Raw genomic sequence first — 112,893 nt, forward strand, 5'->3', positions numbered from 1 at the left:
CGTACAGCACGAGGTCGTTGTCGAGCGTCAGACGCCCGAAGTCCATCGCGACGGTCGTGGTGGCCTTGTCGGGCGTGGCGCTGAGGTCGTCGATGGCCTCACTGGCCTGCGTCATCAGCGCTTCGGTCTGGAGCGGGGTTATCTCGGAGACCGAACGGACGAAGGTCGTCTTGCCCACCCCGAACCCGCCCGCCACCACGATCTTCGTGGCGACCGGGGCGCGGCTGTGGTCGAGCTGCCAGTCCTGCACCGCTTCGTCGTCGGCCACGTCCGGCGGCCCCGGCCGGCGCGGGGTGAAGAGCGGCGCCTCAGAGACGACGGAGTCCATTGAGCACCCTTTCGAGCAGTGCGCGGTCGGGCTGGCCGGCGCCGTGACCGGTTCCGTACACGCGGATCTTTCCCTGGTCGGCCAGGTCGCTGAGCAGCACCCGTACCACACCGAGAGGCATCTTCAGCAGCGCGGAGATCTCCGCGACCGTGCGCATGCGCCGGCAGAGCTCGACGATGGCGCGGAGTTCCGGCATCACCCGTGAGGCGAGGTTCCCGTTCGTGAGCTCACGCCGCTCCTCGGGGGCTTCCAGCGCGGCGACGAACGTCTCGACGAGCAGGACGTGGCCGAAGCGGGTACGGCCGCCGGTGAGCGAGTACGGGCGGACCCGGGCGGGCTTGCGGTCGGACCCCCGGACGGGGAGTCTGCGTACGGGCTCGGCGGCTGAGGTCACTGGGCGCTCTCCATCGATGTGCGCAGCTCGCTGCGGAGTTCGGGGGTGAGTACGTGTCCGGCGCGGCCGACGAAGAGCGCCATGTGGTAGGCGATGACGCTCATGTCGCAGTCGGGGGTGGCGTGCACACCGAGGAGGGAACCGTCGCTGATGGACATGACGAAGACGCTGCCCTCGTCCATCGCGACCATCGTCTGCTTGACACCGCCGCCGTCCATCAGCTTCGCGGCACCGACCGTGAGGGACCCGATGCCGGAGACGATGGTGGCGAGGTCGGCGCTGGAGCCTCTGGGGCCTCTGGCGCCCTCCGCGCGCCCTGCCGCCCGGGCCGCCGTGAGGCCGGGGTCCGAGGAGAGCAGCATCAGTCCGTCGGACGATACGACCGTGACCGAGTGGACCCCTGGCACCTCCTCCACGAGATTGCTCAGCAGCCAGTGCAGGTTCCGGGCCTCGGCGCTCAGCCCGAACGTGCTGGATGCGGTCACCTGTGTGCCTCCTCGACTGTGTCCCCCGTCTCATCGATGCGACCGTGCGTGGGATCGGCCATCTCCACGCGGCCGGTCCGGTCCGTGCTCCGCGCGTCCGTGTCCCCGGTGATGTCCGCGTCCCCGGTGGTCTCCGTGTCCCCGGTGGTCTCCGCCTCGACGTCGCGCCGGCCCTCCTTGGCGCCCTGGTGGAAACCGCCGAGCTTGCGCCGCAGGGCCTCCTTGTCCACGCCGCCCGGGCGTTCGGTGACCGGGGAGGCTGCGGGGGCCACGACCTTGGGCGTGCGCTTGGGCAGGCCCTTGTCGGTGAGGCGCAGGGGCGAGGGCGCCGGGTCGGGCACCTCCTCGCCCAGCCCGGTCAGGGGCTGCCGAGGGCCGGGGAGGGACGGGGAGGCCGGGTCGGCCGCGGGGCTCGTGTCGGCGGCGCGCTCGTGGCGGTCGGGCCCGATGGCGTACGGTCCCGGCGCGTCCTGCCGCTCGGTGAGGTCCTGCGGGGCGGACGGCTCCGGGCGTGCGGGGGCGTCCCGCGGCGCGGCATGTTCCTGGCGAGCGGGTGCGTCCTGCGCCGCCGGGGCGTCGTGGAGCCCGGGCAGGCGGAACTGCATCGTGGTCTCGGCCGGGGACTCGACGGGTGCGGACGCTTTGGGCGCCTGCGCCCCGGGAGCGGGCTCGTCGGGCACCGGACCCGGAGCCGGAGCCGGCGCCTCGGCGTCGCTCCCCCGCGCACCGGACTCCTCGGCTGCCGGCGGCTGTTCCCCGGCGTCGCGGATCGTCTTCTCGGCCGCCGCGATCAGGGGGTCCTCGGCGGGCGCCGCCGAACGCTGCGGCAACGTGTTGGAGTTGGCCTCCGCGACCGAACCCGGCAGGTTCAGCGCGGGCGCGTCCCCCGGCAGTTGCACGGCCGGCGGGGCCGCCGTGGGCGGCGCCTCGGGCAGCAGGGTCTGCGGGAGTACGACGACGACGGTCACCCCGTTCCCCTTCTGCTCGCGCAGCTGGACCCGTACACCGTGGCGGGCCGCGAGCAGCGACGTCACCTGGAGCCCCAGTCCGGCCCCGTCCGCGGCCTGTTCGCCCGCCTCGAAGGAGGCCGGGTCGGCCAGCCTGGCATTGAGCTCGCTCATCCGGACCGTCGACATGCCGATGCCCTCGTCCTGGATGGAGAGCATCACCTCACCGGTCTCCAGCAGCCAGCCGGAGAGCTCGACATGCGAGTCCGGCGGCGAGAACGAGGTCGCGTTCTCCAGGAGTTCGGCGACCAGGTGGCTCAGGTCGTCGGCGGCGAAGCCCGCGATCCGGGCGTGCGGCGGCAGGGAGCGGATGGTCACCCGCTCGTACCGCTCGATCTCGCTGACGGCGGCGCGCAGGACGTCGACGAGCGGGATCGGCCCCGCGTGCGTGTGGCCGTGCTCGGCGCCCGCGAGGACCAGCATGTTCTCGCTGTGGCGCCGCATGACGGTGGCCATGTGGTCCAGTTTGAAGAGCGTGGCGAGACGCTCCGGGTCCTGCTCCCGGTCCTCCAGGCCCTCGATGACCCCGAGCTGGCGCTCGACGAGTCCCAGGGTCCGCAGCGAGAGGTTGACGAAGGTGTGGTGGACCGTGTTCTTCAGCTGCTCCAGCTGGGTGCCGAGCTCCGTCACCCGGGCCTGGAGTTCGGTGCGCTCCACGGTGAGCGCCTCACGGCCCGCGAGAAGTTCGGCGCGCTCGGACTCCAGCCCCTCCAGCCTGCCCGTGACGCCCTGGTGCAGCCCGTGCAACTTGGCGTGGAGGGCGTTGATGGACCGGACGACCTGGGCGAACTCGTCGTTGCGCCCGGTGTAGCGGACGGGCTCGGCAGTCTCGGGTTCCGCGGCGATACGGGCCGCACCGATGCGCAGGACGGCGAGCGGCTGGGTCAGGGTCCGGGCCACGGCGGTGGAGACGCCGATGGCGATCAGGGCGCAGCCGCCGAGCAGGGCGAGGCGGAGTTCGAGAGCGGTGACGTCGTCGTCCCGCAGCGCCTCCAGGCGCTTGACCTGTGCGGTGCCCAGGGCCGATTCGACGCTCCGCATGCGGTCGATACGGGCGGAGAGCGCCGCACCCACCTTCTTGCGGTCGGACTTCCGCTCCGTGTCCGACAGTTCGGGGCGGTCCGTGAGCCGGGTGAGGTACTTCTCCGCGCTGTTGACCTCGGGCCCGGTGACCGTGGAGGCCAGCCTGTCCCGGGCGGTGGGCCCGGCGGCCTGGTCGAAGTCGGCGAGGGAGGCGAGCTCGCGGACGCGGGTCTGCTGGGCGGCGGCGCTCAGCTCGTCGCGGGTACGGTCGTCCTCGCTGTCGCCCTCGTCCTGCGTCTGGACCGGCAGCCCGGTGAAGGGATCGATCGGGTCCGCCGGTTGCGCACCGGGCACGGAGAGCGCGGCCAGGAGCAGGCCCCGGGTCGCGGAGGCCTGCTCGACCGCGCCACCGAGGGCGAGCGGGGCACGGGTGGCCTCGGCGGCCCGCGGCGGAGTCTTGTCGGCGAGCTCGGCGGCGAGGCCGTGCAGCTTGGCGATGATCTCCGTGTAGGCCTGGTAGGCCTCCATGGCGGAGCCCTTGCCTGTGAGGGCGTCCCGGCGCACCGAGGGAATGGTGGAGAGATCCCGGCGCAGCGCCGCGGGGGCCGCCTCGTGGATCTCGTCCACCTGCTGGTCGACGCGGGCCGCCGGGCTCGCGGGCTCGCCGCGGTCCTTGCCGCCCTCGTCCTCACGGCCGGCCGCGACGAACGCGGTGACCTCGTCGCGCTCGTCCGCGAGGGAGTGCGCGAGGGAGATCGCCTGCTGGTTCAGCTCGGCGAGCGTGACGAGCCGCTGGGACTCGTTGAGGTCGGAGGAGGCGCCCAGGGCCGCCGGGGCGCCCGCCGCGATGACGGTGATCCCGACGACCGCCACGCCGGCGACGAGCCGGCTGCGTACCCGTACGGTCCGCTTGCCGTCACCTGCTGCCGGAGTCACCGCCCCGGTCTCCTCGTGCGTGCCGTCCTTGCTCCGAGGCCGCTTCTTCTGCACCGGTGCTCGCAATCTTGACTCGTCCACCCATGAAGCAGAGGTGACGCTCGGTCACGTGAAAAGGCGCCCCCACCCCTGATACGGCTTCTGACCATTCCAGTGCTTTTGGGAGGGGGGCGCGCATCGACCGCTCCGCCACACGAACGAGTGAACAGCACTCCCGAGTTGGCGAACAACTCTCCCCACGGGAGCCCGCGGTCATGCGTGGGACGCCGGGTGGAAGTTCGGCCCAGGCTTTGGGAAGATGCGCGCCCGCATATGCGCGGAGGAGCTGCCTCCCTCCGAGGAGCGGCTCCGACCTGCCATGACGTCCCGGCGCCGGTGGTGTGCAGGCCCCGTGAAGGCGTCGTGCAGACTGGCCGGATGCGCATCGAACTCGCCACCGAGCCGGGCAGCCCCGAACGCCCCAACGAGGACTGGGTGGCGACGGCAGTCCCCGCCACCGGTCAGGGCGGTGTCCTCGTCCTGCTCGACGGGGTCACGCCGCCGGCCGGCGACGTCGGCTGTGTGCACCCGGTCCCGTGGTTCACCGCGCGGCTGGGCGGCTCGCTGGTCGAACTGTCCGGTTCGCGACGGGATCTGACTCTCACCGAGGTCCTCGCGGAGTCCATTGTGCGCACCGCCGATTCACACCGGGCCCGGTGTGACCTTTCTCACGTGCGAACCCCCCAGGCGACGGTGGTCCTGGCACGCTGGGACCGGGAGCGGGTCGAGCACCTGGTGCTCTCCGACTCCGTGCTTCTCCTGGAGGCTCCCGACGGCACGGTCCAGCCGGTTCTCGACGACCGCCTCGACCGGCTCCCACCCGGCTCCCTGGCCTCCGAGGCCGTCGCGGACGCACGGGTGCGGAACAAGGAGGGCGGCTTCTTCACGGCCGCCGCCGACCCCCTGGTGGCCTCCCGGGCCGTGGCCGGCGAGAGCCCGCGCGCGCGGGTCCGGGCGCTGGCCGCCCTGACGGACGGCGCGAGCCGCTGGACGGAGAAGTTCCGTGAGGGCGACTGGACGGCCTCCTTGGGGCTCCTGCGCAGCGCGGGGGCCCAGGGGCTCATCGACCGCGTCAGGGAGCTGGAGCGCGCCGACACGGACCGCAGGTATCTACGCCGGGGCAAGACGCACGACGACGCGACCGCGGTGCTCGTCGAGCTGTAGGCCGCGCCGCCCGCCCGGCGCGGTCCTTCCGGCCGGACTCAGTCCTCGGCGCGGGCGTTCAGGTGGTGCAGCAGGCGGGCGAGTTCGGCGACCTCGGCCCGGTCCCAGTCCGCCAGCTTGCGGGCGTACCTGCCGCGGCGGGCGTCACGGACGCTGCGGAAGCGGGCGAGACCCTCGTCGGTGAGGTGGACCAGGGAGGCGCGGCCGTCCGCCGGGTCGTCCTGTCGGGCCACCAGCCCGAGTGCCTCCAGGGCACGCAACTGGCGGCTCATGGTCGCCTTGCCCACGCCGAAGTAGGCGGCGAGGTCGGTGGCGCGCTGAGGGCCGGCGGATTCGAGCCGGACGAGGAGGCCGTAGGCCGCGGCCTCGAGGTCCGGGTGCACCTCACGGGCCATTTCCCCCGAGTTGGCCCGCGCCCTGCGCAGAAAGACCGACAACTCGCGCTCCAGCGCCAGGAATTCGTGGTCCACACCACTCCCGGCCGGCGGACCGGGTTCACTTCCGCTTCCACTGCCGTGCACGTCAGCACCCCTCGTCCGCTTTCCAGTCGCTGAAAGTTTCTTCCAGCTCCGGCCATCGCCGCAGCTCCGCCAGTATTTCGCAGGCATAGACCTTCGGCAGCGCCCGGGCCCTCTTCCGGACACGGGTCTACGTGCGTAGCTTCGTGGGTGCCAAGGGTGGCATGTCCACACCATGGCGACGCACCGCAGGGGTGTCCCGCACCCGTCCCTGCGCCACGCTCCCCCCCCACCGAGCCCTCGGAGGCACGCACATGCCCGTGCTCAGACCCGGAACCACGACGTCCCGCCGCTCGCGCTTCACCGCGGTGGGGACGCTCCTCGCCGCCCTCACCCTCCTGGCCGCCCTGCCGGGCGCCGCATCCGCCGCCGACACCGCCGCCCTCCCCGAACGCGGTACGGCCAGGATGGGCCAGGGGGTCGTCGCCCACGACGGCCAGCGCACCGGCAGCTCCACCGGTACGACCGCCGTCCAGACCGAAGGCGTGGACGTGAGCAGCCACCAGGGCAACGTGGCCTGGTCGACCCTCTGGAACAGCGGCGTGAAGTGGGCCTACGTGAAGGCCACCGAGGGGACGTACTACAAGAACACCTACTTCACGCAGCAGTACACCGGCTCGTACAACGTCGGCATGATCCGGGGCACTTACCACTTCGCCACGCCCGACACCACGAGCGGCGCGACCCAGGCCAACTACTTCGTGGACAACGGGGGCGGCTGGTCGAAGGACGGGAAGACGCTGCCGGGCGTGCTCGACATCGAGTGGAACCCGTACGGCGCGCAGTGCTACGGCAAGACCCAGGCCGGCATGGTCTCGTGGATCCGGGACTTCGTGAGCACGTACAAGGCCCGCACCGGACGGGACGCGGTGATCTACACCGCGACGAGCTGGTGGAAGGACTGCACGGGCAACAGCTCGGCCTTCGGCGCCACCAACCCGCTCTGGGTGGCCCGGTACAGCTCCACCGTCGGTGAACTCCCGGCCGGCTGGGCCTACTACACGATGTGGCAGTACACCTCGTCCGGCCCCACGGTCGGCGACCACAACCACTTCAACGGCGCCCTCGACCGCGTGGTGGCGCTCGCGAACGGCTGACCCGTCCGACGTGGCACCCGGGCCCCGGCGACACGCTCCACGTCGCCGGGGCCCCGCCCTCCGCCGATCCCCCGGCCCGCCTGCCCGGGCCGAAGGTCCCCGGCGGGCACACGCGGAACGGCCCGCCCTCCCTCGCGGGAGAGGCGGGCCGCCCGTACCGGTCGCGCGCGTGATGCCACGCCCGTCACAGCATGGCGCCTACGCCGCGGCCGGGATCCTGTCCCCGGTCAGGGCCGAGGCCGGGGCGAGAGCGATCTCCAGCACCTGCCGTACATCGGTCACCGGGTGGACCTCCAGCCCGTCGAGGACCTCGGCCGGGACGTCGTCCAGGTCGGGCTCGTTCCGTTTGGGGATCACCACGGTGGTGATGCCGGCCCGGTGCGCGGCCAGCAGCTTCTGCTTCAGGCCGCCGATGGGCAGTACCCGTCCGGTCAGCGAGACCTCACCGGTCATCGCCACGTCCGTGCGGACCAGCCGTCCGGAGAGCAGCGAGGCCAGCGCGGTGGTCATGGTGATACCGGCGCTCGGGCCGTCCTTGGGAACCGCGCCCGCCGGGAAGTGGATGTGCGCTCCCCGGTCCTTGAGATCCGCGACCGGCAGCTCCAGCTCCGCGCCGTGGGACCGCAGGAAACTCAGGGCGATCTGCGCGCTCTCCTTCATCACGTCGCCGAGCTGACCGGTCAGGGTCAGTCCGGACGCGCCGGTCTCCGGGTCGGCCAGCGACGCCTCGACGTACAGCACGTCACCCCCTGCTCCGGTGACCGCGAGGCCGGTGGCCACCCCCGGCACCGCCGTCCGGCGCTCGGCCGGGTCCTGGGCGGATTCGGGGACGTGGTGCGGCCGGCCGATCAGGCCGCGCAGGTCGCCGTCGGACACCGTGAACGGCAGCTCACGCTCGCCGAGTTCGTGCTGGGCAGCGACCTTGCGCAGGAGCCGGGCGACGGCCCGCTCCAGGTTGCGTACGCCGGCTTCCCGGGTGTACTCGCCGGCCAGCTTGCGCAGGGCGGACTCGTCGAGGCTCACCTCGTCCTTCTCCAGGCCGGCCCGCTCCAGCTGGCGCGGGAGCAGGTGGTCACGGGCGATGACGACCTTCTCGTCCTCGGTGTAACCGTCCAGCCGGACCAGCTCCATCCGGTCGAGCAGAGCCTCGGGGATGGCTTCGAGCACGTTGGCCGTGGCCAGGAACACCACGTCGCTCAGGTCGAGTTCGACCTCGAGGTAGTGGTCGCGGAAGGTGTGGTTCTGCGCCGGGTCGAGCACTTCGAGAAGGGCGGCGGCCGGGTCACCGCGGAAGTCGGAGCCGACCTTGTCGATCTCGTCGAGCAGGACCACCGGGTTCATCGAACCGGCTTCCTTGACCGCCCGCACGATGCGTCCGGGCAGGGCGCCGACGTACGTACGCCGGTGGCCCCGGATCTCCGCCTCGTCGCGGACACCGCCGAGCGCGACCCGGACGAACTTGCGTCCCATGGCGTGCGCGACGGACTCGCCGAGGGAGGTCTTGCCGACACCGGGCGGCCCGACCAGTGCCAGTACGGCACCGCCGCGCCGGCCGCCGACGACGCCCAGGCCCCGGTCGGCACGCCGCTTGCGCACCGCGAGGTATTCGGTGATGCGTTCCTTCACGTCCTGCAGGCCCGCGTGCTCGGCGTCGAGGATCTCCTGGGCGCCCTTGATGTCGTAGGCGTCCTCGGTCCGCTCGGTCCACGGCAGTTCCAGGACGGTGTCGAGCCAGGTGCGGATCCAGGAGCCCTCCGGGCTCTGGTCGGACGCGCGCTCCAGCTTGTCGACCTCCTTGAGCGCGGCCTCACGCACGTGCTCCGGCAGGTCGGCGGCCTCGACGCGGGCCCGGTAGTCGTCGGACTCGTCCTCCGGGTCGCCGTTGAGCTCGGAGAGCTCCTTGCGCACGGCCTCCAGCTGGCGCCGCAGCAGGAACTCGCGCTGCTGCTTGTCGACGCCCTCCTGGACGTCCTTGGCGATGGACTCGGCCACGTCCTGCTCGGCGAGGTGCTCGCTCAGCCACTGGATGGCGAGCTTCAGGCGGGCGACCGGGTCCGTGGTCTCCAGCAACCGCACCTTCTGGGCGGTGGTCAGGAAGGGTGAGTATCCGGAGTTGTCGGCGAGGGCGGAGATGTCGTCGATCTGCTGCACCCGGTCCACGACCTGCCAGGCACCGCGCTTCTTGAGCCAGCTGGTGGCGAGGGCCTTGTACTCCTTCGCCAGCTCCGCCGCCGGGCCGGGCGGACCGGCGGGTACGGGGGCTTCGATCCGGGTGCCCTCCACCCACAGCGCGTTTCCGGGCCCACTCGTCCCGGCACCGATCCGCACCCGGTCACGGGCCCGGATGAGTGCCCCGGGGTCCCCGTCCGAGAGCCGTCCGACCTGTTCGACGGTGCCCAGGACACCGGTCCCGGTGTAGTTCCCGTCGATACGCGGCACGAGGAGCACCTCGGGCTTGCCTCCACCGGACCGCGCGACCGCCTGGGCGGCCTCGACGGCGGCGCGCACCTCCGCGTCGGACAGGTCGAGCGGCACGACCATTCCGGGCAGGACGACCTCGTCGTCGAGCGGCAGCACGGGCAGGTCGATCGGCGTGGACGCCTCGGACGCGTGGGACTCTGCAGTCATGATCTCCCCTTCGGCAGGCAAGTTGAGCTATGTCGACTCAATGCTTGTGAGCCGCCGAATGTTCCCCAGCCTGTGTTCGCTCTCAGCGATCGGCACCGGAGTGTCCTGTAGCGGTGGACCTTGCGAGTTCCAGACCAACCTTGCGAGGGATCTTGCGAGGTCCGAGGTGACCTTGCGAGACAGATGTCGTTAGATCGGCGTGGACCAAGGACTACGTGCTTTACCCGGCGGGGTGGCAAGCCCTCCTACCGAAGGTTTTGAGGTCGCGTACATCCATCCGGGCGGGTCGGAAGTGCGGCGCCTGCTGTCAGATGCATGGGCGGTGCGGTTCGAGTCCGTGATGCCGGTACGTGGGTTCCACTCCTACAAAGGGCAGCGGCATCTGCCGGGCTTGTGGTGGTCGTCAACAGTCGGCGGGCATGTTGGGTATGAGTCCTGGCTGGAGCGCGATCATGTGATGCTGCTCGACTTCGATCCGTCGGTGATCGGGATGTCGTCCCAGCCGTTCTGGTTGTTCTGGTCCTCCGAGAACAGCAAGGGGATCTCACATGTTCCGGACTACTTCGCCCGTCGCCAGGACGGTTCGGCGATCGTGGTCGACTGCCGCCCGACGGATCGGCGCAAGCCACGGGACTGGGTGAAGTTCGACGCGACGCAGAGAGCCTGTGACTCTCTGGGGTGGGAGTTCCGGCTGGTAGGCATGCCGGACCCGATCCGTGTCGGAAATGTGCGGTGGCTGGCGGGCTATCGGCACCCGCGGCACCGCCTGGAGCCCGTCGTCTCTACCCTGCGAAGCGTGTTCGCTGACCCGCGACCGCTCATGGACGGCGCTGGCTTGGCGGGAGATCCCATCGCCGTGTTGCCGGTTCTCTTCCACTTGTTGTGGCAGCAGGAGCTGGCCGTGGATCTGTCGGTCCCGCTGCACGCCGCGTCGCTCGTGTCTTCGGGAGTTCGATGATGCCGCATGGCGACGCCTTCGTGGTGCGAACCGGTGACTGGGTCAGCTTCGACGACGGCGACCACCAGGTGGTGGCGCTGTCCGGGACCTCGGTTCGGCTCCGCTCTGCGGACGGGACCGAAGCGGTGGTGCTGGCCTCCTACTTGATGGCCTCTCCGGGCTTCGCAGTCATCGGCACGGATCCGCTGCCCGAACTAGAGCCGTCCGGGCTGCTGAGCGCGGTTCCCGAACCGGCACTCGCAGCGGCGCAGGAGTGGGAACGCCATGTGGTGGAGGTCGAGACGGGCCTACCTCCGAACCCGGCACCGGGGTCGGTCCCACGGCCCGAATACGACCCGGCCGTCCGCTCGCTAGCCGAGCGCGACGCCGCAAAAGCGGCAGAGCTCGGGGTCGGGATCCGCACCGTTCAAGGGCGGCGTTATGGCTATGCCCGGCAAGGTCTGTGGGGGTTGGTGGACCAGCGCACGACCCGACTCGCGGACGCGACAGGACGGGCCGATGCCCGACTGGTCGCCGCCATTGAGGAGGCCGTCGCCGCGGAGACTCCCGCATCCACCGGCACCCGCTCCCGGTTAATCCGCCGTGTGATCAACCGGGTCGAGGAGACGCACGGTCCGGGGGCGGTGCCGATCCCGAGCCTCAGCACCCTCTACAAGCTCGTAGACCAGCTCTCCACCGGACGGCACACCTTCGGGTCGGCGGTCACCCGTCGGCAGACGGCCAATCGGCCGCAGAAGCCGTTCACGCCGACCTTCGCTGCCCGGCCCGGCGAGCAAGTTCAGATTGACTCCACGCCGCTGGATGTGATGACGGTGCTCGACTCCGGGCTGACAGCCCGCGCGGATCTGACGATCGCGGTCGATGTCGCCACCCGCACCATCTGCGCCGCAGTGCTGCGGCCGGTGGGAACCAAGGCGGTGGACGCCTCCCTGCTGCTGGCGAAGATGCTGGTGCCCGAGCCGATGCGGCCGGGCTGGGCGGCAGCGCTGCGGATGGCCGCCTCCCGGATGCCTCACCGGCGACTGCTGGATGTGGATGCGCGCATGCAGCAGGCCGCCGCAAAACCGGTGATCGTGCCGGACACGATCGTCATCGACGGCGGAAAGGTGTTCCTGTCCGACACCTTCACCCGGGCCTGCGACCGGCTGGGTATCTCGATCCAGCGCTCCCGGCCCCGCACGCCCACCGACAAGGCGATCGTGGAGGCGACGTTCTCCGCGATCAACACGCTGTTCTGCCAGCACCTCGCGGGCTACACCGGTCCGAACGTCTCCCGCCGCGGCGAGCGGGTCGAGGACCAAAGCGTCTGGACCATCCCCGAACTCCAGGACCTGCTGGACGAATGGGTACTGGCCGGGTGGCAGTGCCGGCCGCACGACAGCCTGCGCGACCCCTACCGCCCCAAAAAGGCGATCTCGCCGAACGACAAGTACGCCTCCCTGGTGGCAGCCTGCGGCTATCTGCCGCTGGTCCTGCGCGGTGAGGACTACTTGGAGCTGCTGCCGGTCTCCTGGCGGGCGATCAACGACTACGGCATCCGGATCGGCTACCGCACCTACGACAGCCCGGACCTGGGCCCCTTCCGGCGCCAGCACTCCGGACACATCGCCAAGCGCGGGCTCTGGGAAGTGCACTACGACCCCTACGACCTGTCCCAGGTGTTCGTACGCACTCCCTACGGCTGGGTCACCGCCCCCTGGGCGCATCTCCCGCTGGTCAGCGCTCCCTTCGCGGACTTTACCTGGCAGCACGCACGACGTCTTGCCACCGAGGCCGGACTGGACAGCACCAACGAGGCCGCGATCGCCCGGGTCCTGGACGCACTCCTCACCCGCGCCGAGCACGGTCTGGACACCCGCACCGCGAAGGTGGCTGGCCGCACACGCGCCGGAGCCACCTCCCACCGGCCGCCCGCACCCCGCGACGCCCCGGAACCAGCCCCACCCGACCGCAGCACCGAACCGGCCGAGGTGATCCCGTTCGGTGTCTTCGACGCCCACGCAGAAGCCGAAAGGTGGCTATGACCAAGCCCTCCCCCACATCCTTCATCCCGCAGCAGGCCACCGGGCAGGAGCCACCGCCGGACAGTCCGCTGACCACGAAGGAGGGGTGGCGTCGATTCGTCGAGCACGAACCGTCCCCGCCCCCGCTGCTGACCACAGCCCAGCAAGCCGCCCTGTCCCGGAAAGAGAAGCTGCACGACGACGAACTGCGCCGGAACTACCACGCCGACCTGCCGCTGGTGAACACTCCGACCATCCGGAAGGTCATCGCCACCTCGCGGCTGCTGGTCCACCTCAACCGGCAGCAGATCTCTGCCCGCCGGGGTGTCATCATCAGCGGCGCCTCCGGCACCGGAAAGACCACTGCCCTCTCCCAGCTCGGGCGATCCCATGAAATCGCGGTCCGCAAGCGCCACCCACGCGACCGCTCCCGGCTCCCGGTCGTCTACGTCACCATCCCGCCGGCCGCCACGCCAAAGATGCTCGCCATGGAGTTCGCCCGTTTCTTCGGCCTGGACTTCCCCACCCGGTTCAACATCACCGACGTCGTCAACGCAGTCTGCGCCACCGCCGCGCACGTTCACGTCGACCTCGTCCTGGTCGACGAACTGCACAACCTGAACCTGGCCACCCGCACCGGCGCCGAAGCATCCGACCAGCTGAAGTACTTCGCCGAACGGCTGCCCGCCACCTTCGCCTACGCGGGCATCGACGTCGAGGACCAGGGCCTGTTCGCCGGCACCCGCGGCCGCCAGATCGCCGGGCGGTTCACCGTCATCCCCACCGCGCCGTTCTCCCACGCCCCCGGAACGGACCGGGACGCCTGGAAGTCCCTTGTCGGCACTCTGGAGTCCATGCTCCGGCTGCACCACCATCAGCCCGAAACGCTGACCGGCCTGAGCGATTACCTCTACCACCGCTCCGGCGGCATGATCGGCAGCCTGTCACAGCTCATCCGAGGCGCCGCTGTGCTGGCCATCGAGGCCGGCAGCGAGCGCATCACCGAAGACCTCCTGGAGACGGTCCCGGTCGACTACGCCGCCGAACGCTCGGAGTCCCTCACAGCCCCGGGAAAAACCCGATCCCGCCGGCGGCGCGTCGCCTGATGCTGCTACCCCGCTTGCCCGACCCCGTCCCGCCCGCACAGCACGAGATCGCCGCCTCCTACATCGGCCGGCTGGCCCGGCTCCACGGCCTCGATGTCAACGCCGTCTGGCGGTGCGTCACCGAACGTGAAGCCTCCGGCGGCATGCGCCGCGTCGTCGTCCCCGAACGCCTCGCCGCCGTCACCGGCCGGACCGTCCACGCCCTCGCCGGAGCCCTGCCCGAACTACGCACCCCGCAGCCCGACTGGGCCATGTTCCGCCACCAGCCACAACCCGGCTGCCACCACTGTGACGCCAAACACCCCGGCGGCGAAGTCATCAGGATCTTGCCGCACCACCGCTACGTCTGCACCCGACACCGGTTGTGGCTCTGCCCGTCCGACGCCGACGGACACACGACGCCCCTCGACTCTCTCCCCGAAATCGTCCAAGCGCAACGCCGACACCTACGCATCCTGCGGCGTCACGGTTGGGCCGTCACATACGACGCCGTCCTCACCGCCATACTAATCTGCGGCCAGCTCTGGTCACTTCCGGAGAACAGGAACGGCGAAGCCCGGCACGACTGGGTTCGCCGGGCAAGCATCCTCATCCCGCCCAGCACAGCCGAATCGGCCTTCTCCGTCGCACGTCTCTGCGCCGTGGTCTATCCCGAAGCCGTTGCGCTGGCCTCGCTCTTCGCGTCGCCTTACTGGAGACAGCAAGCACAAACAACCACCTGGAACCGCCACCGTTTCAATGGCGAGATCGCCCGGCGACTACGACACCCCGACTACAGCTACAAAGACAACGACAACGATCCCGTCAGCCACTGGGCGAACATAAACGCCAAGCGCCCGCCGCTTGCTCCCATCTACATCCACGACCAGAAACGTAACCTCCGGAAACCAGCCCTGAGCCCCGCCACCCAACTCGCCCAGCAGCGCCGCGCCCACGCATTCGACCCATCACGCCGAGCCGGCGAAGCGCTCGTCGCACACCGGTACCTCGCCACCGTCTTCCGGCGAGCCTGGGACCCAATGCGGAAACACGAGCTCCTCCCGAACGCAGACAGCTACTACAAGCTCTAGCCAGTGGCGGCCTCGTGGAAAAACTCGGGGTGTCGCCGAGGCGAGCCCAGAAGCCGCCAGTAGTTCACCCCTTCTGGTGGCTGCGGGTGAGCGATCGCGCGAGCTAATTCAGTCCACAGAACTACCATGTTCAATCTCTGCCGCAAAAAGCACGGCTGCCGATTTGAGAATGCTATTAATACGGCGCAAATTCGCATTCTCCTCTTCAAGTAGGCGCACTCGCTCAGCATCGCCAGCGGGCTCTCGCAAGACCCGCCCAACGCCGCCGTCGGCCTTGTGGACCCAGTGGCGCAGAACCTCCGGATGGATGCCGAGCAAATCCCCTACCTCTCGGACGACCGCTGAGCGCCCTGGGTCGTTTCGCCTCTTCTCAATCACCAACTGAACCCCGCGCTCAATCAACTCGGGCGGGTACTTCCTCGGGGCAGGCATGATGCTCCCTCTTGAAGAGCCAGCTCCACCGAGGGCCTGGCCTGGGGTTGACACATTCGAAGCAAAAATCACCGCCGATTATGCACCGCTGTTCATGGCAGTCAAACGGGTGTCGATGTTCGAGTCAGATCCGTGTCGCCATCAGAGTCTCCGGACCCTCAACTCCATGCCTTCGGCATGCATTTGAGACGCCTGCGCGAGGATCGCGGGCTCACTCTTGAGGAACTGGCAAGTCGAAGCGGTCTCAGCTTCCGCGGTGTCGTCTACATCGAGCATGGTCGGCTAAATCCAAGCTTGATTACCCTGCTCAACCTTGCGCGAGGCCTACAGGCCGAGTCGTCTTCCCTGCTTATCGTTTTCAACAAGGGCAACTAGCGCGTACCCAGCCTGAGCGAGTGTTCCTCGCACGAGGCACTAAGAATGGTCACCAATCTTTGCCTTTAAAGCTTGGCATCCTATTAGTGCTTCGTTAGGTTCTGGGCTGTCTATGGCGGGTTCGTGGGCTGGGCAGAGGGCGGCCGCAGGTGGTGCAGGTACCGGTCCAGCACCTCAGCAGGTCTTGAAGAACGTCGAGGACCTGGTAGAGGGTCAGGCCGGTGTGTGGGCTTTTGGGTCGAGCCGCCGACGGGTGAGGAATGCCTGGGCGGCGGTGACGAGGGTGACGTGGTGGTGCCAGCCGCGCCAGGTGCGGCCCTCGAAGTGGTCCAGGCCCAGGCCGTGCTTGAGTTCGCGGTAGTCGTGCTCGATGCGCCAGCGCATCTTGGCCCACCGCACCAGATCAGCGGCCGGTGTGGTGGCGGGCAGGTTCGATATCCAGTAGTCCGTCGGAGCGTTTTGGCCGTCCGGCCACTCGACCAGGAGTGTCTGGACGGGCAGGACGCCGTCCCACCGGTTGCGGCCGCCACCTGCCTCCTGGGCCGCGGCCAGGGACTGCTTGCCCGCGGGCCGGACCGTCAGGACCGCGAAGCGTGAGGTCATCGTGCCTTTGCTGCCCTGCCTCCAGGTCACCTCGGTGAACCGGCCGACACCGGCCTCGACCGCGAGGGCGGAGACGGCTCGCGGTGGGGTCCGGTAGCGGGGCAGCGTCGGTGGACCGAGCCCGCCGTAAGCGGGCTGGTGCGGCTCGGCGTCCTCTGGATGGGCGACTTCCTTGCCGGTCAGGGCGAGAACGTAGGCCAGCCCTCGCTCCGCGAGACCGGTCCGGAAGGGGGTGCTGACGCCGTAGCCGGCGTCGGCGACCACGACCGGTGCCTTCAACTGCCAGTCGGTGAGCGTGTCGAACAGGCCGAGCGCGAGACGCCATTTCTCCTGGTGGACGACGTCGTCGGGGACTCCCGCCCTGCGGCATCGGTCCGGCTCGTCCGTCCACTCGCGCGGCAGATACAACTCCCAGTTCAACGGGCAGGACGCAGCGTCGGTGGCGGCATGGACACTGACCGCGACCTGGCAGTTCGCCCGTTTGCCAACGGCTCCGCAGTACTGGCGTGCAACGCCGACCGACGCTCTGCCGCACTTGGGGAACGACACGTCGTCGATCACCCACACCTCGGGCGTGATCACCTCGGTCAGTCGTTCGGCGATCCGCCGTCTGACCGGCAGCGGATCCCATGGTGACTGGTTAACGAACTGCTGCAGGGCCTGCATGTTCCCGTCCGGCAGACGCTCGGCCATCGGCTGGATCGACTTCCGCCGGCCGTCCAGCATCAGACCACGCAGATAACAGGCACCCCACCGCCGCTGATCCCGCCGCGGAAACGACCCGAACACATCGGCAACGAACTCCGATAACTCGCCCCGGAGCCGTTCAACTTCCCCCAACCTCATTCCGGGAAGCTGCCCGCGATCAGCCGAGATCACTCAACGTAACGAAGCACTACTATGAGCTCGTAACACGATCATGATTGGGCATTCTTGAGTCGCCTCCAGCAGATCAAGCCCCAGGCGAGGGAGACGAAGGCGTCGTGGAGTTCGGTGCGGCGTTCCCATCGGACGGCGAGGCGCTTGAAGTGGTGGAGCAGGGCGAAGGTCTGCTCGACGACGTAGCGGAGCTTGCCCAGGCCCTTGATGTTCGGTGATCCCTTGCGGGAGATGACGGGCAGCATTCGCCGGTGACGCAGCTCGTCGCGGTTGGGGTTCTAGTCGTAGCCCTTGTCACGAGCAGGGCCTCGGGCCGTCTGCGGGGCCAGCTGGGGCGGCCCGCGACGGGTGGGATGCCGTCGACGAGGGCGAGTGTCGTTGACGTTGGCCGCAGTCGTGATCACCTTGAGTGGGGTGCCACGTCCGTCGCAGATTAGACGTCATCTCAATTGGTTGCCTCGGTAGGCTGTCGGCTGTGGTGGGGATCGTTGAGCGGCTGGTGCCGGACGAGTTGTGGGAGCTTTTCCAGCGAGTGGTGCCGGAGGCGCCCGCGCGGCCTCAGGGCGGGGGCAGGCGACGGCACGGCGACCGTGAAGTGCTGGCTGCCATCGTGTTCGTGGCAACGTCCGGCTGCACCTGGCAGCAGTTGCCCGCCGCATCGTTCGGGCCGTCTGGCGCGACGGCTCATCGCCGCTTCACCGAGTGGACGACGGCCAGGGTGTGGGCCAAGCTCCACCGCCTGGTCCTCGACGAACTCGGCTCCTGTGGCGAGCTGGACTGGTCTCGGTGCGCGATCGACTCGGTGAACATGCGCGCCTTGAAAAGGGGGACCTGACAGGTCCGAATCCTGTCGATCGGGGCAAGTACGGCTCAAAGATCCACCTGATCACCGAGCGGACCGGTCTGCCCCTGTCCGTCGGCATCTCGGGTGCCAACGTCCACGACAGCCAAGCCTTGATCCCGCTCGTGAAGGGCATACCGCCGGTCCGATCCCGCCGGGGCCCTCGGCGTCGCAAGCCCGGCAAGCTTCATGCCGACAAGGGCTACGACTACACCCACCTGCGGCGATGGTTAGCCAGCCGAGGGATCCGGCATCGCATCGCCCGCAAGGGAGTTGAGACCTCGCAGCGGCTGGGACGTCACCGTTGGACCATCGAACGCACGATGTCCTGGCTCGCCGGCTGCCGTCGTCTCCACCGTCGCTACGAGCGCAAGGCCGAGCACTTCCTCGCCTTCACGAGCATCGCCTGCACCCTCATCTGTTACCGGCGGCTCGCCCGTTGAATGTGGGCCCACAGCAGCTTCACCGCCAGGTCGTGGCCGTAATGATCGGCCATGTCCATGGGGGTGTGACCGTCTGGATCCGCGAGTTCCGGGTCAGCCCCGAAAGCCAGCAGCACAGCAGTGGTGTGCACAGCCAACGGCTGGCCGCTCTGGAGGGAGCCATCGCCCTCGACGTCGATCGCGTGCGTCAGCAGCGTCATGTTGCTGAAGACCTCATTGGGATCGGCACCGTCGGCCAGCAACCGGGCCAGGGTCTCCGCATCCTCGTGCTCGACCGCGTGATGGGCGGGCGTCCAGTAGTCACTCACCAAGGCATTCAACCGCCACCGCAGCACGTCTGCCAGCGACTATCTACACCGCCAAACACCAATTGAGATGACGTCTTAGGTGGTGTTTGCTCCCCGTCTTCCGGCGGTCGACCGGCGACGGGCCGGTGCCGGGTCCCCCTTTTTCGCGCGGATGTGGGAGACATCCACGCCCGCCCGGGACCAGTCGAGCTCGCCGGCCGCGTTCAGTTCGGCGAGCAGGATCCGGTGCAGCGGTCGAAGACCCCTGCGTTCTGCCAACGGTCCAGACGACGCCAGCACGTCTGCCCTGAGCCGAACCCCAGCTCCAACGGCAGCAGTTGCCAAGCTATGTCGTTGTAGAGGACGAACAGGATGCCCTGTAGGCAGAGCCGGTCCGACACCGGCCGAGGTCCCGGCGACCGCTCCGGCCACGGCGGCAGCAACGGCTCGATCAACGCCCACAACTCATCGTCCATGATCCACGGTCGAGCACCCACACCCTCACGAACGGCCTAATCGTCACACCGGTAACGCCCAACCAGGACACTTCAACAAGATCGTGTTACGAGCTCTATGCGTACCAAGCAAGGTGACGGTTTCGAGGCGGCGAAGTTGACGTAACCGGGCTACCGCCCGCCTGCCGACGCCGATCACCCCCTCGAACCGGCCCAGCCGTCGAAATGTGGCTGCCCGCCGCACACTCGCGGCCGGGGTCTGTTGTGGGGCCAGTAGTCACTCCAGGGTGTGCTTGATCCGGCGGCCCGCCGGGACCCACTCGCGGAACGGGCGAACATGATGTCCGGCTCCGGGCGGGGCGTGGAGCCGAGGTTGGGCAGGAGTCCGGGCGGGACGGCCACCGTGGCGCGTGCATAGCAGAGGAGGTCCACGGCGTAACCCAAAGCGGGCAGTCTGCTGGAGCGGGAAGGAGATCAACTAGTGGGGGGCGTCTGCCCACTACTGGCCGCGTCGTTTGTATGCGTTGGCCCCATTTCGTGGTCCTGCGGATGGGTATCGTGGCGAGTCGCCGCACAGCGAATACGTGTGTTCGGCAGGACGCCGGCGTGTACATGCCGGGCACGCCCGAAATAGGGTGTCCAGCAGGAACACCACGGCCTTCGGGCCGCCGCCCATTGACGAGCAAGGACACCCCCGACTGATGGCAGTAACCCAGCAGGTAATCGAGAACCGGCTGTGGGACGCCGCCGACGAGCTGCGCGTGGCGATGCCCGAAGCGCAATACTCCTCGGTCGTCTTCCCGCTGATGTTCTGGAAGTACCTGTCGGACACCTGGGAGCACCACCACCAGGAGTTCCTGGCCGACAACGAGGGCCTGAAGGACCTCTCCGCAGAGGAAGCCCACGAGATCGAGTACCGCGACTACCAGTCGTTCGAGATCCCGTTCATCTATCCCGGCACCGTTCAGCAGCGTCGTGCCTCCTGGACGTCCATCCTTGCCACCATCACCCAGCCCAGCCTCGGCCAGCGGGTCCGCGCCTCCCTGCAGGCCATCGAAACGGCTAACCCTGACAAGTTCTCCCGCCTGTTCGGGTCCATGACCTGGACCTCTGAAGCGGTGCTGTCTGGGGAGGTGCTGGCAGCGGTGATGCAGGCGATGGATCGCACCCCGAAGATGCACGAGGGCAACATGTCCCACGACGTGCTCGGTGGGGCGTACGAGTACCTGCTGAAGCGGTTCTCCGACGGATCAGGCACCCGCGCCGGCCAGTTCTTCACCCCGCGCGAGGTCGTCGAGTTGATTGTCGAGGTCCTGGACCCCAAGGGCTTCGAGTCGGTGTACGACCCGACCTGCGGGTCAGGCGGCATGCTCATCGCCTCCGCGAACCTCCTGAAGGCCCGCGGCGGGCGCGGCTACACGCTCAGGTTGTACGGGCAGGAGGCCGTACCAGACACTGCGGGTGTGGCACGCATGAACCTCTTCATGCACAACCTCACCCAGTTCCAGGTCGAGGTCGGCGACACTCTAAAGGACCCGCGTTACAAGAAGCCGGACGGGGCCGTCGCGCAGTTCGATGTGATCGTCGCCAACCCGCCCTACAGCCTGAAGTGGAAGCCCTGGACTAATGACCCGCGCGCCCTCGGCGGGGTCGCCCCGCAGTCGTCGGCGAACTGGGCGTTCGTGCAGCACATGATCGCCAGCATGAGCCCAAAGAAGGGCCGTGCCGGCGTTGTCCTACCCCACGGCGTCCTTTTCCGAGGTGGCCAGGAAGCAGCCATCCGTCGGCGCGTCCTGGATGACGACCTGCTCGAAGCGGTCATTGGCCTGCCGTCCAACCTCTTCTACTCGACCTCCATCCCCACGGCGATCCTGGTATTCCGTGCCGCCGGCACCAAGACCGACGAGCGCCAAAACGGGGTGCTGTTCATCGACGCCTCCAAGCGGTTCACCAAAGCCAAGAATCGCAATATCCTCAGCGACGCCGACATCGCCGACGTCGTGACCGCCTATCACGCGAAATTCGACGCCGACGGTAACCCGGTGGATCCCGACGGAGAAGACGGACTCGCAGCGCGACTCGTCCCCACCACGGAGATCGCGGCGAACGGGTACGACCTCAACATCGGGCGGTACATCAAGCAGGCCGCCGCCGAGCAGGAAGACCTCGGCACCCTCATTGACGCCTACAACCTCGCGCGGGCCGAACGTCAGAAGACCGAGCAGCACATGCTCGCCGTCCTCGCTGCCGCTGGGATCGAGGGCTTCGATGAGTGAGTGGACGGAAGCCACCTTGGGGGATGTTGCGGACATCAATCCCGAAAGTGCACCACGGCACTGGCCCGCGGACCGAGCCATCAGCTACATCGACATCGCGTCAGTGAGTTGGACGCGTGGCATCGACAGCACCCTGGTTGCGTCGACCTCGTTCGGGGAAGCACCGGGCCGCGCACGACGGATTGTCCGCGAGGGAGACGTACTCGTCTCCACGGTGCGTCCCAACCTTCGGGCCTTCGCACAAGTGTCCGGCGAGTTCGACGGAGAAGTCGCTTCTACGGGATTCTCCGTTGTGCGAGCCAAGGAAGGCCGGATGGCAGAGGGGTTCGCCTGGGCGTTGATCTCCTCGGACCGGTTCGTCAACGACATGGTGTCCAAGACCACTGGCAGTAACTACCCCGCTGTCCGAGCCGAAGACGTGAAGGGGTACACGTTCGCGCTGCCCCCGTTGTCGGTGCAGGAGCGGATCACCGCGGTCATCAGTTCAGTGGACAAGCAGATCACCGCACTCGACGTCGAGGCGGCTGCGCTGTCGCTGGTTCTGCGTCGTCGCCGAGCCGACCACATGACCGATGAGTCGGTAGAGCCGGTGAGGGCCGAGCAAGTCTTCGACTTCTCGACTGGGGTTCGCCGAACCCCCGATCGTGCCAGCGGCCCCTACATGACGCCGTACCTTCGCTCCGCGAACGTCGGATACGGGACGCTCGACCTGTCCGACGTGCTGGAGATGAACTACGACCCAGCGGAGCGCAAGAAGTTCGGCCTCCAATACGGCGATGTGGTGGTATCCGAGGGCAGCGCAAGCCCGAATGCGGTCGGGATGCCCGCCATGTGGCGAGACGAACTGCCAGCGCCCATTTGCACTCAGATGACTCTGCTCCGTCTCCGGGCGCTGGAAGGGGTCTGCATCCCTGAGTTCGTCTTCCACTGGAGCATGTGGGCCTACGAGTCCAAGGCCTTCCTGGACGTCGCGGGTGGCACCAACATCAAGCACATCAGCGCCAAGCGATCGAAGGGCATGGCCGTGCGCCTACCGTCGCTCGACCACCAACGCGAGATGGCGGTGGAACTTGACGCGATGACATCTGCGTTGGAGGCGACCCGTACCGAGGCCGCCCGTCTCCGTAAAGTTCGGGCGGCGCTGCTGTCGGGGCTGCTGGACCGCAACATCGACATCGAGTCCGCCGAGTTGGAGTTCTGAGCCGTGGCGAAGGGCATTCGAGAGCGTGAGTTCCAGAGCCTGATGATCCAGTGGTCCCTCCCGATGGGCTGGGGCTTCACAGCGGGCAGGTCGCTGCCGCGTGAGACGACGCAGACGGTGGTCGCCGGCCAGCTGCGGGACGCCATCGTCCGGTTAAACCCTGGGGTGATCGACGGGTTCGACGTGCACGCGGTGGTCGAGGAGATCGTCGCCACGGTCAATGCCGTCGAAGGCGGGCTGGTGCGGGCCAACGCGCAGGTGCTACGCCTGCTGCGCGGACGTAAAGAGTTCCGGGACGCCGACGGCGTGTGGCATGCCCTGAAGGTTATCGATTTCGAGCACCCGGCCGCCAACACGCTGGTCGTGTCGGACGAGGTGACCATCACCGTCCCCGGCAAGACCTCCCGTCGGTTCGACCTGGTGTACTGGGTCAACGGCCTGCCCCTGGTGGTCGTCGAGGTGAAGTCACCAACCGCGAAGTCCGGGTGGGCCGATGCCGCCCGCGAGATCAACGACGTGTACGCCACGGAGTATCCGTGGTTCTTTACCCCCAATGTCTTCGCCGTCGCCTCCGACGGGCTGAAGTTGCGATTCGGTGCCGCCGGCGCGCCCACGAACCTGTGGCAGCCGTTCCGGTCCACCGCCGACGACGAGAGCCTCTCCGGCCAGGCTGACGTGCAGCGCTCCGTCACACTGCTGCTCAATCCGGCCACAATCCTGGACATGCTCGCCAATTTCGCTCTCTTCGACACCTCAGGTGGTGGGGCGGACAAGAAGTACTTGCCCCGCTACCCGCAGATGGAGGCCGCACACCTGATCCACGAGAGGGTCCTAGAGGGCGGGGCAAAAGGGTTGATCTGGCACCACCAGGGGTCTGGGAAGACGCTGCTGATGGTGTTCGCCGCTTCGCTCCTGCTGACCGACACCCGCACCGAGTCGCCCACGATCATCCTGCTCTCGGACCGGACCCAGCTCGTCCGGCAGACCTCCGGGGTGTTCACCTCCGCTATGGGGGATGCCTACTTCCACCAGCCGGCCACCAGCAAGGAGTTGCGTTCCCTGCTGGCCGACGACGTGCGCGGCATCATCTCCACGACCGTCCACAAGTTCGCCGACGCTGGCAAGAACCTGGCGACCCGAGGCAACATCATCGTGCTGGTTGACGAGGCACACCGCACCCAGTCCGCCAGATCAAAGTCCCTGGCCGGGCAGATGCGCGCAGCGTTGCCGCACGCGAAGTTCTTTGGCATGACGGGCACCCCCGTGAGAAACCTGGCCACCGACACCTTCGCCCTCTTCGGCGAGGAGACCGACCCGGGCAGGGTGCTGCACCGGTACTCGGTGTCCCGGTCCCTGCTGGACGAGGCGACCGTCCCGGTCATGCTGGACCCGCATCCGGTCTCCTTCGAAATGAACGACCAAGCGTTGCAAGCTGAGTTCGACCAGTTCGCCGATGAATTCGACCTCGACGACCCCGACCGTGAGGCCCTGTCCCGCAAGTTCGGACGCCTCACTTCTGTGTTCGCCAACCCCGACCGCATCCACGCGGTCTGCCAGGACATCGTGGACCACTACCTGGCTGGCGCCTACCGCAACGGCCTCAAGGCTCAGGTCGTCGCCTACAACCGTGAGCTGGCCGTGGCGTACACGGACAAGATCAACGAGCTGTTGGCTGGCTTCGAGGCATCACAGATGCTCGCCGAGATCGGGAAGCATGACCGGATCACCGCCGAGGTGAACATATCCGTCTCGGACTCCAAGGACGAAGATCCCGCCATGCGGCCGTTCCAGCTCTCGGAGGTCGATGAGGAGGCTCAGAAACGGCGGTTCCTCACCCCGGACGACCCGCTGTGCTTCCTGGTGGTGACCGCGAAGCTGATGACTGGGTTCGACGCACCCAACGAGGGCGTCCTCTACCTGGACAAGCCACTGAAGGCACACACCTTGTTCCAGACGATCACCCGCCCGAACCGCACTTGGGTGTCCCCGACCGGGTTCGTGAAGACCTCCGGCGTGGTCGTGGATTACATCAGCCTGGGCGAAGAGGTCCAGCGGGCCGTCGTCGACCCCACTTCGGAGGGGGCAGGCAAGGGGGGTGGGTTTGTCACCGACGTATCCGATCTGGTCGCGGAGTTCCGCACCACCTTCGCCCGCATCGAAGACCTCCTCGTGGACGTGGATGGCCTGGACCTCACGGTCCACGGATACGAGTCTGTGCGAGCCATCAACGTCTTCCTGGAAGCCAACTCTGGCGCCGCCGAGGTGTTCACCAAGGACTACCGGCTCCTCGCCCGCCTATACCCGCTCATCAACACCGACAAGCGGATCATCAAGTACCAAAACGGATTCGGGCTGTTCGGGTCCGTGTACACGACTCTGTTCAAGAAGTCCTCCGACGAGGAGAGGAAGGAACGGCTGGGCGAGCTGGGACCGATGGTCCTGGAGATCATCAATGCTCACGTCCACTCCTTCTCTGTGGTCGCCTCCCAGGAAGAAGCCCTGGTCTTGGACGCCCAAGGCATCTCCGTCCTTAAGGAGTTGCTGGCCCTCGTCCGACCCAAGCCTGACAAGGACGACGAGGACAAGACACCGCCGTCCGCAGCAGAAATCCTCGACCACATCAAGGCCACCCTCGAAGCGGGCGTCGAACCAGGGTCCGTGAAGTACACCGCCCTAGCGGAGCGGATCAGGCTGCTGCGGGACCGGATCATCCAGAACGCCCAGGAAGCGCTGGAGTTCCTGTCCGAAGCACTCCGGGTCGCCCGCGCCATCGTGGACGCCGAGAAGCACCCCGCCGAAGCCGTCGTCGTACTCGAAGACGACCACATAGGTGTCCTGTCGCGAATCATCCACGACCACGCACCGTCCGGCCTCACAGTCACGGAGCGGAACCTGGCCGAGGAGATCGACCAGGTGGTCACCCGCACCCTCGCCCGGTCATGGGACAACGCCGACGCTCGCAACCGAGGCGTCCGCCGCGCCACCGCGGCGGTCTTCCGCCGGTACATGTTGAAGCCGGTGGGGGAGCCGTATGACTCCACCGTCGCCTACATCGAAGCCCACTACCTCGTTGACTGACGAACGCACACAGGCGCGACAACTGTGGCGGTTGCCGCGGCCTATCGGACGACCAGGTGTGCTTGGACAGTAAAGCCAGCGGTCGATCATTACCCATCTCCGGGATAGTGACTGTGACCAGTTCCGCGGGCTCCTTAGGAGCGAACCGCTCCGTCTGATGGAGCCTCCATCAATCCTGGAGCGGTTCACTCCGGGGTGGCTGGGTGAGCCGTTCCTTCGTGCGTCCGCGGGAGGCCCGATGCATGTGGATGACCGGAAGGCTATCCCTGTGCAAGGCCACCGATCGCACCGCCCAGGGTCAGGAACTTTCGGCCGCCCCGCACCACCCTCGGGCGCGGCTCAGGCAACAACGGCCGTAGGGGCGAACACAGTTCATCCGACACAATCCACGGACAAGGGTTTCTCTTCTCAACGGGCAGCCCAACCAGCATCCAAGCCGACAGTCACAACACCAACGGCTTTTGTTAGGACCTCTTTAGGCGACCTCCGTCAGGCGGGACCAGAAATCGGCGACCGCAGGCGGCACCGGCGCGTCTTCGACAAGGCCGGCCAACAGCGTCTCGGGTAGGACCATACGCCGGTAGAAGACCTTGGGCCGCCCTGACGTCGCCCGCGGCTCCCGGCGGACCACGCCGGAGTCCTCGGCCGCGTTGAGCACTCGTTGCCCGACAGGGGTAACGGCGAGGGCGCCGACCGCGCCATCGTCGGTGCAGAGCATGTTAGAGCGCGAGTAGTGCCGAGCGATCTTCTCAACCACCGCCACCACGCTGTCGGCAATGTCGCGCGTCCGCACCTCGTCGATGTCGGCTCCGAGACCGCAAGCACGGAGCCGACGCAGGATCGAGGATGTAACGAAGTCCTGCTCCACTCCTTGACTACCAGCCACTCGCAATCCGACAAAGTCGGCCGGGGTAACGCCGGTGAAATCGAGCCGGGTGGTCTCGGGGTCGATCACCACAAGGTGCCAACCGACATCCCGCGCGACACACGATTCAAACTGGGTGTTACGCAAGTCGGAACGCTCGAATCGGATGCCTACTAGGGAGGCGCCCCGTACCGACAGACCCGAAGTGTCGGCGTCCGCGAACGTCACGTTCTGCACCATTAGATGCTTTTCGGCTGTGCCGCGCAGTCGGAGGACTTCTGCCGCGAGAGTGCCAGCATTACGACCCACCACCTCCGCGAAGGAGTCGTTCGGGTCTACGGCCAGAGCGAGCACGGAGAGAACGTCCTGGCCGCTGCTGCCGGACTCGAGGACGCCGCCGACCGCCGCACGGGCGGCTTCGACGGGGAGGTTGGCGCGGCGCAGGATGGAAGCGGTCTCCTGGCTGCCTCGGATTAGTGCCTCCTCTATCGGCTTCGCCAGGAAGAAACCAAAGAACAGGTCGTGCTCGAACGCAACAGTGCCGGGCTTGGTGCCCAGCTTGAGCATGGCACGGCTGGCTGCGGCATCGACAAGGTTCTGCTGGGCCTCGGTGGGCAGCTCGTGGAGCTGGGCGAAAATTGACACCAGGTCGTGGAGCGTGGCGCGGTTGAGTTCACGGGTTTTCTGGCGCCACATCTCGATGGCGATCTCCGTGAGCAGTTCAACGTACTGCTCGCCACTTAGGTACTGACCGTGCTGGCCGACCAGTTTGCTGCTGACCTCGCGTTGGACGTAAGCGTCCACAAGCTGCCCGAGCAGTGGACGGCCGGACTCGATGGACTGGTTCTCCGCCTCCATCAGCTCGCAGGTTCGCGCCAGGAACAGGGGCTTGTCCAGCAGTGTGCCCTCCGCCTCGGGGCTGTCGCGCAGGGACCGCACCCGGGTGCGAACGGCCGGGGCGAAGCCCTGGAGGTAAGCATCGACCTCGACCGTGCCCCACAATCGCATCTCCACCGGAACAAGCGACCAAAGCAGGGAGCCGAGTTCGGAGCTGCTATTGGTTCTAGCAAGGAACTCCTGCTCGTAATAGACGCTGCGGGCAGCGGCGATCACCGAACCACGCCCGTCCAGTTCCTCGATGAACCCGGCGAGTGAGCCGAACGCTTCCTCATAGCTGCCCTGCCCGCCGATCAGCTCGTCAAAGCCGTCGACAATCAGCCGGAGCTGGCCGTGCCGCACCAGGCGAGCCACCGAGTGGTACGTCATCCGGGCCCGCAGGTCTTGGAGTTCAGTGGCCAGGGCTTCATTGAGGCGCGCCAGTCCGCGACCCTGGGCGCTGACATTGAAATATAGGTAGCTACTTTCGCCCCGCAAATAGCGGACCGCAGCCTCGTAGGTGAGCTCGGACAGCATCCGTGATTTGCCAGCGCCGGCGTCGCCGGTGACGAACACGATCTTCGTCGCTTCGTCCTCCGACACGGAGGAACGCTCGACGAGCGTCGCGGCATCCTCGTCGACGCCGCCGGAAAGGCGGGCACGGCCTGGGACGTAGCGGCCGCTGCGTTGGCGGCCGAGGACCTGAACGATGTTCTTGGCCAGGGCTCGCAGGTCGGCCAGTTCCGGTCCTGCAATAAAGGACGCGTAGTCAACACGCTTGCCGTCTTGTTCGACGACCCACTTCTCGCGGCTGCCGTCCCACGTGAACAACGCCTCGCGCTCATCGAAGTCATGCGACCAACGAACGAGAAGCCCGCCGCCCCGAGCTGTGATCTCCGGTTCTGTTCCCGGGTCCACAAAGGTCATCAGGTCCGCCCGCAATACCTCGGCGAACGCGGTTACATCAGCATTTACCATGTCGGCCATCCTGGTGCGTGACAGATCTCGATGTTCGAATAGCTCGTAAGCCACTGGTCATTACAGGACTGACCCGGGGCGCGCTTGCGCAACCAAATCATGCTGCGGGTCGGACGTGCGGTGGCGGCTAGTAGGCCAGGCAGCACGTCGTCGTCGCTGACGAGGATGGTTGGCTTACCTTCCAGGCTGTAACGCAGCGAGTCGGCGACGATCAGGCCGTCAACCATCTTCTGCATGGCCCTGGCTGGCTCTCCGGGATCGGCCTCGCGGGCAAGGCGGAAAGTACCCCGAATGCGAGTGTCCGGACGCCAAGCCGAGGAATGGGCCAGCTCTGGCTCGACCCGCAGACCATCGCGCCGCGTGTGAAAGTCAGCAAGGTGCGGAAGTGCCCATTCCCACTGTCTGGTTTCGCGCCCATTACGGAATAGCCACCCCCCGTAGAGACGCAGGTGCAGGTCCGTTACAAGCGGCCAGTGCTGCTTTATGGCTTGGCGAACCACGCTGTCTATCGCATGCAGTCCGTCATACACATCTGCGTCCGAGCGTGGCGCGGGGCACAGATTGCTGAAGTCAACGACGGCAACCGCGGCGAACGGTACGTCTTGCTCCGGGACGGCGGCTACGGCGCTGCTTGTCAAAATTCGGTCCCCCTGCACACCCGCCAGCCGGCCCCGAGCCGGGGCGCGGCGATCCGATGGCAGGATAGCGGTCCGCAAACCGGGCTCTGGCAGGTCGGACGGCGCAAAGAGGCGCCGCCGCTGGACGAACTGGAAGATCCGTCACATCCGTCGCATGGTCAGCCCCTGGACCGGTGCCTTGGCGCGTTACCTACCAATCACCACCACGGTCGGCCGCCGTCACACCCGGCAACGCCAACGACTCCACCTGGGCGCCGTGGACCACGACGAATTCGCAAACTAAAGCTGCACAACCGAGCTCCGATCTGAGCACATGAAACCTGCGAGATACAGGTCGGCAGCAACGCCCCTCGCAGACTCAATCTGCGAGGGACACGGAGATCCCGGTCCGGCCGGCCGGAACCGCGGACCACGCGGCTTCGGCTCCGGTCGCCCCGGCCGTCCGCCCGAAGCCGTCCGGACGGGGGACCACCGCGCCCGACCACCGGCCCTCACCGTCCTCCCGGCCCCCACCGGGACGACGAGCGGGCGACGCCTGCGCGTACCTCTACGCCAGCACCATGAGGCTCGTGGCCATTCCCGGCCACCGGGCCGCCCGGCGAGGCGGCCGGCGCCTCCCGCCCTTCCGTCCACCGACTGCCGGGCGGTCCGGGCGATCGCCCGGCGGTCCGGGTGAGCCGGGCGAAACCGCCTGGTCCCGGCGGGCGGGGGCGGGGAGGATGACCCGGATCAGCACCACCAGGACCGACCCGAGACCGGAGGCCTCGCCCATGCCCGCCACACACGCCCCCCACCCCGTCACGCTCGACCGACGCGAGGGGCCGTACGGCGAAGTCGTCCTGCGGGAACGCGGCGACGACTTCGAGATCATCGCCAACGGGTGCTTCCTGATGGACACCTCCGACGGGCGTTCCGAGCGGCTGCTGATCGACGCGGCGCTCGCCGCACTGCCCGACGACCGGCCGGGTCCCTCCGTACTCGTCGGCGGGCTGGGAGTGGGCTTCTCCCTGGTCAGGGCCGCCGCCCAGCCGCGGTGGGGCCGGATCCTCGTCGTCGAGCGCGAGCAGGCCATCGTGGACTGGCACACCGCCGGGCCGCTCGGCCGGATCTCCGCCGCCGCACTCGCCGACCCGCGGACCCGCATCCTGCGTACGGACCTGGTCGACCACCTCCGGACGACCACGGAGCGTTACGACGCACTGTGTCTGGACATCGACAACGGCCCGGACTGGACCGTCACCGAGGACAACGAAAGCCTCTATTCGCCCACCGGGCTGGCCGCCTGCCGGGCTCGGCTGACGCCCGGCGGAGTCCTCGCGGTGTGGTCCGCGCAGCCCTCCCCGGCCTTCGAGGAAGCGTTGCGGAATGCCGGATTCCACGCGGTACGGACCGAAGAAGTAGCCGTTGCCCGAGGTGTGCCGGACGTGGTCCATCTCGCCCGCGCGGCGCACTGAACCGCCTCGGCCCCGGAGCCCCCCGCGCCCCCACGGGCCGGGGCGCTCCGGGGTCGGACTCCGGCGTGGCCGAGGGGGTCACGGCTTCACGTCGGACAACACCCTGCGTAGCCGGGAGCCGCCCTCTGCCTCTACGCTGCTGACCGGCACAAGGGATCACCGACGACATCCACAAGCGATAACCGTGCCTCCGGGGGTATGGCCTCCGTGAGAACGGGCAGGGGCGGGGCGATGGAACAGACACACACCACCCACAACGGCGTCGCGGCCACCCCCGGGGCTCAGCGCCGGGTGCTGGTGGTCGAGGACGACGCGACGATCGTCGACGCCATCTCCGCGCGGCTGCGGGCCGAGGGCTTTCTGGTGCAGACCGCGCTGGACGGGCCGGCCGCGGTGGACGCGGCCGAGGCCTGGCAGCCCGACGTGATGGTGCTCGACATCATGCTTCCGGGCTTCGACGGCCTGGAGGTCTGCCGCCGCGTGCAGGCCCAGCGCCCTGTTCCGGTGCTGATGCTCACCGCACGCGACGACGAGACCGACATGCTCGTCGGCCTCGGGGTCGGCGCCGACGACTACATGACCAAGCCGTTCTCCATGCGTGAGCTCGCCGCGCGGGTCCACGTCCTGCTCCGCCGGGTCGAGCGCGCCGCACTGGCCGCCGTCACCCCGCGCAGCGGCATCCTGCGCCTGGGCGAACTGGAGATCGACCACGCCCAGCGCCGGGTCCGGGTACGCGCGGACGACGTCCACCTCACGCCGACCGAGTTCGACCTGCTGGTCTGCCTGGCCAACACCCCGCGCGCCGTACTCTCCCGCGAGCAGCTCCTGGCCGAGGTCTGGGACTGGGCGGACGCCTCCGGGACCCGTACGGTCGACAGCCACATCAAGGCCCTGCGCCGCAAGATCGGGGCCGAACGCATCCGTACCGTCCACGGCGTCGGGTACGCCCTGGAGACACCGGCGCCATGACGCGGCCCGGCTCCGGACTGCGGCCTTTCTCGATCAAGGCGAAGCTGGGCACGCTCGTCGTGATCTCGGTGTTCATCACGACGGGGCTGCTCATCGTCGCCCTGCGCACCAGGACCGAGTTCCGGTTCATCACGGTCTTCTCGGTGATAGCCACGCTGCTGATCACCCAGTTCGTGGCGCACGGCCTGACGGCCCCGCTCGACGAGATGCGGGCCGTGGCCCGGTCGATCTCGCACGGCGACTACACGCGGCGGGTGAGCGGCGCCGGGCGGCGTGACGAGCTCGGCGACCTGGCGCAGACGATCAACCGCATGGCGGACGACCTGGAGGCGGAGGACCAGCACCGCAAGGAACTGGTCGCCAACGTCTCCCACGAACTGCGGACACCCATCGCCGCGCTCCGGGCCGTCCTGGAGAACGTGGTGGACGGGGTGTCGGCCGCCGACCCCGAGACGATGCGGACGGCGCTGAAGCAGACCGAGCGCCTGGGCAGGCTGGTGGAGACCCTGCTGGACCTCTCCCGCCTGGACAACGGCGTGGTGACGCTGAAGGCGCGCCGCTTCGAGGTGTGGCCCTATCTGTCGGGCGTGCTGAAGGAGGCCAACCTCGCGACCTCGCAGCGCCGGCTCTCGTCGGGCTCCGGCAACCACACCCGTACGGACGTCCATCTGCATCTCGACGTGTCACCGCCCGAACTGACGGCGTACGCGGACGCCGAGCGGCTGCACCAGGTGGTCGCCAACCTGATCGACAACGCCGTCAAGCACAGCCCGCCGCACGGCCGGGTCACGGTGCTGGCGCGGCGCGGGGACCATCCCGAGTCGCTGGAGCTCGAGGTCATCGACGAGGGCCCGGGCATCCCGGAGACGGAGCGGCACCGGGTCTTCGAGCGGTTCAACCGGGGCCGGGCGCCGTCCCCGCACGGTCCCGGCAGCGACGGTGGCACCGGTCTGGGGCTGGCCATCGCCCGGTGGGCGGTGGACCTGCACGGCGGCCGCATCGGCGTGGCCGAATCAGCTCGCGGCTGCCGGATTCAAGTCACTCTTCCGGGGAACCCGCAGCTATGGGATTGACCCCGCGTTCGAACCCGAGGGCCTCGTTCTCCCCGAGGTCCGAGAAGAGATACGGTCCAGGGGGCCGTTCCCACGGCCTCGCGTACCCGAAGTGCAGCGGAACCCCGCTTGTTTCCCGCCATTTCATGCGCCGAAACCCGGCTTCCGATGTGATGTGCACGACGAAGACCGGCCCGGCCTGCACGTTACGGCTCGGGGGGCGTAGCCTTGATTTCCGCTGTCCATCACCTTGTGAAGCGGAAGAGGGCGGTTGCCGCCGTGTCGTCTCAGTCCCCCAGTAACTCGAGCATCTCGACCGATCAAGAAGCAGGCTCCGGGTCCAACCCGGCCGCCGCTTTCGGCCCCAATGAGTGGCTCGTCGACGAGATCTACCAGCAGTACCTGCAGGATCCCAATTCGGTCGATCGCGCCTGGTGGGACTTCTTCGCCGACTACAAGCCGGGCGCGTCCGGCACGGCGGACAAGCCCGTTCCCACAGCTGCGGCCGCGCCGGCCGCGACGGCCGTGAACGCGGTCGACAACGCCGCTCCGGCGAAGGCCCCGGCACCCGCGGCTCCGGCTCCGGCCGAGGCGGCTCCCGCCCCGGCCGCACAGCCCGCGGCGCCGGTCAAGGCGGCCGCCCCCGCCAAGGCGGCCGCACCGGCGAAGGCCGCCCCGGCGCCCGCCGAGGACGAGACCCCCACCGAGGCCCCGGCCGGCCCCGAGTACGTGACGCTGCGCGGTCCGTCGGCCGCCGTCGCGAAGAACATGAACGCCTCGCTCGAGCTGCCGACGGCCACGTCCGTCCGCGCCGTTCCGGTGAAGCTGCTGTTCGACAACCGCATCGTCATCAACAACCACCTCAAGCGCGCCCGCGGCGGGAAGATCTCCTTCACCCACCTCATCGGGTACGCGATGGTGCAGGCCCTCAAGGCCATGCCGTCGATGAACTACTCCTTCGCGGTCAAGGACGGCAAGCCGACCCTGGTCAAGCCGGAGCACATCAACCTCGGCCTGGCCATCGACCTGGTCAAGCCGAACGGCGACCGCCAGCTGGTCGTCGCGGCCATCAAGAAGGCCGAGACGCTCAACTTCTTCGAGTTCTGGCAGGCGTACGAGGACATCGTCCGCCGCGCCCGCGTCGGCAAGCTGGGCATGGACGACTTCACCGGTGTCACCGCCTCGCTGACCAACCCCGGCGGCATCGGCACCGTCCACTCGGTGCCCCGCCTGATGCCCGGACAGGGCCTCATCATGGGCGTCGGTGCGATGGACTACCCGGCCGAGTTCCAGGGCACCTCGCAGGACACGCTGAACAAGCTCGGCATCTCGAAGGTCATGACGCTGACCTCGACCTACGACCACCGGGTCATCCAGGGTGCCGCGTCGGGCGAGTTCCTGCGCGTCCTGTCCCAGCTGCTGCTCGGCGAGAACGACTTCTACGACGAGATCTTCAAGGCGCTGCGCATCCCCTACGAGCCGGTCCGCTGGCTCAAGGACATCGACGCGTCGCACGACGACGACGTCACCAAGGCGGCGCGGGTCTTCGAGCTGATCCACTCCTACCGGGTCCGCGGCCACGTCATGGCCGACACCGACCCGCTGGAGTACCGCCAGCGCAAGCACCCCGACCTGGACATCACCGAGCACGGTCTCACCCTCTGGGACCTGGAGCGCGACTTCGCGGTCGGCGGCTTCGCCGGCAAGACGCTGATGAAGCTCCGCGACATCCTCGGTGTGCTGCGTGAGTCGTACTGCCGCACCACCGGCATCGAGTTCATGCACATCCAGGAGCCGAAGGAGCGCAAGTGGCTCCAGGACCGGGTGGAGCGCCCGCGTCCGAAGCCCGAGCGCGAGGAACAGCTCCGCATCCTGCGCCGCCTGAACGCCGCCGAGGCGTTCGAGACATTCCTGCAGACCAAGTACGTCGGCCAGAAGCGGTTCTCCCTGGAGGGCGGCGAGTCCGTCATCCCGCTGCTCGACGCCGTCATCGACTCCGCGGCCGAGGCCCGCCTCGACGAGGTCGTCATCGGCATGGCCCACCGCGGCCGCCTGAACGTCCTGGCGAACATCGTCGGCAAGTCGTACGCGCAGATCTTCCGGGAGTTCGAGGGCAACCTCGACCCGCGGTCGATGCACGGCTCCGGCGACGTGAAGTACCACCTGGGCGCCGAGGGCACCTTCACCGGGCTGGACGGCGAGCAGATCAAGGTCTCGCTGGCCGCCAACCCCTCGCACCTGGAGGCCGTCGACCCGGTCCTGGAGGGCATCGCCCGCGCCAAGCAGGACATCATCAACAAGGGCGGTACGGACTTCACGGTCCTGCCCGTCGCGCTCCACGGGGACGCGGCCTTCGCCGGGCAGGGCGTCGTGGCCGAGACGCTCAACATGTCCCAGCTGCGCGGCTACCGCACCGGCGGCACCGTGCACGTGGTGATCAACAACCAGGTCGGCTTCACCGCCGCACCCGAGTCCTCGCGCTCCTCGATGTACGCCACGGACGTGGCCCGCATGATCGAGGCGCCGATCATCCACGTCAACGGTGACGACCCGGAGGCCGTGGTCCGCGTCGCGCGCCTGGCCTTCGAGTACCGCCAGACGTTCAACAAGGACGTCGTGATCGACCTCATCTGCTACCGCCGCCGCGGTCACAACGAGGGCGACAACCCGGAGTTCACCAACCCGCAGATGTACACCCTGATCGACAAGAAGCGCTCGGTGCGCAAGCTGTACACCGAGTCCCTCATCGGTCGGGGCGACATCACGCTGGAAGAGGCCGAGCAGGCGCTGCAGGACTTCCAGGGCCAGCTGGAGAAGGTCTTCGCGGAGGTCCGCGAGGCCACCTCGGCTCCCTCCCAGCCGCATGTGCCCGACGTCCAGGCGCAGTTCCCGGTGGCCGTGACCACCGCGGTCTCCCCGGAGGTCGTGAAGGTGATCGCCGAGTCGCAGGTGAACATCCCCGACGGGATCACCGTCCACCCGCGTCTGCTGCCGCAGATGCAGCGCCGCGCGGCCTCGGTGGAGAACGGCACCATCGACTGGGGCATGGGCGAGACCCTCGCGATCGGCTCGCTGCTGATGGAGGGCACCCCGGTCCGGCTCGCCGGACAGGACACCCGCCGCGGCACGTTCGGGCAGCGTCACGCCGTCCTCGTCGACCAGAAGACGGGCGAGGACTACACCCCGCTGCTCTACCTCTCCGACGAGCAGGCCCGTTACAACGTCTACGACTCGCTGCTCAGCGAGTACGCGGCGATGGGCTTCGAGTACGGCTACTCGCTGGCCCGTCCGGAATCGCTGGTCATCTGGGAGGCCCAGTTCGGCGACTTCGTCAACGGCGCCCAGACCGTCGTGGACGAGTTCATCTCCTCGGCCGAGCAGAAGTGGGGCCAGACCTCCGGCGTCACCCTGCTGCTCCCGCACGGTTACGAGGGCCAGGGCCCGGACCACTCGTCCGCCCGCCCGGAGCGCTTCCTCCAGCTCTGCGCGCAGAACAACATGACGGTCGCGATGCCGACGCTCCCGTCGAACTACTTCCACCTCCTGCGGTGGCAGGTGCACAACCCGCACCACAAGCCGCTGATCGTCTTCACCCCGAAGTCGATGCTCCGCCTCAAGGCGGCCGCGTCGAAGGTGGAGGAGTTCACCACCGGCGGCTTCCGCCCGGTGATCGGCGACGAGTCGGTGAAGGCCGAGGCGGTCCGCAAGGTCGTCTTCGTCTCCGGGAAGCTCTACTACGACCTCGACGCCGAGCGCGAGAAGCGGGGCGACACGGAGACCGCGATCATCCGTCTGGAGCGCCTGTACCCGCTGCCGGGCGCCGAGATCCAGGCCGAGATCGCCAAGTACCCGAACGCCGAGAAGTACCTCTGGGCCCAGGAGGAGCCGGCGAACCAGGGTGCGTGGCCGTTCATCGCTCTCAACCTGATCGACCACCTGGACCTGGCCGTCGGCGCCGATGTGCCGCACGGCGAGCGCCTGCGCCGCATCTCGCGTCCGCACGGCTCGTCCCCGGCGGTCGGCTCGGCCAAGCGCCACCAGGCCGAGCAGACGCAGCTGGTCGCCGAGGTCTTCGAGGCCTGATCCCGGGGGCCGTCGGGGACCGAGGTCGCCGACGGCCCCTCCGGCCGCTGTACGAGGGCCCGGCCCCGCGCTTCGCGCGCGGGGCCGGGCCCTCGTCCGGTACGGCCGTCCCGGACCGCGTCCGGCGGTTCCCGTACGCCCTACCCTTGCAATGACCACAACCGTCCCCACCCGGAGCGAGCACAGGCATGTATTTCACGGACCGCGGCATCGAGGAACTGGAGAAGCGGCGCGGTGAGGAGGAGGTCACCTTCGAGTGGCTCGCCGAGCAGCTGCGTACGTTCGTCGACCTCAACCCCGACTTCGAGGTTCCCGTCGAACGCCTCGCGACCTGGCTGGCCCGGCTGGACGACGAGGAAGAGGACGATTAGTCACCGCGGGGGGCCGTTCACGGCCCCCCGGCCCGCTCCTCCCCTGAACCTGTTGTACGCGAGCGCCGACCCGCCCTGCAGCAGGAGGATCAGGCCGGCCGCGAGCCAGCCGCCGCTGCGCCGGCGGGCACCCCACAGGGTGAGCGGCAGCCCTGCGGCGACCTGCGCCGCGGCCACCGCGCGGGCCTTCGGGCCGAGGATCCACGGGCCGAGGCTGCCGCTCTCCAGGGCGTCGAGTTCCCGTCGCACGGCATCGCGCCGGCCGCCCCACTCGATCTGCCGCACCTCGCGGTGGGCCCCTGCGGAGGCACGCAGCCGGTCGGCCGGTTCACCCGGCGACAGTCCGGGCGGCAGCGACAGTCCGGTGCGGGCGAGGACGGCCAGCAGCCCGCGGAGCCGGGCGTCGGCGTCGGCCTCCGGGTCCGGACGTGTGAGGGTGTCGAGCACCTGGGCGTCCAGGACGGGGTCCAGGCCAAGGCGGGCGGCGAACGACCGCATGGCCTCGTCCTCACCGGCCGGGGTGCCGTCGGCCAGCCAGACGTAGCCGACGGGGCGGCGGAAGCCCGCGGCCAGGATGTACCCGGACCTGTCGCCGTCCCACCACAGGGCGACCGCGGGCCAGGCCGAGCCCACGGCGAGCGCCGTGGCCCAGCCGCCTACGACCCGGTCGACGGGCTCCTGGCCCGTGTCGCCCGTCGCGGCGGCACCCGCCTCGTGGCCCTCCGGCTGCCAGGGCTTCCCCTCGGGGACGAGCGCACTCCAGCCGTCCCCTGCGGGCACGAGCAGCATGCGCTCCCGCAGGAGATGGGCCACAGGCCGTACGGTCTCGGGGTCGGCCCGGCACAGCAGCAGAGCGCCCACGGATGTCGCGGTCATGCTCCACACGCTAGGGCAATGTGCCCATGTATGAGCTGTTTGAGCCCTTGAGGGGCGACCCGCCCGCCTCCGTCACCTCGCCGGACCACCTTCCGGATCACCCTTGACTTCACGGATCCGCGATATATCGTGTTCCCAGAAGACGCGATATGTTGCGTCATGCCGCACTCCAGGGAGGCCGGATCCATGCCCGAGTCGAGGTGGAACGTCGCCGAGCCGCAGAGGCTCACCTTCGGCGAGCCCGTGACAGCGCTTCACGTGCGCATAGTCGACGGCACGGTCAACGTCGTCGGCACCGACGAGTCGACCGCACGCCTGGAGGTCTCCGAGGTCGAGGGCCCGCCTCTGGTCGTGACCCAGCGGGACGGCACGATCACCGTGGCCTACGAGGACCTGCCCTGGAAGGGATTCCTCACCTGGCTCGACCGCAAGGCTCCGCGCCGGCGGGCCGTCGTCTCGCTCGCCGTACCCTCCGGCGCGGCGGTCGAGGTGGGGGTCATCGGTGCCGGGGCGGTGGTCTCCGGGATCCGAGGACGCGCGGAACTGCGCGGCATCACGGGCGATACCACCCTGGTCGGCCTCACAGGCGCGGTGCGCGCCGAGACCGTCTCCGGCAGCCTCGAGGCGCAGGGCGTCATCGGGGACCTGCGCTTCCAGTCCGTGTCCGGCGACCTGACGGTCGTCGACGGCGCCGGCACCTCGGTCCGGGCCGAGTCCGTCACCGGTGACATGGTGCTGGACCTCGACACGTCGGACAGGCCGACGGACATCCGGCTGACCACGGTCTCCGGCGAGGTCGCCATCCGGCTACCGCACCCGGCCGACGCCAGGGTCGAGGCGAACACGGCGAGCGGCGCGGTCTCCAACGCGTTCGAGGCCCTCCGGGTCAGCGGTCAGTGGGGTGCGAAGAAGATCACCGGAACTCTCGGGGCGGGCACGGGGAAGCTGAAGGCCACCACCGTCTCCGGGTCGATCGCCCTGCTGCGCCGCCCACCCGCCGAGGACGACGACCTGCTCGACGCCGAGCCGACCGGAAAGGTGCTCTGACATGGCTCCTGTATTCGCCCACGGCCGTCTGCGCCTCTACCTCCTGAAGCTGCTGGACGAGGCCCCGCGCCACGGCTACGAGGTGATCAGGCTCCTGGAGGAGCGCTTCCAGGGGCTGTACGCACCGTCGGCCGGCACGGTGTATCCGCGGCTGGCCAAGCTGGAGGCCGAGGGCCTGGTCACCCATGCCACCGAGGGCGGCCGCAAGGTCTACTCGATCACCGATGCCGGACGCGCCGAGCTGGCGGGCCGCAGCGGCGAGCTGGCCGATCTGGAACTGGAGATCCGGGAGTCCGTCTCCGAGCTAGCGGCCGAGATCCGCGACGACGTGCGCGGTGCGGCGGGCAAGCTGCGCAGCGAGATGCGTGCTGCGGCGTCCGAGTCCCGGCACGCACCGGGCGGCGGACGGAGCGGCTGGGAACCCGACTTCGGGGAGAACCTCCGCGAGAGCGAGGCCTGGCGCACCGCCAAGGAAGAGCTGCGCAAGGCCAAGCACGAATGGAAGGAACAGGCCCGCCGGGCGATGGACGAGTCACGGCGGGCCCGCGAGGACGCCGAGCAGGCCCGGCGTCAGGCCCAGGAGGCTCACGAGAAGGCACGTGAGCAGATGCAGAACGCCGCACGCCAGGTACAGGAGCACTTCGCCCGGGGCGACTGGCCGACGGGTGTGCGGGAAGGACTGGCCGAGATCACCGGGCAGCTCGGCGGCTTCGCCAGGACGGGCACCTGGCCGTCGTACAGCAGGCCGGACCCTGCGGCCCCGGACATCGAGTGGGCCGCGGACACGGCGTCCACAGGAGATCCGGCCCGCGATCTGGACCGTCTGCTGGACCGGTTCCGCGATGACGTCCGGGACGCCGCCCGGGACCACGGCGTCACCGACGCCCAGCTCACGGAGGCCCGCGGTCACCTCGCGGCAGCAGCGACCCGGATAGACACGCTCCTGCGGAAGCCGGCGGGGGACGGGGCGGCTTCACGGAAGAAGCCCTGACCGCCCGCTCGCCTCCGGCCGCCCGCCGGTGGTCCCCGGTCCGCCCTCCCACCGTCCGCCCGCTCACCCTCCGGCGACGGGAGGGCGGACGGAGGGTGGGAGGGGTGGACACGGTGGGGAGGGGGCGCAGGCCCGCTCCCCCGCCCGGGCCGCAGCCCTGCGCCGTACACGGGCTGGACCGGGGCCTCAGCAGGAGGCCTCGTGGAGTGCCGGGCCCGCCGACGCTGCCGTCACGAGGTGCTGAGCACGATCTTCCCGAACAGTTCTCCGGTGGCGAGGCGCTCGAACCCCTCACGGGCCCGGTCCAGCGGCAGGGTCGCGTCGATGACGGGCCGGACCCCGGTGGCCGAACAGAAGGCCAGCAGGTCCTCGAGTTCGTCCTTGGTACCCATCGTGGAGCCGACCACCTTGAGCTCCAGGAAGAAGATCCGGGTCAGCTCGGCGTGCGGCGGCCGGTCGCCGCTGGTGGCGCCCGAGATGACCAGCGTGCCTCCGGGGCGTAGCGACTTGACCGAGTGGGACCAGGTGGCGGCCCCGACCGTCTCGACGACGGCGTCGACCCTCCGGGGCAGCCGTGCACCGGGCTCGTACGCCTCGACGGCGCCCAGCTCGACGGCCCGCTCGCGCTTGGCCTTGTCACGGCTGGTGGCGAACATCCTGAGGCCGGCGGCTTTGCCCAGCACGATCGCGGCCGTGGCCACGCCACCGCCCGCGCCCTGGACGAGTACGGAGTCGCCCGGCCGGACACCCGCGTTGGTGAAGAGCATCCGGTAGGCCGTCAGCCAGGCGGTCGGCAGACAGGCCGCCTGCTCGAAGGTCAGTTCCTTCGGCTTGGGAAGCACGTTCCAGCTGGGGACGGTGACCAGTTCGGCGAAGGTGCCCTGGTAGCGCTCGGTCAGGATGGAGCGGGGCTCGTCCGGACCGACCCCGTGGCCCGTCTGGCCGATCACGGAGTGCAGGACCACCTCGTTGCCGTCCTGGTCGATCCCGGCGGCATCGCAGCCGAGGATCATCGGCAGCTTGTCCTCGGCGAGGCCGACGCCCCGCAGGGACCAGAGGTCGTGGTGGTTGAGCGAGGCGGCCCTGACCTGGACGGTGGTCCATCCGGGTCGCGGCTCCGGTGCCGGGCGTTCGCCCAGTTCGAGTCCGTCGAGGGGCTGGTCACGGTCGATGCGTGCGGCGTAGGCGGCGAACATGGCCACGACCCTAGGGCGTGACGCCCCGTGACGTAACCGTTCGATGGTGTGACGCACACCCCAGCCGGAAGGCGGCCGGACACGACGGGCGGGCGGTGCGGCCGGTCCGGAGCGGGCGACGCGGGGCGGGGGCGGTCCGCTCGGCGGACCCGTCCCCCGCCCCGCTTCACCGCGTCAGCGGCGGGCGACGCCCTCGGCCCGCGCGGCCGCGGCCACGGCTGCGGTGACGGCCGGTGCGACCCGCTCGTCGAACGGCGACGGGATCACGTAGTCCGCCGCCAGCTCCTCGCCGACGACGTCCGCCAGCGCGTTCGCCGCTGCGATCTTCATGCCTTCGGTGATCCGGGAGGCCCGGACCTGCAGCGCACCGGCGAAGATGCCCGGGAACGCCAGCACGTTGTTGATCTGGTTCGGGTAGTCCGACCGCCCGGTCGCCACGACGGCCGCGTACTTGTGCGCGATGTCGGGGTGAACCTCCGGGGTCGGGTTGGCCATGGCGAAGACGAACGCACCGGGGGCCATCGAGGCGACGGCCGGCTCGGGGACGGTACCGCCGGAGACGCCGATGAACACGTCGGCGCCCGCCAGCGCCGTCTCCAAGGGGCCCGAGAGGCCCGCCCGGTTCGTGAGCTCGGCGAGCTCGCGCTTGACGTCCGTGAGGTCGTCCCGGTCCCGGCTGACGATGCCCTTGCGGTCGGCGACGGCGACGTCACCGATGCCCGCCTCCAGGAGGAACTTGGCGATGGCCACACCGGCCGCGCCCGCCCCGGAGATGACGCCGCGCAGCTCGCCGAGCGTCCGACCGGACAGCTTGGCCGCGTTGCGCAGCGCCGCGAGCGTCACGACGGCCGTGCCGTGCTGGTCGTCGTGGAAGACCGGGATGTCGAGGCGCTCCTGGAGCTTGCGCTCGATCTCGAAGCACCGGGGCGCCGAGATGTCCTCCAGGTTGACTCCGCCGAAGGACGGCGCCAGCCGCACGACGGTCTCCACGATCTCGTCCGCGTCGGTGGTGGCGAGCGCGATCGGCACCGCGTCGACCCCGCCGAACTGCTTGAAGAGGATCGCCTTGCCCTCCATCACCGGGAGGGACGCCTCGGGGCCGATGTCCCCCAGGCCGAGCACTGCCGTGCCGTCCGTCACGACGGCGACGACCTGCGACTTCCAGGTGTAGTCGTGGACGAGTTCTGGATGGTCCGCGATGGCGCTGCACACCTTGGCCACGCCGGGCGTGTACGCGAGGGACAGGTCGTCCTTGTCCCGGATCGGGACGGTGGCCTGCACGGCCATCTTCCCGCCGCGGTGCAGGGCGAAAGCCGGATCGAAGGGCTCTTCCGCACCGGTGAGTCCGTCCGCGTCGGCCGTACCGTGCGTCTTGCTGTCGCTGCGAGGATTGACGATCTCCGCTGCCATTGTGTTGACCCCTTAAGTCTTCATCAGTTGAGGGTGGCCACTCCTGGTTGAGGAGGGGTGGGCGGGCACCGCGTACGTTCCCGGCCCCGAGCGGTTGGCCCGCTCCGGCTGAGGAGTCACCTACGCGCGGGCGCGCCGCACACGCGCCCTGAGCCCCGGATGAGGGGTGTAAAGGTCTTTCTTACCGGACGGACCGGGCCTCGGACGAGTCGGTATCGAGGCGGTGACATGACTCATAGTCGAATATCTGGACAAGTCCACTAAGCGCCACAAAGGTCGTCCGAAGGCTGAGACGCACCGGAGATCCTCCGGAGGGGGAGCTCGGATTCCAACAGATGGTCCGGCCATGAGGTACCGGCCTGTTGAGGTTCGGGGGTCGCCCGTTATCCGATTTTGACATGCCTGGCCCCCTGAATGGGCTAGCCCGAATGGCAAGATGCCGTCATCACGCAAGGTGCGGCACTCGAAGGTGCGTGCGCATCCATCTGACCAGCACCCCTCACCGCCGGAGGATTCCGACCATGACCGCAAGCTTCACCTGCCGTTCGACCGCGAAGTCCCGGATTGCCGCGGTCTGCGCAGTCGCGGTCGCGGGCACCCTGCTGCTGACCGCCTGCGGCGACCAGACCGACACCGGCAGCAAGAAGGACTCGGGTACGGCCGCCGCCAAGGACGCCCCGCTCTCCGACCTCCTGCCCCAGGCGGTCAAGGACAAGGGCGAGATCAAGGTCGGCTCCGACATCGCGTACCCGCCGGTGGAGTTCAAGGACAAGTCCGGCAAGACGGTCGGCATCGACCCCGATCTCGGTGACGCCCTCGGCAAGCAGCTCGGAGTGAAGTTCGTCTTCGAGAACGGCACCTTCGACACGCTGCTCACGGGCCTGCGCTCCAAGCGCTACGACCTGGCGATGTCGGCGATGACCGACACCAAGGACCGCCAGGAGGGCGTGGACTCCGAGACCAGGAAGAAGGTCGGCGAGGGCGTCGACTTCGTCGACTACTTCACCGCCGGTGTGTCGATCTACACCAAGAAGGGCGACGACAAGGGAATCAAGACCTGGTCGGACCTCTGCGGCAAGAAGCTCGTGGTGCAGCGGGGCACGGTCTCCCACGACCTCGCCAAGGCCGAGAACGCCAAGTGCGGCAGCAAGGGCAAGATAAGCATCGAGCCGTTCGACAACGACCTCGAGGCCCAGACCCGCCTGCGCGGCGGCGGCGCCGACGCCGGCTCCTCCGACTTCCCGGTCGCCGCCTACGCGGTGAAGACCTCGGGCGGCGGCAACGACTTCCAGCTGGTCGGCGAGCAGGTCGAGGCGGCCCCGTACGGCATCGCCGTCGCCAAGGGCAACGACGAGCTGACCAAGGCGGTGCAGGCCGCCCTGGACGCGCTGATCAAGAACGGCGAGTACGGGAAGATCATCGCCAAGTGGGGTGTCGAGGCCGGAGCGGTCACCGAGGCCAAGATCAACGGCGGGTCGTGACCGGCGACCGGGCACCGAAAGGCACACCTGTGACTGACATCAAGAAGGCGGGCCCGGCGGCCACCCCGCTCACCCCGCCGACGGGGCCGGAGGCGATCCAAGCCATCCCGGTGCGTCACTACGGCCGGTACGTCTCGGCGGTCGTCGCCCTCGGCCTGCTGGCCTCGCTCGTCTACGCGTTCGCCCAGGGCGACATCAACTGGGGCGCCATCCCGGACTACTTCTTCGACGACCAGATCCTCGAAGGCGTCAAGAACACCGTCGTCATCACCGTCCTGGCAATGCTCATCGGCGTGGTGCTCGGCATCGTCCTCGCGGTGATGCGGCTGTCCAAGAACCCGGTGACCTCCGCCATCGCGTGGGGGTACATCTGGTTCTTCCGCGGCACCCCGGTGTACGTGCAGCTGCTGGTCTGGTTCAACCTCGGCATCGTCTTCGAGTACATCAACCTCGGGCCGATCTACAAGGACGAGTGGTCGTCCTTCATGACTCCGTTCCTCTGCGCGCTGCTGGGCCTCGGGCTCAACGAGGCCGCGTACATGGCGGAGATCTGCCGGGCCGGCCTCCAGTCCGTCGACGAGGGTCAGACCGAGGCGGCGCACGCGCTGGGCATGAGCCACAACAAGACGCTGCGCCGGATCGTCGTCCCGCAGGCGATGCGCGTGATCGTGCCGCCGACGGGCAACGAGGTCATCAACATGCTGAAGACCTCGTCGCTGGCGGTCGCCGTCCAGTACACCGAACTGCTGCGCTCCACCCAGAACGTCTCGCAGACCTCGGGTGCCACCGTGGAGATGCTGTTCCTGGCCGCGGCCTGGTACATGGTCCTCACCTCCCTGCTCAGCATCGGCCAGTACTACCTGGAGCGGTACTACGCGCGGGGGTCCAGCCGCAGCCTGCCGGACACCCCGTTCCAGAAGATCAGGGCCACCATGCTCTCGCTGGGCCGCCCGAAGGGAGGCGCCGCATGACCGCCATGGTGAAGGCCGAAGGCGTACACAAGTCCTTCGGGCCCGCGCACATCCTCAAGGGCATCGACCTGGAGGTCGCCCCCCGCGAGGTCTTCTGCCTGATCGGCCCGTCCGGTTCCGGCAAGTCGACGTTCCTGCGGTGCATCAACCACCTGGAGAAGATCAACGCCGGGCGGCTGTCCGTCGACGGAGAACTGGTCGGCTACCGCCAGAAGGGCGACAAGCTCTACGAGCTCAAGGACAGCGAAGTCGCCCTGAAGCGCCGGGACATCGGCATGGTCTTCCAGCGCTTCAACCTGTTCCCGCACATGACGGCGATCGAGAACGTCATGGAGGCGCCGATCCAGGTCAAGGGGGAGTCCAAGGCCGTCGCCCGCGCCCGCGCGGAGCGTCTCCTGGACCGGGTCGGGCTGTCCGACAAGGCGAAGAACTACCCGTCCCAGCTCTCCGGCGGTCAGCAGCAGCGGGTGGCCATCGCCCGGGCGCTGGCCATGGAGCCGAAGCTGATGCTCTTCGACGAGCCGACCTCGGCGCTCGACCCGGAACTGGTCGGTGACGTCCTGGACGTCATGCGCGGGCTGGCCGAGGACGGTATGACGATGGTCGTCGTCACGCACGAGATGGGCTTCGCCCGCGAGGTCGGTGACGCGCTGGTCTTCATGGACGACGGAGTGGTGGTCGAGTCGGGCCACCCGCGCGACGTCCTGACGAACCCGCAGCACGAGCGGACGAAGTCGTTCCTGTCGAAGGTGCTGTAGCCGCACGCGGGTGCCACGGCGACAGGCGCGCGCACGGCCACCGCAGGGCGGTACGGGACCGGTCCCGTACCGCCCTGCGGTGCGTTCCCCCTGCCCGGGCAGCCGGTCCGGGCATCGGCTACTTCAGGGCCAGCACCACGCTGTCCGACGGCGAGGACCAGACGACCCGCGCCTCGGCGAAGCCGGCTGCCCGCAGGGTGCGGGCGTGCCATTGCGGAGACGGCATGTCACCGTCCGCGTGGTCGCCGTAGAGGGCGAGACGTTCGGCGGTCGGTCCCGCGAGGACGGGGTCCTCGGCGGCGAGGGCCCACCACTCGGACCAGTCCACGGCGCCCTCGGCCTTGGCCCGGTCCATGGCGGCGTGCCGATGGGCGCGCTCGGCCGCGTTGATGCGCGGAGTTCCGGTGTCGATCATGTGGTCGGCGTTCATGAAGACCCCGCCGTCCCGGACCAGCGTGCCGATCTGTCCGTACAGCGCGGTCAGCGGTTCCTCGTGGAGCCAGTGGAGGGCCGTCGCCGTGAGGACGGCGTCGTAGGAGGGGTGCGGCAGCCGCTCGGTCCAGGCCGGGTCCTTGAGATCCGCGGTGACGAAGGTGACCCGGTCGTCCCCGTCGAACGTGCCGCAGGCGATGGCGAGCAGCGCGGGGTCGAGATCGACACCGGTCGAGGTGGCACGGGGGAACCGCTTCAGGAGCCGGTCCGTGATACTTCCCGTACCGCACGCGAGGTCGAGTACTCTCGGCGCGGTTCCCACCGTGGCCTCGACCATGTCCAGCATCACCCGGAACCGCTCCTCGCGGTCCGGCATGTACCACTCCTGCTGGCGGTCCCAGCTCTCCTGCCAGGACCGCCAGGCGCCGCCGGCCGCTTGCTCCGTCATCTCGACCTCCATGTGACACCCCCGCGCATGTAATACCCGTCAGCGAGTACCAGCCATTACACTGGCCGACGCATCGACCATAGACCGACGCCGTAAGGACTGCAAGTGGAACTGGCCTATTACTCGGATTACGCCGTGCGTCTGGTCAACACCGAGGAGCCGGCCCGCGGCAAGGACGCCCTCACCTCGGTCGAGGCCGTCCGCGAGCTCTTCGGGGTGAACGCGCAGGCGGCCCGCCGCGCGACCGATGCGGACGTGACCCGTTTCCGTTCGGTACGGGCGCGACTGCGCGCGGTCTTCCAGGCCGCGGACAGCGGCGACGAGACCCTCGCGGTCGACCTGCTCAACTCCCTGCTGCTGGAATTCCCGGTGAGCCCGCAGATCTCCGGCCACGACACCCGGGACGAGGACGGCAAACCGGACTGGCACATGCACCTCGCCGACCATCCGTCCAACGCGACGGCAGGGTACGCGGCGATCGCGGCGATGGGCCTCGCCTTCCACCTCACCTCGCACGGCGTGGACCGGCTCGGCCTGTGCGAGGCGGCGCCCTGCCGCAACGCCTACCTCGACACCTCCACCAACCGGTCGAGGCGGTACTGCTCCGACCGCTGCGCGACCCGGGCCAACGTGGCCGCCTACCGGGCCCGCAAGCGCCTGGAGACGGAACGGTCCGAGGAGACGGGCCGCAGCGCGGACACCGCCCACGCCAGCAGCCCGAACACCGACCGCTGATCCTTGCGCAGCGGCCGGTAGCGCGCCCGTACCCGGGCGAGCACCAGTTCCTCGGGCACCGTCCCGTAGTCCGTGCTGTCACCGCCGGCGAACGAGTTGTCGCCCAGCACCCACCAGCCGTTGCCGCGCCGTTCGGCGGCCCGCTTGACCACCAGCAGGTCCTGCTGGAACGGGTGACGCAGGATCACCACGTCCCCCGGCCGCACCGGCGCGCCGTGCTGCACCAGCAGCCAGTCCCCGTGGTAGAGCGTCGGCACCATCGAGGGCCCCGTCACCTCCACCACCTGGAGCGAGTTCTTCCGCGCCCGCCCCTGCGCCGCTTCCGGCATCTGTGACACCTCCCGGTCCGTCCTCCGGTACACCGCTGCGCGCACCGCTCAGTGGTTTCGGCCACCGGTCACCTCCTGACCCTGGACTTTTGGCCTAAGCCCATGGGGGCAGCCGCAAAAAGCGGGCGCCCACGGAGTAATGTCCCACCTGAGAAGACGATCACGAGGAAGGACAGCTCCATGCTTTCCCGCCTGTTTGCCCCCAAGGTGAAGGTCAGCGCTCACTGCGACCTGCCCTGCGGCGTGTACGACCCCGCCCAGGCCCGCATCGAGGCCGAGTCGGTCAAGGCCGTCCAGGAGAAGTACCAGGCCAATGAGGACGCGGACTACCGCACGCGCGCCATTCTGATCAAGGAACAGCGTGCCGAGCTCGCGAAGCACCACGTCTCGGTGCTCTGGAGCGACTACTTCAAGCCCCCGCACTTCGAGAAGTACCCGGAGCTGCACCAGCTGGTCAACGACACCCTCAAGGCGCTCTCCGCGGCCAAGGCGTCGAACGACCCGGCCACGGGCCAGAAGGCTCTGGACCTGATCGCCCAGATCGACACGATCTTCTGGGAGACCAAGAAGGCCTGACCCGGTCGGCGTTCCGCTGGATCGAGGTGTCCGCGCCCGGTCCGCAGAGTCTCCCCCGGGAGACCCTCGCGGGCCGGGCGCGGTCGTTCACCCGTCCGCCCGGAACGTCAGGCCGTGGCCGGCCGGCGGTGTCCGGCCGGGCGGTTGCCGGCCCCGCCCCGGACGGCGCCACGGCCACCGCGGAGAACGGCTCCCACGGCCACCGCGCGTGACGGCTCCCACCGCGAGCGGGTACCGGCCGCACCGCGTCCCTCCGGAGCCTGAGCCGAGTCTCGCCCCCTGCCCCGGCCCCCGGCCACCCGGCCGCGACGGAGCCGGCCCCTCACCGGGCTGCGGTCTCCTCCCCCGCCCCCGGACCGGTCCAGGGCCGCACCTCCACCACGGCGCTCACCGGCAGCGGTCCGTAGAGGTGCGGGAACTCCTCGCCGCCGGGCGTCAGGGCCTCGTAGCGCACGGGGACGCCCAGCCGGTCCGGGTCGATGACCAGCACGACCAGGCCCTCGTGGGCCGTCCCGTAGAGCGCCCGGGCCACACCGGGAAGCTGGTGGGGCAGCGAGCAGTGGATGAAGCCCTCCTCCGCCAGGGTGCGGCCGCGGGTGGACATCTCGTACGTCCCGGCCCTGAGGGCGGCCTCCCACAGGGGCTCTTCGGTGAGGTGCAGCAACTGTTCGCTCATCCGGCTACGTTAAGGGTTTTCGGACGTCACGAGGAGCTGTGCCTCGGTCCTCGGGTCGAGGCCGAGCCGGGGCCGGTCCGGGCGCTGGGGCGCGGTGCCGCCGTGCTCCCGCAGCCAGGTCCAGGTGTCGGCGACCGTCTCCCCGACGGGTCTGCAACGCAGCCCGGCCGCCTCCGCCTTGGCGACGTCGCCCCGGTGCAGGGTGTCGTACAGCTCTCCGGCGGGCAACCAGACGGGCAGGTCGGTCCAGGGCTCGACGCCTGCCCCGAGAAGCACCTCCGGATCGGTCCAGCGCAGTTCGGCACGGGAGCCGGTCACCCGGACACAGGTGTCCAGCAACTCGCCCATGGTGGTGTGCCCGGGCCTGCTCACCGTGTTGTAGGCGCCGCCGCGGCCCTGCGACGCGGCGTCCAGCAGCCAGCTCGCGAGATCACGGGCGTCGATGTACTGGAGCCCGGCGTCCCGAGGCCCCGGCGCGATCACCGGACCGCCACGGGCCGTCCGGTTCAGCCACCACGGCAGCCGGCCGACGTTCTCCCCGGGACCGAGGATCAGCCCGGCCCGGGCCAGCAGCGCCCGGTCGCCGAAGGCGCCGAGGGCCGCCAGCTCACCACCGCGCTTGGCCAGGGCGTACGACACGTCGTCGCCCGCGTCCGGGGACGCGCCGGTGACCGGAGGCCCGTCCTCCGACAGCCCGGCCGGTGCGGGGTAGGCGTACACGGACCGGCTGGAGACGTAGGTGAAGTGCCCGGCCCGGCCGGAGAGCAGCCGCGCGGCGTCCCGGACCGCTGAGGGCGCGCCGCTCCACGTGTCGACCACCAGGTCCCAACGGCCGTCGGTCAGGGCGGCCAGGCCCGCGACGCCCGCCGTGCGGTCCCCGGTCAGCACCCGGGCACCCGGTGGAGCCGCATGGCGGCCCCGGTGGAACACCGTGACCTGCCAACCGCGTCCCAGCGCTTCCTCGGTGACGGCCCGCCCGACGAATTCCGTACCACCCAGCATCAGGAGCTCCATGTCCTCACCCTGCCCCAGGGTGCGGAGCAGGGACATGGTTCCTCGCTGTGGGCAGAACGGGGAACCTGCGCCGGTCAGAGGGAGTACGCGAGAGGACTGTGGTGGCGCAGCAGCCACTCGTGGTAGTCGGCGGCCCGCCGGGCGGCCTCGCGGTAGGCGGCTTCCAGCTCCCCGTACACCGGGTCCATGTCCGCACCCGGTCGTGAGACCAGCAGGAGCCGCACGGCCAGCGGGTCCCCGCGCAGCGGGCGGATGGCCATGTCGTCGCGCGGGCCCGACGTCGGCTGGCAGGGGGCGACGGCCTCACCGAGGACGACCAGGGAGGCCGCCGTGAGGTAGTCGCCGTGCAGGACGGGCGGGTCGAGACCGGCGGCGCCGAGGACCCGGCGGACGCCGTCCCACTCACCGTCCACCGAGGGATCGACCATCCACCGGTCGGTGGCGAGATCGTCGAGATCCACCACCGGACGGCCCGCCGCGGGGTGGTCGCGCGACAGGGAGATGAACTGCGGCTCCCGCTCCAGGAGTACGCGCTGCCGCAGGCCGTCCGGCACCTCCAGCGGGCTGCCCTCCACCTCGTGCACGAATGCGATGTCCAGCCGTCCGGCCGCCACCGCGCGCAGCAGCACACGGGCCGAGACGTCGACCCGGAGGGAGATGTCCGTCCCGGGCAACCGGACCCGGAGCCGGCGCAGCCAGCCGCCGATGACCCGGCTCGCCGTGGAGCCGAGGCGGAGCCGGGCGCTGTCGGCGCGGGCCGCCTCGGCCTCCGCCATCGCCGCACCGACCAGTGCGGACATGCCGTCCACCAGCGGTCGGGCCCGGCTGAGGACAGCGCGTCCGAGCAGGGTCGGCCGGCAGCCCGTCCGCTCCCGGCGGAAGAGCTCCGCGCCCATGGTCTTCTCGATCCGCTGCAGCTGGGTCGTCAGGGAGGGCTGACTGACGCCGAGCCGCCGTGCGGCTTGGTGCAGGCTGCCCGTGTCCGCGATGGCGCAGAGCGCCCTGAGGTGTCTGACCTCAAGCTCCATGACGAGGAGCGTATGGCTGTTCGCGCGCTGAACACCAGATGGCCCAACCCCACCAAACAGGCCGATTCGGGGGCTGTCGGCGCACCCGGCGCGCGGCGCTCCGGTGGGGGCCGTACGGGGCTGATAGTGCGGCGCTATCGCCGGTTGACATCATCCGCCGCGGCGCCGACTGCCCTGACACTCACTCCGTACCCGCAACCCCCCACCCGTGCCCCGTCCGGCCCGTCGGACGGGGCACGGCGGACAGGTAGGAGAGAACCCCCCATGAGACACCTCAGGACAGCCGTCATGTCGGCCGTGGCCGGTCTCGGTCTCACCCTCGCCGCCACGTCGGGCACCGCCCCCGCGGTCGCCGCCGCTCCGGCCCCCGCCGCGCCTTCCGCGGCCACCGCCCAGGCGGGCTACACCGCGTACGCCGACTCCAAGGAGAACGCCGCCGCCAACAAGGCCTTCTTCGACGCCGTCATGAAGTCGGTCGCCGAGAAGCGGGCCGCCCAGCCGGGCGCTCTGGCCGTCACCGTGGTCTACAGCGCCGCGAACGCCCCGACCTTCCGCAGCCAGATAGCGAGCAGCACCAGCATCTGGAACAGCTCCGTCAGCAACGTCAAGCTGCAGGAGGGTTCCAACGCCGACTTCGTCTACTACGAGGGCAACGACTCGCGGGGCTCGTACGCGAGCACGGACGGACACGGCAGCGGCTACATCTTCCTGGACTACGCGCAGAACCGGCAGTACAACTCGACCCGGGTCACGGCCCACGAGACGGGTCACGTACTCGGCCTGCCGGACCACTACAGCGGTCCGTGCAGCGAGCTCATGTCGGGCGGCGGTCCCGGCACGTCCTGCACCAACGCCTACCCGAACAGCACCGAGCGCTCGCGGGTGAACACCCTGTGGCAGAACGGCTTCGCGGCCGCGCTCGCCACCGCGACCCGGTCCTGACACCCGGTACGGCCACGCACGGCGCGCCGGGTCCGCTCCGCGAGGCGGAGCGGACCCGGCGCCCCGGCGGCCGGTGCGGGGGACGTGTTCAGGCGGTTTCCAGCGGGAGAGCGTCCCGGTGGCCGGTTGCGGCGCCCTCGGCCGGACGTGGCTCGAACTCCCGGCAGTTCCATATCTCCTGGACGAATCCGGTGCGCCGGTCCCAGAGGCCGGCCACGGCACCCGTGTCCGCCGCGTCGCGGTAGGCGTCCTTCGCGCCCCGGAAGCAGGCGAGTGCGCCGGAGAGGCCCCGGTCCTGGGCGGGGAAGTAGCCGGAGAGTGCGCAGGCTGCGCAGGTCTGCAGACGGATCTCCGCCGGGAGGATCCGCTGGATCGTGGCCAGCGCCGCGGAGAAGTCGCTCTCGGCGCGGTACGACTCGTACACCGCGCCGTCGAGGTGGAGGGCGAGGTACAGATCGGGGTCGTCCCGCCGCAGGGACAGCAGACAGCTGAGGGTGGCCCGGCGCACCGCGCCGGAGGTGAGGACCGGCAGGGGCAGGTCCCACTCCAGGACGCAGTCGCCGAGCACCCCGTCCACCAGGTCGAACCCGCCGCCCTCGGCAGGTACACCGGTCACGGGGCGCAGGCCGTCGAAGCTCGTGCCCTCGAAGTCCGTCCCCCGGACACGCATGCGGAGTTGCTGCCCGTCCGTGGTGAGGATGACGGCCTCGGAGCCGTGACCGTCCCGGTACCAGCCTGTCCACGACTCATCTGTCATGAGCAGGGACTGTAGCCCGTGGCCGGCCTCCTTCCCCTGGCACCCTCCCCTTGGGTCCTGTCGAGTCCTGATCGGTGGTCAGCCGGGTTTGTGCAACGCCCACATGGGGCCCACCGAGGGTCCGTCCGGCAGGTCCACGGTCCGTCCGGTGAAGGCCGGTCCGAGGCGCTCGCAGGGCCTGCGGCCGTGCTCGCGTGCCGGGGGACGGACCGCACGGGCCGTCCGGACCGCCGCGCCGGACCGCACCCGGTCGCGACCGCCCGTGGACCCCCGCCGGAGCGTCACCGCCGGCGGCCGACCTCGACGTTCTCCAGGACGCCGAGGGCGTCGGGCACGAGAACGGCGGCGGAGTAGTAGGCCGTCACCAGGTACGAGATGATCGCCCGTTCGTCGATGCCCATGAAGCGGACCGACAGGCTCGGCTCGATCTCGTCCGGGATACCGCTCTGCCGGAGCCCGATGACGCCCTGCTCCTCCTCCCCGGTCCTCATGCAGATGATCGAGGTGGTGCGGGCGTCGGTGACCGGGATCTTGTTGCTCGGGAAGATCGGGACACCCCGCCAGGCCGGCACATGGTGACCGCCCACCTCCACGCTCTCCGGGACCAGTCCGCGCTTGTTGCACTCGCGGCCGAACGCGGCGATGGCCAGGGGGTGCGCGAGGAACAGCTTCGAACCACGCCTGCGTGACAGGAGTTCGTCCATGTCGTCGGGGGTCGGCGCCCCGTCGTGCGGCTGCAGCCGCTGCCCGTAGTCGCAGTTGTTGAGCAGCCCGAACTCCCGGTTGTTGACGAGTTCGTACTCCTGGCGCTCGCGGAGCGCCTCGACCGTGAGCCTCAACTGCTGTTCGGTCTGGTTCATCGGCTGGTTGTAGAGGTCGGCGACCCTGCTGTGGACCTTCAGCACCGTCTGGGCGACGCTGAGTTCGTATGCGCGGGGCGACGTCTCGTAGTCGACGAAGGTGTGCGGGACGACGCTCTCTCCCACATGGCCCGCCGAGAGGTCGATCTCCGCCTCGCCGTAGGGGTTGGTCCGCTGGTGCGGAATGGCGAGGAGTCCGGCGAGATGCTCGCGGAGCCGGTCCGCCCGGGCCGCGAGGTTCAGCACGTCCGAGCGGCGCAGCGTCAGAAGGGTGCACGCGGTGACGGCACGCACCGTGTACTCCCAGGCCGCGTCTCCGTCGACCAGCGCGTGGTCCCCGAAGTAGGCGCCGTCGGCGAGGACGCCGAGGACCGTCTCGTCCCCGTAGGGACCGGACCCGAGCTTCTCCACCTTGCCGTGGGCCAGCAGGTGCACACGGTCCGCCGTGTCGCCCGCCGAGGCGAGGACCTCGCCGGCCTCCACCTCCCGCTGCTCGCACCTGCGGGCCAGTTCGGCCAAGACCTCCTCGTCCCCGAATCCCCGCAGGGCGGGGAGTTCGCCGAGCTCCGCGGGGATGACGGCGACCCGGTCGCCCGTTTGGACGAATGTCACCCGGCCGTCGCCGACCGAGTAGCTGAGCCGGCGGTTCACCCGGTACGTGCCGCCCTGCACCTGCACCCACGGCAGCATGCGCAGCAGCCACCGCGAGGTGATCTCCTGCATCTGCGGGGCGGACTTGGTCGTCGTCGCGAGGTTCCGCGCAGCCGCTGTGCCGAGACTCTGCTGCTGCGGCGGCTGCGTGTCGCGGACCTCTTCACCAACGGACATCCGACATCCTCTCGATCATGGGCTGAGCTGCGCGAAGAAGCCTTTCAGCTGGTGGACACCGTGCGCTATTACACAAAAGAGTGTGACTATTCCGGCTCCCGGCGGGGCACGGCGCCCGGCACCGCCGCACCCCCGGTTAATTTGCATAAAAGATGCAACTTACCTAGCCTCAGCACATGCGGCTGACGAGATTCACCGACGTGGCGCTCCGCGTGCTCATGCGCCTGGCCGTCGCGGCGGAGGGCGACGACCCACCGACCACCCGGGAGGTGGCGGCCACGATGCAGGTGCCGTACACCCACGCCGCCAAGGTCGTCGCCCAACTCCAGCACCTCGGACTGGTCGACGCCCGCCGCGGTCGCGGCGGGGGCCTCACACTCACATCCGCCGGCCGGACCGCGTCGATCGGCGCCCTGGTACGCCGACTGGAAGGACCCGGCGAGGTGGTCGAGTGCGAGGGCGCCACCCCGTGCCCCCTGCGTTCGGCCTGCCGGCTGCGCTCGGCGCTGCGCCGGGCCGAGGAAGCCTTCTACGCCTCCCTCGACCCGGTGACGGTGGCCGATCTCGTCTCCTCACCCACGGGGCCGCTCCTGCTCGGCATCAGCACCGGCCGCCCCGCGCCTGGCTGACCGCACACCGGCGCACCCACCGTGCGCCGACGACGCCCGGCTATAAATATGCATCTCACATGCACATTCAAGGCCGGGCCGGCCCCCGGCCACCGGGGCCTCGCCCCGCGGCCCGCCTCCGCACTCCCACACACCCACTCCCAGGAGTCAACCGATGCTCTCCGAGACGTCGACCGCCACCGTCCGAGCCACCCTCCCCGCCGTGGGAGCCGCCATCGGAGAGATCGCGGACCTCTTCTACCGGAAGCTGTTCGCCGCCCACCCCGAGCTGCACCGCGACCTGTTCAACCGCGGCAACCAGTCGTCCGGTACGCAGCGCCAGGCGCTCGCCGGCTCCATCGCCGCCTTCGCCACCCGGCTCGTGGAGCAGCCGGACACCCGCCCCGACGTGATGCTCGGCCGCATAGCCAACAAGCACGCCTCGCTCGGCATCACCGCCCCGCAGTACGCGGTCGTGCACACCCATCTCTTCGCCGCCATCGCCGAGGTGCTCGGCGACGCGGTCACGCCCGAGGTCGCCGCGGCCTGGGACGAGGTCTACTGGCTGATGGCCAACTCCCTGATCACCCTGGAGAACCGGCTGTACGCACAGCAGGGCGTCGTCGCGGGCGACGTGTGGCGGGAATGGACGGTGGCCTCGCGGATCGAGGAGACCGCGGACGTGGTCACCTTCCAGCTGGAACCCGCCGACGGGGCACCGGCCCCCGCCTTCCGCCCGGGCCAGTACGTCTCCGTACAGGTGGAACTCCCCGACGGTGCACGGCAGATCCGCCAGTACAGCCTTTCCTGCGCACCGGGATCCGCCCTGCGCTCCGTGACCGTGAAGCGGGTGCAGGGCGGGGGGACCCCCGACGGCGAGGTCTCCCGGCACCTGCACACCCACGTCCGGGAGGGCGGCGTGCTGCGCGTCTCGGCCCCGTACGGCGACCTGGTGCTGGAGGACGGCGACGCACCGCTGCTCCTCGCGTCGGCCGGTATCGGCTGCACCCCGATCCTGTCGATGCTGGACCACCTGGTCGCCCTCGACCACCGCGCACCCGTCACCGTGGTGCACGGCGACCGCTCGCCCGCCGACCACGCCCTGCGCGCCGACCACACCCTGCTCGCGGGCAAACTGCACGACGCCGCCGCGCACTTCTGGTACGAGTCCCCCGAGCCCGGCCACCCCGCCGAGCGGACCGGCCTGGTCGACCTGACGGGGCTCCCCGTCGCCACGGGGACCCGTGCCTACCTCTGCGGCCCGCTGCCGTTCATGCGTGCCGTGCGCTCCCAGTTGCTCGCCAAGGGCGTCGCCCCCGCCGACATCCACTACGAGGTGTTCGGTCCCGACCTGTGGCTCGCCCAGGACTGAGGCGGCGGACCGTCCGTTGCTCGCGGACACGCGCGGATCGGCCCGAACAGGGCCCGAACAGGGCCCGAACAGGTAGCCCCGATCGCCGCATTCCGGTACAAGCGGTGTAAGCACACACTCCCCCCACGCGCAGAAGGAGTCGGCCATGTCCTCACCCATGTCCGCGAGCAACTTCCTCGAGGCCCTCGAGGACGAAGGACTCACCGTCGTCCAGGTGGGTGACTGGCGTACGCACCACCGCAACCACAAGGGCCCCTGGGGGCCGGTGCACGGCGTGATGCTCCATCACACCGCCACCAAGGGCTCCGCACGCACCGTCGACACCTGCCGGGACGGTTACCCGGGCCTCCCCGGCCCGCTCTGCCACGGAGTGATCACCAAGGACGGAAGGGTCCACCTGGTCGGCTACGGCCGCGCCAACCACGCCGGACTCGGTGACGACGACGTCCTGCGGGCCGTCATCGGCGAGAAACGCCTCCCCCGGGACAACGAGGCCGACACGGACGGGAACCGGCACTTCTACGGGTTCGAGTGCGAGAACCTCGGCGACGGGGACGATCCCTGGCCCGCCGTCCAGCTCGAGGCCGCCGAGAAGGCCGCGGCCGCGGTCTGCCGGTTCCACCACTGGGGCGCCCCGTCGGTCATCGGGCACCGCGAATGGCAGCCCGGCAAGATCGATCCGCGCGGCTTCTCCATGAACGGGATGCGCGCCAGGATCCACGACCGCCTCAAGTAGTCCCGCCGGACCGCCGGCACCACCGGCGGACCACAATGGGCCCATGCCCCACGAAGTGCCCGGCCTCTCCCGGCTGCAGCCGGTCCTCCCCTCGCCCCTGCAGCCGGCCGCGGACGGGCGCTTCGCGCGCCACGGCGTGACACTGCTGCTCAAACGCGACGACCTGATCCACCCGGACCTGCCCGGGAACAAGTGGCGCAAGCTCGCCCCCAACCTGCGGGCCGCCGCCGGCCGCACCGTACTGACCTTCGGCGGGGCCTACTCCAACCACCTGCGCGCCACGGCGGCCGCCGGGCGGCTGCTCGGCTTTCCCACCGTGGGCGTCGTGCGGGGCGACGAACTGGCCCACCGGCCCCTGAACCCCTCCCTCGCCCGCTGCGCGGCCGACGGCATGCGACTGCACTTCGTCGACCGCGCCACCTACCGCGCCAAGACGTCTCCCGGGGTCCTGGAGGGCCTGCTGCGCCTCTTCGGCGACTGCCTGGTCGTCCCGGAAGGCGGCAGCAACGCGCTCGCCGCACAGGGCTGCACAGCGCTCGGCCGCGAGCTGCGCGGACAGGGCGGCACCGTGGCCGTCGCCTGCGGCACCGGGGGCACGCTGGCGGGGCTGGCGGCCGGACTCGGACCGGACCAGCGCGCCCTCGGCGTGCCCGTGCTGCGCGGCGGCTTCCTGGGGGACGTCGTGCGCGGCCTCCAGCGGGAGGCGTTCGGCGCACCGACCGGCCGGTGGTCCCTGGACGACCGGTTCCACTTCGGCGGCTACGCCCGTACGACACCGGAGCTGCACGCCTTCGCCGACGACTTCGAGGACCGTCACGGCCTGCCCGTCGAACGAATCTACGTCGCCAAGCTCCTGTACGCGCTCACGCGCCTCGCCGGCGAGGGCGCCTTCGCACCGGGCTCCACGGTGACGGCGGTCATCACCGGACGGCCGTGAGGAACCGGCGGACACCCCGCCGCACAGCCCCCGGGTGAGAACCCCGAGGGCCGTCCCGCGATTCCCGGTGGATCGGCGCGCGGCGGCGGATGCGGGGCATCGCACGGCGGAGGGGCGCCCGCATACGGGATGTATGGGGACGTCCCGACGACGCGGCGAGGGGCCGTAACCGCCGTCGGGCGCCCGCCGTACATTGCGGGAACAACCCTCAGGCCCCGTCCGACTCCCGGTAGGCCGCGGCCTCTTCCAGGTCCAGCCGGCGCAGCAGGGCGCGCAGCATCTCGTCGTCGATACGCCGCTCGTCCCTGAGGCGGACGAAGACCTCCCGCTCGGCACCGATCATCTCCCGGGCCAGCCGCCGGTAGGTGTCGTCCGCCGACTCCCCCGTGACCGGGTCGGCCGCGCCGAGCCGTTCCCAGACGGCGTTGCGGCGGCGCTCCATCACGGTGCGCAGCCGGTCCACGAGCGGGTCGGGCAGGGAGTTGCCGGGTCGGGCCAGCAGCTCGTCCAGCCGCGCCTCCGCGGCCGTGGACGCCTCGCTCTGCGCCTGCGCCTCGGCCAGCGTCTCGGCCTGTACGTCACTTCCCGGGAGCTTCAGGACACGCACCAGCAGGGGCAGGGTGAGCCCTTGGACGACCAGTGTCCCGATGACCGTGGTGAAGGTCAGGAACAGCACCAGGTTGCGGGCCGGGAAGCCGGCACCGCTGTGCGTGACCATGGGGATGGAGAAGGCGATGGCGAGCGAGACGACGCCCCGCATGCCGGCCCAGCTCACGATCAGGGGGGACGTCCACGGCAGGGCGGGTTCACGGGCCCTGATGCGGGGCGAGAGCCACAGGGGCAGGTAACTGGACGGGTAGACCCAGGCGAAACGCACCACGACGACGGCGAGGAAGACGGCGACCGCGTACAGGCACACCTGGGTGACGTCGTAGCTGCCGAGCCCCTTGACCACGAAGGGCAGCTGCAGCCCGATGAGGGCGAAGACCGCGGACTCCAGGATGAACGCGACCATCTTCCAGACCGCCGCCTCCTGGAGCCGGGTCGCGAAGTCGACCTGCCACGAGCGGTGGCCCAGGTAGAGCGCGACGACGACCACGGCGAGCACCCCGGAGGCGTGCACCCGCTCGGCGGCCGCGTACGCGACGAAGGGGATCAGCAGCGACAGGGTGTTCTGGAGCAGTGCCTCCTTGAGGTGCGTGCGCAGCCAGTGCAGGGGCACCATCAGCACCAGACCGACGCCGACGCCGCCGACGGAGGCCAGCAGGAACTCACCGATCCCCTCGCCCCAGCTCATCCCTTCCCCGACGGCCGCGGCGAGCGCCACCTTGAAGGCCGTGATCGCGGTGGCGTCGTTCACCAGGGACTCGCCCTGGAGGATGGTGGTGACCCGGGCGGGCAGCCCCACCCGGCGGGCGATCGCCGCGGCGGTGACGGCGTCCGGCGGGGCGATGACCGCGCCGAGCACCAGCGCGGCGGTGAGCGGCAGGTCCGGCACCACCAGGTAGGCCAGCCAGCCGACGGCGAACGTCGCGAACAGGACGTACCCCACGGAGAGCAGCGCGACCGGCCGCAGATTGGCCCGCAGGTCGAGGTAGGAGCTGTCGATCGCGGCGGTGTGCAGCAGCGGAGGCAGCAGCAGGGGCAGCACGACGTGCGCGTCCAGCGTGTACGCGGGCACGCCCGGCAGGTACGAGGCCAGCAGGCCGGCGGCGACCAGCAGCAGCGGCGCGGGCACCGGGGTGCGGCGCGCCGCACCGGCGACCGCGGCACTGGCGGCGACCAGGGCCACCAGCGGCAATGCGTCCATCTCACCGTCCTCGCGTACGACGTAACGTGGCCATCATGAGTGAGTGCCTCCATGTTCTCGAACTGCCGCGCCCCGAGCCCGCCCCGCTCGGCGACACCTGCCCGGAGTGTGTGGCGGCCGGTACCCATCCCGTGCAACTGCGGCTCTGCCTGTCCTGCGGCCACGTCGGATGCTGCGACTCGTCGCCCCTGAAGCACGCCACGGCGCACTTCAGGGAGACCGGTCACCCGGTGATGCGGAGTTTCGAGCGCGGCGAGAGCTGGCGCTGGTGTTTCCCGGACGGTTCGATCGTCTGACGTCTGGGTACGTCAAACCGGCGCCGGTTCTTCGCAATTGACCGCCGCAGACCCCTAGCCACTGTGCGTACCCATGTGCCTACCATGAGTGACCACCGGGTATGAGCCTTCGGCGACACGGCATCATGGGTCGCGATAGCGTCGCCGGACCACGGAAACCGACGACGCACCGCAAGGCTCCGGGCACTCGTCCCGGAGCCCCGAACGAGTTTGTGCCACCTTGGAGGTGAGGGTGTCCCACATCGCAGGCGAGCCCGGGAGCCAGGACTTCGTCGAGGTCCGGCTGCCCGCTGCGGGTGCCTACCTGTCGGTGCTGCGTACGGCCACGGCCGGTCTCGCAGCGCGCTTGGACTTCACTCTCGACGAGATCGAGGACCTTCGCATCGCGGTCGACGAGGCCTGCGCGATCCTGCTCCAGCAGGCCGTGCCCGGTTCCGTCCTCAGCTGCGTCTTCCGCCTCGTGGGCGATTCCCTCGAAGTGACGGTGTCGGCGCCCACGACCGACGGCCGCGCACCCGAGCGCGACACCTTCGCCTGGACGGTGCTCTCCGCGCTGGCCGGCAAGGTCGACTCCACGGTCGCCGACGACCGTACGGTCAGCATCAGCCTCTACAAACAGCGCGGCGCGGGACCCGGGCCGGCGTGAGCGAGGGGAACGGGGACGGTCCTGTGCGGGACGAGACGATCCGGTCCGGGGTGGTGCGCCCAGCAGCCGTCCCGGAGCAGCAGGCCCGGCCGCATCCGGTGGACGGCGCGGACGGTGCCGACGGGACGCGGGGCCGTACGGCCGCGGTGGAGCAGTCGCAGGCGGAGCGGGCGGGCCAGATGAGCGAGCACGGTCACCACGACCCCCATGACCGCAGCGGGGCACGGGCACTCTTCGTGGAGCTTCGGGGACTTCCCGACGGCTCCGCGGAGAAGGCCGAGCTGCGCAACCGGCTGGTGCGGATGCATCTGCCGCTCGTGGAGCACCTGGCCCGCCGGTTCCGCAACCGCGGGGAGCCCCTGGACGACCTGACCCAGGTCGCCACGATCGGGCTGATCAAGTCGGTCGACCGGTTCGACCCGGAGCGCGGCGTCGAGTTCTCGACGTACGCGACGCCCACGGTCGTCGGTGAGATCAAGCGCCACTTCCGCGACAAGGGCTGGGCGGTGCGGGTGCCGCGCCGTCTGCAGGAACTGCGGCTGTCGCTGACCACGGCCACCGCGGAGCTCTCCCAGCAGCACGGCCGCTCGCCGACGGTGCACGAACTGGCGGAGCGTCTGGGCATCTCGGAGGAGGAGGTGCTGGAGGGCCTGGAGTCGGCCAACGCCTACAGCACGCTCTCGCTCGACGTCCCCGACACGGACGACGAGTCGCCCGCCGTCGCGGACACCCTGGGCTCCGAGGACGAGGCCCTGGAGGGTGTCGAGTACCGGGAGTCGCTCAAGCCGCTGCTGGAGGACCTCCCGCCGCGCGAGAAGCGGATCCTGCTGCTGCGCTTCTTCGGCAACATGACCCAGTCGCAGATCGCCCAGGAGGTCGGCATCTCCCAGATGCACGTCTCCCGGCTCCTCGCCCGCACGCTCGCGCAGCTGCGTGAGCGCCTGCTCGTCGAGGAGTAGCGCGAAGCGGGGCCGGGGAGCGCGAAGGGTGCCGCCGCCGGCGCCTCAGGCCTCCGGGGTGGTCCACGGCCCCCGGATCCCGAGCGCCCGCGTGGTGGCCGGGTCGAACAGCAGGACGAGCCCTGTCACGGCGACGGCGGCCAGCCCGATTCCCGCGGGGATGAGCGCACCCTGGGACCGCAGCAGCGTCCAGGCCACCGGCAGGGCCATGAGCTGCGTCATCAGCGCGGGACCCCGGCTCCAGCTACGCCGCCGCAGGAGCCCCCGGGCCGCGAGGAGCGGGATCAGGCCGAGGGCGATCAGGGTGAGTCCGCCCATCTCGGCCTGCTGGGGGCTGTCGGGCCGGCCGAGGAGTCCCATGACGAGCATGTAGACGCCGCCGACGGCGAGCGCGGCGCCTTCGAGAGCGGTCAGTGCGGCGAGGGCGGTGATCCGTCCCGGCTTCTCCGGGCCGGCCGGGGGCGAGGAGGCGGGTGTGTTCTGCTGAGTGCTCACACCTTTCAGACTGGCATCCCGGCCCCCCGGAGGTGAAACCGGGGCGCCCCGGACCCGCCGCGCCCCGCCCCGGACCGTCCGGCGCCGTCCCGGTCCCCCCCGAGGCGGCCACGTCACTCCCCGTGACCGGTTGCGGACGTAAATGATCAGGACTTCGGATCGGTACCGCGCGGTAGGTACCCTGACGGGCATGCGCGCACTCCTCGTGGTCAACCCAGCTGCCACCACCACCAGCGCGCGGACGCGTGACGTCCTCATCCACGCCCTGGCGAGCGAGATGAAGATCGAGGCCGTGACCACGGAGTACCGAGGGCACGCACGGGACCTGGGGCGACGGGCGGCGGACGCCGACGACATCGACCTGGTCGTCGCCCTCGGCGGCGACGGCACGGTCAACGAGGTGGTCAACGGCCTGCTGCACAGGGGACCCGACGTGGAGGGGCTGCCGAGTCTCGCCGTGGTCCCCGGCGGCTCCACCAACGTCTTCGCGCGCGCGCTGGGGATCCCCAACGACGCCGTGGAGGCGACCGGCGCCATTCTGGACGCCCTCGCCGCCCGGAGCGAGCGCACGGTGGGCCTCGGTCTCGCCGCCGGCACCCCGGGGACGCCGGACGAGGCCGTCCCGGAACGCTGGTTCACCTTCTGCGCCGGGCTCGGGTTCGACGCGGGAGTGATCGGCCGGGTCGAACAGAAACGCGAACTCGGCAAGCGCTCGACCCACGCCCTGTACGTACGCCAGGTGGTCCGGCAGTTCTTCGGGGAGCCGCACCGGCGCAGCGGGCTGATCACCCTGGATGTTCCCGGCCGGGAGCCGGTGACCGACCTCGCCCTGTCGATAATCTGCAACACCGCACCCTGGACCTACCTGGGGAATCGTCCGATATACGCCTCACCGAAGGCATCGTTCGACAGCGCCCTGGACATCCTCGGACTGAAGCGTCTCTCCACTCCCGCGGTCACCAGATACGCCACCCAGCTGCTCACTTCCAGCCCCGAGAAGGGCCCCCACGGCAAGCACGCGGTCTCCCTCCACGACCTGACGGACTTCACCTTGCATTCGAAGGCGCCACTCCCCTTCCAGATGGACGGTGACCACTTGGGACTGCGTACGAGCGTGACGTTCACAGGCGTACGCCGTGCACTGCGTGTGATTGTGTGAGTGGAAGGCCCTAAAGTCCTTTAACTCGAACGTTTGGGCTGGCCCCCACCCCTTAGAAGTACGGCTGTGACCTAGTCGACACCGAGGAATCAAAAAAAACTTTCCAGAAGGGGTTGTATCCGCCGCCGAGGTTTGCGAATCTCTACATGGCGATCGAGACGGCCCGCACCACCGGCCTCCACTGAGAGCCAGAACCCCTCCTCACCACAACAGGACCACAACCAGTTCACCTGGGCGTCGGACCTTCGTCTGCGGGGGGATTCGTGAAAGCGTTCACATTCACAAGCACCGTATGTAATACCAAGGAGAGGTAGCAGCCATGGACTGGCGTCACAACGCCGTTTGTCGTGAGGAAGACCCCGAGCTGTTCTTCCCCATCGGCAACACCGGTCCTGCGCTGCTGCAGATCGAGGAAGCCAAGGCCGTCTGCCGTCGCTGCCCCGTCATGGAGCAGTGCCTGCAGTGGGCGCTCGAGTCCGGCCAGGACTCCGGCGTCTGGGGTGGCCTCAGCGAGGACGAGCGCCGCGCAATGAAGCGTCGTGCCGCTCGCAACCGGGCGCGTAACGCCAGCGCCTGACCGACGCCCCCGCACCACGAGCCTCAGCCAGGCGGCGCGTACAGAGCGTACGCACAGTCCCGCCTTCGAGTCGCAGCGCGCAGTACCCCCGAAGCGCATCGCACCGTGAGCACCACAGTGGGCCCGGACCGTCACCACGGTCCGGGCCCACTGTGCTGTCCGGCTCCAGCTCCGGCTACGTGAGGCTGTTGCGAACGGGGATGTCCAGCACGACCTGGGTGCCGCGCTCCGGACCGGGCACCATGCCGAACGTCCCGCCCAGTTCCCCTTCGACCAGGGTCCGTACGATCTGCAGTCCGAGATTGCCGGCCCGCTGAGGGTCGAACCCCTCGGGCAGACCACGCCCGTCGTCCGCGACGGTGATCAGCAGCCGGCCCTCGGACGGCGAACCTCCGCGGACCGCGGACACCTCCACCGTGCCGCGCTCGGCCACGGCGAAGGCGTGCTCCAGCGCGTTCTGCAGTACTTCGGTGAGCACCATGGAGAGCGGAGTGGCGACTTCCGCGTCAAGGATCCCGAAGCGGCCGGCGCGACGGCAGGTGACCTTGCCGGGTGAGATCTCGGCGACCATCGCGATGACGCGGTCGGCGATCTCGTCGAACTCGACCCGCTCGTCCAGATTCTGGGACAGCGTCTCATGCACGATCGCGATCGAACCGACGCGCCGCACCGCCTCGTTGAGCGCCTCCCGGCCCTGCGGGGAATCCATCCGGCGGGCCTGGAGGCGCAACAGGGCGGCCACCGTCTGAAGGTTGTTCTTCACCCGGTGGTGGATCTCCCGGATGGTCGCGTCCTTGGTGATCAACTCCCGCTCACGGCGGCGCAGTTCCGTGACGTCCCGGAGAAGTACGAGCGAACCGATGCGGACGCCCTTGGGTTTGAGCGGAATGGCCCGCAGCTGGATCACCCCGCCGGCCCCCTCCACCTCGAACTCCCGGGGCGCGTACCCGCTCGCCACCTTCACCAGGGCCTCGTCCACCGGCCCGCGCGACGGGGCGAGTTCGGCGGTCGTCGCACCGAGGTGATGGCCGACGAGATCGGAGGCGAGGCCGAGCCGGTGGTAGGCGGAGAGGCCGTTGGGGCTGGCGTACTGGACGACTCCGTCGGCGTCCAGCCGGATGAGACCGTCACCCACGCGCGGCGACGCGTCCATGTCCACCTGCTGGCCGGGGAAAGGGAAGGACCCCGCGGCGATCATCTGGGCCAGGTCGGAGGCGGACTGGAGGTAGGTGAGCTCCAGCCGGGAGGGGGTGCGCACGGTCAGGAGGTTGGTGTTGCGGGCGATGACCCCGAGGACCACGCCCTCGCGGCGCACGGGGATCGACTCGACCCGTACGGGCACCTCCTCGCGCCATTCCGGGTCGCCCTCCCGCACGATGCGCCCCTCGTCCAGCGCGGCGTCCAGCAGGGGCCGGCGGCCGCGCGGCACCAGGTGGCCGACCATGTCGTCCTGATAGGAGGTGGGGCCGGTGTTGGGCCGCATCTGGGCCACGGACACGTAACGGGTCCCGTCGCGCGTGGGCACCCACAGGACGAGGTCGGCGAAGGACAGGTCGGAGAGCAGCTGCCACTCCGAGACCAGCAGATGGAGCCACTCGAGGTCGGTATCGCTCAGGGCTGTGTGCTGGCGGACAAGGTCGTTCATGGAGGGCACAGGTGCGAGCGTACCTGTGGAAACCGAGAGGTTCCGAACCCGTCCGCCCCGGGGTACGTGACACTGTGCGGGGACGGACCTCCCGCGAAAAAGGCCGTTCCGGCGGATGGACACGGACTTTGGTCTAGTCCACAATGCAGCGTGTGCGTGCATCACGCACACGACGACCTCCGCTCTCCCCGCACAGGAGAGCGGACCGAGGTGACCGGCGCTCTCTGCCCTGACTGCGCCGGCCCTCCAGTGGCCGGAGGCACCGCACACCGCCGGCCAGGCAGCTCCGGGCTGCGGTGCCGGACGGGCTGAGGGTCCCGCCCCGGCGCCGCGGCCCGCGGGTGTTTCGGGGACCCACCCCCACCCCGCCGGCGACGCCTCGTCGCCGTGCCGGTCCCGGTGTCCTCGACCGGCCAGCCGAGCCGCGCGCAGGCGCACCACACCGAGGAGCGGTGCGGCAGCACACGGAGCGCCCCGGCACCCAGCTCCTCGGTCAGGGCCCGGCCGATGCCGTAGAACATGGGGTCGCCGCTGGCCGGCACCCCGCTCCGGACCCCCCTCCCGCCCCACCCACTCGGGGCCGCCGGCTCCCCGTCCGCCGACGGGGCGACGGCCGGCGGCGCACGTATGACCGATTCACCGCCGAGCCCTTCCGTTCTGCTAGATTGGCCTCTCGATTGGTCTATACCACATGACGGCACACTCCAGATCGGCAGGCACAGCGTGGAAGTTGTCATCGTCCCGGACGCCACGGCGGGCGGCGAACTCATCGCGGAGGCCATCGCGGCCCTGCTGAGCCGCAAGCCCGACGCCCTGCTCGGCGTGGCCACCGGCTCTACCCCGCTGCCCATCTACAAGGCTCTCGCGGCGAAGGTCCGTTCCGGTGCGGTCGACGCCTCCCGTGCCCGGATCTGCCAGCTGGACGAGTACGTCGGGCTGCCCGCCGGCCACCCCGAGTCCTACCGTTCGGTCGTCCTGCGCGAGGTCGTCGAACCGCTCGGCCTGCCAGAGACCTCCTTCATGGGCCCGGACGGCAGCGCCGAGGATGTCCAGGCCGCCTGCGAGACCTACGACAGGTCGCTCACCGAGGCGGGCGGGGTGGACCTCCAGCTGCTCGGTATCGGCACCGACGGGCACATCGGCTTCAACGAGCCGTGCTCCTCCCTCGCCTCCCGCACCCGGATCAAGACGCTGACCGAGCAGACCCGGATCGACAACGCCCGCTTCTTCGACGACGACATCGAGCAGGTGCCGCGCCACGTCATCACCCAGGGCATCGGCACGATCCTCGAGTCCCGCCACCCCGTGCTGCTGGCCACGGGGGAGGGCAAGGCCGACGCGGTGGCCCGGACGGTCGAGGGGCCGGTCGCCTCGGTCGTCCCCGCATCGGCGCTGCAGCTGCACCGGCACGCCACCGTGGTGGTCGACGAGGCGGCCGCGTCCAAGCTGAAGCTGGCGGACTACTTCCGCGCCACCTACGCGGCCAAGCCGCGGTGGCAGGGCCTGTAGGGCGCCGCACCGTACGACCGAGGGCCGGGGCACCCGTGACGGGTACCCCGGCCCTCTCGTCGGGCCGTACGCCGCGTCCAGGCCCTGTTGCGAAAGGGACGCCGTCTGCCCCAAGGACAGGTCCGGGGGCGTCCGGTGCGTGCGCTCGCACGGCGGAGGGTCGTCCCGGCAGTGGATATACCGGGATGATCCCGACAACGCGGCGAGTGCGCGTGCCAGGCGTCGCCGGGCGGACGGGACCTACGAGACACGGCCTAGTCCTGCGGCGCCACTCCGGTGATCACCTCGGCCGCCGCGACCCCGCAGACCCGGGCAGCGCCGTACGTGGCGACGTGCAGGGCTCCCCGGGCAGGCGCCGCGGGCAGTCCCATCTCGACCACGACCGTGTCGGGGCGTGCGGCCAGCAGGCCGTCCAAGGCCTCGGCCATCCACGCGTGGCGGTGCTCGTCCCGGACGACGGCGACGATGCGCCGCTCCCCCGCGGCCCGCAGCACCTCGTCCACCGCGGCCGAACCGTACGTGTCGGTCCCGGTGCCCGGCAGGATCCGCGCCAGCTCCGCAGCGACACCCCACGGGGTCTCGGAGCCCACCGCGATGTTCGCGACGGGGGTGAACGCGGCGACGTACACCGGCCCGGCCGGAGCGCCTGCGGATCCGGTCACCCGCACGGCGCGGCGGGCCGCGGCGAGTCCGACGTCCGCGGCGGGTCCGGTGCCGGGCGCGGTCCCCTCCTGCACTGCCGCGCCCGGCTCCGGAACGGCCCCCCTGACCCTGCGCGTCCAGGACGCGAGGGCCCGGACCCGTGCGGCGGCGTCGGCCAGCCGCTCCTCGGGCAGTTCGCCGGTCCGTACCGCCGCGACCAAGGCGTCGCGCAGCCGCAGCACGGTGTCCTCGTCCGCCAGCCCGCCGCCGACACAGATGGCGTCGGCGCCCGCGGCCACGGCGAGGACGGAGCCGCGCTCGATCCCGTACGTACCGGCGATGGCGTCCATCTCCATGCCGTCGGTCACGATCAGTCCCTCGTACCCCAGCTCCTGACGCAGCAGTCCGGTGAGGATCCGGGGGCTCAGCGTCGCGGGCCGGGTGGGGTCGAGTGCGGGAAGCAGGATATGTGCACTCATCACGGATTTGGAACCCGCGGCGATGGCCGCCCGGAAGGGCACCAGCTCACGGGCGTGGAGGGTCTCCAGGTCCACGTCGATGCCCGGCAGAGCGAGGTGCGAGTCGACCGCGGTGTCGCCGTGGCCGGGGAAGTGTTTGGTGCAGGCCGCCACACCGGATGCCTGGAGGCCCTCGATGTACGCGGCGGTGTGCCGGGCGACGAGGCCGGGGTCCGCGCCGAAGGAGCGCACCCCGATGACCGGGTTGGCCGGGTTCGAGTTGACGTCGGCGGACGGCGCCCAGTTGAGGTTGACCCCGCACTCGGCCAGCCGGCGGCCGAGTTCGCGGGCGACGGACCGGGTCAGCTCCACGTCGTCGACGGAGCCGAGGGCCAGATTGCCGGGGAAGGAGGACCCGTCCCGGACCTCGAGCCGGGTGACGTCGCCCCCCTCCTCGTCGATCGCGACGAGGACGTCGTCGCGCTCGGACCGCAGCCGTGCGGTGAGCGCGGCGAGCTGCCCGGGAGAGTGGATGTTCCGTCCGAACAGCCCGACGGACGTGAGGCCTTCGCCGACCCGGCGCAGCAGCCAGTCCGGTGCGGTCGTCCCGGTGAAGCCGGGCTGAAGAACGGCGAGAGCGTCACGGGTGACGGTGTCCGTGGTCGATACGAGGGTGGTCATGGGGCGCGTCATCCCTTCACGGCGCCGGAGGTGAGCCCTGTGGCCATCTTCCCCTGAATGATCATGAAGAAGATGACGACCGGGACCGAGATGAGCGTGGAGGCCGCCATCAGGGCGCCGTAGTCCGTACCGCGTTCCGTGGTGAAGGTCATCAGCCACACGTTGAGCGTGTACTTGGAGTTGTCGTTGATCAGGATGTAGGCGAAGAGGTACTCGTTCCACGCGTTGACCAGCGCGAAGATGGAGGCGGCCGCGAGGCCGGGCGCCAGCAGCGGGAAGATGACCCGGCGGAAGGCCCCCATGCGGGTGCAGCCGTCCACCATCGCCGACTCCTCCAGCTCGACCGGGATGTTGATCACGAAGCCGCGGATCATGATGGTCGCGAAGGGCAGCGTGGACACGAGGTAGACGACGATCAGCCCCCAGTACTCGTCGATGCCGCCCAGGGCGTTCAGCTGGAGGTAGATCGGGATCAGCATCGCGGTCGGCGGCAGCATCTGGACCAGGATCATGACCATCATCAGCGCCTTCCGCCCGAAGAAGCGGAAGCGCCCGATGGCGAGCGCCGCGAGGGTCGCGATGACCATTCCGCCGACGACGGCGGTGACGGAGACGATGAGGCTCGACTGGATCGCCGTGGCGAAGTTGTCCTGCTTCACCGCCCGCGCGAAGTTGTCGAAGGTGAGGGAGGACGGCCACAGCGTCTGGTCGTACGACCGGATCTCGTGGTTGGGCCTGAGCGAGCTGACGATGAGCCAGTACACCGGGAAGGCCATGAGCGCGGCGGTGACCAGCGCCAGAATGTTGTAGCCGAGGCGGTTCCTGCTGCGGTCGGGCCGCAGGACCTGGGCCGGCGGGTTCGTGGGCGTGGAGGCGCTCATTCGACCTCTCCCGTCTTGATCAGCTGACGCAGGTAGTAGACGGCGACACCGGAGAGCATCAGCACGGTGATCAGCGCGATCGCGCTGCCCTGGCTGAAGGAGGTGGACTCGAACGCCTTGGAGAAGGAGTAGAGGCCGAGTGTCTCGTAGTCGGGTTCCGGCTTGTTGCCCCGCAGCAGCCAGATCTGGCCGAAGACGTTGAAGTCCCAGATGACCGAGAGTGTGGCGACCATGGTGAAGACCGGCTTGATGACCGGCCAGGTGACGAAGCGGTACACACCGAACGCGGAGGCTCCGTCGAGGGCCGCCGCCTCCTCCAGTTCCCTGGGGACCTGGGTGAGGGCCGCGTACAGCGTGATGACGACGAAGGGGATGGCACCCCAGACGACCAGGAGCGTGATGATGCCGAAGCCCTGCCAGGGGTCCAGGAACCAGTTGTGGCCGAGCCACCTGTCCTCGTCGCCGGTGATGTCGGCGAGCAGGGTGTTGATCAGGCCGTAGTCGGAGTCGGCCAGCCAGCGGAAGACCGAGGCGGCGACCATGAGCGGCATCGACCAGGCGGCGATCAGCGCCACGGTGAGGGTGAGCCGCACCCAGGTGGACAGCCGCAGCATCATGAGGGCGATCAGCAGGCCGATGCCCATGGTCAGCACCACGCACAGGGTCATGAAGACGACCGTGCGCCCGGTGACCGACCAGAACTCCGGGTCGCCGAGGATGTTGGTGAACTGCTCGAAGCCGACCCACGGGGTCTCGCCGTTGCCCCACAGGGCCGCCCGCCCCAGGTCCTGGAAGGACATGATCACGGTCTTGATCAGGGGGTAGACGTAGACGGCGGCGATGGCCAGGATCGCGGGCAGGATCAGGAGGTAGGGGAGGAGTTCCCCGCTCTTCCGCCGCTTCTTCGGGCGGGTCCGGGCGGCGTCCTGCCCGGAGGGCGAGGACGGCGAGGAGGGTGGGGTCCCGATCTTCTCCGGGGCGCGCGGTACGGGCGGGACCGGTGGACCGGCGGCCTGGGTGTCGGCAGCAGTCACGTGACTGACCTTCCATCGGGATTCCGGGGGTCTCCACCCGGGAATCACGGCGTTCTCGACCTTGGGGAAAAGGGGGCGGGGGCCCGGTGTCCACCGGTCCCCCGCCTGGAGAGCCGAAGGCTCCGGACTAGTGCCGCGGCAGGCAACGTTTGCCCGTCAAGGAGCGGCGTCGGGTGCGTGCTCTCGGCGTGCCGGCCGGAAGTCCTTGTACTGGACGTACTTGGGCTTTCGGCCGGTGCGGCGAGAGTGCGTGCCGGGCGTCGCGACGGGGCGAACGTTGCCTGTTGCGGCACTAGCTGTTGATCAGCTCGTCGATCTTGGCGTCGGCCTTCTTGGCGGCGTCGGCGACCGAGGCACCCTTGAGGATCTCCAGGAGCATGTTCTCCAGGACCTCCTCCTTCTCGATCGAGGTCCAGCCCGGCGCGATCGGCGTGAACCAGGCGTCCGGCACTGCGTTGGCGACGGCGGCGGTCTCGGGCTTGGACTTCAGCGGCTCGAGCTGCTTCTCGTTGTTCGGGAGGATGTTCTTCGCGGTGAGGACGTCCTGCGACTTCTCACTGGTGAAGAGGGAGACCCACTCCTCGCCCAGGTCGGTGACCTTGGACTTGGCGGTCACCGCGAGGTCCGAACCACCGATGAAGGACGGCAGGGCCTTGCCGTTCGGGCCGGGCATACCGGCCGTGCCGATCTTGCCCTCGAGCTTCGGGTTGCCGTTGTTGGCGCCGTCCACGACGGAGCCGGCCTCCCAGCCGTTGCCGTAGATGAGGGCCGCCTTCTCGTTGGCCATGACGTTGGCGTGGTCCTGCTCGTCCTTGGTCTGGTCGGCCTTGTTGTACTTCTTGACCAGGTTGACGAAGTGCTCGATGCCCTTCTGGGACTCGGGGGAGGAGAGGTTGCCCTTCCACTCCTTGGCGCCCTCGTCGTACTCGGCGATGGACCCGCCGTAGCCCGCGACGTAGGACATGGCCGCGTACCAGTAACGGCCCGGCAGGTAGAGGGACGAGAAGCGCTTGTCCTTCTTGCCGTACTCGGCCGAGACCTTGTCGAGCGCCGCGAGCATCTCGTCCTCGGTCTGCGGCAGGGCGTCGCTGCCGGTGCCCTTCTTGAGCATGTCCTTGTTGTAGATCGCGACCCGGGCACCCGCGTAGTAGGGCACACAGAACTGCTTGCCCTCGAACGTGCAGGTGTCCTTCAGGCCCTTGATCCAGGAGTCCGAGTTGTCGTACTTCCCGGGGTCGATCTCGGCGAGGGCGCCGTTGAGGATGTACTGCATCGTCTCGGTGTTGCCGAGCTCGACGACATCGGGGAACTTGTCGCCGCCGAGGGCCGTGTCGAGCTTCTTGGCCTTGTCCGCCCACTGCTGGTACTGGACGTCGACCTTGACCTTCGGGTACTTCTTGTTGAACTGCGCGTTGACGTCCTTGACCAGTTCCGGCCACGTGCTCTGCGCGTCGACCATGAGCCAGACCGTCAGGTTCCCGGTACGGTCCTTCGGGTCCTTCGAAGCGTTGTCGTCGCCGTCCCCACCACACGCCGCGATACCGGTCATCATCGCCGCGACACCTACCGCCGCTATGAGCTTGCGCTTCACGCCACACCCTCCTCAGGGAACCAGCAACCCCCCGCCCACCGCGAAGACGTACGCCTGGTACTGCCTGTGGGGCTGGGACCTGGTCTTTAATGGTTTAGACCAGTACGGGGAGCTTGGCCTAGACCTTTAGGGGTGTCAAGGGTGTATAAGAAGTGCACTCGCGTCCGTTATAGGACCGACACCTAAGGGAGGGCGACGACCCGTGACCGGACCGTGCCACCATGTGAGCCGCTACAGACGGAGGAGCCGGTGACGGCAGCAACGCAGCAGTCGGGAAGGCGGGCCATGGGTGCCGACGGGGGCAGCAGTACGAGTGAGGCCGGTGCGGGTGCGGGTGCGCGTACCGCACGCGTCCCCAAGTACTACCGGCTCAAGCGCCATCTCCTGGACATGACGGGCACCATGCCGCCCGGCACCCCGGTACCGCCCGAACGCACCCTGGCCGCCGAGTTCGACACCTCGCGGACCACCGTGCGGCAGGCCCTTCAGGAGCTGGTCGTCGAAGGCCGGCTGGAGCGCATCCAGGGCAAGGGGACCTTCGTCGCCAAGCCGAAGGTCTCCCAGGCCCTGCAACTCACCTCGTACACCGAGGACATGCGCGCCCAGGGGCTGGAACCCACGTCCCAGCTGCTGGACATCGGATACGTCACGGCGGACGACACGCTCGCCGGGCTGCTGGACATCACGGCGGGCGGCAGGGTGCTGCGGATCGAACGGCTGCGCCTCGCCAGCGGTGAGCCCATGGCCATCGAGACCACCCATCTCTCGGCCAAGCGCTTCCCCGCGCTGCGCCGTTCACTGGTGAAGTACACCTCGCTCTACACCGCGCTGGCCGAGGTGTACGACGTCCGGCTCGCCGAGGCCGAGGAGACCATCGAGACCTCGCTGGCCACCCCGCGCGAGGCGGGGCTGCTCGGCACGGACGTGGGCCTGCCGATGCTCATGCTGTCCCGTCACTCCATCGACGGACACGGCGAACCGGTGGAGTGGGTGCGCTCGGTGTACCGCGGCGACCGCTACAAGTTCGTGGCCCGCCTGAAGCGGCCCGCCGACTGAGCGTCCGCGCTCCGGCGAGGCGGCCGGTGCGGTGGATCCCCCGGCGAGCGCGGGCGATCCGTCCTGCCGGACGACACCGGACCGTTGCAGGACCGCAATGCGGACAGGGGGTGACGGTGGCCGGAACCCTCGCCTAGATTTCCTGCGCATTACAACAGGTGATCAGCGAGGGGACGGAGTCGCCGTATGTCCGAAGATACCGATGCCAAGCCACCGGCCGTGACACCCGCGAGGGTGGTCATCGCACTCTGCCTGGTCGCGCCGTTCGTGGCGATGCTCTGGGTGAGCTCGTACGCGAAGGTCGAACCGACCTTCATCGGCATTCCGTTCTTCTACTGGTACCAGATGCTCTGGGTGCTCGTCTCGACCGCACTGACCATGGTCGCGTACAAGCTGTGGCAGCGTGACCAGCGCGCCCGCAAGGGAGGTGCGTCAGCATGAAGGACGGCGTGAACGGCGTCGCGCTCGCCGTTTTCATCTTCTTCTTCGTGGCCGTCACGGTCATCGGGTTCATGGCAGCGCGCTGGCGCAAGGCGGAGAACGAGGCCAGCCTCGACGAGTGGGGCCTGGGCGGACGGTCCTTCGGCACCTGGGTCACCTGGTTCCTCCTCGGCGGCGACCTCTACACGGCGTACACCTTCGTCGCCGTGCCCGCGGCGATCTACGCGGCGGGAGCGGCGGGCTTCTTCGCCGTCCCGTACACGATCCTCGTGTACCCGCTGATCTTCACCTTCCTGCCGCGGCTCTGGTCCGTCTCGCACAAGCACGGCTACGTCACCACCTCGGACTTCGTCCGCGGCCGGTTCGGCTCGAAGGGCCTCTCGCTGGCGGTCGCCCTCACCGGCATCCTCGCCACGATGCCGTACATCGCCCTCCAGCTGGTCGGCATCCAGGCCGTGCTCGACGTCATGGGTGTCGGCGGCGGCGAGACCACGCACTGGTTCGTCAAGGACCTGCCGCTGCTGATCGCGTTCGCCGTGCTCGCCGCGTACACCTACTCGTCGGGGCTGCGCGCGCCCGCGCTCATCGCGTTCGTCAAGGACGGCCTGATCTACCTGGTCATCGCGGTGGCCATCATCTACATCCCGATCAAGCTCGGCGGTTTCGACGACATCTTCGCCAAGGCGGGCGAGGCGTTCTCGCAGACGAACGAGGCCACCGGCAAACCGCGCGGCGCCCTCGTCCCGGGCGAGATGGGTCAGTGGGGCTACGCCACACTCGCCCTGGGATCCGCACTCGCGCTCTTCATGTACCCGCACTCGATCACGGCGACGCTCTCCAGCCGCAGCCGCGAGGTCATCCGCCGTAACACCACGATCCTGCCGCTGTACTCGCTGATGCTCGGTCTGCTGGCCCTGCTCGGGTTCATGGCCATCGCGGCCGGGATCAAGGTGGACAACGGCCAGCTCGCGATCCCGCAGCTGTTCGAGAACATGTTCCCCGACTGGTTCGCCGGGGTGGCCTTCGCCGCCATCGGTATCGGCGCCCTCGTGCCGGCCGCGATCATGTCGATCGCCGCGGCGAACCTCTTCACCCGCAACATCTACAAGGACTTCCTCAAGCCCGACGCGACCCCCGCGCAGGAGACCAAGGTCTCCAAGCTGGTCTCGCTCCTGGTGAAGGTCGGGGCGCTCGCCTTCGTCCTCACCATGGACAAGACCGTCGCGATCAACTTCCAGTTGCTCGGCGGCATCTGGATCCTCCAGACGATGCCCGCCCTGGTGGGCGGCCTGTTCACCCGCTGGTTCCACCGCTGGGCCCTGATCGCGGGCTGGGCGGTCGGCATGGTCTACGGCACGGTGGCCGCCTACGGTGTCGCCAGCCCGACGCAGAAGCACTTCGGCGGCTCCTCCAAGGAGATCCCGGGCATCGGCGAGATCGGTTACATCGGTCTCACCGCGTTCGTCCTCAACGTCGTCGTGGTCGTCGTGCTGACGTTCGTCCTGAACGCCGTGAAGGCCCCGGCCGGGGTGGACGAGACCTCGCCCTCCGACTACACCGCGGACGCGGGCGACCCGGGCGTCACGGTGGAGCTCCCGCCGGCCACGGCGGGCGCCCCGGGCGGTCACTGACCCCCTCGGCACGCCATCTTCCGTCCCGGCGGGGTCCGCCCCGCCGGGACGGACCCATGACGTGGGCCGCTTCCGTCCCGGAGAGGGTGCGGCGGGTCTGCCGTCCGGGGCAGACTGGCGGCCATGGACGTCTTGATCAGGCCGGTACGCACGGAGGAGCACGAGGCCGTGGGCGAGATGACCGCCCACGCCTATCTCGGTGACGGGCTGCTGGACTTCGGCGCCGGAGACCCCTATCTGACACAGCTGCGCGCCGTCGGCCGCCGGGCCGCCGAGGCCCTGGTACTGGTCGCCGTGGACCCCGAGGACAAGGTGCTGGGCGGGGTCACCTACGTCGCGCCCGGCAGCCCGTGGGCGGACGTCGCCGACCGGGACGAGGGTGAGTTCCGGATGCTGGCGGTCTCCCGGGAGGCCCGGGGGCGGGGAGCGGGCGAGGCGCTCGTACGGGCCTGCATCGACCGGGCACGCGCCGACGGGCTTTCGGGGCTCGTCCTGTCGACGCAGGCCTCCATGGAGGCGGCCCACCGGATCTACCGGCGCCTCGGCTTCACGCGGACTCCCGAACGCGACTGGGAGCCCTTCCCCGGCCTGCCGCTCCTGACGTTCCGTCTGCGCCTCTGACCGACCGCGACACAACATGTGGGGGCTGCTCAAGCAGGCGGCCCCCACATGTATGCTCATGCTCGCTGTCGCCGCAGGGGAATCCGGTGCGAATCCGGAACTGTCCCGCAACGGTGTGACCGGTGTGCCCCGCGTACCCGGAAGTCCGAAGACCTGCCGACGGTGCGTCCGGTTCGACCGAGCCGGACGCCGAGACGTCCGGGCCCCGCGGAGGGCCGGTGGACGCCGTGCGAGTGCTGCCCGTCCGCGGGCACCGCCCTGTCCCGGCTGCCTCCGCTCCCGCCTGGCCCCGAGCCGAGCGAGGGATAGCCCCAGTGACCATCGCGCCAGCCGATCCGGTTTCAGCGACCGCGTCAGCCCAGTCCACGCACCCCACGGCCGACGGGCCGGGGACCGCGCTCCTGCGGGCCCTGACCGAGCTGACCGCCGATCTCCCCGACACCGACCCCGGCCGGGTCGCCGCCGCCGCACTGCGCGGCCGCAGCGCCAGGGCGGACGAGGCGGAACTGTGCGCACTGGCCACCGAGGCCGCGGCCGGCCTGATCTCCGAGGACCCGGCCTACTCCCGGCTCGCCGCCCGGCTCCTGACCCGCGCCATCGCCGACGAGGCCGCCGGCCAGGGCGCGGTGTCCTTCTCCACCTCCGTCGCCGTGGGCCACCGCGAGGGCCTCGTCGCGGACCGGACCGCCGAGTTCGTGGCGCTGCACGCGGCCCGGCTCGACGCCCTGGTCGAGAGGTCCCTCGCGGAGGGCGCCGACGACCGTTTCGGCTACTTCGGGCTGCGGACGCTGCACAGCCGCTACCTGCTGCGCCACCCCCTCACACGCCAGGTCGTCGAGACCCCGCAGCACTTCATGCTGCGGGTCGCCTCCGGACTGGCGGAGGACACCTCCGAGCGCGCGCTGGAGGAGGTCGAGGCGCTGTACGGCCTGATGAGCCGCCTCGACTACCTGCCCTCCTCCCCCACGCTGTTCAACTCCGGCACCCGGCACCCGCAGATGTCCTCCTGCTACCTGCTGGACTCCCCGCTGGACGAACTCGACTCGATCTACGACCGCTACCACCAGGTGGCACGCCTCTCCAAGCACGCGGGCGGCATCGGCCTCTCGTACTCCCGTGTCCGTGCCCGCGGCTCGCTCATCCGGGGCACCAACGGGCACTCCAACGGCATCGTCCCGTTCCTCAAGACGCTCGACGCGTCGGTCGCCGCGGTCAACCAGGGGGGCCGCCGCAAGGGCGCCGCCGCCGTCTACCTGGAGACCTGGCACGCCGACATCGAGGAGTTCCTGGAGCTGCGCGACAACACCGGTGAGGACCAGCGGCGTACGCACAACCTCAACCTGGCGCACTGGATCCCCGACGAGTTCATGCGCCGCGTGGAAGCGGACACGGAGTGGTCGCTGTTCTCCCCGGCCGACGCACCCGAGCTGGTGGACCTGTGGGGCGACGCGTTCGACGCGGCCTACCGCGCGGCCGAGGCGAAGGGGCTGGCCCGCAGGACGATGCCCGCCCGGGAGCTGTACGGGCGCATGATGCGCACCCTCGCGCAGACCGGGCAGGGCTGGATGACGTTCAAGGACGCGTCCAACCGCACGGCGAACCAGACCGCCGAGCCGGGCCGCGTCGTCCACTCCTCGAACCTCTGCACCGAGATCCTGGAGGTCACGGACGACGGGGAGACGGCCGTCTGCAACCTCGGGTCGGTCAACCTGGGCGCGTTCGTCGCGGACGGCACCATCGACTGGGAGCGGCTGGACGCCACCGTCCGCACCGCGGTGACCTTCCTCGACCGTGTCGTGGACATCAACTTCTACCCGACCGAGCAGGCCGGCCGGTCCAACGCCCGCTGGCGCCCGGTGGGTCTGGGTGCGATGGGTCTGCAGGACGTCTTCTTCAAGCTGCGCCTGCCGTTCGACTCCCCCGAGGCCCGCGCGCTCTCCACGCGGATCTCCGAGCGGATCATGCTCGCCGCGTACGAGTCCTCCTGCGACCTGGCCGAGCGGTCGGGCCCGCTGCCCGCCTGGCCGGAGACCCGCGCCGCCCGGGGCGTGCTGCACCCGGACCACTACGCCACCGAGCTGAACTGGCCGGAGCGCTGGGACGCCCTGCGCGCCAGGGTCGCGAAGGCCGGAATGCGCAACTCCCTGCTGCTCGCCATCGCGCCGACGGCGACGATCGCCTCGATCGCCGGGGTGTACGAGTGCATCGAGCCGCAGGTCTCCAACCTGTTCAAGCGCGAGACGCTCAGCGGCGAGTTCCTCCAGGTCAACGCCTACCTGGTGGACGAGCTGAAGAAGCTCGGCGTCTGGGACGCGCGGACCCGTGAGGCACTGCGCGAGGCGAGCGGCTCCGTGCAGGGCTTCGCCTGGATCCCCGAGGACGTGCGGGCGCTGTACCGCACCGCGTGGGAGATCCCGCAGCGCGGCCTGATCGACATGGCGGCGGCGCGTACGCCGTTCCTCGACCAGAGCCAGTCGCTCAACCTGTTCCTGGAGACGCCGACGATCGGCAAGCTCTCCTCCATGTACGCGTACGCCTGGAAGCAGGGGCTGAAGACGACGTACTACCTGCGTTCGCGCCCGGCGACCCGGATCGCCCGCGCGGCGAGCGGGACGGTCGCGGCCGCCACGCCCCTTCCCGTACAGCAGGCGCCGGCTCCCGACGCGGACGCGATCGCCTGCTCCCTCGAAAACCCCGAGTCCTGCGAGGCCTGCCAGTGATGAGCTCGACCCACGACAAGAACCTGCTCGACCCGGGCTTCGAACTGACCCTGCGCCCCATGCGCTACCCGGACTTCTACGAGCGCTACCGGGACGCGATCAAGAACACCTGGACCGTCGAGGAGGTCGACCTCCACTCGGATGTCGCCGACCTCTCGAAGCTCTCGCCCGGTGAGCAGCACATGATCGGCCGGCTGGTCGCGTTCTTCGCGACGGGTGACTCGATCGTCTCCAACAACCTGGTGCTGACGCTCTACAAGCACATCAACTCGCCCGAGGCGCGGCTCTACCTGTCACGCCAGCTGTTCGAGGAGGCTGTGCACGTCCAGTTCTACCTGACGCTGCTCGACACCTATCTGCCCGACCCGGAGGACCGCGCGGCGGCCTTCGACGCGGTCGAGGAGATCCCCTCCATCCGTGAGAAGGCGCAGTTCTGCTTCAGGTGGATGGACTCGGTCGAGAAGATCGAACGCCTGGAGACGCAGGCCGACCGGCGCCGCTTCCTGCTCAACCTGATCTGCTTCGCGGCGTGCATCGAGGGGCTCTTCTTCTACGGGGCGTTCGCGTACGTCTACTGGTTCCGCTCGCGCGGTCTGCTGCACGGTCTGGCCACGGGCACCAACTGGGTCTTCCGTGACGAGACGATGCACATGAACTTCGCGTTCGAGGTCGTGGACACCGTCCGCAAGGAGGAGCCCGAGCTCTTCGACGACGCCCTCCAGCAGCAGGTGACCGCGATGCTGCGGGAGGCCGTCGAGGCGGAACTGCAGTTCGGCCGGGACCTGTGCGGCGACGGCCTGCCCGGGATGAACACCGAGTCGATGCGCCAGTACCTGGAGTGCGTGGCCGACCAGCGCCTCACCCGGTTGGGGTTCCCGCCGGTCTACGGCTCCGAGAACCCCTTCTCGTTCATGGAGTTGCAGGGGGTCCAGGAGCTGACGAACTTCTTCGAACGCCGTCCCTCCGCCTATCAGGTCGCGGTGGAGGGCTCGGTCGGCTTCGACGACGACTTCTAGGCACTTCCCCACCTGCCGGCGCACGGGCGCCGCGTGGCCAAGGGCTGCGCGGCGCCCGCCGTTCGGCCGGGCGGACACGGGAGTGCGGTCAGATACCGCACTGCGAGGCCGACCAGAAGTGGTTCGGCCCCTGGTTCACGTGGATGTGGTCGCTGTGACCGGCGTAGCCCGGGCCGAGGATCCCGTTGAAGCCGTGGTAGCGCGCCTGCTTGGCGATGGTGCAGAGGGAGTGCGGGCCCGACCCGAGGTCGACCGCGTCCCCGTAGAGATGGCGGCTGTTCGAGGCGCCGCCCACCGCGGAGTTGCACGCGTAGGACCGGAAGCCGCTGGTGACGCGGATGGACTGGTCACCGAGCGCGTGCCGAAGGGCCTCCAGCTTCCACATGGAGCTGAGGGCGTTGGCCTTGGCGGTACCCGCCGCGACGGCCCCACCGGCCCAGGTGCTGTTGCACTGGTTGAGCTCGCCGTACGTGAAGTGGGCGGGCGTACAGTCCTCGTCCTGGAGAGCGTAGAGCTTGGACTGCGTGGCAGGGCCCGCGACGCCGTCCGCCGCGAGGCCGTAGGCCGCCTGGAAGCGCTTGACTGCGGCGGTCGTGGCGGGGCCGTACGAGCCGTCGATGGCGAGCACGGAGTTGTAACCCGGGTAGCCGGCGACCCGGATCTGGAGCTGGGTGACGTCACTGCCGGTGGCACCGGGCGAAAGGGTACGGCTCCACGTGTAGCAGCCGTCTGCCTGCGCGGTACCTGCGGTGACGAGGGCTCCACCCAAGGCGAACGCCATGGTCATGACAAGGCCGAGCAGCAGGTGTGCGGAACGTCTGAGCATAGGGTCTCCCAATCACGGTGAGCTGTCGATGTGAGCCTGTCGGACGAGTCGGGGCGCGTCAACCACCCCCTGCACCACGCACGTCGGCATCTTGTTGCCAACATCGCCACCACTGCGGACCACCGGCGAAGGGCCGCGCGCCGGGGTGACCGGAGCGCGGCCCTTCCAGGGTTGCGTCAGGCGTTCGGGACGACCTCGTAGCGGGGCGTCCCCTCCTCCATCTGCCGCAGCGCGTCCTTGCGGTCACGCTTCGAGAGCCGGTCGATGTAGAGGTAGCCGTAGAGGTGGTCGGTCTCGTGCTGCAGGCAGCGCGCGAAGTAGCCGTTGCCCCGGACCTTCACGGCGTTGCCCCGGGCGTCCTGGCCGCGCACCACCGCGTAGTCGGGGCGGGCCAGCGCGGCGTAGGCCGTCGGGACGGACAGGCAGCCCTCGTTGGAGTCGTCGAGGTGGCGCTGCTCGGGGGACAGTTCCTCGAGCACCGGGTTGCAGATCGCGCCCACATGACGCACCCCGTCGTCGTCCATGCAGTCGTAGACGAAGACCTTGAGGTCCACACCGATCTGGTTGGCTGCCAGGCCCACACCCTCGGCCGTCCGCTGGCTGGCGAACATGTCGTCGATCAGCTGTGCGAGCTCGTCACCGAACTCCGTGACGTCTCTGCACTCCTTGTGCAGGACCGGGTTGCCGACCACCGTGATCGGGCGGGAGGTGCCGCGCTCGCGGTGCGCCGCCTCACGCGTCTCGCAGTCCTCGGTGTCCACGAGGAAACCCTCGTCGTCGACGCCGACCCGCTCGTCCGTCTCCTGCTGCGACATGTCCGCCGTACGCCTTCCTGCAAACCTGAAACCCGTGAGGACCGCACCGCAATCGGTGCCCGTACAGCCTACGGGCACCGCTCAGCAGACTTCTTCCAGATCCCGCCACTCACGGGTGTCCGGACTGTCGGCGACCCAGCCGTCCAGGAGCCCTCGCACCAGTGCGGCCGGGGCCGCTATCCCGCACTCGCGCTCCGGGACCCACAGGTCACCGGCGGTGCGGTGGCCCAGCGGCCCGGGGTGTCCCGGCTCGCTGTGATCGTGCGGGTCCAGATGCTCCCCGTCGCCCTCGTCGCTCTCCATCCGGCTCTCCGAGCAGGCGCGGCAGAGCAGCCGCACGGAGGACGACCAGTCCTCGGCGGCGAACCCGGCGTCGGAGGCCAGCCGCTCGAGCGCGTCCCGGTCGCTCTCGGTGGCGGCCTCCAGCAGCACCACCCAGGTGGGCACGGGGGAGGGTGCCCACAACTCGATCTCGTCGAAGACCGGGTAGGACGGGCCGGCCGCGGTGACCCGCTCCCCGTTCGGTACGCCGTCGTGCAGGACGACCTCGCCCCACCGGCGCCCGGACGAGGGCAGCGGGATCGAGAGCACCTCCAGGCGCGCCGGGTCCAGCCGGCGGCCCCAGACGACCTCGGCCTCACCCTCGGGGGAGAGGCGTACCGCCGCGCTGCCCAGCTCCATGCCCGTCGGTTCACTGGTGGACGCGGCGTTGTACGGGCCGGTGCCCGGCACCTTCAGCCCGTACGCCTGCCAGGCCCGCCGCGCCAGCGGCCAGTCCTGCAGGGCGGTGGCCGCGATACCGACGTTCCACCAGTCGGGCGCGCCGGACTCCCGGTCGAGCAGGGCCACGGCCCGCAGGCCGGCCGCCCTCGCCTGCTCCCAGTCGTGCCGGAACTTGTGCAGCAGCGCGAGGTTGAACCAGGACTCGGAGAGCCAGGGTTCCAGATCCGCCGCGCGCGTCAGCAGCGCCCCCGCGTCCTCGTACCGGCCGTCGCCGATCAGCGTGAACGCGCGGTCCGTGGCCTGCCGCCACGAGGCGGACGGCCGATGCCGTACCTTCCCGAAGATCCTCACGATTCCCGCCTGTCCCGACTGGACACCCCTGTTTTCCGCTCTCTTCGCATCCAACCATGCCCGGCCGGACGCTCGCTCATTACCCATGGGTTAACTCGTTCCGAGCGGGGACGGAGCCTCGCGTGCGAGGACTCCGGCCAGTGCTTCCACGACCCGTGGCTGGTAGTCGCGTCCGGTGCCCAGTCTGAGCTGCTCGAGTGCGTGCAGGGCTCCCCCGGCATGTTCCCCGCACAGGTCGTCGTACGCGTTGACCACCCGGATGATTCTGGCGGCGAGCGGCTGCTCCCGGTAGGGGTCGGCCTGCTGTTCCACCACCACCGCGACGGCGGTGTCCACCCCGGTCCGCCGGACGACGGCGCCCCCCAGCAGGGCGATCCTGCGCTGTTCGGCGGCCGGGAGCGTGGCGGTCGCCCCGCACGGGACGGGGTCGACGAGGGAGAGCTGGCCGATGTCGTGCATCAGCGCCGCGTATTCCAGCACGGTCAGCTCGGGGCCCGGCAGCCCCAGCTCCCTCCCCACCGCCGTGGAGAGCCGGGCCACCCGGCGAGCATGGCCGTGCGGGGTGTAGCCGGCGATCTCGGTGGACCGGGCCAGCGAGGCGATGGTCTGCCGGTAGGTGGCACGGACCCCGGCGTACCGCCGGAACGACACCTGGGTGAGCAGCAGCGGCACGCACAGGACCGGCAGCGCCCACAGCCCCGCGACGGCGACCCCGAGCGCCACGACCGCACCGGTCGCGCAGACGGCCGTCCCGATGCCCCCGAGGGCGCGGAGCTCGTCCCGGAGCAGCGGCCCGAAGGGACGGGGGGCCGGGGTCGTGAGCGCCCCGAGGACGGCGTCGCACAGGGCGGTGAGGCCGAGCAGCACGAGCAGGAAGAGGGCGAAGCAGGGGCCCTCGCCGAACCAGCGCGGCGACCGGCCCGTGGCGTACAGCGGCTGGAAGCACGCCGCCGCGAACGCGACGGCCAGGATCCGGCGGGCCACCAGGTCAGGATCCGGACCGCTGCCGCGCGCCAGGTGGGGCACGGCGGCGAGCAGCTGGGCGGCGGCGACCACCGTGATCACCTGCGGCACGCCGTGCGTGGTGGCCTCCCCGCCGCTGCGCCCGAGCAGGGCGTACGCCAGTGCTCCGGCCGCGCCGAGGGGCGCCGGCTCACGTTCCCCGGGCAGAGAACCCCACCGCGCGAGCTCCCCGACGGTGATCAGCGCCCCGAAGGCGAGCGCGTGCCCCGGCTCCCGGACCCCGTGCCACACGGTGTGCGCCAGCGCGAGGACGGCCAGGGCCAGCGCCGCCCCGCGTACGGCGAGGGGGGCGGCCACGGGCGGGCCGAGCCGCGTCACCGGGTGAGCCCGGGCCGGTCCGCGGCCGCCCCGGTGGCCGTCGTGTCGTCCGCCGTTCCCTGTCCGGGCAGCCCTGCCGGTTGCTCGTCCGAGGTGACGGTGGTGGTGGCGGCGGACCAGCCGTGACGGTCCAGGGCGCGCACCAGCGCCCGTACCATCCGCGGGTCGAACTGGCTGCCCGCGCAGCGCTCCAGCTCCCGCACCGCCGCCGGTACGGGACGTCCGCGCCGGTAGGAACGGGTCGAGGTCATCGCGTCGAATGCGTCGGCGACGGCGACGACCCGGGCGAACTCGGGGATCTCGTCCCCGGCGAGGCCGTAGGGGTAGCCGCTGCCGTCGAGCCGTTCGTGGTGGTGCAGGATGGCGGCGCGCGCCTCGTCGAGGAAGCCGATGCCCCGGACGATCTCGTGGCCGTACTCCGGGTGCAGTTCGACGGCACGGCGCTCCTGGGGGGTGAGCGGCCCCTCCTTGCGCAGGATCCGCGTCGGAACCCCGAGCTTGCCCACGTCGTGCAGGACGCCCGCGAAACGGAGCGCCTCCGCGCGCTCCCCCTCCATGCCGAGTTCGCCCGCGATCAGCTCCGAGGCGCGGCCCACGCGCTCGCTGTGTCCGCGGGTGTACCCGTCCTTGATGTCGACGGCCTGGACCAGCGCCCTGATGGTGGCGCGGTGCGCGGCGTGCTGCCGGTGGTACTGGGCGAACACCCAGCTGGAGATGTACATGGGCAGCAGGACGACGAGGGCCGACAGCGGCCCGTACGAGCTGCGCCACAGGACCGCCGTCATCAGCGCCGCACACCCGTGGACGACGTGGGGTCCCATGGAGCGCGTGGCCGGTCCGCGCCAGGCGTGCCGCGCGGCGACGCGCTCGGCCGTGACCAGGATGCCGCCGTCCAGCGCGGCCAGCAGAAGACCGAAGGCGAGCGCTGCCGCCCCCGCCGGGACCAGGGCGTAGGGGAGGTCGGGGGGTGGGCCACCGCCCGCGCCGTCGCCGGTCCCGCCGAGCGCGGCCGGACCGCCGAGCGCCACGTGGACCCATGAGGCCGCGCCCACCGCCGCCGCGAGGTGCGCGGCCCGCCAGACACGGCGGGCCGTCACGGGCGGCCGGTCGACGACGCCGGCCAGCGCGCCGGGTACGGGTACGAGGACGGCCGCGGCGGGCGGCAGCAGGAACGCGGCCGCGAGGAGCAGGGGGAAGAAGGCTCCCCCGCCCGCCGCGACGGCGCCGCCGGGACGGGACCACCGGGCCGCGAGTTCACTGGCCAGGCAGAGAGCCGCCAGAAGTGCGACGGTATTCCAGGGAGTACCCGCGCCGGGGACGAGGGCCGGGAGCGCGAGAAGCCCGGCGCCTGCCGCCGTGCACAGGATGTAGGCGCGCGCCGCCCCCGGTGTTCTCCTCACCCTTACCGCCCGCTCCCCGCCTGGCCCATGGAGGCGCCAGGCTAGCGAGCGGTGAACAGCTCAAGGTCCCCGTTGCACTGGATTAGCACGTTCGGGTGAACACGATCCGGTGGTCAGCGCGGGAGGACGGCTGCCGTCACTCGGCGGCGGCCGGGCGGTCGGCCCCGCCCACGGCCACGTCCTGCTCGGGGACGGCCTGCCCCGAACGGATCAGGTCGATCCGGCCCATCACCTTGGACCGAAGATCGGTCGGCACGTCGTCGTGGCCGCAGCAGCGCTTCACCAGCTTCTTCACGGCCTGCTCCAGACCGTACTTCTCCAGGCACGGGGAGCACTCCTCGAAGTGCACCTCGAACTTGCTGCATTCGCCCTCGGGCATCTCACGGTCGAGGAACTCGTAGAGATGGTCGAGAACCTCTGAGCAATCCGTCTCGTGCGGCTCTCCGCAGCTCATGAGGCCGAGCCTTTCGTGTCGTCCGACTCACCGGCTCCGGCCGGAACTAGTCCGCGCTCACGCGCGTAGTCCTCCAGCATGCCGCGCAGCTGGCGCCGGCCCCGGTGCAGCCGGGACATCACCGTACCGATGGGTGTCCCCATGATGTCGGCGATCTCCTTGTACGCAAAGCCCTCGACGTCGGCGAGATACACGGCGATACGGAACTCTTCGGGAATCGACTGCAGCGCGGACTTCACGTCGGAGTCCGGCAGGTGGTCGAGCGCCTGCGACTCCGCCGAACGCAGACCGGTGGACATGTGCGACTCCGCGCGGGCGAGCTGCCAGTCCTCGATCTCCTCGGCGGCACTGCGCTGGGGTTCCCGCTGCTTCTTGCGGTACGAGTTGATGAAGGTGTTCGTGAGGATGCGGTACATCCACGCCTTGAGGTTCGTACCCTCACGGAACTGGTGGAAGGACCCGTACGCCTTGGCGTACGTCTCCTGCACCAGGTCCTCGGCATCGGCCGGGTTGCGCGTCATGCGCAGGGCGGCCGAGTACATCTGGTCGAGAAAACCAAGGGCGTCCCGCTCGAAGCGCGCGTTGCGCTCGGCGGTCGTCTCCTGCGCACGGCCGTCGTCGGTCCCTGTGTCGGTCCCAGTGACCGGACCCACCTCCTCCAACGATGTCGCGGAGCCGAAACCGGACCCGCTCGCATCGGAGAATAGTCGACCCTGCTGGTGCGCGGGCTGTCGATCCGCTCCGCTCAGGGCACGCTCCCGCGTGCTCCTGTCCGCGTGCAGGACCGTCCACTCCAGTTCAGCGGCGTTCGAGCGGCGCGGGCAGATGGTCGAACCCATGCGACGGACTCCCTCTCCACGTACAGCGTTGTTCTTCAGACGCTCCGAACAACAGCGGCCCCCCACGGCGCATTCCCGGGCCGGCGCGGCCCGCAGGGGATGTGAGAGGGGTTACCTCGTCACCGGAGTCCCTCCAGCCACCCGGCGACCGCCGCGGTGAGCACGTCCATCGGCCGGTGCGCGGCCGGCGGGGCCTTCTTGGGCACGGCGAAGCCGTGATCCGCGTACGGCACCTCGACGATCCGGTGCGCCCCGGCGGGAAACTCCTCCGGCCGCCCGAACGGGTCACGGCCGCCCTGCACCACGAGGGTCGGCACGCCCGTGCCCAGCAGCTCGTCGGCACGGGACTTCTCCGGCCGGCCCGGCGGGTGCAGCGGGAAGCTCAGCGCGAGCACCGCGTGGGCCCCCAGCTCACCCGCCGTGCGGCAGGCCACCCGGGCCCCCGCGCTGCGGCCGCCGGCGACGACGGGGAGCGCCGCCGCCGTCAGGGCCGGCCACAGCCCGCGCCAGCCGGCGTCGAGGGTCCGGGGCGCCGGGGCCAGCTTCTTCCCCGCCACCCGCCAGGGCTGTTCGACCAGGGCGGTGGTCACTCCGCGGGCGGGGAGCGCGGCCGCGAGGGCCTGGAGGTCGCGGGCCTCGACACCGCCTCCCGCGCCGTGGCCCAGGGCGAGCACCAGACGGGCGTCCCCGGCGGGGAACCAGGTGATCCTGGCCGTCCCCGCCTCCGTCCCGACGGTCTCGGTCCTCCGTGTCGTCCCTGCGCGGTTCACCCACCCCATCCTGCCGGATCCCGCCGGATCAGAAGAGTGTGCTCATCTCCGGCGCGGCGAGCTCCTCGAGCAGCTCCGGGCCGTTGTTGCGGACGTTGCTGACCGCCGTGGACACCGGGTAGGCGCGCATCAGCCCGCCGGGCGGCGGTTCCAGCAGCGCCTTCAGCTCCCCGGTGTCGGTGCGCGCGGGGTCGAGCCAGGCGTCCCAGCGGTCGGGGGTGAGCATGAGCGGCATCCGGGGGTGGATGTCGGCGAGCGCGGCCGGGCCCTCGGCCGGGGCCACGGCGAGCGGGGACGTCTCCGCCTCGGTGGTGATCACGGAGCAGGTCACCCACCAGGCCCGGGGATGGTCGTCGGGCAGGGAGGGGTCGCGCCAGAAGTCGTAGAGACCGGCCATGGCGAAGACCGAGCCGTCGGCGGGCGTCACGAAGTAGGGCTGCTTGCGGGGGCGCTTGCGCTTCCCCTTCTCCTCCAGCTGCCGCTCGTCGGCGCCGGTGACCCACTCGTAGTAGCCGTCGGCGGGCAGGAGGCAGCGCCTCGACACGAAGGAACGGCGGAAGGACGGCTTCTCGTGGACGGTCTCGGCGCGGGCGTTGATCATGCGGGCACCGCCCTCCGGGGTCTTGGACCAGGACGGGACGAGCCCCCACTTCAGCGTGCGCATCTGGCGAACCGGACGTTGATCGTCCGCGTCCTTCACAGGACGTTCCAGAATCGCGTAGACCTCTTTGGTCGGGGCCACGTTCCAATCGGGTTCCAGGGTCTCCGTCGGGTCCCACTTCTCGACGCCGAAGAGCCCGGTCAGATCCTCCGGCCGCCGGCTCGCCGCATACCGTCCGCACATAAGTGCCAGACTGCCACGACTCGCACCCCGAGCGGGCAGCACTGCCGTACTCACCTCAAGGAGCCGCCCGCACCATGGACAGCACCGCACTGGGCGATCTGTGGGATCGCGTCTTCGGCACCCAGCCCGCGCCCGAGCAGTGGCTGGTGGTCGTGACCGCCACCGTGGCACTCGGCGCCGTGGTGCCGAACCTCATATGGCGCCTCTCCCGCAACGCGATCACCATCGCCCACGAGGGCGGCCACGGGCTGGTCGCCCTGCTCACCGGGCGGCAGCTCTCCGGCATCCGTCTGCACTCGGACACCAGCGGACTCACCGTCAGCCGCGGCAAACCGTCCGGCATCGGCATGATCCTCACCGCGGCGGCCGGTTACACGGCTCCCCCGCTGCTCGGTCTCGGAGGCGCCTGGCTGCTGTCCGCCGGACGGATCACCCTGCTGCTGTGGCTGTCGACCGCACTGCTCGCGGTGATGCTGGTGATGATCCGCAATCTCTACGGCGCACTGACCGTCATCCTGACGGGGACGACGTTCCTCCTGGTGTCCTGGCTGACCTCGCCCGACGTGCAGTCGGCGTTCGCGTACACCGTGGTCTGGTTCCTGCTGCTGGGCGGCGTGCGGCCGGCGTTCGAGCTGCAGTCCAAGCGCCGCCACGGCGGTGCGCCCGACTCCGACGCCGACCAGCTGGCCCGGCTGACGCACGCCCCGGCGGCGATGTGGCTCTTCCTCTTCCACGCGGTGTCGCTCTGCTCACTGATCGGCGGCGGGCGCTGGATGCTCGGGCTCTGAGGGCCGATGCCACCCAAGGCCCTCTACCACCCCTAAGTTACGTCCAGATTTCCCCCTATTTGTTCAGGCTCTGGGATTGCGGTGAGCCACTAAAGTGAGGGGCATGACCGAAAGCTCCGCGCACCCCGCCCTCTGGCCCGCCCCCCGTGCGACCGGGGCCGTCGACGCGACCGTCACCGTGCCCGGATCCAAATCGGTCACCAACCGGGCTCTCGTCCTCGCCTCCCTGTCCTCCGAGCCGGGCTGGCTGCGCCGCCCGCTGCGCTCCCGCGACACCCTGCTGATGGCCCAGGCGCTGCGCGCGATGGGCGTCGGGATCGAGGAGGGAGTGGGCCCGGACGGCTCCGGCGAGGCCTGGCGCGTCATCCCGGCGGGCCTGCACGGTCCGGCCACCGTCGACGTCGGCAACGCGGGCACGGTCATGCGCTTCCTGCCCCCGGTGGCCTGCCTGGCGGACGGCCCGGTCCACTTCGACGGGGACCCCCGCTCCTACGAGCGCCCCCTGCACGGGGTGATCGACGCGCTGAAGAGCCTGGGCGCCCGGATCGACGACGACGGGCGCGGGGCACTGCCCCTGACCGTGCACGGTGCCGGTGCGCTGGACGGCGGGGCCGTGGCGATCGACGCCTCCTCGTCGTCCCAGTTCGTCTCCGCGCTCCTGCTGTCCGGCCCCCGCTTCAACCAGGGGGTGGAGGTCCGCCACACCGGCTCGGCCCTTCCCTCCATGCCCCACATCCGGATGACCGTCGACATGCTGCGTGCCGTCGGCGCCCAGGTCGACGAGCCGGAGACCGGCGGGGAGCCGGACGTCTGGCGCGTCTCCCCGTCCGCGCTCCTCGGCCGCGACCTGACGGTGGAACCCGACCTCTCCAACGCCCAGCCTTTCCTGGCCGCCGCGCTCGTCACCGGCGGGCGCGTCACCGTCCCCGACTGGCCGCTGCGCACCACCCAGCCGGGTGACGCCCTGCGCGAGATCTTCACCGCGATGGGGGGCAGCTGCGAACTGACCGAGCGGGGTCTCACCTTCAGGGGCTCGGGCCGCGTCCACGGCATCGACGTCGACCTGAGCGAGGTCGGTGAGCTCGCCCCGGGGATCGCCGCGCTCGCGGCGCTGGCCGACTCCCCTTCCACCCTCCGCGGCGTCGCCCATCTACGGCTCCACGAGACCGACCGCCTCGCCGCCCTCACCAAGGAGATCAACGGCCTCGGCGGCGACGTCGTGGAGAGCGCCGACGGACTGCGGATCCGGCCCCGCCCGCTGCACGGCGGAACCTTCCGGACGTACGACGACCACCGCATGGCGACCGCGGGCGCGATCATCGGCCTCGCCGTGGCCGGGGTCGAGATCGAGAACATCGGGACGACGGCCAAGACGCTGCCGGACTTCCCGGAGATGTGGTCGGGCATGCTCGGGGCCGCCCCCGGGGCGGTCGGCGTCTCACCCGGAACCCTCGGGGCCGCCCCCGCAGGACGCGGGGTCTGAGGGCATGCGCCGTTACGGGAAGAATCCCGACGAGGACGACATCCGCGTCCGTCCCAACCGCAAGGGCAACCGGCCCCGCACCCACACCCGCCCCAAGCACGAGGACGCCCAGGACGGCATGGTCCTCACCGTCGACCGCGGCCGGCTCACCTGCCTGGTCGACGGCCGCATCGTGATGGCGATGAAGGCCCGGGAGCTGGGCCGCAAGGCCGCCGTGGTGGGTGACCGGGTCTCCCTCGTGGGCGACCTCTCCGGCGACAAGGACACGCTGGCCCGCATCGTCCGCATCGGGGAACGCCGCTCCGTGCTGCGCCGCACGGCCGACGACGACGATCCGTACGAGCGCGTGGTCGTGGCCAACGCCGACCAGCTCGCCGTCGTCACCGCGCTCGCCGATCCCGAACCGCGCCCCCGCATGATCGACCGCTGCCTGGTGGCGGCGTACGACGGTGGCCTCTCCCCGCTCCTCGTCCTGACCAAGTCCGATCTGGCCTCGGCGGACAAGCTCCTGGAGGCGTACACCCCGCTGGGCGTCCCCTACATAGTCACCAGCCGTGAGGAACTGGAGAACGGCGACGCCGCGGAGCGGGTGCGCGAACTGCTGGAGGACCGGGTGACCGCCTTCGTCGGCCACTCCGGGGTCGGCAAGACGACGCTGGTCAACGCCCTGGTCCCGAAGGACAGGCGCCGGACCACCGGTGTGGTCAACGCCGTCACCGGGCGCGGCCGGCACACCACGACGTCGGCGCTCGCACTCCCGCTCCCCGACGCCCGCGGCTGGGTGATCGACACCCCGGGTGTGCGGTCCTTCGGGCTGCACCACGTGGACCCCTCCCGGGTCATCAACGCCTTCCCCGATCTCCAGCCGGGTACGGAGAACTGCCCGCGCGGCTGCACCCACGACGGTCAGGAGCCGGAGTGCGCCCTGGACGCCTGGGTGGCGGAGGGACACGCGGACCCGGCCCGGCTCGACTCGCTGCGGCGGCTGCTCTCGACGCGGGAGCGCCGCGAGGGCGACTGACGGACGGCGGTACGGGCGGCGGGTGTACCGCCGCCCGCGACAGCGCCGCCCGACCCGCGCACGTTTGCGAGCCGTCACGGCTGGTAAGGGCATAATCGCGACGAGCGAGACGAAGCCGTCACCTATGTGGGAGGCACCTGACGATGGCGTGGTTGCTGGTCGTGGTCGCCGGACTGCTCGAGACCGGCTTCGCCGTGTGCCTGAAGCTCTCCCACGGGTTCACCCGGCTCTGGCCCACCATCGCGTTCTGCGCCTTCGCCCTCGGCAGCTTCGGGCTGCTGACCCTGTCCCTCAAGAAACTCGACGTCGGCCCTGCGTACGCGGTGTGGACCGGCATCGGCGCGGCCGGCACCGCTATCTACGGGATGGTCTTCCTCGACGACGTGGTCTCGACGCTCAAGCTGGTGTCGATCTCACTGGTGATCGTCGGGGTGATCGGTCTGCAGCTGTCCGGCTCCTCGCAGTAGGACCCGCGCGCCCCCGGCTTCCTCGGCGCCGCCGCCCTCGCACCGGGACCCGGGGTCGAGCGGCGCCGCGTCGCGGGCGTACCGAGCCGGACGCCGGGCCTCGGCACGTCAACCGCGCGCACGGCCGTTCCCGCGGACGCGGGCGGCACGCCGGGCCCGGCTTCCCGCCGGGTGAGGCCTCGTCACCTTCCGCACCACGGGCCGGACGTATCGGAGTTGGCGAGCTCCCCGATGCCTCGGAGGGGTCGCGCGACCCCCCGCCGCCGGCTCCCCGCTCCGCCGGGAAGCGGGCCCGTGTAGCCCGGTCGGGTGCCGGTGGATACTGTGACGGCATGCCCGACTACCACGATGATCTGCGCCTGGCCCACGTACTGGCGGACGCCGCCGACGCGGCGACGACGGCCCGGTTCAAGGCCCTGGACCTCAAGGTCGAGACCAAGCCGGACATGACCCCCGTGAGCGAGGCCGACAAGCACGCCGAGGAGCTGATCCGCGGACATCTGCACCGGGCCCGGCCGCGCGACGCCATCCTGGGCGAGGAGTACGGGGTCGAGGGCACGGGACCGCGGCGCTGGGTCGTCGACCCGATCGACGGCACCAAGAACTACGTGCGGGGTGTCCCCGTGTGGGCGACGCTGATCTCCCTCATGGAGGCGGGCGAGGACGGCTTCCAGCCGGTGGTCGGCGTGGTCTCCGCGCCGGCGCTGAACCGCCGGTGGTGGGCCGCCAAGGGCGCGGGGGCGTTCTCCGGCCGCAGCCTCACGTCCGCGACGCGGCTGCACGTCTCGAAGGTCGAGCGGATCGCGGACTCCTCGTTCGCCTACGCCTCGATGACCGGCTGGGAGGAACAGGGGCGGCTCGACGGGTTCATGGACCTGACGCGGGCCTGCTGGCGGACGCGGGGGTACGGGGACTTCTGGCCGTACATGATGGTCGCCGAGGGAGCGGTGGACATCTGCGCGGAACCCGAGCTCTCCCTGTGGGACATGGCCGCGAACGCGATCATCGTCCAGGAGGCGGGCGGCATGTTCACGAGTCTGGACGGCGTCCCCGGCCCGGGCGGCGGCAACGCCGCGGCCTCCAACGGCCTGCTGCACCACGAGTTGCTCGGCTACCTCAACCAGCGCCGCTGAGTGCTCCGCGCGCCCCCTTGCCCTGCCACTTCCGGGGTGCAAGTCTGAGGACCCCCCACTTGTGAACTTGTGAATCGACTCACGAGAGCCGTTCGCACGTCACTCCTCGAAGGAGGTGGCTCCCTTTGCTCGTACGTGACGCCATGAGCACGGTTGTCCTCACCATCGGCCCCGCTCACACACTCCGCCAGGCGGCCCGCCTGATGTCCGCCCGCCGCATCGGAGCGGCCGTCGTCCACGACCCCGACCACTGCGGCTTCGGGATCATCACCGAACGCGACATCCTCGAGGCGGTCGGTTCCGGACAGGACCCGGACATGGAGACCGCCTCCACCCACACCACGACCGACGTGGTCTTCGCCTCCCCCGCCTGGACCCTGGAGGAGGCCGCCGAGGCGATGACGCACGGCGGTTTCCGGCATCTGATCGTGCTGGACGGTGACGGGCCGGTGGGGATCGTCTCGGTCCGCGACATCATCCGGTGCTGGACGCCGGCCCGGCGGCCCCGCGCCGGCATGGTTCTCGGGCCCGCCTCACCGACACCCTGACAGCGGTGGGCCGGATCCCCCGGGAGAAGCTCCCGCGGATCCGGCCCACCGCCGATGCCGAGCACCCTGGGGTGCGGGGCGAAAAGACCCGTCCGCCCGGCTACGGCCGGCGCGTCCGCGGCCCCCTCAGGGGCGACCCGGTACAACCGGCGCCGGGGCGGACGACCCTCCCCGCGCGAGCGCGCGCACCGGGAGGTGCGGGACCGCCGTCAGCCGCGCAGGGCCTGGACCGCGGCCTCCAGCCGCTTGCCGAAGTCTCCGTCCGCCTGCCGGAAGTTGTTGATCGCGCGATCGGCGATGTCGTCGCGCGAGACCTTCGCGATGAAGCCGGAGAGGTTGTCGATCAGGCGGCCCTTCTCGTCCTCCGACATCAGCCGGTAAAGGTTCCCCGCCTGGACGAAGTCGTTGTCCTCGGCGTGCACCGCGGCCTCGTGGTTGCCCGTGCTGCCGGTGACCGGGACCGGCTGCCACAGCGGCCGGTCCGTCTGGAACGGGCCGCCGAAGCTGTTCGGCTCGTAGTTCTTCGCGCCCTTGTGGCGGCCGTCGTAGAGGTAACCGTCACGACTGTTGGTGCGCGCCTCCGTGGCGTGCGGGCGGTTCACCGGCAGGTGGTCGGCGTTGATGCCGACGCGGTAGCGGTGGGCGTCGCCGTAGGCGAAGAGACGGCCCTGGAGCATCTTGTCCGGGGACGGACCGATGCCGGGCACGAAGTGTGCCGGGCTGAAGATCGACTGCTCGACCTCGGCGAAGATGTTCTCCGGGTTGCGGTTGAGCTCCAGCTTGCCGATCTCGATCGGCGGGTAGTCCGCGTGCGGCCAGACCTTGGTGAGGTCGAACGGGTTGAAGCGGTACGTGGCCGCCTCGGCCGCCGGCATGATCTGGACCTGCACGGTCCAGCTGGGGAAGTCACCGCGCTCGATGGACTCCCGCAGGTCGCGCTGGTGGCTGTCCGGGTCGACACCGGAGAGGCGGACGGCCTCCTCGGTGGTGAGGTTCTTGATGCCCTGGTCGGTCTTGAAGTGGTACTTGACCCAGAAGACCTCGCCGGCCTCGTTGTTCCACTGGAAGGTGTGCGAGCCGAAGCCGTCCATGTGGCGGTAGGAGGCGGGGATGCCGCGGTCACCGAAGAGCCAGGTCACCTGGTGCGTGGACTCCGGGGACAGACCCCAGAAGTCCCAGACGTTGTCCGCCTCCTGCGAGCCCGTGTACGGGTCGCGCTTCTGAGTGTGGATGAAGTCCGGGAACTTGATGGCGTCCTTGATGAAGAACACCGGGGTGTTGTTGCCGACGAGGTCGTAGTTGCCGTCCTCGGTGTAGAACTTCAGCGCCCAGCCGCGGGGGTCGCGCACCGCGTCGGCCGCGCCGAGGTTGCCCGCGACGGTGGAGAAGCGCAGGAACGTCTCGGTCTGCTTGCCGACCTCGGAGAGGAACTTCGCCCGCGTCCACTGCGAGACGTCACGGGTCAGCGTGAACGTGCCGTACGCGCCCGCGCCCCGGGCGTGCACGACGCGCTCCGGGATGCGCTCCCTGTTGAAGTGGGCGAGCTTCTCCAGAAGCGCCTGGTCCTGGACGAGAACCGGTCCACCCGGGCCAGCGGTCTCGCTGTTCTGGTTGTCGGCTACCGGCGCCCCGGCCTCCGTGGTGAGCGGTCCCTGCGTCACGTGCGCCTCCTGCGTCATGTCCTGCGCAGTCGTCGCCTCCTGCGCAGCCTGTCCCTTGGCGTTTGCCGGTCTCGATCCTACGATGGACTTTGTCTAAGTCAAGTGAACATCCAAATTCACACCCGTTCGGGACTCGATCCCTCCACTGTTAGGCTGGATCCCATGAGTGACCTCCTGGAACGACTCCGCGGACGCGGCTGGCGCATGACGGCCCAGCGGCGCGTCGTGGCCGAGGTACTTGACGGTGAGCACGTGCACCTGACGGCGGACGAGGTCCACTCACGTGCGGTCGACCGGCTCCCGGAGATCTCCCGCGCCACCGTGTACAACACGCTCGGTGAGATGGTCTCCCTGGGAGAGGTCGTCGAAGTCTCCACGGACCGGCGCGCCAAGCGGTACGACCCGAACGCCCACCGCCCCCACCACCACCTGGTGTGCGCGCGCTGCGGCGCGATCCGGGACGTGCACCCCTCCGGCGATCCGCTGGCCGATCTGCCGGCCGACGAACGGTTCGGCTTCACCGTCTCCGACGTGGAAGTGACCTACCGCGGCGTCTGCCCGAGCTGCGCGGCCGCGGCCTGAGGCGTCTCGCTCACGAGCGGGGCGTGTTCCGGCAGTCCCGCTCGACCGGCGACAATCGCCCCGGCACCACCGGCATCGCGGCGAGTCTCCGCCGTCGGGGGCCCCGCACCGGATGCCGCCGGGTCGGCACTTCAGGGCGGACGGTGCTCCTCGCGCCTCGCGCCCCGGACCACGCGGACCAGCCGGACCGGCCGGCCGGGAGGGCGGCGCTCGCATGCCGGGAGGGACGGTTCCGCCCCCGTCCGCGCCACGCTCGCACGGAAGCCGGCCGGTCATGGAGTCGGCCGTTCATGAAGCCGACTGCCCGCGCACACGACCGAGGCCCGGATCCTCGAAAGGATCCGGGCCTCGGTCTTCAGTAGCGGGGACAGGATTTGAACCTGCGACCTCTGGGTTATGAGCCCAGCGAGCTACCGAGCTGCTCCACCCCGCGTCGTTGTGAGTGCAACGTTACGGCACCCCGCCGACCAGCGCAAATTCATTGCCGAGGCAGGACGCCGCCGGCCGGCGGGCCAGGACGGGCCCGCCGGCGACCGTCACGCCGTGAGCTCCTGGTGCAACGCCTCCAGCAGCCGGGCGGCCCGCTCGGCCACCTCCGCCGGCCCGAGCTCGACCGCCCGGGCGCACCAGCGCTGGCCCTCGGTGAGCTCACCCCTGCGGGCGGCGAGCAGTGCGAGGCGCAGCGCCGCGCGGCCGTGACCGTCGTTGGCCGCACGGCTCCACCACAGGGCCGCCTCCCGTTCGCTGCCCTCCCGGGCGAGCAGGAGGCCGAGGTTGAACGCCCCGTTACGACTGCCGGACTCGGCGGCCTCGCGGTACCAGCGGGCCGCGTTCTTCATGTCGCCGCGCGCGGCCGCGAGCATCCCCGCCCGGACCTGGGCCCGGCGGTGGCCCTGCTCGGCGGCCCTCTCGTACCACTCCTCGCACTCGGTCCTCTCGGGCATCGGCTGCCCCAGCCCCGGCACGCCGGGAGGCGGCTGCCGCAGGTCGAGGAGGCCGGCCAGCCGGAAGGCGGCCTCGGCGCTGCCGCCGCCCGCCGCGCAGCGCAGATGACGCTCGGCCTCCTGCTCCTCGCCGTCCCGCAGAAGCGCCATGCCGACCTGGAGCGCCGCGTCGGTGTGCCCGGCCGCCGCTGCCCGCCGGTACCAGTCCAGCGCAGCACGGTCCTCGTCACGCCCGGCGTGCAGGATGCCGAGATTGAAGGCCGCGTCCACGCTGCCCGACTCGGCCGCCTTGGAGAACCAGGGCTCGGCGCCGGTCGCGTCACCCGCCTGGAGCAGCAGCACGGCCAGGGCGTTCGCCGCCTCGCGGTGGCCGGCGTAGGCGGCCCGGCGGTACCACTGCTCGGCCTGCGCGACGCGGTCCTGAGCGGCGCAGAGCAGGCCCAGGTTGTACGCGCCGTTGACGTCGCCCGCGTCCATGGCGGCGCGGTACCAGCGCTCGGCCGTCTGCTGCTCGCCCCGCGCAGCGTGCAGCGCGCCCAGAGCGTTGGCGGCGTTGCCGTCGCCCTCCTGGGCGGCGCGCAGCCACCACACGGCGGCGCTCTCCTCGTCCCCCGCGTCGCGCAGCAGGAAGCCTAGGGCGCACGCCGCGCGGGCCTCGCCGTCCTTGGCCGCGGTGAGGTACCAGCGGCCGGCCTCCTTGAGTTCGCCGCGCTGCTCGAGGATGGCCCCGAGGTGCAGGGCCGCGCGGCGGTGCCCCCGCGCGGCGGCCTGCCGGTACCACTGCTCCGCCTCGCGGGCACGGCCGGCCGCGGGACCGGCGACGCGGCCGTGGCGTTTCCCTCCCGCGCCGTCCTCCAGTGCGAACCGGGCGACCGCCCCGGCCTCGCGTCCGAGGCCGAAGGCGTCGTGCGGTTCACCGGCAGCCGTGCGCTCGAGGGCGCGCGCCAGGCGGTAGGCGGCCTCCCGGTGCCCCTGTTCGGCGGCAGCGCGCAGCCAGCGCTCGGCGCCGACGTCACCGCGGTGTTCCAGCAGGTCGGCCAGGGCGTACGCACCGAGGGCATGGCCCTGTTCGGCGGACTGGCGCAGCCAGTACTCGGCGCCGGGCTCGTCCCCGCGCTCGCGGAAGTGGCGCCCGAGCGCGTGCGCGGCGGCGGCGGAACCGGCGACCGCGGCGATGCGCCACCACCCTGCCGCCTCGTCCGCGTATCCCCGCTGGTGCAGAAGGACACCCAGGTTGTTGGCCGCGGCCCGGTCGCCCTCGGCGGTGGCGGCGCGCAGATAGCCCTCGGCGGCGTCCAGGTCGCCTCGTCGCAGCAGGAGCGCACCGAGGACACTCATCGACGCGATGTCCCCGGACTCCGCCGCGCGCCGGTGCCTCGCCTCCGCCTCGTCGGCATGATCGGCCGTGTCCGTGGTGTCCGCCGTGTCGTCGGTGTTCACCGTGTCACCGGTGTCCGGCGTGCCGTCGGCGTCCCCGGCGGCGTCGGAGATCGGAGCACCGGTGAGGGCCTCGGCGTCGCTCGCGCGGGCCGTGCTCGTGGCGAGGGACGTCAGGCCGGCGAGGCCGACGCCGTCAGCGGCTCCGGCGCGCTCGGCGACGGCAGCTGCGAATACCGCATCTGCCACCTTTTCGGTCGCTCGGCCGCGTCGCTGCACAAACCGCCCTGTCTCCAACAGAGTTGCCCTGTCCCCCATAAATACCATCGTCGCACCACCCCCAACCCGCGTACACCTGGAATACCGCGGCCAGTGAGGTCACTTCAGCGTTTTGTCGACATGCCCACAGGGAGACAAGTCAAACACGTCCAGCATCAACTCATGCCCTTCGAACCGCACTTCACCCGGACAACTTGAGAAAATCCGGCCCGGCATGACAAAGGCCCGGATCCTCGAAAGGATCCGGGCCTGAGTCTTCAGTAGCGGGGACAGGATTTGAACCTGCGACCTCTGGGTTATGAGCCCAGCGAGCTACCGAGCTGCTCCACCCCGCGTCGTTGTGTTCAAACCGTACCACGACGCGGGGTGGAGCTTTCTCAGCCGCCCTGGCCGTCACCCTTCTCCCCGGACGCGCCGGCGGAACCGGCCTTGTCCGGCGCTTCGGGCGCGGTGCTGCTGCCAGGCTTGGGCTGGGCCGCCGCGGCCTTCCGGAGAGCGGCCTGCAGGTCGTCCTGCGCCTTGCCGTAGGCCGCCCAGTCGTCCTCCTTCAGGGCCGCCTGACCGTCCGCGTACGCCTTCTGGGCGTCCGCGATCGCCTTCCGCAGCGCGGCGTCCCCGGTGGCGGGGGGTTGCGTGGTGTCGCCCGGGGGCTCGTTCGGCTCCGTGGGCGGAGTGGTCGTGTCGGACCCCTCGACCCCGAAGACGGCGTTGAGCGCCTCCCCCAGGCTGTTCTCGAAGACGACCTTCGAGCCGTACGAGGCGGCCACCTTGCGCAGCAGCGGGTAGTTCTGCGTGCCACCGCGCGTGTAGACCGGTTCGATGTACAGGAAGCCTCCGTCGAGCGGCACCGTGAGCAGGTTGCCGTACTCGATGTCGGAGTCCGTGCCCTTGAGGTTCCTCACGAACTCGGCCACGTCGTCGTTGCCGTTGAGCTCACTCTGCACCTGGCCGGGGCCCTTGACGGTGCTGGTGACTCTCAAGAGTCTGATCTTCCCGTAGTCCTTGCCGGCCGCGTCCGCGTCCACCGCCATGAAGGCTCCCAGGTTGGGACGCCCCTTCGGGGTGAAGGTCGTGGTCAGGGAGAACCTCTGGGCGTCCTGGCCCGGCATCTTCATGCTCAGGTAGTACGGCGGGACGGCCCCGGGCTCCTTGTTGGTCGGGTCGTCCGGCACCTGCCAGGCGTCACTGCCGCTGTAGAACTGGGCCGGGTTCTCGACGTGGTAGCGGGTGAGGAGCTCGCGCTGGACCTTGAACAGGTCCTGCGGGTAGCGCAGGTGGTCCATCAGCTGCTGGGGGATGTCCGACCGGGGCGTGACCGTACCGGGGAACGCCTTGCGCCACGTCTTGAGCACCGGGTCCTCGGTGTCCCACTCGTAGAGCTTGACCTTGCCGTCGTACGCGTCGACGGTGGCCTTCACCGAGTTGCGGATGTAGTTGACCTGGTTCTGCTGGGCGACGACCGCGCGCTGGTTGGTGGTCAGCGAGTCGGCCGTGGTGTCGCCGAGTGTCGTACGCGAGGCGTAGGGATACCCGTTGGTCGTGGTGTACGCGTCGACGATCCACTGGATCCGGCCGCCGACGACCGCCGGGTAGGCGTCGCCGTCGATGGTCAGCCAGGGCGCCACCGCCTCGACGCGCTCCTTGGGCGTGCGGTTGTACAGGATCCGCGACCCCTCGCCGATGGCTCCCGAGTACAGGATCTGCGGCTCGCTGAACGACACCGCGTAGGCGGCCCTGTTGAAGGCGCTGGAGAGACTGACCCCGCTGTCACCCTTGTAGCTGGTGGTCTTCTCGCCGTCCTCCTCGTAGTCGAGCTCCTTCTGGGGCCCGCCGACGATGGAGTACTGCTCGGTCTTCTCGCCGTAGTAGACCCGCTGCTCGTACGTGCCCAGTTCGCCCGTGGTGGGCAGGCCCGACTCCGTGAAGTCCGGGGAGCCCGTCGGGTTGGTGCCCGTCGTCGTGCCGCGGGCCGCGATGACTCCGTAGCCGTGGGTGTACGTGAAGTGGTCGTTGATCCAGTTCCGCTTGGGCAGGCCCTGGAGGTTCAGCTCACGCAGGCCGATGACGGTGTCCTGCTCCTTGCCGTCCGCGCCCTTGTAGCGGTCGACGTCCAGCGTCTTGGGGAACTGGTAGTAGTTCCTCTTCTGCTGGAGCTGCTGGAAGGCCGGCGAGACGACGTTGGGGTCCATCACGCGGTAGCTGGCGGCGGAGTCGGCGCTCGCCCGCAGCTTGGTGGTGTCGTCCGTCGTGCTCGTGCCCGCGTAGTCGTCGACCTCTGCGTCGTCGATGTCGTACGCGTCGCGCGTCGCCTGGATGTTCTTCCGGATGAACGGCGCTTCCTTGGCCTGCTCGTTCGGCTGAACCTGGAACTTCTGCACGATCGCCGGGTACAGCCCGCCGATCAGGATCGCCGAGAGCACCATCAGGCCGAAGCCGATCACCGGCAGCTGCCAGGTGCGCCGCCAGAGCGTCGCGAAGAACAGCACAGCGCAGATCACGGCGATGCAGAACAGGATGGTCTTCGCCGGGAGATAGGCGTTGGCGTCGACGTACCGCAGGCCGGTCCAGTTGTCCGTGGCCTTGAAGTCACTGGACTTCACGGCCAGGCCGTACCGGTCGAGCCAGTACGCCACCGCCTTCAGCGTCACGAAGATGCCCAGCAGCACGGAGAGATGGCCCGTGGCCGCACCCGTGGCCCGCGCGCCGGGGCTGGTGATCCGCAGCCCGCCGTACAGGTAGTGGGTGAGCGCCGCGGCGATCAGCGACAGCACCGCCGCGGCGAAGCCGAAGCCGAGCAGGAAGCGGTACCACGGCAGGTCGAAGGCGTAGAAGGCCACGTCCAGCTTGAACTGGGGGTCCTTCTGCCCGAACGGCACGCCGTTGACATACATCAGCCACGTGCGCCACTGGCCCGAGGCGGAGGCCCCGGAGATCAGCCCGACGAGCGCGGTGACGGCGAGCAGCACCCACTTCTTGTACGGGGCGACGCCCATGCGGTAGCGGTCCAGGCTCTGCTGCTCCAGCGACATCGCGCTCAGCGGCGGCCGGAGCCGGTGCGCGAGCCAGATGTTCACGCCGATGGCCAGGGCCATCAGCAGTCCGAAGACGAGGAACAGTCCGATCTTGGTCCACAGTGTGGTCGTGAAGACGGACGAATACGCGACGGACCTGTACCAGAGCCAGTCCGTCCAGAACCCGGCGAACATGACGAAGGCCATGGCGAGAACCACCAGGACGCCTAGTGTCATGAGCAGGGTACGGACGCGCCGGGACGGGCGGCCGACTCTGATCCGTGGCCCGGTCGGGCCTCCGCCGCGGTCCGGCATCTGGAAAGCCAACGTGCGCACCTCGAAGTTCGCGGTCGTGTGAAGCAGGCCCAGCGATCGTAGAGCCCACCTATGCAACTTACTGAGGCTTTACCTAGTTCCCGATACCGGGGCGGAAGGAGGCAGGATGTTCGGCATGCCCAACGTTTCCCCCTCCGGCCCTCCGATGGCCGCCAGCCCCCTCACCGTCGCCGTCCTCGAGATCGACGCCTACGCCGCGACTCTCGGCTGGGATCAGCCCGCCCGCCTGTTCGCCCTTGTCGACACCGCGCGGCTGCGCGCCCAGGAGCCGGGCCTCGCCGCCCAGCTGGGTCTCGACGACACCTCGTCGACGACCGCCGCCCTCACCCCCGTCGAGCAGGAGGAGCTCCCCGAAGGCACCGCCCTGGACGAGTTCCTCGCCACGATCGCCTGGCCCGACGCCGTGACCGGCTGCGCCATGACCGTCGAGCGGCTGATGCTGCCGCCGTCCGCCGAGGCGTCCGTGCCGGACGGTATGAGCGACTCCGAGCTCACCGCCTGGGTCGCCCGGCACCCGGACCGGCAGGAGGTCCGGATGACGGTGGCGGTACTGCGGGACGGATCCCGGGACTCCGCCGTACGGCTCCGGGAGAAGGACTCGGCGACCGAGGTGCTGACCGGTGCGGGCCTCGTGCCCGGGCTGGCCGAGGCCCTCGCGGCCACCTTCGAGTCCTGATCCCCGCTCGCCGGCCCCCGTGGGGGGCCCGGCCTCAGCCCGCCGAGCAGCTCGGCAGGCCGGCCGTGTCCCCCGTGCGGATCATGTCCAGGGACTTCTTCGCGTCGCCGAGCGTCTTCACGCGCACGAGCGTGAGTCCGTCCGGGGTGTCGGACGCGGCGGCGGCACAGTTGTCGTCGGGGGTCAGGAAGTACCGCGCCCCCGCGTCGCGCGCGCCGACCAGCTTCATGTTGATGCCGCCGATCGGCCCGACCTCGCCGGCGTCGTCGATGGTTCCGGTGCCGGCGACGAACGCGCCGCCCGTCAGCTTGCCGGGCGTCAGCTTGTCGATGATGCCCAGCGAGAACATGAGGCCTGCGCTGGGGCCGCCGACGTCGGCGAGCTTGATGTCGATCTCGAACGGGAAGGTGTGGTCGGTACCCGCCTGGATGCCGACGATCGCCCTGTTCTCCGTGGGCGCCTTCCGTGTCGTGAGGGTGATCTCCTGGGAGCCCCGGGGCTCCTTCCCCGCCTTCTCCGCGGCGGCCGCCACCTTGGCCGGGATGATCGTGAAGACGACCTTCTGACCGGGCTCGTGCTCGGTGACGAGCTTCGCGACGTCCTCGGGCCGCTCGACAGCCGTACCGTCGACGGCCTCGATCACGTCGCCGGCGTGCAGTTCACCCTGGGCGGCACCGTCCTTCAGCACGGTGGAGACGACGACGCGGGACGTCACGGGGATCTTCAGTTCCTTCAGGGCGGCGACCTTGGCGCTCTCCTGGGACTGGCTGAACTCCTCGGCGTTCTCCTGCGTCGACTGCTCCTCCGTCTTGCCGTCCGGGTAGAGGGTGTCGTGCGGCACGATCACACTGTCGTGGGCCAGCCAGCCGTAGACCGCCTCGACGATGTTCATGTCGTAGTCCGCGCCGGTGACCCGGACCGTCGTCATGTTGAGGTGCCCGGACGTGGGATAGGTCTTGTGGCCGCTGATGTGCAGCACCGGCTCGCCACGGGCGTCGCCCAGCGTGTTCACGGTCGGCCCGGGGGACATCTCCGCGTACGGCACGGGGATCAGCACGCCTGCGCAGAGCAGCGCGATCAGGATGAGGGTCGAGGCGAGCATCGTCGCGGTGCGGCGTGGCATGGAACGACAGTACGGGAAGGGGCTGTCAGTGCACCGTCGGGGCCGGTCCGTACGGGCGGACGCGGGAGCGGTGCGGGCGTCGACGACTACGGAGGGTCGACGTGCTCTCAGACGGTCTCGGAACCGGAGTGCGACTTCTCCATCGCATCACGGAACCGGGCATAACCGGCGAGTTCGGTGACGTCACCGGTCGTGCGGTCGCGGGCCGCCCACCCTCCCCATATCGCCGCGCCAAGAGCAGCTATGAGCGGAATCAGAAGCCAAGCGAGTGCTGCCATCACGACCTCCCTACCCCATGAGCGACCGCAATTGACGATCAGAAGATTAACCACCTGCGGGACCAACGCTCGTGGCAGGGGTGCGGTTACGCAAATCGGGGCTGATGACCCCCGGGGCGGTTTGCGGTCAGCCGGCGCCGACCCATTCCTCCGTGCCGTCCGAGAAACGCTGGTGCTTCCAGATCGGGACCTCGTGCTTGAGGTCGTCGATCAGCTTGCGGCAGGCCTCGAACGCCTCACCCCGATGGGCGCAGGAGACGGCGACGACCACCGCCAGATCGCCCACAGTCAGCTCACCCACACGGTGGACGGCGGCCAGCGCCCTGACGGGGAACTCCGCGACGACCTTCTCCGCCACTCTGCGCAGCTCGTCCGTCGCCGTCGGATGGCAGGAGTATCCGAGCGCGCCGACTTCCTGCCCCTCGTCGTGATTACGCACGGTGCCGACGAACAGCGCGATGCCGCCGGCGGCGTCGTCGCCGACCGCACGGAAGATCTCGTCGACGGAGAGCGGCGTCTCCCGGATCTCCAGCAGGCGGATGGGGTCCTGCGCCGCCTGCTCACCGGGGTGGTCCTGGGTGCGTGCCATGGGACCATCGTGCCGTACGCCACCGACATCGCGGAACGGCGCGTTCGGCCGGCCCGGGCCACGCCGTCCCGGAGGCTCCTGCGGGTCCACCGTCGGTGCGGGACCTGCGGACCGGTCAGAAGCGGCGGCGCGCCTTACGGGCACGCCTGACCAGCGCGGCCGTACCGAGCAGGGCGACCGTCGCCCCCGCGGCGCCCGCGGCGGTGGCGTCCTTGCGTCCGAGGCGGCGTCCGGCGAGGGTGTGGCGTCCCTCCACCTCTTCGAGGAGCGCGGCGAGCACGTCCTCGTTGGACCACCGGGGCCGCCACCCCACGTCGTGCAGCCGGCTCACGCTCACCACCCAGGGGTGCATCGTGTAGGCGAGGTCGCCCGCCGGGGACGGGGTGAGACCGATCCTGTGCAGCCGCGCGGCGGCACCCAGCGCGACGGCGGACGGCAGTTCCATCCGGCGCACCCCGGAGAGCTCCTCGACCTCCTCCTGCTCGAGCCACCCGTCGCAGCCGACCGCGAACTCGCCGTCGATCTTCTCGAGCGCGGCGTACTCCAGAGCGCTCACCAGGTCGTCGACGTGGCAGAACTGCCATGCGGGGCGTGATCCGGCGACCACCAGAAGCCTCGGAGACTCGAAGTACCGGGTCAGCGCCGTGTCGGTGCCTCCGACGAGGACCGCGGGACGGACCACCGTGACGTTGAGACCGGGGTGGGCGCGGGGTGCGCGGCGACCCAGCCGTTCGATCTCCAGCAGGTCACCGACGCCGGTGGCCTCCGCGGTGGCGCGCAGTTCGGCGTCCTCGGAGAGCGGCAGGTCGTTGTCCGGCAACGCGCCGTAGACCATCGCCGAGGTGCACAGCACCACCCTGTGCACCCCTACGGCCGCCGCGGCGGTCAGCACCGTCTGCGTGCCACGCACGTTGTACGCGGTACGCGCGGCCGGGTCGGTCTCCAGGTCGAGATCGAGTGCCAGGTGCACGACCACGTCCGCGCCACGCAGCTTCTCCGCGATGGCGGGATCCCGGACGTCCAGGATGTGCCACGTCGCCTCGGAGACGTCGCCCCTGCGCTCGTCTATGGCGATGACCTGCTTGATGTCCTCGGAAGCGGCGAGGTGGGCGGTGAGCAGTTCACCGACGCCGGTCGCGGCGCCGGTGACCGCGACGACGGGACCCCGGCTTCTCGGGCTGTTTTTCGTGGGCTTGCTTTCGGGCGAGGGGTCGGACAGGTTTCGCGCTGCGCGAACCTGCGGATCTGGGGAACTCACCGGGCGTCTCCAGCGGTTGTCTTCAGTACGTACCCGAATGACGCGTGCGTACCAGGTGGCGTCCATCCTGCCGCAGGCCGGGAGCCGACGGAGCACTGAGGGCCCGACCGGGCTTTGGTGTCTACGCTGGATGGTGATGTCGGGCAGTCGCCGTCGGTTCGAGCCGGCGGCCCTACGAGCCGAGGAAACCCGTGAGTGACACCCCATTCGGATTCGGCCTTCCGCCGGAGGAGCCGGAAGACGGCGACGAAGGCAAGAAGAAGGACCCCACCGGAGCCGGGCAGGGCTCGGGCGGGCCGGCCAACCCGTTCGGCTTCGGCCCGGGCGCGGGCGGGGACAACCCGTTCGCGGCGATGTTCGGCTCGATGAACCCGAACGACCTGGGTGCGGCCTTCCAGCAGCTCGGCCAGATGCTGAGCTACGAGGGCGGCCCGGTCAACTGGGACATGGCCAAGCAGATCGCCCGCCAGACGGTTTCGCAAGGTACCCCGGACGGCAGCAAGGACGTGAGCGTCGGCGCTTCGGAGCGGTCCGCCGTGGACGAGGCGCTGCGTCTCGCCGACCTCTGGCTGGACGGCGTGACCTCGCTGCCCTCCGGCTCGGTCTCCTCGGTCGCCTGGAGCCGTGCCGAATGGGTCGAGGCGACGCTTCCCGCCTGGCAGCAGCTGGTGGACCCGGTGGCGGAGCGGGTCGGTCTCGCCATGGGCGACGTCCTGCCGGAGGAGATGCAGGCCATGGCCGGCCCGCTGATCGGCATGATGCGGTCGATGGGCGGCGCCATGTTCGGCCAGCAGATCGGGCAGGCAGTGGGGACGCTCGCCGGTGAGGTCGTCGGCTCGACCGACATCGGCCTGCCGCTGGGCCCGGCCGGCAAGGCCGCGCTGCTCCCGCAGAACATCGAGCGGTTCGGCAAGGACCTCAGCGTTCCGCAGGACGAGGTGCGCCTGTACCTCGCGTTGCGGGAAGCCGCCCACCAGCGGCTCTTCGCCCACGTGCCGTGGCTCCGCTCCCATCTGTTCGGCGCGGTCGAGGCCTACGCGCGCGGCATCAAGGTCGACACCAGCAAGCTGGAGGACGTCGTCGGCCAGTTCGATCCCTCCCAGCCCGAGCAGCTGCAGGACGCGCTGCAGCAGGGCATGTTCCAGCCGGAGGACACCCCGGAGCAGAAGGCGTCGCTGGCCCGGCTGGAGACGGCGCTCGCCCTGGTCGAGGGCTGGGTGGACGCGGTGGTGCACGAGGCGGCCGTCTCCCGGCTCACCTCGGCGGACGCGCTGCGCGAGACGATGCGCAGGCGGCGGGCGTCCGGCGGTCCCGCCGAGCAGACCTTCGCCACTCTCATCGGGCTCCAGCTGCGTCCACGCCGCCTGCGGGACGCTTCGCGGCTGTGGGCCTCGCTCACCGACGCCCGGGGCGTCGACGGCCGTGACGGCCTGTGGGAGCACCCGGACATGCTGCCGACGGCCCAGGACCTGGACGACCCGGACGGCTTCGTCCACCACGAGCAGCTGGACTTCTCCGAGCTGGACAAGATGCTCGGAGAGGCTGCCCAGGGGAAGAGCACGCGGGCGTCCGGCGACACGGACCGGGACACGGGCGACGACCACGCGCAGGACACGCGTGAGGCCGGCGGGGACGGTACCGGACACGACGACGGCAAGGACGACGGCGACCGGTGAGCCTGCACGACGAAGCCGTCCTCGCGCTGAAGGAATACGGCGAGCACCCCGGCAGCAGGACGGACGGGGAGCAGGAAGAGCTGCGGCAGACGTATCTGGAGCACCTGGCCGCGCATCCGGACGGCATGTGGAAGTCGTGCGGGGCGGGGCACCTGACCGCCAGCGCGCTGGTGATCGATCCGGAGCGCGGCGCGGTCCTGCTGACCCTGCACAGAAAGCTGCGGATGTGGCTGCAGATGGGCGGACACTGCGAACCGCAGGACGCCACGCCGGCGGCCGCGGCCCTGCGTGAGGCCACGGAGGAGTCGGGGATCACCGGGCTCACCCTGCTGGCGGGCGGACCGGTCCGGCTGGACCGGCATCCGATCCCCGCCCCCTGCCACTGGCATCTCGACGTCCAGTACGCGGCGACCGCTCCGCCCGGGGCGGCTGAGCGGATCAGCGACGAATCCCTCGACCTGCGCTGGTTTCCCTACGACGAGGTGGCCGGGGTGGCCGACGCCTCCGTCGTGCGGCTGCTGGAAGGGGCCAGGGCGAGGCTGCAGGAGCAGGGCCGCCGCACGTTCCGCGCCTGAGGGTTTCGCGCAATTCCGCGCCCGCCGTGAAGTGCTGGACAGCCCTGAGCGCCGTCTGCCCGGAGGACAGGACCTGCCGGCCCTCCGCCGTGCGATCTCACGGCGGAGGGCCACCCGGTATCCCGACGCCACGGCGACTGTGCGCACCTGGCGTCGCCGGGTGGGCGGGGTGGCGGACGGGGTCTTCGACACGCGCCCCGGATGTCATGGCCGGGAGGGGCGGCCTCCGCAGACGCCGCCCCTCCGTGTCCGTCCGGTCCGGGACGGACACGTCGACCGTGCCGAACCGCTCAGTTCCAGGCGTTGTTCTGGTTCTGGCCGCGGGCCCCGTGCTGACCCACGCCGAACTGCGCCGCCGCGCCCTGGCCCATCTGGGCGTTCTGCGGAGGCAGCACCTCGCTCGGCTGTACGAGGGCGAAGCCCGTGCCCAGGAAGCTGAGCTCCCAGCCCTCCCCCGTGTTGCCACGGCGCCGGGTGACGCCCGAGGAGTGGGTCTGCGCCTGCATCTGCACCCGTAGCCCGCTGGACCAGGCGACGATGGCGTCGGCGTCGGCGTTGACGTACTTCTCCGGGGTGACCTGCATCATCAGGGGCTGGCCGGACGTCATCAGCGCCACCTTGCCGGTCCCGGAGATGTTCAGCTGGTACTTGCCCGTCCCGGAGATCCCGTACTGGCTGTCCACGGCGATGACCTCGGTGTGCAGCGAGGAGTCCAGCGCCAGGACGTACGTACTGTCGACCGTCATGCCCTCGCGGTCGACGTCGACCAGGTGGATGTGCTGGGCGAGGTTGGCCAGATAGACCGTCCCCTGGCCGGAGCAGCGCATCAGGTCGAGGCCCTCGCCCGTGTTCCGGCGGGCGCTCCGCTGCCCCTGCGACTGGTATTCGCCGTCGAACTCCATGAGCCCCTGGTAGGCGACCATGGCGCCCTTGCGGGCGAGGACATCGTCGTGGCCGGTCAGCGAGACCCGCAGGAGCTGCGGGTTCTGGATGGTGTACCGGTCCTGCGACTGCTGTTCGGTGTGGCTGAAAAGCGGACTCTGCATGATGTGTCTCTCCCCCCGCTCAGTTCCTGATCCGCAGGCGGTCGGTGCTGTCCTCGCTCGGCTGGACAACGACGATGCCCTGCCCGGAGAACGCCATCTGGTACGCCTCTCCGCTGCCCCGTCCGATGAGGGAGCCGGCCTTGAAGCTGCGCTTGCCCTTCACCTTGAGGTTGGGCGACCAGGCGACGAGCGCGTCCGGGTCGACGTACGTCTCGTCCTCGCCCCGGCCGCACTCGACGACGATCGGTGTGCCACGCGAGGTGATGGCCACCCACCCCGTCCCCTGGATCCCGACGTTCCACAGGCCCTGGCCGGTGAACTTGGCCAGACCCTTGACCCGTTCCACGCCCCAGGAGAGGTGGCCGTCGAAGGCGAGGAGGTTGGTGCCGTTGACGGACAGCGCGTCGTTGTCGAGATTGATGACGACCACGTCGGCGCCGTAGTCGGCGAGGTAGAGCAGCCCGTCACCGGCGCACTTCATCAGAGGCGCGCCCTCGCCGGTGATCCACTGCGCGGCGATCTGGCGGACGGCGGGCGGATTGGGCTCGTACTGGATGAAGCCCTCATAGGCCACCATCGAGCCGGTACGTGCGTAAAGGTCCTGGCCGGAGGCCATGGCGACCTTGAGCATCGTGCGGCCGTGGTTCTCCATCCTGGCCGTGACGGGGGTCGGGGCGAAGCCCGCGAGTTGCTGGTTCATGACGGGCTCCCTCAGACCTCGTAGGGCTGGACGACGATGAAGTTCCCGGGCGCTCCCCGGAACTGGAGGTTGACGGTCTCCCCGCTGTGACCGGGGTACGCGTTACGGCGCAGCCGGACCTGGCTGGAGATGATCACCTGGGAGGCGGACGACCAGGCCACCACGGCGTTGCAGTCGGCGAACGTGGTCGGGGTGACCGGCAGGACCACCGGGGTCCCGTGGGTCTTGACGACGACGGTGCCGGTGCCCTGGAACAGCATGGTGAACAGGGCCCCGCCCGGTATCCCGTGTCCCTCGATCCTGCGGACCTCGTACTGCAGCGACTCGTCGAAGGCGAGGACGTTCTCGGCGGAGACGCAGATGCCGTCACCCTGGAGTTCGATCGGGTGCAGGTGCGATCCGTCCTCGGCGAGGAAGACCTGGCCACGGCCGGTACAGCGCATCAGCTGCATCTCCTGGCCGGTCGCGTTGCCGACCACACGGCCGGTGAAACCGGCACCCTTGTAGCCGAAGTCGACCTTGCCCTGGTACATCACCATGCTGCCCTGGCGGGCCAGTACCCCGGCACCTCCCATGGTCAGGTCGACGCGCATGAGCTGCTGGTTCTGCGGGGTCCAGCGCTGCCCGGTGGCCGTCTCCTTGTAGAGCCGCAGGGCGGCCTGCAGCCCGGCGCCTCCCTGGGGAACGCCTTGGGGCACGCCCGGGTGCTGCTGGCCGTACGGGGCCTGGGGCTGCTGCCCGTAGGCCGGAGCGCCGGGGGGCTGCTGGCCGTACGGGGGCGTCGGGGGCTGCTGACCGAACGGCGGGGCGCCGGGAGGTGCGGGCGGGCCCGGGACCTGCCCGAACTGCGGATGCTGGGGCGGCTGCCCGTAGGGGCCGGGCGCCTGGGGGGCCGGGGGCGCCTGGGGGGTCATGGGCGCCTGAGGGGCCGGCACCCCTGCCATCGTGGGTGCCGTGTGCAGCGGCTGCTGCGGCGCCGCAGCCGGGGCGCCGAAGGCGGGTGGGGGCGGGGGCGCCTGGGGCGCGGCCGGAGCGCCGAACGCCGGAGGCGCGGTGGCCTGGGACGGTGGGGCGAACGACGGAGCGGCGCCCTGCGGCGGCGCGGCGGGGGCCTCCTCCTCGGCCACCTCTCCGCCGAAGTTCTTCAGCAACGCGTCCAGCCCGCCGTCGAAGCCCTGGCCGACGGCAGCGAACCGCCAGACGTCCTTCAGGTAGAAGTCACCGAGCATGACGGCCCGCTCGGTGGTGAACTCCGAGCCGGTGAAGGCGTACCTCGCCACCTCCTCGCCACCCGCGACGATACGGATGTACCCGGGACCGGCCTGGGACATCTGTCCCGCACCGTCCAGGGTGGCGGTGAAGGACAACTTGTGGACGGCGGCCGGAATACGGTCCAGGGTGACGCGGAACGACTCGGTGTCACCGGCCTGAGCACCGAGAAGCTGAATCGACTCCTCGGGCGATTTCGGTTGGTTGAAGAAGATGAAATACCGGTCGTCCGAGAGCCGTTCGTCGGCGTCGAGGCCGAAGCAGCTGATGTCGAACGTCAGGCCCGGTCCGGCGATCTGCACACCTACGTACAGATCCGTCCCCGGCGTGAGGTCACTGATCTTGGCCTTGTGGCCGCGTTGGAATTCCCTGGCCATGCGTAACGACCGTCCCCCATCCCGAAGGTGAATACGTCGCGTCAGGCTAACCGCAAACCACGACGGCGGGCTAAGTCGGTACAGACCCGGTACAGAATCACCGAACGTCACACTTCGCGTGCGGCGGGCAGGCCCGGCAGCCGGTCGGCCGCCACGATCCCTTCGAGATAACCACGGGCCCGCTCGGTACGCGGATAGGACTCCAGCAGGCGCCAGAAACGCGGACCGTGGCCGGGCACCAGCAGATGGGCCAGCTCGTGGAGGAGCACGTAGTCGACGACGTACTCCGGCATTCCCTGCAGCCGGTGAGAGAGGCGGATGCTGCCTTCCGCGGGGGTGCAGGAGCCCCAGCGCGTGTTCTGGTTGGTCACCCAGCGCACCGAGGCGGGCCTCGCCCGCCCGTCGAGATACTGGACGGACAGCCGCTCGGCACGCTCGGCGAGCGCGCCGTCACCGATCACCCGCCGGCTCTCCTGCGCGGCGAGCTTGTCGAGCATCACGCCGACCCAGCGCTGCTCGTCGGCCTCCGACATCCGGGCCGGAATGAGCACGATGGTGCGGTCACCCTCCCGGTAGGCGGAGACCGTCCTGCTGCGCCGGGCGCTCCGGCGGACCTCTACGGCGCTCGTCACGGAGGCGCGGGACTGTCGGGCGGCCGCACTGCGCCGGTCGCGTACGGCGCCGCGCGCGGGTGGCTCCCCGGCGGGGCCGGGCGAGGAGTCGGCGGGCATGCCATGACGTTACCCGCTGCGGGCACGAGAAGTCCCACCTCGTCGACGGCCGGCATTGATCCACGTCTCGGCCCGCACCATTAGAACGATTAACGCTCCACCCTGTGGATAACTCTCCGCACGTTTCGCGGCCGCGCGGCATTCTGGCAACGAGCCCGAACGACCTGGGGGAGAAGTCATGCATCCGATGCTGAAGCCCGCACTGCGCCGCGCCTGGCGTGGGCGGAACACCGTGCAATTCGGTGTGACACCCGCGCACGCGGTGACGCTGGGGCCGATGGATATCGCGACCGGTAGTTTTCTCGAACTGCTCGACGGAACACGCGGTTTGCCGCTGCTACGGGAAGAGGCCAGGGCACTGGACCTGTCGGACCATCACGTCGACACTCTCGTATCACGGCTCACGGAGGCCGGGCTGCTCGACGACCCGAAGGCGGGCGGTCCGGAAGCCGATGCCTTACGCCGGCGTGCGGAGACTTTGGAACGGCAGCGCCCCGACGCGGCCTCACTCTCGGTCGTGCATCCGACGCCAGGCGGGGCGATGCGCACACTCGCCGCCCGTCGGGCGACCCGGGTACAGGTGCGGGGAGCAGGCAGGGTCGGCGCGGCGATCGCCGCGGTGCTGTCCGGGTCCGGCGTGGGCCGGGTCGAGGTGCTCGACGGGGGGCGAACGGAGCCCTGGGACGTCGCCCCGGGAGGCCTTCCGGAGGCGGCGATCGGGGAGCGTCGGGACACGGCGGCCCGGCAACTGGTCCGCCGGTCCGCGGTCGGCGGGTCCCCCCGGGCGGGCACGGACGGTGCGGCGCCGGGCGGT

100 protein-coding genes, 2 tRNA genes, 2 pseudogenes and 1 riboswitch (2 of these 105 only partly in view) are annotated in these 112,893 nt (G+C 70.1%); of the genes and pseudogenes, 51 read left to right on the top strand and 53 right to left on the bottom strand.

What is annotated here, in order from left to right; all coding sequences use genetic code 11:
- The 4 genes in view from BA175_RS08865 to BA175_RS08880 are tightly spaced (each overlapping or abutting the next) and all read right to left on the bottom strand, a layout consistent with a single transcriptional unit that may run on beyond the window.
- A protein-coding gene (locus tag BA175_RS08865) for a GTP-binding protein (RefSeq protein WP_069170750.1) crosses the window boundary here: on the bottom strand, positions 1–328 show its 5' portion. It extends 326 nt beyond the left edge of the window; 328 of the gene's 654 nt are visible here — the first part of the coding sequence; the start codon lies at positions 326–328; the stop codon falls past the left edge of the window.
- On the bottom strand, positions 309–722 hold the full coding sequence (locus BA175_RS08870) for a DUF742 domain-containing protein (protein WP_069170751.1): 414 nt from the start codon (positions 720–722) through the stop codon (positions 309–311). Before BA175_RS08870 ends, BA175_RS08865 begins: the two co-directional genes overlap by 20 nt.
- Entirely contained in the window at positions 719–1,207 is a 489-nt protein-coding gene (locus BA175_RS08875; protein ID WP_069170752.1) for a roadblock/LC7 domain-containing protein, read from the bottom strand. The genes BA175_RS08870 and BA175_RS08875 overlap by 4 nt, the downstream gene beginning before the upstream one ends.
- Positions 1,204–4,227 (bottom strand): sensor histidine kinase, encoded by a 3,024-nt coding sequence (locus BA175_RS08880; protein ID WP_069170753.1) that lies wholly within the window; start codon positions 4,225–4,227, stop codon positions 1,204–1,206. The genes BA175_RS08875 and BA175_RS08880 overlap by 4 nt, the downstream gene beginning before the upstream one ends.
- 363 nt (positions 4,228–4,590) lie before the next feature.
- On the opposite strand from BA175_RS08880, the gene BA175_RS08885 reads away from it, so the two are divergent.
- Positions 4,591–5,376 (top strand): protein phosphatase 2C domain-containing protein, encoded by a 786-nt coding sequence (locus BA175_RS08885; protein WP_069170754.1) that lies wholly within the window; start codon positions 4,591–4,593, stop codon positions 5,374–5,376.
- Positions 5,377–5,414: 38 nt separating this feature from the next.
- Here BA175_RS08885 and BA175_RS08890 read toward each other — a convergent pair whose 3' ends face one another.
- Positions 5,415–5,897: a MarR family transcriptional regulator gene (locus BA175_RS08890; RefSeq protein ID WP_069170755.1), complete on the bottom strand. Its 483-nt coding sequence runs from the start codon at positions 5,895–5,897 to the stop codon at positions 5,415–5,417.
- A gap of 251 nt (positions 5,898–6,148) precedes the next feature.
- Between BA175_RS08890 and BA175_RS08895 the strand changes: the two genes are divergently transcribed.
- A complete protein-coding gene (locus tag BA175_RS08895) occupies positions 6,149–6,991 on the top strand; it encodes a lysozyme (RefSeq protein ID WP_069170756.1) in 843 nt (280 codons plus the stop codon).
- 198 nt (positions 6,992–7,189) lie between these two features.
- Here the strand turns inward: BA175_RS08895 and lon are convergent, their stop codons facing one another.
- Entirely contained in the window at positions 7,190–9,619 is a 2,430-nt protein-coding gene (lon, locus tag BA175_RS08900) for an endopeptidase La (protein WP_069170757.1), read from the bottom strand.
- Between the two features lie 232 nt (positions 9,620–9,851).
- On the opposite strand from lon, the gene BA175_RS08905 reads away from it, so the two are divergent.
- The 4 genes from BA175_RS08905 to BA175_RS08920 are packed head-to-tail and all read left to right on the top strand — an operon-like array spanning position 9,852 to position 14,756.
- A complete protein-coding gene (locus tag BA175_RS08905) occupies positions 9,852–10,577 on the top strand; it encodes a TnsA-like heteromeric transposase endonuclease subunit (RefSeq protein WP_069170758.1) in 726 nt (241 codons plus the stop codon).
- Positions 10,574–12,601: a Mu transposase C-terminal domain-containing protein gene (locus BA175_RS08910; RefSeq protein ID WP_069170759.1), complete on the top strand. Its 2,028-nt coding sequence runs from the start codon at positions 10,574–10,576 to the stop codon at positions 12,599–12,601. The genes BA175_RS08905 and BA175_RS08910 overlap by 4 nt, the downstream gene beginning before the upstream one ends.
- Positions 12,598–13,686 (top strand): TniB family NTP-binding protein, encoded by a 1,089-nt coding sequence (locus BA175_RS08915; protein ID WP_079159468.1) that lies wholly within the window; start codon positions 12,598–12,600, stop codon positions 13,684–13,686. Before BA175_RS08910 ends, BA175_RS08915 begins: the two co-directional genes overlap by 4 nt.
- 14 nt (positions 13,687–13,700) lie before the next feature.
- Positions 13,701–14,756, top strand: coding sequence for a hypothetical protein (locus BA175_RS08920; RefSeq protein ID WP_139131380.1), 1,056 nt, complete (start codon positions 13,701–13,703; stop codon positions 14,754–14,756).
- A 108-nt stretch (positions 14,757–14,864) separates the two neighbouring features.
- On the opposite strand, the gene BA175_RS32210 is transcribed toward BA175_RS08920, so the two are convergent.
- Positions 14,865–15,188: a transposase gene (locus tag BA175_RS32210; RefSeq protein WP_079159469.1), complete on the bottom strand. Its 324-nt coding sequence runs from the start codon at positions 15,186–15,188 to the stop codon at positions 14,865–14,867.
- 177 nt (positions 15,189–15,365) lie between these two features.
- Between BA175_RS32210 and BA175_RS29385 the strand changes: the two genes are divergently transcribed.
- Positions 15,366–15,563 (top strand): helix-turn-helix domain-containing protein, encoded by a 198-nt coding sequence (locus BA175_RS29385; protein ID WP_079159470.1) that lies wholly within the window; start codon positions 15,366–15,368, stop codon positions 15,561–15,563.
- 213 nt (positions 15,564–15,776) lie between these two features.
- Here the strand turns inward: BA175_RS29385 and BA175_RS08925 are convergent, their stop codons facing one another.
- Both BA175_RS08925 and BA175_RS31095 read right to left on the bottom strand, forming a co-directional pair.
- Positions 15,777–17,012: an IS701 family transposase gene (locus BA175_RS08925; RefSeq protein WP_079159471.1), complete on the bottom strand. Its 1,236-nt coding sequence runs from the start codon at positions 17,010–17,012 to the stop codon at positions 15,777–15,779.
- A 71-nt stretch (positions 17,013–17,083) separates the two neighbouring features.
- Positions 17,084–17,290 carry a transposase gene (locus tag BA175_RS31095; protein ID WP_069170762.1) on the bottom strand — a complete coding sequence of 69 codons (207 nt, stop codon included), beginning with the start codon at positions 17,288–17,290 and terminating at the stop codon, positions 17,084–17,086.
- A gap of 239 nt (positions 17,291–17,529) precedes the next feature.
- Between BA175_RS31095 and BA175_RS29390 the strand changes: the two genes are divergently transcribed.
- Positions 17,530–18,329 (top strand): IS5 family transposase gene (locus tag BA175_RS29390; protein ID WP_438947333.1). Its coding sequence is split into 2 segments (ribosomal slippage): positions 17,530–17,878 and positions 17,878–18,329, totalling 801 coding nucleotides; the frame shifts between segments, so codons are not numbered across the junction.
- Here BA175_RS29390 and BA175_RS08945 read toward each other — a convergent pair.
- Both BA175_RS08945 and BA175_RS08950 read right to left on the bottom strand, forming a co-directional pair.
- On the bottom strand, positions 18,308–18,637 hold the full coding sequence (locus BA175_RS08945) for an ankyrin repeat domain-containing protein (RefSeq protein ID WP_069170764.1): 330 nt from the start codon (positions 18,635–18,637) through the stop codon (positions 18,308–18,310). The two genes, BA175_RS29390 and BA175_RS08945, sit on opposite strands and share 22 nt — an antisense overlap.
- Positions 18,638–18,713: 76 nt before the next feature.
- Positions 18,714–19,092: pseudogene (locus BA175_RS08950) on the bottom strand (transposase); the annotation flags it as partial.
- Positions 19,093–19,772: 680 nt separating this feature from the next.
- Between BA175_RS08950 and BA175_RS08955 the strand changes: the two are divergent.
- From BA175_RS08955 to BA175_RS08965, 3 genes are read left to right on the top strand one after another with little or no spacing between them, the layout of a single operon-like run.
- Positions 19,773–21,347: a type I restriction-modification system subunit M gene (locus BA175_RS08955; RefSeq protein ID WP_069170765.1), complete on the top strand. Its 1,575-nt coding sequence runs from the start codon at positions 19,773–19,775 to the stop codon at positions 21,345–21,347.
- On the top strand, positions 21,340–22,548 hold the full coding sequence (locus tag BA175_RS29395; RefSeq protein WP_079159473.1) for a restriction endonuclease subunit S: 1,209 nt from the start codon (positions 21,340–21,342) through the stop codon (positions 22,546–22,548). Before BA175_RS08955 ends, BA175_RS29395 begins: the two co-directional genes overlap by 8 nt.
- A 3-nt stretch (positions 22,549–22,551) precedes the next feature.
- A complete protein-coding gene (locus BA175_RS08965) occupies positions 22,552–25,626 on the top strand; it encodes a type I restriction endonuclease subunit R (protein WP_069170766.1) in 3,075 nt (1,024 codons plus the stop codon).
- 475 nt (positions 25,627–26,101) lie between these two features.
- Here the strand turns inward: BA175_RS08965 and BA175_RS08970 are convergent, their stop codons facing one another.
- Positions 26,102–28,354, bottom strand: a complete 2,253-nt coding sequence (locus tag BA175_RS08970) for an NACHT domain-containing protein (RefSeq protein ID WP_079159474.1) — start codon at positions 28,352–28,354, stop codon at positions 26,102–26,104.
- Positions 28,339–28,983, bottom strand: a complete 645-nt coding sequence (locus BA175_RS30865; protein ID WP_139131381.1) for a hypothetical protein — start codon at positions 28,981–28,983, stop codon at positions 28,339–28,341. The genes BA175_RS08970 and BA175_RS30865 overlap by 16 nt, the downstream gene beginning before the upstream one ends.
- A gap of 770 nt (positions 28,984–29,753) precedes the next feature.
- Between BA175_RS30865 and BA175_RS08975 the strand changes: the two genes are divergently transcribed.
- The 5 genes from BA175_RS08975 (at position 29,754) to BA175_RS08995 (ending at position 36,912) form a co-directional block, all read left to right on the top strand.
- Positions 29,754–30,437 carry a spermidine synthase gene (locus BA175_RS08975; RefSeq protein WP_069172019.1) on the top strand — a complete coding sequence of 228 codons (684 nt, stop codon included), beginning with the start codon at positions 29,754–29,756 and terminating at the stop codon, positions 30,435–30,437.
- A 231-nt stretch (positions 30,438–30,668) separates the two neighbouring features.
- Positions 30,669–31,406, top strand: coding sequence for a response regulator transcription factor (locus BA175_RS08980; RefSeq protein ID WP_069170768.1), 738 nt, complete (start codon positions 30,669–30,671; stop codon positions 31,404–31,406).
- Complete coding sequence (locus BA175_RS08985) at positions 31,403–32,479, top strand: HAMP domain-containing sensor histidine kinase (RefSeq protein WP_069170769.1); 1,077 nt, start codon at positions 31,403–31,405, stop codon at positions 32,477–32,479. Before BA175_RS08980 ends, BA175_RS08985 begins: the two co-directional genes overlap by 4 nt.
- A 258-nt stretch (positions 32,480–32,737) precedes the next feature.
- Entirely contained in the window at positions 32,738–36,541 is a 3,804-nt protein-coding gene (locus BA175_RS08990; RefSeq protein WP_069170770.1) for a multifunctional oxoglutarate decarboxylase/oxoglutarate dehydrogenase thiamine pyrophosphate-binding subunit/dihydrolipoyllysine-residue succinyltransferase subunit, read from the top strand.
- Between the two features lie 188 nt (positions 36,542–36,729).
- Positions 36,730–36,912: a DUF6104 family protein gene (locus tag BA175_RS08995; protein WP_069170771.1), complete on the top strand. Its 183-nt coding sequence runs from the start codon at positions 36,730–36,732 to the stop codon at positions 36,910–36,912.
- Here the strand turns inward: BA175_RS08995 and BA175_RS09000 are convergent, their stop codons facing one another.
- On the bottom strand, positions 36,913–37,788 hold the full coding sequence (locus BA175_RS09000; RefSeq protein ID WP_069170772.1) for a hypothetical protein: 876 nt from the start codon (positions 37,786–37,788) through the stop codon (positions 36,913–36,915).
- Between the two features lie 186 nt (positions 37,789–37,974).
- Between BA175_RS09000 and BA175_RS09005 the strand changes: the two genes are divergently transcribed.
- Both BA175_RS09005 and BA175_RS09010 read left to right on the top strand, forming a co-directional pair.
- Positions 37,975–38,835, top strand: coding sequence for a DUF4097 family beta strand repeat-containing protein (locus tag BA175_RS09005; RefSeq protein ID WP_069170773.1), 861 nt, complete (start codon positions 37,975–37,977; stop codon positions 38,833–38,835).
- A gap of 1 nt (position 38,836) precedes the next feature.
- Positions 38,837–39,826 (top strand): PadR family transcriptional regulator, encoded by a 990-nt coding sequence (locus BA175_RS09010; protein ID WP_069170774.1) that lies wholly within the window; start codon positions 38,837–38,839, stop codon positions 39,824–39,826.
- A gap of 230 nt (positions 39,827–40,056) precedes the next feature.
- On the opposite strand, the gene BA175_RS09015 is transcribed toward BA175_RS09010, so the two are convergent.
- Both BA175_RS09015 and BA175_RS09020 read right to left on the bottom strand, forming a co-directional pair.
- A complete protein-coding gene (locus BA175_RS09015; RefSeq protein WP_069172020.1) occupies positions 40,057–41,022 on the bottom strand; it encodes a zinc-binding dehydrogenase in 966 nt (321 codons plus the stop codon).
- Positions 41,023–41,196: 174 nt separating this feature from the next.
- The gene (locus BA175_RS09020) at positions 41,197–42,432 is read right to left on the bottom strand and encodes an NAD(P)-dependent malic enzyme (protein ID WP_069170775.1); all 1,236 of its coding nucleotides are present in this window, start codon (positions 42,430–42,432) and stop codon (positions 41,197–41,199) included.
- A gap of 521 nt (positions 42,433–42,953) precedes the next feature.
- Between BA175_RS09020 and BA175_RS09025 the strand changes: the two genes are divergently transcribed.
- Genes BA175_RS09025 through BA175_RS09035 form a run of 3 tightly spaced genes read left to right on the top strand, consistent with a single transcriptional unit; the run spans position 42,954 to position 45,642 of the window.
- A complete protein-coding gene (locus tag BA175_RS09025; protein ID WP_069170776.1) occupies positions 42,954–43,913 on the top strand; it encodes an ABC transporter substrate-binding protein in 960 nt (319 codons plus the stop codon).
- Between the two features lie 29 nt (positions 43,914–43,942).
- The gene (locus BA175_RS09030; protein ID WP_069170777.1) at positions 43,943–44,884 is read left to right on the top strand and encodes an amino acid ABC transporter permease; all 942 of its coding nucleotides are present in this window, start codon (positions 43,943–43,945) and stop codon (positions 44,882–44,884) included.
- Positions 44,881–45,642: an amino acid ABC transporter ATP-binding protein gene (locus tag BA175_RS09035; protein WP_069170778.1), complete on the top strand. Its 762-nt coding sequence runs from the start codon at positions 44,881–44,883 to the stop codon at positions 45,640–45,642. Before BA175_RS09030 ends, BA175_RS09035 begins: the two co-directional genes overlap by 4 nt.
- Before the next feature lie 118 nt (positions 45,643–45,760).
- On the opposite strand, the gene BA175_RS09040 is transcribed toward BA175_RS09035, so the two are convergent.
- Positions 45,761–46,534 carry a class I SAM-dependent methyltransferase gene (locus BA175_RS09040; RefSeq protein WP_107407549.1) on the bottom strand — a complete coding sequence of 258 codons (774 nt, stop codon included), beginning with the start codon at positions 46,532–46,534 and terminating at the stop codon, positions 45,761–45,763.
- Positions 46,535–46,627: 93 nt separating this feature from the next.
- On the opposite strand from BA175_RS09040, the gene BA175_RS09045 reads away from it, so the two are divergent.
- The gene (locus tag BA175_RS09045) at positions 46,628–47,257 is read left to right on the top strand and encodes a CGNR zinc finger domain-containing protein (RefSeq protein ID WP_069170779.1); all 630 of its coding nucleotides are present in this window, start codon (positions 46,628–46,630) and stop codon (positions 47,255–47,257) included.
- Here the strand turns inward: BA175_RS09045 and sodX are convergent.
- Positions 47,161–47,586 (bottom strand): nickel-type superoxide dismutase maturation protease, encoded by a 426-nt coding sequence (gene sodX / locus BA175_RS29410; protein ID WP_079159614.1) that lies wholly within the window; start codon positions 47,584–47,586, stop codon positions 47,161–47,163. The genes BA175_RS09045 and sodX overlap by 97 nt on opposite strands.
- Before the next feature lie 180 nt (positions 47,587–47,766).
- On the opposite strand from sodX, the gene sodN reads away from it, so the two are divergent.
- Positions 47,767–48,162 carry a superoxide dismutase, Ni gene (sodN, locus tag BA175_RS09050; protein WP_069170780.1) on the top strand — a complete coding sequence of 132 codons (396 nt, stop codon included), beginning with the start codon at positions 47,767–47,769 and terminating at the stop codon, positions 48,160–48,162.
- A 322-nt stretch (positions 48,163–48,484) separates the two neighbouring features.
- Here the strand turns inward: sodN and BA175_RS09055 are convergent, their stop codons facing one another.
- The 3 genes from BA175_RS09055 to BA175_RS09065 all read right to left on the bottom strand — a co-directional run bounded on the left by BA175_RS09055 (position 48,485) and on the right by BA175_RS09065 (position 50,880).
- Complete coding sequence (locus BA175_RS09055) at positions 48,485–48,838, bottom strand: DUF952 domain-containing protein (protein ID WP_069170781.1); 354 nt, start codon at positions 48,836–48,838, stop codon at positions 48,485–48,487.
- A 9-nt stretch (positions 48,839–48,847) separates the two neighbouring features.
- Positions 48,848–49,840, bottom strand: coding sequence for an NAD-dependent epimerase/dehydratase family protein (locus BA175_RS09060; RefSeq protein WP_069172022.1), 993 nt, complete (start codon positions 49,838–49,840; stop codon positions 48,848–48,850).
- Positions 49,841–49,926: 86 nt separating this feature from the next.
- Positions 49,927–50,880 carry a LysR family transcriptional regulator gene (locus BA175_RS09065; protein ID WP_069170782.1) on the bottom strand — a complete coding sequence of 318 codons (954 nt, stop codon included), beginning with the start codon at positions 50,878–50,880 and terminating at the stop codon, positions 49,927–49,929.
- Between the two features lie 264 nt (positions 50,881–51,144).
- Here BA175_RS09065 and snpA point away from each other — a divergent pair, with 264 nt between their 5' ends.
- The gene (gene snpA / locus BA175_RS09070; RefSeq protein WP_175420783.1) at positions 51,145–51,822 is read left to right on the top strand and encodes a snapalysin; all 678 of its coding nucleotides are present in this window, start codon (positions 51,145–51,147) and stop codon (positions 51,820–51,822) included.
- 88 nt (positions 51,823–51,910) lie between these two features.
- Here snpA and BA175_RS09075 read toward each other — a convergent pair whose 3' ends face one another.
- Both BA175_RS09075 and BA175_RS09085 read right to left on the bottom strand, forming a co-directional pair.
- Positions 51,911–52,579, bottom strand: coding sequence for a DUF6304 family protein (locus tag BA175_RS09075; RefSeq protein ID WP_069170784.1), 669 nt, complete (start codon positions 52,577–52,579; stop codon positions 51,911–51,913).
- A gap of 281 nt (positions 52,580–52,860) precedes the next feature.
- On the bottom strand, positions 52,861–54,267 hold the full coding sequence (locus BA175_RS09085) for a family 2B encapsulin nanocompartment shell protein (protein ID WP_069170786.1): 1,407 nt from the start codon (positions 54,265–54,267) through the stop codon (positions 52,861–52,863).
- A gap of 176 nt (positions 54,268–54,443) precedes the next feature.
- Here BA175_RS09085 and BA175_RS09090 point away from each other — a divergent pair, with 176 nt between their 5' ends.
- From BA175_RS09090 to BA175_RS09105, 4 genes are all read left to right on the top strand, one after another.
- Positions 54,444–54,896, top strand: a complete 453-nt coding sequence (locus BA175_RS09090; protein ID WP_069170787.1) for an RrF2 family transcriptional regulator — start codon at positions 54,444–54,446, stop codon at positions 54,894–54,896.
- 154 nt (positions 54,897–55,050) lie between these two features.
- Positions 55,051–56,247, top strand: coding sequence for a globin domain-containing protein (locus BA175_RS09095; RefSeq protein ID WP_069170788.1), 1,197 nt, complete (start codon positions 55,051–55,053; stop codon positions 56,245–56,247).
- 145 nt (positions 56,248–56,392) lie between these two features.
- Positions 56,393–56,983 (top strand): peptidoglycan recognition protein family protein, encoded by a 591-nt coding sequence (locus BA175_RS09100; RefSeq protein ID WP_175420784.1) that lies wholly within the window; start codon positions 56,393–56,395, stop codon positions 56,981–56,983.
- A 43-nt stretch (positions 56,984–57,026) separates the two neighbouring features.
- Complete coding sequence (locus BA175_RS09105; RefSeq protein WP_069170789.1) at positions 57,027–57,920, top strand: 1-aminocyclopropane-1-carboxylate deaminase/D-cysteine desulfhydrase; 894 nt, start codon at positions 57,027–57,029, stop codon at positions 57,918–57,920.
- 208 nt (positions 57,921–58,128) lie between these two features.
- Here the strand turns inward: BA175_RS09105 and BA175_RS09110 are convergent, their stop codons facing one another.
- Positions 58,129–59,730, bottom strand: coding sequence for a Na+/H+ antiporter (locus tag BA175_RS09110; RefSeq protein ID WP_069170790.1), 1,602 nt, complete (start codon positions 59,728–59,730; stop codon positions 58,129–58,131).
- A 35-nt stretch (positions 59,731–59,765) separates the two neighbouring features.
- Here BA175_RS09110 and BA175_RS09115 point away from each other — a divergent pair, with 35 nt between their 5' ends.
- From BA175_RS09115 to BA175_RS09125, 3 genes are all read left to right on the top strand, one after another.
- On the top strand, positions 59,766–60,026 hold the full coding sequence (locus BA175_RS09115) for a UBP-type zinc finger domain-containing protein (RefSeq protein WP_069170791.1): 261 nt from the start codon (positions 59,766–59,768) through the stop codon (positions 60,024–60,026).
- Between the two features lie 232 nt (positions 60,027–60,258).
- Positions 60,259–60,672, top strand: a complete 414-nt coding sequence (locus BA175_RS09120) for an anti-sigma regulatory factor (RefSeq protein ID WP_069172024.1) — start codon at positions 60,259–60,261, stop codon at positions 60,670–60,672.
- On the top strand, positions 60,669–61,631 hold the full coding sequence (locus BA175_RS09125; RefSeq protein ID WP_438947323.1) for an RNA polymerase sigma factor SigF: 963 nt from the start codon (positions 60,669–60,671) through the stop codon (positions 61,629–61,631). The genes BA175_RS09120 and BA175_RS09125 overlap by 4 nt, the downstream gene beginning before the upstream one ends.
- A 45-nt stretch (positions 61,632–61,676) precedes the next feature.
- Here BA175_RS09125 and BA175_RS09130 read toward each other — a convergent pair whose 3' ends face one another.
- Entirely contained in the window at positions 61,677–62,126 is a 450-nt protein-coding gene (locus BA175_RS09130) for a hypothetical protein (RefSeq protein ID WP_069170793.1), read from the bottom strand.
- Positions 62,127–62,316: 190 nt separating this feature from the next.
- Between BA175_RS09130 and BA175_RS09135 the strand changes: the two genes are divergently transcribed.
- Together BA175_RS09135 and BA175_RS09140 are read left to right on the top strand one after the other, a co-directional pair.
- On the top strand, positions 62,317–63,285 hold the full coding sequence (locus BA175_RS09135) for a diacylglycerol/lipid kinase family protein (protein WP_069170794.1): 969 nt from the start codon (positions 62,317–62,319) through the stop codon (positions 63,283–63,285).
- A gap of 319 nt (positions 63,286–63,604) precedes the next feature.
- Positions 63,605–63,862, top strand: a complete 258-nt coding sequence (locus BA175_RS09140; protein WP_003953983.1) for a WhiB family transcriptional regulator — start codon at positions 63,605–63,607, stop codon at positions 63,860–63,862.
- 175 nt (positions 63,863–64,037) lie between these two features.
- Here BA175_RS09140 and BA175_RS09145 read toward each other — a convergent pair whose 3' ends face one another.
- Together BA175_RS09145 and BA175_RS30500 are read right to left on the bottom strand one after the other, a co-directional pair.
- Positions 64,038–65,507, bottom strand: a complete 1,470-nt coding sequence (locus BA175_RS09145) for a sensor histidine kinase (protein WP_069170795.1) — start codon at positions 65,505–65,507, stop codon at positions 64,038–64,040.
- A 374-nt stretch (positions 65,508–65,881) separates the two neighbouring features.
- A pseudogene (locus BA175_RS30500) lies at positions 65,882–66,064 on the bottom strand (SAM-dependent methyltransferase); the annotation flags it as partial.
- Positions 66,065–66,230: 166 nt separating this feature from the next.
- On the opposite strand from BA175_RS30500, the gene nagB reads away from it, so the two are divergent.
- On the top strand, positions 66,231–67,016 hold the full coding sequence (gene nagB, locus BA175_RS09150; RefSeq protein ID WP_069170796.1) for a glucosamine-6-phosphate deaminase: 786 nt from the start codon (positions 66,231–66,233) through the stop codon (positions 67,014–67,016).
- Between the two features lie 254 nt (positions 67,017–67,270).
- On the opposite strand, the gene BA175_RS09155 is transcribed toward nagB, so the two are convergent.
- The 4 genes from BA175_RS09155 to BA175_RS09170 all read right to left on the bottom strand — a co-directional run bounded on the left by BA175_RS09155 (position 67,271) and on the right by BA175_RS09170 (position 72,303).
- On the bottom strand, positions 67,271–68,797 hold the full coding sequence (locus BA175_RS09155) for a glycoside hydrolase family 3 protein (protein ID WP_069170797.1): 1,527 nt from the start codon (positions 68,795–68,797) through the stop codon (positions 67,271–67,273).
- 8 nt (positions 68,798–68,805) lie between these two features.
- Positions 68,806–69,678: a carbohydrate ABC transporter permease gene (locus tag BA175_RS09160; protein ID WP_069170798.1), complete on the bottom strand. Its 873-nt coding sequence runs from the start codon at positions 69,676–69,678 to the stop codon at positions 68,806–68,808.
- A complete protein-coding gene (locus BA175_RS09165) occupies positions 69,675–70,712 on the bottom strand; it encodes a carbohydrate ABC transporter permease (RefSeq protein ID WP_069170799.1) in 1,038 nt (345 codons plus the stop codon). Before BA175_RS09165 ends, BA175_RS09160 begins: the two co-directional genes overlap by 4 nt.
- Positions 70,713–71,004: 292 nt before the next feature.
- Positions 71,005–72,303 (bottom strand): sugar ABC transporter substrate-binding protein, encoded by a 1,299-nt coding sequence (locus tag BA175_RS09170; protein ID WP_069170800.1) that lies wholly within the window; start codon positions 72,301–72,303, stop codon positions 71,005–71,007.
- A gap of 285 nt (positions 72,304–72,588) precedes the next feature.
- Here BA175_RS09170 and BA175_RS09175 point away from each other — a divergent pair, with 285 nt between their 5' ends.
- From BA175_RS09175 to BA175_RS09200, 6 genes are all read left to right on the top strand, one after another.
- On the top strand, positions 72,589–73,359 hold the full coding sequence (locus BA175_RS09175; RefSeq protein WP_069170801.1) for a GntR family transcriptional regulator: 771 nt from the start codon (positions 72,589–72,591) through the stop codon (positions 73,357–73,359).
- 186 nt (positions 73,360–73,545) lie between these two features.
- Complete coding sequence (locus BA175_RS09180; RefSeq protein ID WP_069170802.1) at positions 73,546–73,800, top strand: DUF3311 domain-containing protein; 255 nt, start codon at positions 73,546–73,548, stop codon at positions 73,798–73,800.
- Positions 73,797–75,431, top strand: a complete 1,635-nt coding sequence (mctP, locus tag BA175_RS09185; protein ID WP_069170803.1) for a monocarboxylate uptake permease MctP — start codon at positions 73,797–73,799, stop codon at positions 75,429–75,431. The genes BA175_RS09180 and mctP overlap by 4 nt, the downstream gene beginning before the upstream one ends.
- A gap of 123 nt (positions 75,432–75,554) precedes the next feature.
- Positions 75,555–76,052 carry a GNAT family N-acetyltransferase gene (locus BA175_RS09190; RefSeq protein WP_069170804.1) on the top strand — a complete coding sequence of 166 codons (498 nt, stop codon included), beginning with the start codon at positions 75,555–75,557 and terminating at the stop codon, positions 76,050–76,052.
- A gap of 52 nt (positions 76,053–76,104) precedes the next feature.
- Positions 76,105–76,227: riboswitch (cobalamin riboswitch) on the top strand.
- Positions 76,228–76,366: 139 nt separating this feature from the next.
- On the top strand, positions 76,367–78,772 hold the full coding sequence (locus BA175_RS09195; RefSeq protein ID WP_069170805.1) for a ribonucleoside-diphosphate reductase subunit alpha: 2,406 nt from the start codon (positions 76,367–76,369) through the stop codon (positions 78,770–78,772).
- Complete coding sequence (locus BA175_RS09200; RefSeq protein WP_069170806.1) at positions 78,772–79,788, top strand: ribonucleotide-diphosphate reductase subunit beta; 1,017 nt, start codon at positions 78,772–78,774, stop codon at positions 79,786–79,788. The genes BA175_RS09195 and BA175_RS09200 overlap by 1 nt, the downstream gene beginning before the upstream one ends.
- 88 nt (positions 79,789–79,876) lie before the next feature.
- Here BA175_RS09200 and BA175_RS09205 read toward each other — a convergent pair whose 3' ends face one another.
- From BA175_RS09205 to BA175_RS09245, 9 genes are all read right to left on the bottom strand, one after another.
- Positions 79,877–80,614, bottom strand: coding sequence for a D-Ala-D-Ala carboxypeptidase family metallohydrolase (locus tag BA175_RS09205; RefSeq protein ID WP_069170807.1), 738 nt, complete (start codon positions 80,612–80,614; stop codon positions 79,877–79,879).
- 176 nt (positions 80,615–80,790) lie between these two features.
- Positions 80,791–81,429 carry a peptide deformylase gene (gene def, locus BA175_RS09210; RefSeq protein ID WP_069170808.1) on the bottom strand — a complete coding sequence of 213 codons (639 nt, stop codon included), beginning with the start codon at positions 81,427–81,429 and terminating at the stop codon, positions 80,791–80,793.
- 81 nt (positions 81,430–81,510) lie between these two features.
- Complete coding sequence (locus tag BA175_RS09215) at positions 81,511–82,503, bottom strand: tetratricopeptide repeat protein (protein WP_069170809.1); 993 nt, start codon at positions 82,501–82,503, stop codon at positions 81,511–81,513.
- A 90-nt stretch (positions 82,504–82,593) separates the two neighbouring features.
- Positions 82,594–83,823: an HD-GYP domain-containing protein gene (locus tag BA175_RS09220; protein ID WP_175420785.1), complete on the bottom strand. Its 1,230-nt coding sequence runs from the start codon at positions 83,821–83,823 to the stop codon at positions 82,594–82,596.
- A 17-nt stretch (positions 83,824–83,840) separates the two neighbouring features.
- The gene (locus BA175_RS09225) at positions 83,841–85,244 is read right to left on the bottom strand and encodes an HD-GYP domain-containing protein (RefSeq protein WP_079159477.1); all 1,404 of its coding nucleotides are present in this window, start codon (positions 85,242–85,244) and stop codon (positions 83,841–83,843) included.
- Positions 85,245–85,380: 136 nt separating this feature from the next.
- Positions 85,381–85,698 (bottom strand): mycothiol system anti-sigma-R factor, encoded by a 318-nt coding sequence (gene rsrA / locus BA175_RS09230; protein WP_069170811.1) that lies wholly within the window; start codon positions 85,696–85,698, stop codon positions 85,381–85,383.
- A complete protein-coding gene (locus BA175_RS09235) occupies positions 85,695–86,351 on the bottom strand; it encodes a sigma-70 family RNA polymerase sigma factor (protein WP_069170812.1) in 657 nt (218 codons plus the stop codon). Before BA175_RS09235 ends, rsrA begins: the two co-directional genes overlap by 4 nt.
- A 305-nt stretch (positions 86,352–86,656) precedes the next feature.
- Positions 86,657–87,307 (bottom strand): alpha/beta hydrolase family protein, encoded by a 651-nt coding sequence (locus tag BA175_RS09240; RefSeq protein WP_107407550.1) that lies wholly within the window; start codon positions 87,305–87,307, stop codon positions 86,657–86,659.
- Positions 87,308–87,335: 28 nt separating this feature from the next.
- Entirely contained in the window at positions 87,336–88,151 is an 816-nt protein-coding gene (locus tag BA175_RS09245) for an SOS response-associated peptidase (protein WP_069170814.1), read from the bottom strand.
- 74 nt (positions 88,152–88,225) lie between these two features.
- On the opposite strand from BA175_RS09245, the gene BA175_RS09250 reads away from it, so the two are divergent.
- The 6 genes from BA175_RS09250 to BA175_RS09275 all read left to right on the top strand — a co-directional run bounded on the left by BA175_RS09250 (position 88,226) and on the right by BA175_RS09275 (position 93,591).
- Positions 88,226–88,939 (top strand): M50 family metallopeptidase, encoded by a 714-nt coding sequence (locus BA175_RS09250; protein WP_069170815.1) that lies wholly within the window; start codon positions 88,226–88,228, stop codon positions 88,937–88,939.
- A gap of 103 nt (positions 88,940–89,042) precedes the next feature.
- On the top strand, positions 89,043–90,422 hold the full coding sequence (gene aroA, locus BA175_RS09255; RefSeq protein ID WP_069170816.1) for a 3-phosphoshikimate 1-carboxyvinyltransferase: 1,380 nt from the start codon (positions 89,043–89,045) through the stop codon (positions 90,420–90,422).
- 4 nt (positions 90,423–90,426) lie between these two features.
- Positions 90,427–91,443 (top strand): ribosome small subunit-dependent GTPase A, encoded by a 1,017-nt coding sequence (gene rsgA / locus BA175_RS09260; RefSeq protein WP_069170817.1) that lies wholly within the window; start codon positions 90,427–90,429, stop codon positions 91,441–91,443.
- Positions 91,444–91,586: 143 nt separating this feature from the next.
- Positions 91,587–91,910 (top strand): DMT family transporter, encoded by a 324-nt coding sequence (locus BA175_RS09265; RefSeq protein ID WP_069170818.1) that lies wholly within the window; start codon positions 91,587–91,589, stop codon positions 91,908–91,910.
- A 332-nt stretch (positions 91,911–92,242) separates the two neighbouring features.
- Positions 92,243–93,043: a histidinol-phosphatase gene (hisN, locus tag BA175_RS09270; RefSeq protein WP_069170819.1), complete on the top strand. Its 801-nt coding sequence runs from the start codon at positions 92,243–92,245 to the stop codon at positions 93,041–93,043.
- 125 nt (positions 93,044–93,168) lie between these two features.
- A complete protein-coding gene (locus BA175_RS09275) occupies positions 93,169–93,591 on the top strand; it encodes a CBS domain-containing protein (protein WP_069170820.1) in 423 nt (140 codons plus the stop codon).
- Between the two features lie 209 nt (positions 93,592–93,800).
- Here BA175_RS09275 and BA175_RS09280 read toward each other — a convergent pair whose 3' ends face one another.
- Positions 93,801–95,252: a catalase gene (locus BA175_RS09280; protein ID WP_175420786.1), complete on the bottom strand. Its 1,452-nt coding sequence runs from the start codon at positions 95,250–95,252 to the stop codon at positions 93,801–93,803.
- A 162-nt stretch (positions 95,253–95,414) separates the two neighbouring features.
- Between BA175_RS09280 and BA175_RS09285 the strand changes: the two genes are divergently transcribed.
- Positions 95,415–95,834 (top strand): Fur family transcriptional regulator, encoded by a 420-nt coding sequence (locus BA175_RS09285; RefSeq protein ID WP_069170822.1) that lies wholly within the window; start codon positions 95,415–95,417, stop codon positions 95,832–95,834.
- Positions 95,835–96,193: 359 nt separating this feature from the next.
- On the opposite strand, the gene BA175_RS09290 is transcribed toward BA175_RS09285, so the two are convergent.
- The 4 genes from BA175_RS09290 to BA175_RS09305 all read right to left on the bottom strand — a co-directional run bounded on the left by BA175_RS09290 (position 96,194) and on the right by BA175_RS09305 (position 101,760).
- Positions 96,194–96,267, bottom strand: a tRNA-Met gene (locus BA175_RS09290).
- A 103-nt stretch (positions 96,268–96,370) separates the two neighbouring features.
- On the bottom strand, positions 96,371–98,482 hold the full coding sequence (locus tag BA175_RS09295; RefSeq protein ID WP_069170823.1) for a tetratricopeptide repeat protein: 2,112 nt from the start codon (positions 98,480–98,482) through the stop codon (positions 96,371–96,373).
- Positions 98,483–98,695: 213 nt separating this feature from the next.
- Positions 98,696–98,769: transfer RNA gene (locus tag BA175_RS09300), tRNA-Met, on the bottom strand.
- 42 nt (positions 98,770–98,811) lie between these two features.
- Positions 98,812–101,760 carry a UPF0182 family membrane protein gene (locus tag BA175_RS09305; protein WP_069170824.1) on the bottom strand — a complete coding sequence of 983 codons (2,949 nt, stop codon included), beginning with the start codon at positions 101,758–101,760 and terminating at the stop codon, positions 98,812–98,814.
- 127 nt (positions 101,761–101,887) lie between these two features.
- On the opposite strand from BA175_RS09305, the gene BA175_RS09310 reads away from it, so the two are divergent.
- Positions 101,888–102,457, top strand: coding sequence for a PPA1309 family protein (locus BA175_RS09310; RefSeq protein ID WP_254667841.1), 570 nt, complete (start codon positions 101,888–101,890; stop codon positions 102,455–102,457).
- Positions 102,458–102,491: 34 nt separating this feature from the next.
- Here the strand turns inward: BA175_RS09310 and BA175_RS09315 are convergent, their stop codons facing one another.
- The 4 genes from BA175_RS09315 to BA175_RS09325 form a co-directional block, all read right to left on the bottom strand.
- A complete protein-coding gene (locus BA175_RS09315) occupies positions 102,492–103,580 on the bottom strand; it encodes a YlbL family protein (RefSeq protein WP_069170825.1) in 1,089 nt (362 codons plus the stop codon).
- A gap of 107 nt (positions 103,581–103,687) precedes the next feature.
- On the bottom strand, positions 103,688–103,858 hold the full coding sequence (locus tag BA175_RS31100; protein WP_175420787.1) for a hypothetical protein: 171 nt from the start codon (positions 103,856–103,858) through the stop codon (positions 103,688–103,690).
- Between the two features lie 127 nt (positions 103,859–103,985).
- Complete coding sequence (locus BA175_RS09320; protein ID WP_069170826.1) at positions 103,986–104,447, bottom strand: molybdenum cofactor biosynthesis protein MoaE; 462 nt, start codon at positions 104,445–104,447, stop codon at positions 103,986–103,988.
- 115 nt (positions 104,448–104,562) lie between these two features.
- Positions 104,563–105,705 carry an SDR family oxidoreductase gene (locus BA175_RS09325; protein ID WP_069170827.1) on the bottom strand — a complete coding sequence of 381 codons (1,143 nt, stop codon included), beginning with the start codon at positions 105,703–105,705 and terminating at the stop codon, positions 104,563–104,565.
- 191 nt (positions 105,706–105,896) lie between these two features.
- Here BA175_RS09325 and BA175_RS09330 point away from each other — a divergent pair, with 191 nt between their 5' ends.
- Positions 105,897–107,381, top strand: coding sequence for a zinc-dependent metalloprotease (locus tag BA175_RS09330; RefSeq protein WP_069170828.1), 1,485 nt, complete (start codon positions 105,897–105,899; stop codon positions 107,379–107,381).
- Positions 107,378–107,956: an NUDIX hydrolase gene (locus tag BA175_RS09335; RefSeq protein WP_069170829.1), complete on the top strand. Its 579-nt coding sequence runs from the start codon at positions 107,378–107,380 to the stop codon at positions 107,954–107,956. Before BA175_RS09330 ends, BA175_RS09335 begins: the two co-directional genes overlap by 4 nt.
- Positions 107,957–108,246: 290 nt before the next feature.
- Here the strand turns inward: BA175_RS09335 and BA175_RS09340 are convergent, their stop codons facing one another.
- The 4 genes from BA175_RS09340 to BA175_RS09355 all read right to left on the bottom strand — a co-directional run bounded on the left by BA175_RS09340 (position 108,247) and on the right by BA175_RS09355 (position 112,079).
- Positions 108,247–109,002, bottom strand: a complete 756-nt coding sequence (locus BA175_RS09340) for an AIM24 family protein (RefSeq protein WP_069170830.1) — start codon at positions 109,000–109,002, stop codon at positions 108,247–108,249.
- A gap of 19 nt (positions 109,003–109,021) precedes the next feature.
- Positions 109,022–109,702, bottom strand: coding sequence for an AIM24 family protein (locus BA175_RS09345; protein WP_069170831.1), 681 nt, complete (start codon positions 109,700–109,702; stop codon positions 109,022–109,024).
- 11 nt (positions 109,703–109,713) lie between these two features.
- Complete coding sequence (locus BA175_RS09350) at positions 109,714–111,348, bottom strand: TerD family protein (protein WP_069170832.1); 1,635 nt, start codon at positions 111,346–111,348, stop codon at positions 109,714–109,716.
- Between the two features lie 107 nt (positions 111,349–111,455).
- Complete coding sequence (locus BA175_RS09355; protein WP_069170833.1) at positions 111,456–112,079, bottom strand: M48 metallopeptidase family protein; 624 nt, start codon at positions 112,077–112,079, stop codon at positions 111,456–111,458.
- Positions 112,080–112,257: 178 nt separating this feature from the next.
- Between BA175_RS09355 and BA175_RS09360 the strand changes: the two genes are divergently transcribed.
- Positions 112,258–112,893 carry the 5' portion of a ThiF family adenylyltransferase gene (locus BA175_RS09360; protein WP_069170834.1) on the top strand. The gene runs 507 nt beyond the window's last position, so only the first 636 of its 1,143 coding nucleotides appear in the window; its start codon is at positions 112,258–112,260; its stop codon lies off the right edge, out of view.

The sequence above is a fragment of the Streptomyces griseus genome (genome assembly GCF_001715295.1).
In the GTDB taxonomy this organism is placed as follows: domain Bacteria; phylum Actinomycetota; class Actinomycetes; order Streptomycetales; family Streptomycetaceae; genus Streptomyces; species Streptomyces griseus_G.

What these genes read in the sequence shown, in the direction of transcription:
- BA175_RS09075 (WP_069170784.1), bottom strand. Translation starts at nt 52,579, where the DNA reads ATGACAGATGAGTCGTGGACAGGCTGGTACCGGGACGGTCACGGCTCC.
- BA175_RS09205 (WP_069170807.1), bottom strand. Translation starts at nt 80,614, where the DNA reads ATGCTCAGACGTTCCGCACACCTGCTGCTCGGCCTTGTCATGACCATG.
- BA175_RS31100 (WP_175420787.1), bottom strand. Translation starts at nt 103,858, where the DNA reads ATGGCAGCACTCGCTTGGCTTCTGATTCCGCTCATAGCTGCTCTTGGC.
- BA175_RS09315 (WP_069170825.1), bottom strand. Translation starts at nt 103,580, where the DNA reads ATGCCACGCCGCACCGCGACGATGCTCGCCTCGACCCTCATCCTGATC.
- def (WP_069170808.1), bottom strand. Translation starts at nt 81,429, where the DNA reads ATGTCGCAGCAGGAGACGGACGAGCGGGTCGGCGTCGACGACGAGGGT.
- BA175_RS08895 (WP_069170756.1), top strand. Translation starts at nt 6,149, where the DNA reads ATGCCCGTGCTCAGACCCGGAACCACGACGTCCCGCCGCTCGCGCTTC.
- BA175_RS09140 (WP_003953983.1), top strand. Translation starts at nt 63,605, where the DNA reads ATGGACTGGCGTCACAACGCCGTTTGTCGTGAGGAAGACCCCGAGCTG.
- BA175_RS09000 (WP_069170772.1), bottom strand. Translation starts at nt 37,788, where the DNA reads ATGACCGCGACATCCGTGGGCGCTCTGCTGCTGTGCCGGGCCGACCCC.
- BA175_RS09100 (WP_175420784.1), top strand. Translation starts at nt 56,393, where the DNA reads ATGTCCTCACCCATGTCCGCGAGCAACTTCCTCGAGGCCCTCGAGGAC.
- aroA (WP_069170816.1), top strand. Translation starts at nt 89,043, where the DNA reads ATGACCGAAAGCTCCGCGCACCCCGCCCTCTGGCCCGCCCCCCGTGCG.
- BA175_RS09040 (WP_107407549.1), bottom strand. Translation starts at nt 46,534, where the DNA reads ATGGAGGTCGAGATGACGGAGCAAGCGGCCGGCGGCGCCTGGCGGTCC.
- snpA (WP_175420783.1), top strand. Translation starts at nt 51,145, where the DNA reads ATGAGACACCTCAGGACAGCCGTCATGTCGGCCGTGGCCGGTCTCGGT.
- BA175_RS09090 (WP_069170787.1), top strand. Translation starts at nt 54,444, where the DNA reads ATGCGGCTGACGAGATTCACCGACGTGGCGCTCCGCGTGCTCATGCGC.
- BA175_RS31095 (WP_069170762.1), bottom strand. Translation starts at nt 17,290, where the DNA reads ATGCTGCCCGTCATCTCCCGCAAGGGATCACCGAACATCAAGGGCCTG.
- sodX (WP_079159614.1), bottom strand. Translation starts at nt 47,586, where the DNA reads ATGCCGGAAGCGGCGCAGGGGCGGGCGCGGAAGAACTCGCTCCAGGTG.
- BA175_RS09350 (WP_069170832.1), bottom strand. Translation starts at nt 111,348, where the DNA reads ATGGCCAGGGAATTCCAACGCGGCCACAAGGCCAAGATCAGTGACCTC.
- BA175_RS09190 (WP_069170804.1), top strand. Translation starts at nt 75,555, where the DNA reads ATGGACGTCTTGATCAGGCCGGTACGCACGGAGGAGCACGAGGCCGTG.
- BA175_RS09115 (WP_069170791.1), top strand. Translation starts at nt 59,766, where the DNA reads ATGAGTGAGTGCCTCCATGTTCTCGAACTGCCGCGCCCCGAGCCCGCC.
- rsrA (WP_069170811.1), bottom strand. Translation starts at nt 85,698, where the DNA reads ATGAGCTGCGGAGAGCCGCACGAGACGGATTGCTCAGAGGTTCTCGAC.
- BA175_RS08980 (WP_069170768.1), top strand. Translation starts at nt 30,669, where the DNA reads ATGGAACAGACACACACCACCCACAACGGCGTCGCGGCCACCCCCGGG.
- BA175_RS09355 (WP_069170833.1), bottom strand. Translation starts at nt 112,079, where the DNA reads ATGCCCGCCGACTCCTCGCCCGGCCCCGCCGGGGAGCCACCCGCGCGC.
- rsgA (WP_069170817.1), top strand. Translation starts at nt 90,427, where the DNA reads ATGCGCCGTTACGGGAAGAATCCCGACGAGGACGACATCCGCGTCCGT.
- BA175_RS29395 (WP_079159473.1), top strand. Translation starts at nt 21,340, where the DNA reads ATGAGTGAGTGGACGGAAGCCACCTTGGGGGATGTTGCGGACATCAAT.
- BA175_RS08985 (WP_069170769.1), top strand. Translation starts at nt 31,403, where the DNA reads ATGACGCGGCCCGGCTCCGGACTGCGGCCTTTCTCGATCAAGGCGAAG.
- BA175_RS09095 (WP_069170788.1), top strand. Translation starts at nt 55,051, where the DNA reads ATGCTCTCCGAGACGTCGACCGCCACCGTCCGAGCCACCCTCCCCGCC.
- BA175_RS09005 (WP_069170773.1), top strand. Translation starts at nt 37,975, where the DNA reads ATGCCCGAGTCGAGGTGGAACGTCGCCGAGCCGCAGAGGCTCACCTTC.
- sodN (WP_069170780.1), top strand. Translation starts at nt 47,767, where the DNA reads ATGCTTTCCCGCCTGTTTGCCCCCAAGGTGAAGGTCAGCGCTCACTGC.
- BA175_RS09200 (WP_069170806.1), top strand. Translation starts at nt 78,772, where the DNA reads ATGAGCTCGACCCACGACAAGAACCTGCTCGACCCGGGCTTCGAACTG.
- BA175_RS09160 (WP_069170798.1), bottom strand. Translation starts at nt 69,678, where the DNA reads ATGAGCGCCTCCACGCCCACGAACCCGCCGGCCCAGGTCCTGCGGCCC.
- BA175_RS09320 (WP_069170826.1), bottom strand. Translation starts at nt 104,447, where the DNA reads ATGGCACGCACCCAGGACCACCCCGGTGAGCAGGCGGCGCAGGACCCC.
- BA175_RS08910 (WP_069170759.1), top strand. Translation starts at nt 10,574, where the DNA reads ATGATGCCGCATGGCGACGCCTTCGTGGTGCGAACCGGTGACTGGGTC.
- lon (WP_069170757.1), bottom strand. Translation starts at nt 9,619, where the DNA reads ATGACTGCAGAGTCCCACGCGTCCGAGGCGTCCACGCCGATCGACCTG.
- BA175_RS09035 (WP_069170778.1), top strand. Translation starts at nt 44,881, where the DNA reads ATGACCGCCATGGTGAAGGCCGAAGGCGTACACAAGTCCTTCGGGCCC.
- BA175_RS08885 (WP_069170754.1), top strand. Translation starts at nt 4,591, where the DNA reads ATGCGCATCGAACTCGCCACCGAGCCGGGCAGCCCCGAACGCCCCAAC.
- BA175_RS09085 (WP_069170786.1), bottom strand. Translation starts at nt 54,267, where the DNA reads ATGTCCGTTGGTGAAGAGGTCCGCGACACGCAGCCGCCGCAGCAGCAG.
- hisN (WP_069170819.1), top strand. Translation starts at nt 92,243, where the DNA reads ATGCCCGACTACCACGATGATCTGCGCCTGGCCCACGTACTGGCGGAC.
- BA175_RS08975 (WP_069172019.1), top strand. Translation starts at nt 29,754, where the DNA reads ATGCCCGCCACACACGCCCCCCACCCCGTCACGCTCGACCGACGCGAG.
- BA175_RS09285 (WP_069170822.1), top strand. Translation starts at nt 95,415, where the DNA reads ATGAGTGACCTCCTGGAACGACTCCGCGGACGCGGCTGGCGCATGACG.
- BA175_RS09105 (WP_069170789.1), top strand. Translation starts at nt 57,027, where the DNA reads ATGCCCCACGAAGTGCCCGGCCTCTCCCGGCTGCAGCCGGTCCTCCCC.
- BA175_RS09180 (WP_069170802.1), top strand. Translation starts at nt 73,546, where the DNA reads ATGTCCGAAGATACCGATGCCAAGCCACCGGCCGTGACACCCGCGAGG.
- BA175_RS09265 (WP_069170818.1), top strand. Translation starts at nt 91,587, where the DNA reads ATGGCGTGGTTGCTGGTCGTGGTCGCCGGACTGCTCGAGACCGGCTTC.
- BA175_RS09145 (WP_069170795.1), bottom strand. Translation starts at nt 65,507, where the DNA reads ATGAACGACCTTGTCCGCCAGCACACAGCCCTGAGCGATACCGACCTC.
- BA175_RS09310 (WP_254667841.1), top strand. Translation starts at nt 101,888, where the DNA reads ATGTTCGGCATGCCCAACGTTTCCCCCTCCGGCCCTCCGATGGCCGCC.
- BA175_RS08970 (WP_079159474.1), bottom strand. Translation starts at nt 28,354, where the DNA reads ATGGCCGACATGGTAAATGCTGATGTAACCGCGTTCGCCGAGGTATTG.
- BA175_RS08995 (WP_069170771.1), top strand. Translation starts at nt 36,730, where the DNA reads ATGTATTTCACGGACCGCGGCATCGAGGAACTGGAGAAGCGGCGCGGT.
- BA175_RS09250 (WP_069170815.1), top strand. Translation starts at nt 88,226, where the DNA reads ATGGACAGCACCGCACTGGGCGATCTGTGGGATCGCGTCTTCGGCACC.
- BA175_RS09020 (WP_069170775.1), bottom strand. Translation starts at nt 42,432, where the DNA reads ATGGCAGCGGAGATCGTCAATCCTCGCAGCGACAGCAAGACGCACGGT.
- BA175_RS09345 (WP_069170831.1), bottom strand. Translation starts at nt 109,702, where the DNA reads ATGAACCAGCAACTCGCGGGCTTCGCCCCGACCCCCGTCACGGCCAGG.
- BA175_RS09060 (WP_069172022.1), bottom strand. Translation starts at nt 49,840, where the DNA reads ATGCTGGGTGGTACGGAATTCGTCGGGCGGGCCGTCACCGAGGAAGCG.
- BA175_RS09065 (WP_069170782.1), bottom strand. Translation starts at nt 50,880, where the DNA reads ATGGAGCTTGAGGTCAGACACCTCAGGGCGCTCTGCGCCATCGCGGAC.
- mctP (WP_069170803.1), top strand. Translation starts at nt 73,797, where the DNA reads ATGAAGGACGGCGTGAACGGCGTCGCGCTCGCCGTTTTCATCTTCTTC.
- BA175_RS09245 (WP_069170814.1), bottom strand. Translation starts at nt 88,151, where the DNA reads ATGTGCGGACGGTATGCGGCGAGCCGGCGGCCGGAGGATCTGACCGGG.
- BA175_RS09010 (WP_069170774.1), top strand. Translation starts at nt 38,837, where the DNA reads ATGGCTCCTGTATTCGCCCACGGCCGTCTGCGCCTCTACCTCCTGAAG.
- BA175_RS32210 (WP_079159469.1), bottom strand. Translation starts at nt 15,188, where the DNA reads ATGCCTGCCCCGAGGAAGTACCCGCCCGAGTTGATTGAGCGCGGGGTT.
- BA175_RS09015 (WP_069172020.1), bottom strand. Translation starts at nt 41,022, where the DNA reads ATGTTCGCCGCCTACGCCGCACGCATCGACCGTGACCAGCCCCTCGAC.
- BA175_RS08955 (WP_069170765.1), top strand. Translation starts at nt 19,773, where the DNA reads ATGGCAGTAACCCAGCAGGTAATCGAGAACCGGCTGTGGGACGCCGCC.
- BA175_RS09340 (WP_069170830.1), bottom strand. Translation starts at nt 109,002, where the DNA reads ATGCAGAGTCCGCTTTTCAGCCACACCGAACAGCAGTCGCAGGACCGG.
- BA175_RS09055 (WP_069170781.1), bottom strand. Translation starts at nt 48,838, where the DNA reads ATGAGCGAACAGTTGCTGCACCTCACCGAAGAGCCCCTGTGGGAGGCC.
- BA175_RS09305 (WP_069170824.1), bottom strand. Translation starts at nt 101,760, where the DNA reads ATGCCGGACCGCGGCGGAGGCCCGACCGGGCCACGGATCAGAGTCGGC.
- BA175_RS08915 (WP_079159468.1), top strand. Translation starts at nt 12,598, where the DNA reads ATGACCAAGCCCTCCCCCACATCCTTCATCCCGCAGCAGGCCACCGGG.
- BA175_RS08925 (WP_079159471.1), bottom strand. Translation starts at nt 17,012, where the DNA reads ATGAGGTTGGGGGAAGTTGAACGGCTCCGGGGCGAGTTATCGGAGTTC.
- BA175_RS29385 (WP_079159470.1), top strand. Translation starts at nt 15,366, where the DNA reads ATGCATTTGAGACGCCTGCGCGAGGATCGCGGGCTCACTCTTGAGGAA.
- BA175_RS09155 (WP_069170797.1), bottom strand. Translation starts at nt 68,797, where the DNA reads ATGACCACCCTCGTATCGACCACGGACACCGTCACCCGTGACGCTCTC.
- BA175_RS09175 (WP_069170801.1), top strand. Translation starts at nt 72,589, where the DNA reads ATGGGTGCCGACGGGGGCAGCAGTACGAGTGAGGCCGGTGCGGGTGCG.
- BA175_RS09295 (WP_069170823.1), bottom strand. Translation starts at nt 98,482, where the DNA reads ATGGTATTTATGGGGGACAGGGCAACTCTGTTGGAGACAGGGCGGTTT.
- BA175_RS09135 (WP_069170794.1), top strand. Translation starts at nt 62,317, where the DNA reads ATGCGCGCACTCCTCGTGGTCAACCCAGCTGCCACCACCACCAGCGCG.
- BA175_RS09110 (WP_069170790.1), bottom strand. Translation starts at nt 59,730, where the DNA reads ATGGACGCATTGCCGCTGGTGGCCCTGGTCGCCGCCAGTGCCGCGGTC.
- BA175_RS09025 (WP_069170776.1), top strand. Translation starts at nt 42,954, where the DNA reads ATGACCGCAAGCTTCACCTGCCGTTCGACCGCGAAGTCCCGGATTGCC.